The organism is Microvirga guangxiensis (genome assembly GCF_900102135.1).
Classification (GTDB): domain Bacteria; phylum Pseudomonadota; class Alphaproteobacteria; order Rhizobiales; family Beijerinckiaceae; genus Microvirga; species Microvirga guangxiensis.
Window position 1 is genome coordinate 382640 of sequence record NZ_FMVJ01000005.1, and the last position, 89790, is coordinate 472429.

The 89790-nt window shown below is 59.0% G+C and carries 74 protein-coding genes and 1 pseudogene; 32 read left to right on the top strand and 43 right to left on the bottom strand.

Annotation, left to right across the window (positions count from 1 at the left end):
- Positions 1-271 precede the first annotated feature (271 nt).
- Together BLP10_RS10620 and BLP10_RS10625 are read left to right on the top strand one after the other, a co-directional pair.
- A complete protein-coding gene (locus BLP10_RS10620) occupies positions 272-1045 on the top strand; it encodes an endonuclease/exonuclease/phosphatase family protein (RefSeq protein ID WP_091134116.1) in 774 nt (257 codons plus the stop codon).
- A 104-nt stretch (positions 1046-1149) separates the two neighbouring features.
- On the top strand, positions 1150-2094 hold the full coding sequence (locus BLP10_RS10625; protein WP_091134333.1) for a lysylphosphatidylglycerol synthase domain-containing protein: 945 nt from the start codon (positions 1150-1152) through the stop codon (positions 2092-2094).
- Here the strand turns inward: BLP10_RS10625 and BLP10_RS10630 are convergent, their stop codons facing one another.
- Positions 2095-3606 (bottom strand): phospholipase D-like domain-containing protein, encoded by a 1512-nt coding sequence (locus BLP10_RS10630; protein WP_091134118.1) that lies wholly within the window; start codon positions 3604-3606, stop codon positions 2095-2097.
- A 269-nt stretch (positions 3607-3875) separates the two neighbouring features.
- Between BLP10_RS10630 and BLP10_RS10635 the strand changes: the two genes are divergently transcribed.
- The 3 genes from BLP10_RS10635 (at position 3876) to glgA (BLP10_RS10645) (ending at position 7148) form a co-directional block, all read left to right on the top strand.
- Complete coding sequence (locus tag BLP10_RS10635; protein WP_091134121.1) at positions 3876-4262, top strand: DUF2934 domain-containing protein; 387 nt, start codon at positions 3876-3878, stop codon at positions 4260-4262.
- Positions 4263-4416: 154 nt separating this feature from the next.
- Entirely contained in the window at positions 4417-5700 is a 1284-nt protein-coding gene (glgC, locus tag BLP10_RS10640; RefSeq protein WP_091134123.1) for a glucose-1-phosphate adenylyltransferase, read from the top strand.
- Entirely contained in the window at positions 5697-7148 is a 1452-nt protein-coding gene (glgA, locus tag BLP10_RS10645; protein ID WP_091134125.1) for a glycogen synthase GlgA, read from the top strand. Before glgC ends, glgA (BLP10_RS10645) begins: the two co-directional genes overlap by 4 nt.
- 10 nt (positions 7149-7158) lie before the next feature.
- Here the strand turns inward: glgA (BLP10_RS10645) and glgX are convergent, their stop codons facing one another.
- From glgX to treZ, 4 genes are all read right to left on the bottom strand, one after another.
- Complete coding sequence (gene glgX, locus BLP10_RS10650; RefSeq protein ID WP_091134127.1) at positions 7159-9366, bottom strand: glycogen debranching protein GlgX; 2208 nt, start codon at positions 9364-9366, stop codon at positions 7159-7161.
- A gap of 95 nt (positions 9367-9461) precedes the next feature.
- Positions 9462-11690: a 1,4-alpha-glucan branching protein GlgB gene (glgB, locus tag BLP10_RS10655; RefSeq protein WP_091134129.1), complete on the bottom strand. Its 2229-nt coding sequence runs from the start codon at positions 11688-11690 to the stop codon at positions 9462-9464.
- Between the two features lie 143 nt (positions 11691-11833).
- Complete coding sequence (gene treY / locus BLP10_RS10660; protein ID WP_175493870.1) at positions 11834-16678, bottom strand: malto-oligosyltrehalose synthase; 4845 nt, start codon at positions 16676-16678, stop codon at positions 11834-11836.
- Complete coding sequence (gene treZ / locus BLP10_RS10665) at positions 16675-18495, bottom strand: malto-oligosyltrehalose trehalohydrolase (RefSeq protein WP_091134131.1); 1821 nt, start codon at positions 18493-18495, stop codon at positions 16675-16677. Before treZ ends, treY begins: the two co-directional genes overlap by 4 nt.
- Positions 18496-18766: 271 nt before the next feature.
- On the opposite strand from treZ, the gene glgA (BLP10_RS10670) reads away from it, so the two are divergent.
- The 4 genes from glgA (BLP10_RS10670) (at position 18767) to BLP10_RS10685 (ending at position 26110) form a co-directional block, all read left to right on the top strand.
- Entirely contained in the window at positions 18767-20296 is a 1530-nt protein-coding gene (gene glgA / locus BLP10_RS10670) for a glycogen synthase GlgA (RefSeq protein WP_091134134.1), read from the top strand.
- A 905-nt stretch (positions 20297-21201) separates the two neighbouring features.
- Positions 21202-21930: a LuxR C-terminal-related transcriptional regulator gene (locus BLP10_RS10675; RefSeq protein ID WP_091134135.1), complete on the top strand. Its 729-nt coding sequence runs from the start codon at positions 21202-21204 to the stop codon at positions 21928-21930.
- 43 nt (positions 21931-21973) lie between these two features.
- Positions 21974-24604 (top strand): hybrid sensor histidine kinase/response regulator, encoded by a 2631-nt coding sequence (locus tag BLP10_RS10680; protein ID WP_091134138.1) that lies wholly within the window; start codon positions 21974-21976, stop codon positions 24602-24604.
- 147 nt (positions 24605-24751) lie between these two features.
- A complete protein-coding gene (locus BLP10_RS10685) occupies positions 24752-26110 on the top strand; it encodes a pilus assembly protein TadG-related protein (protein WP_175493871.1) in 1359 nt (452 codons plus the stop codon).
- 63 nt (positions 26111-26173) lie between these two features.
- On the opposite strand, the gene BLP10_RS10690 is transcribed toward BLP10_RS10685, so the two are convergent.
- The 3 genes from BLP10_RS10690 to BLP10_RS10700 are packed head-to-tail and all read right to left on the bottom strand — an operon-like array spanning position 26174 to position 29562.
- Positions 26174-27142 (bottom strand): type II secretion system F family protein, encoded by a 969-nt coding sequence (locus tag BLP10_RS10690; protein ID WP_091134142.1) that lies wholly within the window; start codon positions 27140-27142, stop codon positions 26174-26176.
- Positions 27143-27150: 8 nt separating this feature from the next.
- Entirely contained in the window at positions 27151-28146 is a 996-nt protein-coding gene (locus BLP10_RS10695) for a type II secretion system F family protein (protein ID WP_091134144.1), read from the bottom strand.
- 24 nt (positions 28147-28170) lie between these two features.
- Positions 28171-29562: a TadA family conjugal transfer-associated ATPase gene (locus tag BLP10_RS10700; RefSeq protein ID WP_425286947.1), complete on the bottom strand. Its 1392-nt coding sequence runs from the start codon at positions 29560-29562 to the stop codon at positions 28171-28173.
- A gap of 286 nt (positions 29563-29848) precedes the next feature.
- Here BLP10_RS10700 and BLP10_RS10705 point away from each other — a divergent pair, with 286 nt between their 5' ends.
- A complete protein-coding gene (locus tag BLP10_RS10705; protein WP_091134148.1) occupies positions 29849-30334 on the top strand; it encodes a pilus assembly protein N-terminal domain-containing protein in 486 nt (161 codons plus the stop codon).
- 18 nt (positions 30335-30352) lie between these two features.
- On the opposite strand, the gene BLP10_RS10710 is transcribed toward BLP10_RS10705, so the two are convergent.
- From BLP10_RS10710 to BLP10_RS10740, 7 genes are all read right to left on the bottom strand, one after another.
- On the bottom strand, positions 30353-30712 hold the full coding sequence (locus BLP10_RS10710; RefSeq protein WP_175493872.1) for a TadE/TadG family type IV pilus assembly protein: 360 nt from the start codon (positions 30710-30712) through the stop codon (positions 30353-30355).
- Positions 30713-30768: 56 nt separating this feature from the next.
- Positions 30769-31278: a TadE/TadG family type IV pilus assembly protein gene (locus BLP10_RS10715; protein WP_175493873.1), complete on the bottom strand. Its 510-nt coding sequence runs from the start codon at positions 31276-31278 to the stop codon at positions 30769-30771.
- Between the two features lie 49 nt (positions 31279-31327).
- The gene (locus tag BLP10_RS10720) at positions 31328-32662 is read right to left on the bottom strand and encodes a CpaE/TadZ family protein (RefSeq protein WP_091134154.1); all 1335 of its coding nucleotides are present in this window, start codon (positions 32660-32662) and stop codon (positions 31328-31330) included.
- A 39-nt stretch (positions 32663-32701) separates the two neighbouring features.
- Entirely contained in the window at positions 32702-33463 is a 762-nt protein-coding gene (gene cpaB, locus BLP10_RS10725) for a Flp pilus assembly protein CpaB (protein ID WP_091134156.1), read from the bottom strand.
- A gap of 34 nt (positions 33464-33497) precedes the next feature.
- Positions 33498-34013 (bottom strand): A24 family peptidase, encoded by a 516-nt coding sequence (locus BLP10_RS10730; RefSeq protein WP_091134158.1) that lies wholly within the window; start codon positions 34011-34013, stop codon positions 33498-33500.
- A 104-nt stretch (positions 34014-34117) separates the two neighbouring features.
- A complete protein-coding gene (locus BLP10_RS10735) occupies positions 34118-34294 on the bottom strand; it encodes a Flp family type IVb pilin (protein ID WP_091134161.1) in 177 nt (58 codons plus the stop codon).
- Positions 34295-34563: 269 nt separating this feature from the next.
- Positions 34564-35079: a tetratricopeptide repeat protein gene (locus BLP10_RS10740; protein ID WP_091134163.1), complete on the bottom strand. Its 516-nt coding sequence runs from the start codon at positions 35077-35079 to the stop codon at positions 34564-34566.
- Between the two features lie 363 nt (positions 35080-35442).
- On the opposite strand from BLP10_RS10740, the gene BLP10_RS10745 reads away from it, so the two are divergent.
- Positions 35443-36870 carry a type II and III secretion system protein family protein gene (locus BLP10_RS10745; RefSeq protein ID WP_175493874.1) on the top strand — a complete coding sequence of 476 codons (1428 nt, stop codon included), beginning with the start codon at positions 35443-35445 and terminating at the stop codon, positions 36868-36870.
- 430 nt (positions 36871-37300) lie between these two features.
- On the opposite strand, the gene BLP10_RS10750 is transcribed toward BLP10_RS10745, so the two are convergent.
- Complete coding sequence (locus tag BLP10_RS10750; protein ID WP_091134167.1) at positions 37301-38719, bottom strand: protein adenylyltransferase SelO; 1419 nt, start codon at positions 38717-38719, stop codon at positions 37301-37303.
- 564 nt (positions 38720-39283) lie between these two features.
- Here BLP10_RS10750 and BLP10_RS10760 point away from each other — a divergent pair.
- The 4 genes from BLP10_RS10760 (at position 39284) to BLP10_RS10775 (ending at position 44988) form a co-directional block, all read left to right on the top strand.
- Positions 39284-39652, top strand: a complete 369-nt coding sequence (locus BLP10_RS10760) for a hypothetical protein (RefSeq protein WP_091134171.1) — start codon at positions 39284-39286, stop codon at positions 39650-39652.
- Between the two features lie 66 nt (positions 39653-39718).
- Positions 39719-43033, top strand: a complete 3315-nt coding sequence (mfd, locus tag BLP10_RS10765; protein WP_091134173.1) for a transcription-repair coupling factor — start codon at positions 39719-39721, stop codon at positions 43031-43033.
- A 92-nt stretch (positions 43034-43125) separates the two neighbouring features.
- On the top strand, positions 43126-43353 hold the full coding sequence (locus tag BLP10_RS10770) for a hypothetical protein (RefSeq protein WP_091134175.1): 228 nt from the start codon (positions 43126-43128) through the stop codon (positions 43351-43353).
- Positions 43354-43500: 147 nt separating this feature from the next.
- A complete protein-coding gene (locus tag BLP10_RS10775) occupies positions 43501-44988 on the top strand; it encodes a sensor domain-containing diguanylate cyclase (RefSeq protein ID WP_210183614.1) in 1488 nt (495 codons plus the stop codon).
- A 3-nt stretch (positions 44989-44991) separates the two neighbouring features.
- On the opposite strand, the gene greA is transcribed toward BLP10_RS10775, so the two are convergent.
- The 7 genes from greA to BLP10_RS10810 all read right to left on the bottom strand — a co-directional run bounded on the left by greA (position 44992) and on the right by BLP10_RS10810 (position 51385).
- The gene (gene greA, locus BLP10_RS10780; RefSeq protein ID WP_091134177.1) at positions 44992-45459 is read right to left on the bottom strand and encodes a transcription elongation factor GreA; all 468 of its coding nucleotides are present in this window, start codon (positions 45457-45459) and stop codon (positions 44992-44994) included.
- 62 nt (positions 45460-45521) lie between these two features.
- Entirely contained in the window at positions 45522-46640 is a 1119-nt protein-coding gene (locus BLP10_RS10785; protein ID WP_091134179.1) for a branched-chain amino acid ABC transporter permease, read from the bottom strand.
- Complete coding sequence (locus BLP10_RS10790) at positions 46637-47662, bottom strand: branched-chain amino acid ABC transporter permease (protein WP_091134181.1); 1026 nt, start codon at positions 47660-47662, stop codon at positions 46637-46639. The genes BLP10_RS10785 and BLP10_RS10790 overlap by 4 nt, the downstream gene beginning before the upstream one ends.
- The gene (locus BLP10_RS10795; protein ID WP_091134183.1) at positions 47659-48384 is read right to left on the bottom strand and encodes an ABC transporter ATP-binding protein; all 726 of its coding nucleotides are present in this window, start codon (positions 48382-48384) and stop codon (positions 47659-47661) included. Before BLP10_RS10795 ends, BLP10_RS10790 begins: the two co-directional genes overlap by 4 nt.
- Complete coding sequence (locus tag BLP10_RS10800; RefSeq protein WP_175493875.1) at positions 48377-49153, bottom strand: ABC transporter ATP-binding protein; 777 nt, start codon at positions 49151-49153, stop codon at positions 48377-48379. Before BLP10_RS10800 ends, BLP10_RS10795 begins: the two co-directional genes overlap by 8 nt.
- Before the next feature lie 5 nt (positions 49154-49158).
- The gene (locus BLP10_RS10805) at positions 49159-50349 is read right to left on the bottom strand and encodes a substrate-binding domain-containing protein (protein WP_091134185.1); all 1191 of its coding nucleotides are present in this window, start codon (positions 50347-50349) and stop codon (positions 49159-49161) included.
- Positions 50350-50449: 100 nt separating this feature from the next.
- A complete protein-coding gene (locus BLP10_RS10810) occupies positions 50450-51385 on the bottom strand; it encodes a DMT family transporter (RefSeq protein WP_342026090.1) in 936 nt (311 codons plus the stop codon).
- Positions 51386-51468: 83 nt separating this feature from the next.
- Here BLP10_RS10810 and BLP10_RS10815 point away from each other — a divergent pair, with 83 nt between their 5' ends.
- Positions 51469-51924, top strand: a complete 456-nt coding sequence (locus tag BLP10_RS10815) for a PaaI family thioesterase (RefSeq protein WP_091134188.1) — start codon at positions 51469-51471, stop codon at positions 51922-51924.
- Here the strand turns inward: BLP10_RS10815 and BLP10_RS10820 are convergent.
- From BLP10_RS10820 to BLP10_RS10830, 3 genes are all read right to left on the bottom strand, one after another.
- Positions 51921-52835, bottom strand: coding sequence for an SMP-30/gluconolactonase/LRE family protein (locus tag BLP10_RS10820; protein WP_091134190.1), 915 nt, complete (start codon positions 52833-52835; stop codon positions 51921-51923). The genes BLP10_RS10815 and BLP10_RS10820 overlap by 4 nt on opposite strands.
- A gap of 16 nt (positions 52836-52851) precedes the next feature.
- Entirely contained in the window at positions 52852-53688 is an 837-nt protein-coding gene (locus BLP10_RS10825; RefSeq protein ID WP_175493876.1) for a universal stress protein, read from the bottom strand.
- A 62-nt stretch (positions 53689-53750) separates the two neighbouring features.
- Positions 53751-54575, bottom strand: coding sequence for a polyphosphate kinase 2 family protein (locus BLP10_RS10830; RefSeq protein WP_091134194.1), 825 nt, complete (start codon positions 54573-54575; stop codon positions 53751-53753).
- Between the two features lie 117 nt (positions 54576-54692).
- Here BLP10_RS10830 and BLP10_RS10835 point away from each other — a divergent pair, with 117 nt between their 5' ends.
- The gene (locus BLP10_RS10835; RefSeq protein ID WP_244510477.1) at positions 54693-55352 is read left to right on the top strand and encodes a glutathione S-transferase family protein; all 660 of its coding nucleotides are present in this window, start codon (positions 54693-54695) and stop codon (positions 55350-55352) included.
- Between the two features lie 4 nt (positions 55353-55356).
- On the opposite strand, the gene ligD is transcribed toward BLP10_RS10835, so the two are convergent.
- The 8 genes and pseudogenes from ligD to BLP10_RS10870 form a co-directional block, all read right to left on the bottom strand.
- Positions 55357-56364, bottom strand: a complete 1008-nt coding sequence (gene ligD, locus BLP10_RS24015) for a non-homologous end-joining DNA ligase (protein WP_425286948.1) — start codon at positions 56362-56364, stop codon at positions 55357-55359.
- Positions 56365-56384: 20 nt separating this feature from the next.
- Positions 56385-56928: pseudogene (locus BLP10_RS24020) on the bottom strand (DNA polymerase ligase N-terminal domain-containing protein); the annotation flags it as partial.
- Between the two features lie 40 nt (positions 56929-56968).
- Entirely contained in the window at positions 56969-58603 is a 1635-nt protein-coding gene (locus tag BLP10_RS10845) for an ABC transporter ATP-binding protein (RefSeq protein WP_091134199.1), read from the bottom strand.
- A 1-nt stretch (position 58604) separates the two neighbouring features.
- Entirely contained in the window at positions 58605-59750 is a 1146-nt protein-coding gene (locus BLP10_RS10850) for an ABC transporter permease subunit (protein ID WP_091134201.1), read from the bottom strand.
- An 8-nt stretch (positions 59751-59758) separates the two neighbouring features.
- Positions 59759-60679, bottom strand: a complete 921-nt coding sequence (oppB, locus tag BLP10_RS10855) for an oligopeptide ABC transporter permease OppB (RefSeq protein ID WP_091134203.1) — start codon at positions 60677-60679, stop codon at positions 59759-59761.
- A gap of 85 nt (positions 60680-60764) precedes the next feature.
- Complete coding sequence (locus tag BLP10_RS10860) at positions 60765-62351, bottom strand: peptide ABC transporter substrate-binding protein (protein ID WP_091134205.1); 1587 nt, start codon at positions 62349-62351, stop codon at positions 60765-60767.
- 170 nt (positions 62352-62521) lie between these two features.
- Positions 62522-62956, bottom strand: coding sequence for a GlcG/HbpS family heme-binding protein (locus BLP10_RS10865; protein WP_091134207.1), 435 nt, complete (start codon positions 62954-62956; stop codon positions 62522-62524).
- A gap of 41 nt (positions 62957-62997) precedes the next feature.
- Positions 62998-64215, bottom strand: coding sequence for a urate hydroxylase PuuD (locus tag BLP10_RS10870; protein WP_091134208.1), 1218 nt, complete (start codon positions 64213-64215; stop codon positions 62998-63000).
- A gap of 195 nt (positions 64216-64410) precedes the next feature.
- Here BLP10_RS10870 and uraH point away from each other — a divergent pair, with 195 nt between their 5' ends.
- The 6 genes from uraH to BLP10_RS10900 all read left to right on the top strand — a co-directional run bounded on the left by uraH (position 64411) and on the right by BLP10_RS10900 (position 68698).
- Positions 64411-64764 (top strand): hydroxyisourate hydrolase, encoded by a 354-nt coding sequence (gene uraH / locus BLP10_RS10875; RefSeq protein ID WP_091134211.1) that lies wholly within the window; start codon positions 64411-64413, stop codon positions 64762-64764.
- Between the two features lie 4 nt (positions 64765-64768).
- Positions 64769-66211, top strand: a complete 1443-nt coding sequence (puuE, locus tag BLP10_RS10880) for an allantoinase PuuE (protein ID WP_091134213.1) — start codon at positions 64769-64771, stop codon at positions 66209-66211.
- A gap of 79 nt (positions 66212-66290) precedes the next feature.
- Positions 66291-66737 (top strand): peptidoglycan-binding protein LysM, encoded by a 447-nt coding sequence (lysM, locus tag BLP10_RS10885; protein WP_091134215.1) that lies wholly within the window; start codon positions 66291-66293, stop codon positions 66735-66737.
- Positions 66738-66803: 66 nt separating this feature from the next.
- The gene (locus BLP10_RS10890; RefSeq protein ID WP_091134218.1) at positions 66804-67124 is read left to right on the top strand and encodes a rhodanese-like domain-containing protein; all 321 of its coding nucleotides are present in this window, start codon (positions 66804-66806) and stop codon (positions 67122-67124) included.
- A gap of 128 nt (positions 67125-67252) precedes the next feature.
- The gene (locus tag BLP10_RS10895) at positions 67253-67687 is read left to right on the top strand and encodes a c-type cytochrome (RefSeq protein ID WP_091134220.1); all 435 of its coding nucleotides are present in this window, start codon (positions 67253-67255) and stop codon (positions 67685-67687) included.
- Positions 67688-67747: 60 nt separating this feature from the next.
- Complete coding sequence (locus BLP10_RS10900; protein WP_091134221.1) at positions 67748-68698, top strand: c-type cytochrome; 951 nt, start codon at positions 67748-67750, stop codon at positions 68696-68698.
- Positions 68699-68720: 22 nt separating this feature from the next.
- Here BLP10_RS10900 and BLP10_RS10905 read toward each other — a convergent pair whose 3' ends face one another.
- Positions 68721-69338 (bottom strand): helix-turn-helix domain-containing protein, encoded by a 618-nt coding sequence (locus BLP10_RS10905; protein WP_091134223.1) that lies wholly within the window; start codon positions 69336-69338, stop codon positions 68721-68723.
- Between the two features lie 106 nt (positions 69339-69444).
- Positions 69445-70377, bottom strand: coding sequence for a DMT family transporter (locus tag BLP10_RS10910; RefSeq protein ID WP_091134225.1), 933 nt, complete (start codon positions 70375-70377; stop codon positions 69445-69447).
- Between the two features lie 199 nt (positions 70378-70576).
- On the opposite strand from BLP10_RS10910, the gene BLP10_RS10915 reads away from it, so the two are divergent.
- The 3 genes from BLP10_RS10915 to BLP10_RS10925 all read left to right on the top strand — a co-directional run bounded on the left by BLP10_RS10915 (position 70577) and on the right by BLP10_RS10925 (position 73709).
- Positions 70577-71404, top strand: coding sequence for a UDP-2,3-diacylglucosamine diphosphatase (locus BLP10_RS10915; RefSeq protein WP_091134342.1), 828 nt, complete (start codon positions 70577-70579; stop codon positions 71402-71404).
- Positions 71404-72411, top strand: a complete 1008-nt coding sequence (locus tag BLP10_RS10920) for a glycosyltransferase family 4 protein (protein WP_091134226.1) — start codon at positions 71404-71406, stop codon at positions 72409-72411. Before BLP10_RS10915 ends, BLP10_RS10920 begins: the two co-directional genes overlap by 1 nt.
- Positions 72412-72524: 113 nt before the next feature.
- Positions 72525-73709: an MFS transporter gene (locus BLP10_RS10925; RefSeq protein ID WP_091134228.1), complete on the top strand. Its 1185-nt coding sequence runs from the start codon at positions 72525-72527 to the stop codon at positions 73707-73709.
- Here the strand turns inward: BLP10_RS10925 and dgcA are convergent.
- Positions 73679-74662, bottom strand: coding sequence for an N-acetyl-D-Glu racemase DgcA (dgcA, locus tag BLP10_RS10930; RefSeq protein ID WP_091134230.1), 984 nt, complete (start codon positions 74660-74662; stop codon positions 73679-73681). The two genes, BLP10_RS10925 and dgcA, sit on opposite strands and share 31 nt — an antisense overlap.
- Before the next feature lie 87 nt (positions 74663-74749).
- On the opposite strand from dgcA, the gene BLP10_RS10935 reads away from it, so the two are divergent.
- The 4 genes from BLP10_RS10935 to BLP10_RS10950 are packed head-to-tail and all read left to right on the top strand — an operon-like array spanning position 74750 to position 78734.
- On the top strand, positions 74750-75895 hold the full coding sequence (locus BLP10_RS10935; RefSeq protein WP_244510478.1) for an ABC transporter permease: 1146 nt from the start codon (positions 74750-74752) through the stop codon (positions 75893-75895).
- Positions 75896-75899: 4 nt separating this feature from the next.
- The gene (locus tag BLP10_RS10940; protein ID WP_175493877.1) at positions 75900-76700 is read left to right on the top strand and encodes an ABC transporter ATP-binding protein; all 801 of its coding nucleotides are present in this window, start codon (positions 75900-75902) and stop codon (positions 76698-76700) included.
- A gap of 9 nt (positions 76701-76709) precedes the next feature.
- Positions 76710-78047 carry an MlaD family protein gene (locus BLP10_RS10945; RefSeq protein ID WP_091134233.1) on the top strand — a complete coding sequence of 446 codons (1338 nt, stop codon included), beginning with the start codon at positions 76710-76712 and terminating at the stop codon, positions 78045-78047.
- A 24-nt stretch (positions 78048-78071) separates the two neighbouring features.
- Positions 78072-78734, top strand: a complete 663-nt coding sequence (locus BLP10_RS10950) for an ABC-type transport auxiliary lipoprotein family protein (protein ID WP_244510479.1) — start codon at positions 78072-78074, stop codon at positions 78732-78734.
- 151 nt (positions 78735-78885) lie between these two features.
- On the opposite strand, the gene BLP10_RS10955 is transcribed toward BLP10_RS10950, so the two are convergent.
- Positions 78886-79389 (bottom strand): MepB family protein, encoded by a 504-nt coding sequence (locus BLP10_RS10955; RefSeq protein WP_091134237.1) that lies wholly within the window; start codon positions 79387-79389, stop codon positions 78886-78888.
- Between the two features lie 116 nt (positions 79390-79505).
- The gene (locus BLP10_RS10960; protein WP_091134239.1) at positions 79506-84266 is read right to left on the bottom strand and encodes an apolipoprotein A-IV repeat region-like domain-containing protein; all 4761 of its coding nucleotides are present in this window, start codon (positions 84264-84266) and stop codon (positions 79506-79508) included.
- Between the two features lie 317 nt (positions 84267-84583).
- Between BLP10_RS10960 and BLP10_RS10965 the strand changes: the two genes are divergently transcribed.
- Both BLP10_RS10965 and BLP10_RS10970 read left to right on the top strand, forming a co-directional pair.
- Positions 84584-84904 carry a 2Fe-2S iron-sulfur cluster-binding protein gene (locus tag BLP10_RS10965; protein WP_091134242.1) on the top strand — a complete coding sequence of 107 codons (321 nt, stop codon included), beginning with the start codon at positions 84584-84586 and terminating at the stop codon, positions 84902-84904.
- A 15-nt stretch (positions 84905-84919) separates the two neighbouring features.
- Positions 84920-85345, top strand: a complete 426-nt coding sequence (locus BLP10_RS10970; protein WP_091134244.1) for a universal stress protein — start codon at positions 84920-84922, stop codon at positions 85343-85345.
- Between the two features lie 9 nt (positions 85346-85354).
- On the opposite strand, the gene BLP10_RS10975 is transcribed toward BLP10_RS10970, so the two are convergent.
- Genes BLP10_RS10975 through BLP10_RS10990 form a run of 4 tightly spaced genes read right to left on the bottom strand, consistent with a single transcriptional unit; the run spans position 85355 to position 89477 of the window.
- On the bottom strand, positions 85355-85927 hold the full coding sequence (locus tag BLP10_RS10975; protein ID WP_244510480.1) for an NUDIX domain-containing protein: 573 nt from the start codon (positions 85925-85927) through the stop codon (positions 85355-85357).
- A gap of 6 nt (positions 85928-85933) precedes the next feature.
- Positions 85934-86503 (bottom strand): hypothetical protein, encoded by a 570-nt coding sequence (locus tag BLP10_RS10980; RefSeq protein WP_091134245.1) that lies wholly within the window; start codon positions 86501-86503, stop codon positions 85934-85936.
- 4 nt (positions 86504-86507) lie between these two features.
- A complete protein-coding gene (locus BLP10_RS10985) occupies positions 86508-87683 on the bottom strand; it encodes a vWA domain-containing protein (protein WP_091134247.1) in 1176 nt (391 codons plus the stop codon).
- Between the two features lie 3 nt (positions 87684-87686).
- Positions 87687-89477 carry a cation:proton antiporter domain-containing protein gene (locus tag BLP10_RS10990; protein ID WP_091134249.1) on the bottom strand — a complete coding sequence of 597 codons (1791 nt, stop codon included), beginning with the start codon at positions 89475-89477 and terminating at the stop codon, positions 87687-87689.
- Positions 89478-89790: the final 313 nt, after the last annotated feature.

Here is an 89790-nt window from a genome sequence, read left to right on the forward strand (position 1 = left end):
CATCCATGGGTTTGGGCGTATCTTGACCCGATCCGGTTGCTCGGGTGACCGGTCGGAAAGACGGGAGCCAGTGCCGGATGTACGCACGGCTCCCGTTCTTTTGAGGCAGGTGGCTTGCTGCCCTGCCATCTCTCGGACCCTCAGCGCCTTGCCGAGTGCCAAGCTCGACCGCTCCGATGGAAATCTTGGGCTTTTCAGGTGTTAGTGCTGCTGAGGCTGCCTTTCGGGGCTTCGCCCGCCTGCCAGACGTTCCCTGCAGAAAGGAGGCCATGTGCCGCGTATACTGACCTATAACGTGCGCCGCTGTCTTGGAACGGACGGGCGGCTCTCTCCGGGGCGCATTGCCGATGTGATCGCAGCATATGAGCCCGACGTCGTGGCTCTTCAGGAACTGGATGTCAGGCGGGCACGCACCGGTGGCATCGATCAGGCGCACGCAATTGCCCAGGCTCTCGGCATGCAGATGCATTTCCATGCCAGCCTGCGCGTCATGGAGGAGGAGTACGGCAACGCTATCCTGACGCACCGCCCCTCTCATCTGCTCAAAGCAGGAGCACTGCCGGGTAGGACGGGTCGCTTGGCTCCCGAGCCGCGAGGCGCCCTCTGGGCATCGATCGATTTCGGCGGGACGGATGTGCAGGTCATCACGACGCATCTGGGTCTTCGCCGTAATGAGCGATTGGCGCAGGTGGAGCGCCTTCTCGGGCCACAATGGCTCGGTCATCCAGCTTGCCGCGAGCCGGTCATCCTGCTGGGGGATTTCAATGCATCGCCTCGCTCCAGGGCCTATCAACGATTGGCGTCTCGCCTTCGAGACGTCCAGGCAGCCATCCCCCATCACCGCGCACAGCCCACTTTTCCTTCTAGAATGCCGATGCTTCGGATCGACCACGTCTTCGTCAGCCGCTCGATCCATGTGGTGCGTGTCGAATCCGTGCGCTCGCCCATGGCCCGCGCCGCATCGGACCACCTCCCTCTCATGGTGGAGTTCCAAGTGATGCCCGTCAGGGGGCACAAAATCGGTGTAGAGCATCTCCACGAGTAAGCGGAACTGTCACGCATCGGGAGTGCTTGTCCTAAGTCAATATCGGCAAGGCAGGAAAGGCAAGCTTTGCCATAGGCTATCTAGAGTTTAGAGTAGGGATGGAAATGCGGAAAATCTGGAAGCCCTTGATCGCGGTTGTCGCCATCGGCCTCGCAGCTTTCCTGCTTTACCGCACGCTCAGCCGCTACAGCATGGATGAGCTCCTTGCAGCGGTTTTCGCCATTCCGGCAGGGCGCTTGGTTGCGGCGGGCGGCTTCGCCGCGGCAAGTTACATATGCCTGAGTGGGTTCGATTACCTTGCTCTGCGCTACGTGGGCCATCCGTTGCCCTATTACAAGGCTCTTTGGGCCTCGTTCACCAGCCTCTCGCTCGGCCATAATATCGGCCTTGCCTTTCTGAGCAGCGGTGCCGTTCGGTATAGGTTCTACACGCGCTGGGGCTTGAACGCCGAGCAGGTGGCGAAGATCATCGTCTTTTGCGGCACCACCGTAGGCCTTGGGCTCCTGGTGCTCGGGGGCGCGGCGCTGCTGCTGCGCTCAAGCCTTGCGGTCGAGATCACGGGCCTCTCGCAATCTATCGTGATCGTGCTCGGCATAGCCTGCTTGGCTTTGCCTGCGATCTACCTCGTGCTTTCCGCATTCGTGCGGAAGTCTCTGAAGATCTGGCGATGGAAACTCGACATGCCGCCTTTGCGCCTTGCCATTGGGCAAGTGATCATCGGCTCGGTCAATTTCGCCTGTGTCGCCGCCTGTCTTCACCAGGCTCTCGCCGCCGTTACGGATGTGGCTTATGTAGGCGTTGCATCGGTTTATGTCATCGCCAACACAACAGCCCTGATCAGCCATGTGCCAGGCGGTCTCGGGGTTATCGAGAGTGTGGTGATGTACCTTCTTCCAGGCCAAGACCTGATCGGCCCTCTTCTGGTTTTCCGGTTCGTCTACTTTCTGATCCCGCTGTGCATGGGAATCGTGGTCTTCCTGCTGACCGAACTCGTCTTCCGTCGCAGCCATGTCCGAGGGGCCTTGGTCGAGGCTACCGCACGAGGGTAATTATTCGCTGGAACGCTTCAGGAAGCGGAGCGGCTCGAAAGGTTCCAGGGGATCGAGAAGGCCTGTGCCTACAGCCGGTTCTGCCGGGCCCTCGTCGAACATCGCATCGAAAACATGCAGGCGCCGGTCGTTCACGTTCAGACGCTCGATAGCGGCGATCAATGAGCCGCTTTCCTTGGAGACGGCATCAGCGAAAATCTCCGGGTCCGTTCCGAGATGCTCCGCCAGGAGGCGATCCCGCAGGCGGCCGATCATTTGACGCATCTGGTCGTTCGTAGCCTCTATGGCGAGATCGCATTCCGTATCGAGGCCGATGGAGCGATTGTTGAGGTTCGATGAGCCGATCCTTAGAAATGTATCATCGACAATGATCAGCTTGGAGTGGATCAAGACCTGGCAGAAGCCATCCTTCGAGGGCACGACAGGAAAATATGCCCGGAGCCGGTTGTAGCGATCTGCTTTACGCAAGCGGCGGATCAGCCGATCCCGGTTCGTGCCCATGACTCTCTTTTCAGCCCAGCCATGCGACTCGTGGGTTTGGATCACGATGACCTCAGGCCCGTCCGGGTTGGCAAGTTGCAGCTCCAGAACATCGCCGATACTGGGCGCCGTCATGTACTGCGCTTCGATATAAATCGACTTTCTCGCCGCCGCGAGAGCGTCGAGATTGAGCACCGAAGCCTCCTGAACGGCGCATTGATCGCCCCAGGCAGGATAGGTACGGGCAATGGCAACCGGAGCATTGATGAAATCCGGCTCAAGATCTGCAGGCCACGGATCCAAAACAGGCCAAGGCGTGCAGCTGATCTCTTCGCCGGTCGCAACCTTCCAGCGGCTATAGGCCAGTTCGGTGATGGAATGAGCGGCGGCTCCTGTGACAACCATCTGAACGTCATGGACGGGGTCGTAGATCGTGCCGTCTTCCCGCAGGCGATATGGGTTATCGCAGGAATGTTCCTTTGTGTCCCACCGTCTGACGGTCAGGTCCATGCCGCCGACGAAGGCAAGGCTATCGTCAATGCAGACGATCTTTTGGTGATGCGCTGCATAGAGAGGATGATGCTTGTCCAGGCGCAGCTGAAGGCGAGGGTGGTCCTGCCACTCGGCTCCGAAAATCAGTGGGCCGGGTGCGCCTGGAGCATGGACCACGGCAATGCTCCAGACCAGGATGCGAACTTCAAGCTCCGGCTTCTCCTCCACGAGCGCGCGTAGGAGGGGGCCGAGCGGAGGAGACGCTTCAGCGCTGACATCAGGCCGCAGACGAATGCTCCCGTCGAAGTCCCACCCGATGATCATGATTGAGCGCTGCGCTTGACGCAGGGCGGCTTCGAGCTGGGTGAAGTATTCTTCACCGTCGATGAGGGCGGCCGCCTTGTCCGCAGGCGCAATGCGCCAACAATTGCTGCCGGCTTGCAGAATTGGACGAGCGCTTACAGGCTCCGATTTGAAGCCTGTGCTGGATCCGGTCAGCCCGTTGGTTTCATCAATAAAATGCACGTTGCTCATGGCCATGAGGGAACTGCATCGGCAACTCTGTAGTGAAGCCAAGGTTCCCGGTCCTGAGATATTGTACCTAGGCTGGGCCTGTTCCTTACCGTCCGCTTAAAAATTAAGCCGCGAATGAGGCCTAAAACCTCAAGCTTCCCGGTCCGAGGCGTTGTCATTCGGCGAGGCTGCCTAATAACTTATGCAGCTTGCGGGCGTTGGATTAGCGGCCCTGTAAATGGCGGCTGGTCAGCCGCTCCCAGAACAGGGCACGCTCGAGGATAAAAAGGGTCATCATGGACAAGCAGCTTGAACAAAGAATCCGGGAACGGGCATATGAACTATGGATCATGCATGGAAGCATGCCGGACCGCGCGGACGAATACTGGTATAGGGCCGAGCAGGAGCTTCTCGGGCAGGAGAGTGGCGCTTCCGGTGATACGCAGGAATCGTATCCGGTCGTCGGAGGCCACGAAGAGGCACCCGTGGAAACGAGCGCCGCGCCTCTTGGAATGACCAGTCAGACTCTGGACGAGGTGCTCACGAGCCCTTCCGCTCCCAAGACCCGTAAGCGGAAAAGCACTGCAGCGGCAGTGGTAGAAACTGCGGCTGAAGTCAGTAACCCCATCGGCGAGACAATCACTGCCCCGAAGCGGAGACGATCTACGAAGACGTCGACATGACTTGAGGGTGATCACAGCCTTCGCTCGATGCAGAGCGAAGGCTTCAGGATCAGGTATTCAATACTGAATTTCAGGACAGGCAAAGAGAACTTCCAGCCGGATTTAGAGTCTACCAAGCAGGACATATCCCTGTTTTTGATGTGAGGACCCCATCTTGCCCAGCCCGAGCGTTGCTTCCGCGCCTCTTGCCCGCCATGCCATGGCTTACGTCCTTGCAGGCGGACGTGGCTCCAGACTTATGGAACTGACCGACATTCGCGCAAAGCCCGCAGTCTATTTCGGCGGCAACACACGGATCATCGATTTCGCGCTCTCCAATGCTCTGAACTCCGGTATTCGCCGCATTGGCGTCGCAACGCAGTACAAGGCGCACAGCCTCATTCGGCATCTGCAAAGAGGCTGGAACTACTTCCGCTCCGAGCGCAATGAGAGCTTCGATATTCTTCCCGCGAGCCAGCGCGTTTCCGAAACCATGTGGTACGAGGGAACGGCGGATGCGGTGTATCAGAACATCGACATCATCGCGAGCATCGACCCGGAATACATCATCATCCTTGCGGGCGATCACATCTATAAGATGGACTACGAGATCATGCTCCGCCAGCACGTGGATTCCGGCGCGGACGTGACCGTCGGATGCCTCGAGGTTCTGCGCGCGGAGGCTACAGGTTTCGGGGTGATGGGAGTCGACGAGTCGGACCGCATTATTTCGTTCCTGGAAAAGCCCGCAGACCCCCCTGGCATTCCGGGTAATCCCAGTATGGCCCTCGCCAGCATGGGGATCTATGTCTTCAACACGCGCTTCCTGTTCGAGCAATTGAGGCGGGATGCGGCGACACCCGGTTCGAACCGCGACTTCGGTAAGGACATCATCCCCTATCTTGTCGAGCACGGGAAAGCGATTGCCCACCGCTTTTCCAATTCCTGCGTTCGCTCCGGTGCAGAGGCCGGTGGCAGCGATGCGCCGGCTTATTGGCGCGATGTCGGAACTGTCGATGCCTATTGGGAGGCCAATATCGACCTGACGGCTATCGTCCCTTCTCTCGACCTCTATGATCGTGATTGGCCGATCTCGACATTCTCCGAAACCTGGCCCCCTGCCAAATTCGTGCATGACGAGGAGGGCCGGCGAGGCCACGCCATCAACTCGCTTGTTTCCAGCGGCTGCATCGTTTCCGGGGCAGCCTTACGCCAATCGCTCGTCTTCACGGCCGTCCATCTCCATTCCCATGCCGAGGTGGAAGGTGCGGTCATTCTTCCCTACGTCGATATTGGTCGGGGAGCCCGGCTGAAGAATGTGGTGATCGACCGTGGCGTACGCATTCCGGACGGATTGGTGGTCGGCGAAGATCCGGAGGAGGATGCGCGGCGTTTCCGCCGCACCGAACGCGGGATCTGCCTCATCACGAGACCCATGATAGACAGGCTCACTGGATGAGCCGATTGAACGTTCTATCCGTCACATCGGAACTCTTTCCCATCATCAAGACAGGAGGATTGGCCGATGTGGCCGGCGCGCTGCCCGCCGCCTTGGCGCGCGAGGGAGTGAATGTCGTCTCGCTTCTGCCCGGTTATCCCGCCGTCCTGAAGACTCTGGAGCGCATCGAAACCGTTCGTGAATATCCCGATCTCTTCGGCGGAACGGTGCGCCTCGTCTCTGCGAAGGCGAACGAGCTGGATCTCTTTGTCATCGATGCCCCTCATCTTTATGATCGCCCAGGTTCGCCTTATCTGACGCCGGATGGTCGCGACTGGCCGGATAATGCATGGCGCTTTGCCGCGCTCGGGCGGATCGCTGCTGATATCGGGCAGGGGACAGTGCCAGGGTTCGTTCCCGACATCGTGCATGCTCACGATTGGCAGGCTGGTCTTGCACCGGCCTATCTGCATTACGGCGACATGCCTCGTCCTGGCACGGTCATCACGATACATAACATCGCCTTCCAGGGCATCTTTCCAGCGGATATACTCTACGAGCTGGGTCTGCCTCCTCATTCCTTCACCGTGGATGGGGTCGAGTATTACGGGCAGATCGGCTTCCTGAAGGCAGGATTGCGGCTTGCCGACCGCATCACGACCGTCTCTCCGACATATGCGAAGGAGATTCAGACCCCTGAGGGTGGAATGGGTCTCGATGGTCTCTTGCGCTCCCGTTCCAGGGATGTATCCGGCATTCTGAACGGGATCGATGAGAGCGTTTGGGATCCTGCTTCAGACCGCTCCCTGATTGCGCCGTTCGCGAGGGGTGATCTGGGCAGGCGTCAGGTCAACAAAGAAGCCCTTCAAGAGCATTTGGGCTTGGAGGTAGATCCTGACGCGATGCTTTTTGGCGTGGTGAGCCGATTGTCCGAGCAGAAGGGCTTGGACCTTGTGCTTGCAGCTTTGCCGTCCCTCCTTGCGGACAAGGCGCAACTCGCGCTGCTGGGCGCTGGAGACAAGACCCTCGAAGAGAGCTTCCGAGCGGCGTCCATCGTCTATCCTGGTCAAGTCGGATGCTTCTTCGGCTATGACGAAAGCCTTGCGCATCTCATTCAGGGGGGAAGTGACGCACTGCTCGTGCCTTCTCGCTTCGAGCCCTGCGGTCTAACGCAACTCTGCGCCATGCATTACGGCAGCCTCCCCATCGTTTCCCGCGTCGGTGGTTTGGCCGATACGGTGATCGATGCCAATGAAATGGCCATTGCGTCGGGCGTTGCAACAGGCTTCCAGTTCTCGCCTGTCAATCTGAGCGGTCTCACCGATGCGGTAATTCGAGCAAAAAGGCTTTGGTCTGAGAGTGAGACTTGGCGCCGCTTGCAGCAGAACGGCATGGCAGCGGAGGTCGGCTGGTCAAGACCCGCCAGGCAATACGCGCATCTTTACCGTTCATGTCTCGAAGAGGGATGAGAAGGGCCGGTCAGGCCCTCCGCTTGTTCTCTTGCTTGGGCTGCTCCTCCGGCTGGAGCTGAAACAGAAGCAGCGATCGGCCTGTCACCGTATATTCCTTGCCGAAGTTGAACGGCGCCGGAAATGCCAGCTCTGGCTTATTCGTATCGACAAGACATGCCCATGCGCGTCCGCCCGTCACCTCGGGCAACCTGCACTTCACAACGTCATGATGGGCGTTGAGAATGAGGAGAAGCGTAACGTCCGTACCGCGTTTGCGGATGCCCGTCGGTTGCGCGCGGCCATCGAGCAGGATGCTGAAGCATCTGGCATGCGGATCCTCCCAATGCTCAGGGGTCATCTCATCCCCATCCGGCGTAAGCCACGTCACGTCCTTGACGTCGAGCTCCTCGTTATAAACACCGGAAAGGAAACGTCCCCGGCGTAGAATAGGCAGGTTCTGACGCAGCTGGATCAGCTTGCGCGTGAACTCGAAAAGCTCCGCGCCATCCTCATCTACGCCCTCCCAGTCGATCCAGGAGATTTCGTTGTCCTGAGCATAGGCATTGTTGTTGCCCCTCTGGGTACGAGCGAATTCATCGCCGGCCAGCAGCATGGGTGTTCCTTGGGAGAACAGCAGCGTGGCGAGGATATTCCGCATCTGGCGGTAGCGCAGGGCGCGGATCTCAGGATCCTTCGTCTCGCCTTCTACGCCATGATTCCAGGACAGGTTATGATCGTGGCCGTCCCTGTTGTCCTCGCCGTTCGCCTCGTTGTGCTTGTCATTGTACGATACGAGATCATGGAGCGTGAAGCCGTCATGAGCCGTGACGAAATTCACTGACGCCCAAGGCTTGCGTCCGCGCTTGTTGAAGAGGTCGGCGGAAGCGGTGAGGCGAGAGGCAAGCTCCGGGAGCTTTCCATCCTCGCCCTTCCAGTAGGCCCGCACCGTGTCGCGGTACCGGTCATTCCACTCGGCCCAGCCGGGCGAAAAGCGGCCGACCTGATAGCCGCCCGGACCGCAATCCCATGGCTCCGCGATCAATTTCACCCGGCTGAGCACCGGATCCTGTCGGACGGCATCGAGAAAGCGTCCGTCTTCCTCGAAGCCGTGAGGTTCGCGGGCAAGAATGGTAGCGAGGTCGAAGCGGAAGCCGTCCACATGAACCTCCTGCGCCCAGTAACGCAGGGAGTCCGTCACCATCTGCAGAACGCGCGAGTGGCTCAGATTGACGGTGTTGCCGGTGCCGGTGTCGTTGATGTAGTACCGCTTGTCGGGCGCAAGGCGATAATAGGATGAGTTGTCGATGCCTTTGAAGGAAAGCGTCGGCCCGAGTTCGTTTCCTTCCGCCGTGTGGTTATAAACCACGTCCAGGATCACTTCGATGCCGGCATCGTGGAAATGGCTGACCATTTCCTTCACTTCGTTCACGAAGGGGGTCGCGAGATAGCGTGGCTGAGGTGCGAAGAATCCGATGGTGTTGTAGCCCCAGTAATTTCGGAGGCCTTTTTCGATCAGATAACTGTCGTCGACGAAGGCGTGAATGGGCAGCAGTTCTACGGCGGTGACGCCAAGGCTTTTGATGTAATTGATGGACTCATGGTGCATCAGGCCTGAGCACGTGCCTTGTATGTCCTTTGGGATCGCGGGATGCTTCATGGTGAAGCCGCGAAGATGCGCTTCGTAGATGATGGTACGTTCCCAGGGGGTCTGGGGCCTGCGTTCATTGCCCCATGTAAATGCCGATTCAATCACCCGGCATTTCGGCATGAAGGGTGCGCTGTCGCGCTCGTCGAATGACAGGTCGGCATCCGGTGAACCTACGGTGTAGCCGAAAAGCGCGGGATCCCATTTCAGGTCGCCGAGAATTTGCTTCGCATAGGGATCGAGAAGCAGCTTGTTGTGATTGAACCGATGCCCGGCGTCGGGTTCATAAGGTCCATAGACACGATAGCCGTAGGTGGTGCCAGGGCGGGCATCAGGCAGATATCCATGCCAGACCTCGTCCGTATATTCAGGCAGCTCGATCCGTTCCAGTTCGCGCTTGCCTTCCGAGTCGAACAGGCACAGCTCGACCTTGGTGGCGTTGGCTGAGAAGAGGGCAAAGTTGACGCCGAGGCCGTCCCAAGTGGCGCCCAAAGGGTAGGGAAGACCCTCGCGAAGTCGGGATGTACGCCGCACGCTCGGCGCTACAATCTCGGCTGGGGCTGGTTCATTGGCGGCGACTTTGTCGTTCATATTATGTCTCGGGAAGCGGAGCAGATCAGTTCAGGTCAACAACGCGCAAAGTGGTATGAAGTCCCGCAAAAAAGCTCGACAATATGGTGGGTGGATCAGGTTTTTTCGAGGACGAGAATGAGCGTCGCAAGGGGTGGAATGGTGAGGCAGAGAGAACAGGGGAGTCCGTGGCTTTCTCTTTTTTCAGCAAGAATGCCGCCAAGATTGCCGACATTGCCGCCGCCATAAATTGAGGCGTCCGTGTTCACCGCCTCGCGGTAGAAGCCTGAAACGGGAACGCCGATCCGGTATCCCTCCCGTGCGACGGGGGTGAAGTTCGAAACGACGATTGCGATGGAATCTTCTTTGTCGCCGCGGCGCAGCCACGCGATGACGCTGTTGTCCCGGTCGTCAGAGACGATCCATTCGAAGCCCTGCCATTCGCAATCTCTTTCGTGCAGGGCGGGAATTGTCCGATAGGCATGATTGAGGTCACGGATAAGCGTCTGAACTCCCTTATGGTAGAGATCACTCAGATGGTGCCAGTCGAGACTGTGGTCATGGTTCCACTCCTGCTCCTGAGCGAACTCGCCACCCATGAACAAGAGTTTCTTGCCAGGGTGCCCCCACATGAATCCGAAATAGGCGCGCAGATTGGCGAAACGCTGCCATTGATCGCCTGGCATCTTCCGGATGAGCGAGCCCTTGCCGTGAACGACCTCGTCATGGCTGAGAGGCAGGATGAAGTTCTCGGAGAAAGCGTAGAGAAGGCCGAAGGTCAGATCATGGTGGTGATGGCAACGGAAAACAGGATCCTTGCTGATGTACCGCAAGGTGTCGTGCATCCATCCCATGTTCCATTTGAAGCCGAAACCCAAGCCCCCTGTATAGGTCGGTTGGGACACACCGGGCCATGCCGTCGATTCTTCTGCGATGGTAACGGCGCCTGGAGCTGAAGCGTAGGCCACTTCGTTCATGCGGCGCAGAAAATCGATAGCACCGAGATTTTCGTTGCCGCCGTAGCGGTTCGGAATCCACTCTCCAGGCTTGCGTGAGTAATCCAGGTAGAGCATCGACGCGACCGCATCAACGCGGAGCCCATCGAGATGATAACGCTCTAGCCAGAAACGGGCATTCGCGACCAGGAATGTGGAAACCTCCTGCCGCTCGTAATTGTAGATGTAGGTGCCCCAATCCTGATGGAAGCCGAGGCGTGGATCGGCGTGTTCGTAAAGATGCGTGCCGTCGAAATAGCTTAGGCCATGCGGATCGTTCGGGAAATGTGCCGGTACCCAATCGAGAATAATGCCGATGCCGGCGGCATGGGCTGCCTCGACGAAGGCCGCAAAATCCTCTGGTGTTCCGAAGCGGCTCGTGGGGGCAAAAAGAGAGATCGGCTGATAGCCCCATGAGCCGTCGAAAGGATATTCAGTAATCGGCAGAAGCTCGATATGCGTGAAGCCGAGATCCTTCACATAAGGAATGAGCCTGACTGCAAGTTCGCGATAGGTGAGATAGCGGTTGCCTTCCTCGGGCACTCGAGCCCAGGAACCGAGATGGCACTCGTAGATCGACATGGGGGCCTTGCGCTGGTTCGTGGCCGCGCGAGACTTCATCCATTCATCGTCCTTCCACTTGAAGGACGGCGCTCCTTTGAGAATTGAAGCAGTGGCCGGAGGGTTCTCGGCTGTGAACGCGATGGGGTCGGCTTTCAAGGCGAGAAGGTTGCCGTGAAGACCTACGATCTCGAACTTGTAGCCCTGCCCCGAAGCAACATCGGGGATGAAAAGCTCCCAGACACCGCCTTCGTGCCGTCGCCGCATGGGATGGCGTCGCCCATCCCAGCTGTTGAACTCGCCGACCACACTCACGCGGCGCGCATTGGGAGCCCAGACAGTAAAGAGAAAACCCTGGATCCCACCGAGGTCGAGATGATGGGCACCTAGCTTCGTATAAACCGCATCGCTGCCAGGGTTGCGCAGATCTATCAGATCGTTGTGGGACAGGAATGTTCCGAAGCTGTAGGGATCGTGGCTTACCTCCGTATGTCCCTGCCTTTCGACCTGCAGGCGGTAATCCGGCCTTTGGTCGGCCTTTATCGTGCCAACGAAGAGGCCTTCCGACAGCCTTCGCTCCATAGAGCTCAGGATTGTCTCTCCATCTCGATCCAGAACCGTCACATGATCAGCGTCGGGAATAATAGCACGAACTTCCCACGTGCCGGGCGCGGTCTCATGAGGACCAAGAACGGAAAAGGGGTCCCCCGAAGCGATGATCTCGGCAATTGATTGCGGCTCGAGTGAACGTTCCGCTAAGTTTCGCGATACACCCCTGCGTTGGGCCATGCTATCCCCTTGATCGTCCTGCCGCCGCCATGGGCGGGTTCGCCAGGCGGCGTTCTTGTTCGTGAGAGAACACGATTATGGGGCGGGCGAATTTCACGACCAGATGAATGAGTGAGAGAAGGGCATCCATCCCTATCGCTTCTCTATGCCTGCTTAAGAACAGCAAAGGGGAAGGGTGACAGGATGGCACTCAGCGGGTGCCCATCGCCACCGCTTTGAATGGAAGATCCTGTTATCACATTCCGCCAGTGGCCTTCAGGTAGAGAGACACTCATGCCAAGCCAGGCTGTTTGATTAAACTGCAATTGCTCTGCTGAAGGCAGGCTGGTCCAGAGTCGAGGCACGATTACAGCGAGTTTCTCGTCCCCATGTCCTCGGAAGAAGGCGACGACCTGAGAAGCACGCTCGCCTTCGACCTGGATGACTTGATAATCCCCTTCGGCATAAAGCCCAGGAGTTTCGGCCCGGTCTCTCATCAACGCCGTAAGGATCTGTTGTTTGATGCGGCCATCATGCCAGTGCGTCAGCAACGCCTCCAGGTCAGGCTCTCCATCAAGGCTTTGAGCGCGAAGTGCATAATCGACAGGGCGCCGGTTGTCCGGGTCGACGAGAGAGAAGTCCCAGAATTCCGTACCTTGATAGATATCAGGTACGCCGGGCAGGGTCATCTTCAACACAGTGCGGGACAGCCCATTGAGCATGCCCAGCACGGCTAGACGCCGGGCAAAGGGGCGAAGCCGATCAAGAATGCTGCTCTTTGGGGAAAGCACGGCTTGCAGGAGATTTTGCGCAGCCTCCTCATAAGCTGCGTTGGGACTGATCCAGCTGGTTTGTCTTTTCGCCTCCCGCAGAGCTTTGGTGACAAAACCTTTCATGCGCTCATGAAAATTCTTCAGCTGAGCGTCATCATCGGCCTCGAGAAGCTCCAGAGGCCAGGCGCCCAAGAGGGCTTGCAGCAGGATCACCTGATCGTTGGCGTCAGGAGCGAGAGTGCCACCGACCTCCGAAAGATGAGGAGAGACGGTCTCCCGCCATAGCCTTAGGATTCCCTCCCATTCCTCCGGCATTTCCGAGAGCGCCAGAAGTCGCGCCCGGGCATCCTCGCCGCGCTTCGTGTCATGGGTGGCCGTTGCGATCATTGAATAAGGCCAATCACGGGCACGCTGAGCATTCGCCTCGTGGAAATCCTGCAACGTGAGACCGAAATGTCCAGGATCGCCACCGACTTCATTCAATGCGATCATGCGGCCATATCGGTAGAACGTCGTATCCTCCAGGCTCTTCGCCATGACTGGCCCGGTCAACTGCTGGAAACGTCGCTTGAACTGTCGGGTATTTGTAAAGTCGGCAATTGCGGATTTACCCAACAGGACGGCTTCGACGAAATCGTGTGTCTTATGATCGGGAAGGGCGCTGGTTTGCTTTGCTGTCTTGATGGTGTCTTCGATCAATTGAACGTCGGCCGGTGCGGCTTCTCTGTCGGTAATATAGCTGCGATAGACCGGGAAAGCGGCGATGATCTCTACCAACGCCTGCCGCAGGGCATAGGTCGTGTAATCGCGCGTATGTCGATTGGCGTCAGCAATTGCCTTGATATCTAAAACCAGAGCCTCTAGCTCACTGGCAAAATTGACCCGGATGATGTCGAACTTAGCCCGTTTCAGGAGCTTATCGTAATCATCGGAAATGTTTGATGCTTCTCGGTAGATGCGCTCGAACGCCTCTTCCGCTGCGTGGTTGGTTAGAACGCCGTCAATCAGGTTGAGCACATCATATCCACTTGTGCCGGCCACCGGCCAAGGGCGTAGTTGCTCTTCAGGCTCAAGTATCTTCTCGACGACGACATAAAAGCCGGGTCCGACTTGTCGTTGCAGCGCGCGAGTGTAACCTTCAGGATCCGCCAGGCCGTCAATATGGTCGATCCGCAGGCCATGGACGCGATTGTCTTTTACCAATTGGGTGATGAGCTTATGAGTGCGCGCGAACACTTCAGGAATTTCCACGCGCATGCCGGCGAGATTGTTGATGTCGAAGAAGCGGCGATAGTTTATATCGCTTGAAGCCGCCCGCCAGTAAGTCAGGCGGTAGGCTTGCGCCTCCAGAAGCCGATGCAGGGCATTGAAGCTATCAGGAACGCCTTGTGTGCCGTTGAGGCTCGCCAGCGCGGCGTCGATAGCTCTTCTGACTGCCGGATGAGCCGCAGCCATTTCCTTCAAACGGCGTTTCAGCCGATCTCCTTCTTCCGGCCAAGACAGATGAGCGTCCGAAGCTGGTTCAGCCAGCGTGCGCAGACGCTCCGTCAGCGTGAGTAGTTCAGTGGTCTTGGCTCCGCCGTTGAAGATCGCCAGAACGGAATCGAGAACCAACGGATAAGTCGAAGGGCAGATAGGGAGCCGGTGCTCCCAATGCCACACGCTGAAGCTCCCTTCATCCGCATCGAACTTCAGTTGTAGCTCGCCGTTTTCCAAGGCCTCGCCATAAGTGCTCCCTAGAACCGGCAGAATGAGCTTGCCACGTGCGCCAGGTCTCTCCCAGTCGATGTCGAAAGCATCGGCCACCGGTGACAGCTTTCCCCACTCCAGAACCGAAAGCCACCAGCCATTCGACTCCCCGCCCACGCCCATATGGTTGGGCACGATGTCGAGCAGGAGCTTCAATCCATGCTCGGCGAGTGTGTCTGATAACCGCCGGAATCCTTCCTCTCCTCCAAGTTCAGGATTGATGGCGGAGTGATCCGTGATGTCATAGCCATGTGTCGAACCTGGAGTGGCCGTGTGGATAGGCGACGAGTAGACATGGCTGATCCCGAGCTTCGCCAGATAGGGAACGATCTTGGCGGCATCGTCGAAGGTGAAGTCCTTATGGAACTGGAGCCGATATGTGGCACGAGGCGGAGCCGAAGCCAGGATGTTCGTTCGGCTGTGAGCATCTCGTCTTTCCTCTGCGAGTGCCGTGGAGAGTTTCGACAGAAGGCTGTTGGAAGACACGATAGATTCAATGGTATTCGAGAGACGTCGACGCCAATTGGGATGTCCATCATCCATCCCAGGCATGTTGGGCTGATTCAGCTCGCCTGACGCATCCTCAATCTGCAAGGCCATGAGGACGCAAGAGGTGCGAGCAAGGTAGCGCACGGTTCCCTCAAGCGGAGGCTCTATCGGAAGATCGGCGGAAGATAGCAAACCCTCTTCCGTCAGAGCTCTAGCGAAGCTCTCCTTATCAATCTGCCGCTTTTCTCGTTCGTCGGATGCTGCCTCAGGATCAAACACGCCCAGTGTCTGACGCAGATCGATGTCGAGACCTCGCCACCAGCCTTTGAAGGTTGGAAGGTCGTGGGTCGTGAGAACGGAAAGAGCTGAGCGTGGATAGTCATTGGGCTTCCTGAAGTCCGACCCTTCGCGCTCGAAAGGCAGAACTCGGTAGCTGAGCACGCCCGATGCCATGATGGCATCGGAAAAACCCTCTGGGGCAGTGCCAAGATCTTCCGCAATCACAAGGCATTGGGCGCGATGACTTTCGACACGCAGAACCGCAAGCATCGCCTCGAAAGGATAATCGACATAAGCCCCCTGTGAGGCAGCGGCACCCGAGGGGATGAGGAAGAGACGCTGAAGTTGAAAAGCATGATCTATGCGGATTGCGCCAGCGTGGCGCATGTTCGCGGCAACCAGATCACGGAAAGCTGCTAGCCCCTGCTCCTCCAAAGTGAGAGGGTTGAAAGGAGGAAGGCCCCAATTCTGCCCCTGTGGCCCGAGAGGATCGGGTGGAGCGCCAATGGCAAGGCGGGGAGCGAACCGCTCAGGTGTCGCCCAGATCTCGGAACCGCCGCCATCGGCTCCGACGGCGAGGTCACGGTAAAGCCCAATCGATAATCCTGCCGCCCTTGCGCGTTTTGCGGCCTCGGCTAATTGCCGATCAGCGAGCCATTGCAGCCAGAGATGAAATTCAATTCGCTCCGCATGCGTGGAGCGAAAACGCTCGACCTCGGAGGAGCGGATATCCTGGTATTCTTCCGGCCAGTCGCCAATCCAGTTGCACCCTTGCTCACGAAAGTGCTCGGATAGAGCTTCGAAGGTAGCATGCGCTTCAAGAGCTTGCCCTCCTGCTTTTCGGAAGGTTTCGAATTCAGGATGTTTGATGGTCTGCTGGACATGGCTCCATAGGGTATCCAGCAATAAACGCTTGATAGCCCACACCTCATGGTAGTCGATAAACTGAGCGTTCTGAAGGTGAATTAAGCGCTTTTGTACGTCAGGCTTCTCCAGAATCTGCTTAGCACCGCTCTCGATGAAGCCCTCGACTACAGTTGGATCAATGAAGGGCGCTTCCAGAAAAAGTCGGGAAGAGGGAGAGTAGGGAGAGATCTTCGTGCGATCGGCTGCGAAAAGGGCATGAACAGGGCTGAGTCCTAGGAAAGATCCGCCCCGTCCGCCGACACCTTCTGCTAGGCGTGCGACATCAGAATAATCGCCGATGCCAAGATCCTGCTCAGATCGCAGCGAGTAAACCTGAGCTACTGCACCCCAAAAACGTTTATCATCCCGAAACGCTTCAGGCTGCCAGCAGCTTTCAGGAGATGCGATCAGAGTGGCTTCCAAATCACCGACTTGGAGAAGGTGATAACCCATAGGCAGGGCAGGGAGCTGCAACGCAGTCTCTCCCTTTGTGAGCATACCTTCATGCTGAGTTCCATCTTCCTCGGTAATTCTCCATTGAGCAGGTCCAAGCTCACCCTGCAGCGGGATCGCGGATAAACTTCCAGAGAGAGCGGTGATGACACTAGGAAGCGGACTGCTCTTCAGCTTCTCCAGTCGAGCAAGGCTCTGCTGCGCTTCAGCTTCTGACCCGGTGCCGAGACCTAATGCGGCCAGAATAGCGTTTCGCGTTTCCTCGCTAGTCTCGATCCTTCTGCCGAAAGCATCTGCATAATTCGGGGAAATCCCGACAAGTCCGGCCATGCGTTCTAGGAGAGCATCCAGCTTGCTCATGCGGATGCCTCTTTCATGATGATTCCATTCCACGGTTTGAGCTGAATAGTACCATTGGCGAGTGCGTGATCCGCATTGGACCAGAGCAATCGTGCGCCGCCACTGCCAATGTCAGATGAAACAGGTTCCTCACCGAAGTTCGCAAGAATGCGAAGGCTTCCTTTCTCGAAGATCCAGACTACATCGAGAATGCTCTGAGACGTGGCATAGCGTGAGCCGCGATACTCGCTCTTGAGCAAAGGCACGATCTCGTCCTTCCTCAGCTGCAGCAAGCGTTTTGTCTCAACTAATGCTTCTCGATGAGGCTGGCGGCTGATCTCTGTCCAATCGAGTTTCGAACGTTCGAAGGTTGCTCTGTCCGTTGGATCGGGAATGTTCTTGGCGGTCTCAGGATCGGAGAAGGCTTTGAAATGCCTGAACTCGCCTCGGCGCCCTTCGCAGACGGCTTTGGCAAGGTCCGGATCCGCCTCGAAATCGACGAAGAATTGGAACGGTGACGATGCAGCCCATTCCTCGCCCATGAATATCAACGGAATATGCGGCGAAAGAAGGAAGACGGACTGCGCCAGTCCAAGACGGTCAGGAGGAATGAGGTGAGAGAGACGCTCACCGAACGCACGGTTCCCGACCTGATCATGATTCTGGAGAAATGATACAAACGCTGCCGGCGGCAGATGTGCCGATGGCTCTCCGCGGATGACGCCAGGTTTGTGAGCAGAAGGGTCGCCTTGATAGGCAAAGCCTTCCGCAAGCGCGCGACCCAGGCGCGCGAGAGGTGCATCAGCATAATCCTCGTAATAGCCTTCGTTTTCGCCGGTCAGCAGAGCGTGCCAGGAATTATGGATGTCATCGGCCCATTGGGCTGTGTGGAAGCGTGGGCGTCCACTGGAGTCCCGCTCAAGCCAGCGCGCCTGATTGGCTTCGTTCTCCAGGACAAGATGGATCCGGCGCCCGGGAAAGTTTTGACGGATGCGCGTAGAAAGCTCTTCGAGAAAATGGAGTTCACTATCGTCGACGATGGCGTGGACTGCATCGAACCGCAATCCGTCGAAGTGATACTCAGCCAGCCAATACAGCGCATTGTGAATGAAGAAGTCGCGGACTGTACTGCTTTCGTTACCATCCACGTTGATCCCCGCGCCCCATGGTGTCGGATGCCGTTCCGTGAAGAAGGATTTCGCATAGGCATGGAGATAATTCCCGGAAGGGCCGAAATGGTTATAGACCACATCGAGGAACATCATCATTCCGAGTTGATGAGCGCGGTCGATGAGACGCTTCAGATCGTCAGGCTCGCCATAGGCGGCATCGGGAGCGTAGGGCAACACCCCGTCATAGCCCCAGTTGCGACGACCGGGAAACTCTCCGATCGGCATTAGCTCGATCGCGGTGATCCCTAGATCGCGCAGTGCTTCGAGTTTAGTCATGAGACCGGCATATGTCCCTTCAGGACTTGCCGTGCCCACGTGCACTTCATAAACAATCGCCTCTTCCCAAGGGCGCCCCGACCAAGATTGATCTCCCCACTCATACGAGTGAGGATCGACTACGCGACTTTGCCCATGCACATCGTCTGGCTGGAAGCGGGAGGCTGGATCGGGCACGATCAGATTCCCGTCGATCTTATATCCGTAGAGGTTTCCGGGCTGAGCTTCTGGGGTTAAGAGGCGATACCAACCATCGCCGCCCCTATCCATAGTATGCTCAGCCCCGTTGAGAACGAGCCTGACGTCCGCTGCCGTCGGCGCCCACAGCGCAAAGCGCACACCTTCACTGGTGACTTCAGCCCCAAAAGGCATCGGGTGAATTCGCCGCATGATATCTCCAAAAGTTCGGGGCACATGCGAACGAGCTTCGCTATGCAAGGTTCCCGAGGGGCCCGAAAAATATAGTCAAGCTTGTGTGGATCTTCTGCATGGTCGAAGACTCAGATGAGTAGATAGGTGAAGCTCGGCAATAGGGCGGCAGAGGGACCGGGTAGCCAAAAATATCCGAAATTTTCTGCGGAACCTTCTCGACCTTTACGCGTTAAAAGCCCGACCTTCTGTAGGCGCGAGGGGTCACTGGGGAGCGCGCCATCGTGGTAACATGTTGGAAACACTTCACTCGGAAGCCGGTGCGGCTTTCGCGACGATTTCACATGCCGATCTGCATTCTGATCGTCGGCCTTCGATTTCAGTAGTACGCAAGCAATCCATCCTTTTCGTCACCTCTGAGATAGCCGATTACATCAAAGCCGGCGGTCTCGGTGAGGTGTCTGCGGCATTGCCCCGCGCACTGCGGCACAGCTACGATGTGCGCATCCTCATACCTGGCTATCGTCAGGTGCTCTCACAGATTGGAGCTGTTGAAGAAATTGCTCGCCTTCCGGCATCCTTCGGAATTCCGGAGTGCGGTCTGGGGCGTGGCACGACCAAGGACGGGCTGACCGTCTACGTACTCTTGTGTCCGGAATTGTATGAGCGCGACGGCTCGCCCTATGTGGATTCCTTCGGGCAGGATTGGAGCGACAATGATATCCGCTTCGCGCGCCTTGGCTTGGCCGCGGCTGACATCGCTTGTGGAAATGGCGATCCGCTGTGGCAAGCAGACCTGCTGCACCTTAATGACTGGCCATCGGGTCTGGCGGCCGCTTATCTCGCATGGCGTGGTCAGCACATCCCGACAATCCTGACCATTCACAATCTTGCTTATCAGGGACTGTTCGAACGCGATCGTCTGCCGAGCCTTGGCATCCCCGATGCTGCGTTTCATATCAACGGTGTTGAATTCTACGGCAAGCTGTCTTTCCTGAAGGCAGGAATCTTCTATGCCTCGCACATCACCACAGTGAGCTCGACATATGCCCAGGAGATCACGCGACCTGAATTCGGCTGCGGTCTCGATGGGCTTTTGCGGACCCGTGCAAGACAGGGCCGCCTGGATGGTATCATCAACGGGATCGATCCGAGCTGGGATCCGAGCAAGGATCCGTATCTGGTCAGCCGGTTTTCCGCAGAAAATTTTCGCGGGAAGCGCGCGAATGCCAACACCGTTCGCAAGAGCTTTGGGCTCGCTCTTTCCAACGGACCTTTGTTCGCTGTCGTGTCGCGCCTCGTCCATCAGAAGGGCGTCGATCTTGCTATTTCCGCAGCTGAAACAATTGTGTCGCAGGGTGGCCAAATCGCGGTTATCGGGCAGGGGGAGGCACGGTTCGAGGCTGAACTTCAAGCCTTGGCTCGGCGCCATCAGGGCTCCGTCGGCGTCAGGATCGGTTACGACGAAGGCGATGCGCGTCGCATGTATGCTGGCAGCGATTTCCTTCTCATGCCATCACGCTTTGAGCCATGCGGCCTGAGCCAAATGTATGCGCAGCGTTTCGGCTCTCTGCCGATTGCCCATAGAACCGGCGGCTTGGCGGATACCATCGAAGACGGCGTCAATGGGTTCCTCTTCGGCGAACCCTGTCTCCATCGGTTTACGGATGCCATCAAGAGAGGGCTTGATGCATTTCGCTCAAGGCCGCGCCTCTCCGCTATGCGGCGAGCAGCAATGAAGAGGCCTCATGGCTGGGATAGTTCCGCTTCCAAGTACAAGGAGGTTTACGAGCGCGCCTGCCAGACTGCAGCTTGGGCCTAACATCTAGGAACTGTAAACAGAGGGCGGGGCCAAGAGAAAGTGTCCCGCTTTAGATATCTGCTAGGCCATCAAGGTTTTGCTAGGTAGCACGAAACCAAGGATGTGCTGATGCGGGTCTTCACCTGCTTTTATGTTCGGCAGATGGTCTATTGCTCGAGTGTATTGAACACACTCATTCTGGCTAAAATTATTCCTGCCAAATTCCGCCGCAATTTGTCGACCGGAATGGACTGCCATTGCGGGCTGCTGGATTGATGCGGTCGCCGTGAATAAGTCTGGCTTTATGCTTTAGGTCGCCCGGATCTTTGGTAATCGGTGATTGATGAGGCGGAATGCTGGAAGGCGTTTGTCCAGACTCTCACGAAATCAACTTCCAATTAGTTTATCGTCCTCCAAGGCTCTAGAGAAGGAGTCTAGGGGCAGCGATACCTGCCTTTCACTGAAGTTTTATTGCATTATCGCACAGGGAGCGTCGGATTCTCCCTCTCAAATGCCTATGGACTTGTCAGTAAGAATACAACATACAGAGCATTAATTTGCATGTATGCAAGCGAAGTGTGCGCCACAGCCTGTGTAACTATGAAACATATTGTGCCAAGTTAGCTAGGTCTGAGAGCGGGTCAAAATCCGTATAAGTCCTATCTGGCGCAGTCGCTGCGTTTCATGGAGATTGAGTTGGGAGCAAGACTGAACTCTCAAGGCGAGGAGCCTAATGTTAGATTCCGAAGGGCATTCTAGAGTTCTTGCAAATATGCGCTTAATAGAAACCATCGGACAACTTGGAACAATGTATCTTATTGCTATCGATGCTTAAGGTGCGGCAAGTTGAAACAGGTAATTATAAAGAATTGATTTTTATCCTGTCCTTGTCGATCAGACAGGGTTTATAACAGGGGGGAGTATTGATGGGGGCGCCTGCGCGCATCGGCCTAGTCGCCGATGATGATGCGTATTTTAGGATGGCTGCCGGGGCTATCTTGAGCCGGCAATTCGGCTTCTCGACAATCATAGAAGCCGGTTCTTTTGATGAGGCGCTCGAGCGATTAGGGGAGAATTCCCATATCGATATCGCCTTGTTCGATCTTTCCATGCCTGGAATGAGAACGCCTACCAACTTGCGCGCAGTTCGAGAGTGCTTTCCCAGCGCCAAGGTGGGGGTGATTTCCGCATCAAGCAACCGTCGCAACATTCTTCTCGCTCTGGAAGCGGGTGTGCATGGTTACATGCTCAAGAGCCTGAGCATCACTGATCTTGCTGCGGCTCTTCAGACGATCTTCAATGGCGGGATCTATGTCCCTCCATGCTTGGCCGATATCTCCTCTGCAGTCGAAACCTCCGATGAAGAAACGAGCAGGTTCCTCGTTGAAAAGGCGGAGCCTTCTTCTGCTCATGTTACAGAACCTATGGAGGCGTCAAGCCCGTTAACCCCGCGACAACGGGATGTCCTCGATCTGCTCGTAAAAGGAAAGACGAATAAGGAAATCGCGCTGGCTCTAGGATTGGGCGAGGGGACGGTGAAAATCCATATGGCGGCAATCTTTCGGTATTTCGGCGTCAACAATCGTGCTGCAGCTGCCGTGGCTGGCGCGCGCCCTTACCCTAATCGCAGTCGTAACCTGATGAGCAGCACATAGCCCCCATCAAGGTATGTGATGACGGTGATTGGAGTAAACTGACATGATGCGTGCGGGCGCGAGGTTCCTTAAGCTGCCTCGAGATAGCCTGATCTGGCGTTTCCTTCTGATTGGCATCGCCGCTTTGGCGCCTTTGAGCGCAGCCCTCGTGCAGTTCGCGAGCGATGAGCGCAAGCTCGCTATCGAAGCCACGCGTGAGAGAGCCGATATCCTCATCACATATGCTGTCGAACGGCAAAGCCGCGCAATCGAGGAAGCCGAGGGAATCCTGCATCATCTCAGCGAGACGCCGGCTTTACGAGCTGGAGGTCCCGAATGCGTCAGCGCGGTTCAGCGGCATTTCGGCATGTATCGGTGGATGACATCGCTGCGCGTAACGGATCTCCAGGGGAATGAGATCTGTGGCGCGCATGCCCAGGATCAAGCCGCGGATGCTCTCAGGCGAGACCTCCTCGCACGTGTCCTTAAGGGTGAGGCATTTGCCTTGAGCGAGTTGAGCGCCAGTGCCGTCACAGGGGAGGTCAGGTTAACTGCTGCCATGCCGGTGCTCGATGGGGGACAGATTGCTGCGGTGGTTTCCGCAGAGATCGATCCAGGAATTTTGGATGAGCGCTCCGTTAAGGAACTGAACTCGAACCTTGACGTCAATATGCTCGTCATTGACCGCAACGGATCGCTTGTCGCGCATCACCCGCCTAGAAATGAGCTGGTTGGCCGTAATTTGCAGAGCCATGAGGTGGTCAGCAAGGCTCTAGGCGGAATTCAAGGTGGCTCTGAACTGGATGACCTCTCAGGTGTGCCGCGCCTGTTCGTATTCAGGATGCTGCCAGGAACGGACGCCATTCTAGCCGTGGGCCTGAGCAGGGCATCGGTGATCGGGCCAATCGATGAGGCGCTGCGCTACCGGCTGTTCCTGATCCTTGTCATTATAGGCGGATCCTTGCTGTTGGGCATGCTGGGCGTCGAGGGACTCATTCTACGGCCCTTGCGTGGTCTGGTGCAGACAGCGGAGGCGCTCGAACATGGGGACTTCAACGTAAGCTCGTCCTATAAGGGATCCGGCGAGGTTCGCATCCTGGAACGCGCTTTCAACCGCATGGCGAAGGCTGTCGCGGATCGAGAGAAAGAGCTGACTGCGGCCAAGGACTTGGCCGAGAGGGCTCTAGGCCAAGCCAATATCGCGAGCCAGGCAAAGACGAACTTCCTTGCCTCCATGAGCCATGAGATCCGAACTCCCTTGAATGGCATCATCGGCTACACTGAGCAGCTTCTCGATGAGAGGCTCAGCACGAAGCAGAGGCGTTATGCGGATCTGATCCAGGTTTCAGCCTCCGCGCTTCTGACAGTTGCAAACGACATCCTCGACTTCTCCAGCATCGAGGCCGACCAGATTGCATTGCAGATCGAGCCGTTCTCGCTGATTTCTCTCGTCGACAATACGGTCTCCATCGTTACGAGCGGCGCAGGCAAGAAGGGCGTTCCAATTCGGATCGCGTGGGGCCAGAACATTCCCAAGATCGTTCTGGGCGATCAAGCACGGCTGCGGCAGGTGCTTCTGAACCTTCTGAACAACGCCGTGAAATTCACGCGAGAAGGTCACATCATCACGAGGATCGATTGTAAGGGCGCAACTCCATCAGGGGAGCTAATCCGGATCTCTATCAGCGATACCGGCATCGGTATCGCGCCGGAGCAGCATAGCCGTCTGTTCAAGCGCTTTTCTCAGGGTGATCCCTCCATTCGCCGGGAGTTTGGCGGTACCGGACTAGGACTTGCCATTTCCAAGCGCCTTGTGGAGCTGATGGGAGGACAGATAGGGGTAGAGAGCGAGTTCGGGAAGGGCTCAACCTTCTGGATAGAACTGGTTCTGCCGCATGGGGAAATGCCGGTATCGCAATCGACACCGGCGGATATTCCGCTGACGACGAAGCAAGCTCGCGTTCTCATCGTGGAAGATGTGGATATCAACCGCGAGTTGGCGCAGACCTTGCTCGAAGCCGCAGGCCACACTGTGGATGTCGTCTCCAATGGCGAAGAAGCCATCGCGAGCATCAAAAGCCGATCATACGATCTCGTGCTGATGGATATTCAGATGCCGGGTATGGATGGCCTGACCGCCATACGTGCCATACGCGCGCTCGACCATCCATGCCGTAATGTCTTCGTCGCTGCGATGACCGCGAACGTTCTGCCGCAGCAGGTCCGTGACTGCCTGCAATCAGGATTCAATGATCATATCGGGAAGCCGATCCGGCGGGACGATCTGCTGCGAAAGATGAGCGAATGGCTTCCTTGCGCGGAAAACCACGTCGCTCCGGAAGCGAGCCCTTCCGACGGACATTTCTTTCAAGAGAAGCATTTCGCCGATTTTCGCGATACCATCGGCGCGGAAGGAATTTCGCATTGGCTTCGGCGGCTCGATGAGCAGCTGAGGGCAACCTTTGCTTCTCAAGATTTCATGAGTTTGGAGCGCCGGGAAATCGCGAAGACGGCTCATGCGATCACATCACAAGCCGCTCTTCTGGGTTTCTCTGAGCTTGCAGAATTGTGTACTGCTCTCGAAAGGGAATGCGAAACCGGCGGCGATATATCCATGGCATTGAAGAGGGCATGTGAAGCGGCACGTGCTGCGCGGGATGTGATAGCCAGCTTGGACGAGGCTATGCCTGCATAGCGCACGTGGCCTAGGCCATTCAGGCGAATGGAACCTTATCCTGAAATGGGCCAATCTGCCTGCTAACCTAGGCTGGCTTTAGGCGTGTAAGAGCCCCTGGAGCCGCCCAAGGAGAGCATGTGAATGATGTCGCTACTCCAATCCCGAATGAATAGATCAGATGTCGTGCTGCGGATGCGCAAGCTCTGGAAAGAGGAGGGCGGTGCGACGGCAGTTGCCATGGGGATCATGTCGCCGGTGATCATCGGAGGAATGGCTCTGGGAGGCGAGACTGGGTATTGGTACTATACGCAGCGAAAGCTGCAGCATGCAGCGGACGTGGCCGCGCATGCATCCACCGTTCGCAAGAGAGTCGGGGAAGATGGGGCCCTTCTAAAGCAGGCAGCTGTTCAGGTGGCATCGGCCTCTGGCTTTATGCCTGTCATGTCCGATGCGGATCCGGCGTCCGGGACAACCCATTTTTCGGCAGTGAACATGACTGTAAATAACCCTCCGCTTGCCGGCGGATCGGTTGGCGACAACAACGCTGTGGAGGTCATTCTTTCCGAGACAAAGCCACGGCTTCTGTCTTCGATCTTCTCCGATGCTCCTATCGAGATCAGGGCGCGTGCGGTCGCCAAGCTCATCGGAGGTTCTCCTGCCTGCGTGGTCGCTCTTTCTGTGACAAAATCGAGGGCCGTTGAAGTGTCCGGCAACACCAGCGTGACACTCAACGATTGCAGCGTTGTCTCGAACTCCATTCAGTCCGACGCCTATTACATGCCAAACTCTACAGCAGATCTCACTGCTGATTGCATCAGCACGGTAGGCGGATCTTCGGTCAAGAACCCATCCCCCAGTCTGCTGGACCTAAAAGTTTGCACCAGTGTGCAGGAGAATGCTCCCCCAGCCGCTGATCCTTATGCAGATGTCCCTGAGCCATCCGTCTCGGGTTATACATGCCAGAACAGGACCGTATCCGGGTCGATCCTCCCGAAGGAGAACCCACATCCGGTCTATGGCGCATATTCAGTCTTCTGTGATGGGATCGAGGTTGCGTCCAACGCAACTGCCACCTTCGGGCCAGGGCTCTATATCATCACCGGCGGCAATATGAAGGTGAACAACAAGGCCACACTGAAGTCGAACGGCGCAACCTTCTTCTTCGCTAATAACACGACTGCCGAAATTTCTGGTTCCGCCGATCTTGACCTGACTGCTCCAACCGCCGGACCGTATTCGGGTCTCGTGTTCTTTGGTGCGAGTTGCGAGGACTCGCCGCTTGAATGCGGCGAGGTCTTCAGGATCAACGGCAACTCAAGTACCACGAGCATCAAAGGTGCGGTCTACCTGCCGGGCTCACGGATCGAGTTTCTTGGGACAACGAGGGCTGAGTCGAGCTGCCTCCAGATCATCGCCGATGCGGTCACCTTTACGGGCAACTCAAGAATTGAGATGGGAGCCGCCTGCGCAGGGGCTGGGACAAAGACTGTTTTGACGGGCCAGATCGTGCAACTTGTCGAGTAAGAGGCCGAGTTTGCGGCCAGTCCCTAGTGGACTAGGCCTTCCTACAGACAGCCATAGGTTTCATCAGAGGTTTGCTATCCGGATAGCCGCCGGTGTGATGATGACGGCGAAGAGAACCGGCAGGAAGAATAGGATCATCGGAACCGTGAGCTTGGGCGGCAGGGCCGCGGCTTTTTTCTCCGCTTCGTTCATACGCATGTCCCGGTTCTCCTGCGCAAGCACGCGCAGAGAATGCGCCAGAGGGGTGCCGTATTTTTCCGACTGGATAAGGCTGGTCACAACTCCTTTGACCCCATCGAGGCCGGTGCGTTCCGCCAGGTTCTCGTAAGCCTTTCGACGATCCTGCAAATATGACAGCTCGGCTGTCGTCAGGCTGAGCTCCTCGGAAAGCTCGACGCATTGAGCGCCGATTTCATCTGAAACCTTGCGCAATGCGCTCTCGACACTCATGCCGCACTCGACGCAAATCAACAGAAGATCAAGCGCGTCCGGCCAAGATCTGCGGATGGCTTCCTGCCTCTTTTTGATTTTGTTCGAAATATAAAGTTGCGGCGCAAAGTAGCCAAGCCATGCCGCAGCGACGGCAATGCCCAGTTTCACGAAGAGCGGGTGCTGGAGACGAAGAACGATGAAGACATATAGGATAGCGAATAAAAACATTGCGATAGGCGCGATCGCGCGTACCGCCAGAAAGGTGACGACGGGACTCTGGCCACGATAGCCTGCCATTCGCAGTTTTTGGGCAAGATCGCCGTCCTCGACGCGCTTGGCGAGATCGAACCTTTCTACGATATCCTTGAATAGCTTCTTAGGTTCGCTGCGAAGGGAAGGCGTCTTGGCTTTGGCATTGAGACGGGCACGCTCCCGCGCTCTGATCCGTTCGCGCTCATTCGCCATCTGGACCATGCGAGCGCTCAATTGGTCTCGAGCAAAGTAAGGCCAGGAAACAACGAGGATAGCCCCGCAGACGGAGATGGCGGCAGAGAAGGCGATGATCAAGTCGGGATTCGGCAGGAGGGCAGCAGGGTTCATGGCATGCCTCAGAAATCGAAGTTGATCATCTTGCGCATGACGAGACAGCCGACCAGCATCCAGAAGCCGGAAACGGCAAGTGTGATGTTGCCAACGGTCGTGGAGAAAAGAAGGCTGATATAATCCGGCGACGTAAGATAGATCAGGGTTGCAACGACCACCGGGAGACTGCCGATGATGCCTGCGGAAGCCTTTGCCTCCGAGCTCACGGCCTTGATCTTGGCCTTCATCTTCTTGCGCTCGCGAAGCACCTTGGAAAGATTCGATAGGGCTTCCGACAGGCTGCCGCCCGTCCTGCTCTGCAGGGAAATGACAATGGCGAAGAAGTTCGCCTCCGGAAGAGGAATACGCTCGGCGAGCTTCTGAACCGATTCATCCAACGGTAGACCTAGCGTTTGATCCTCGATGATCGTGCGGAACTCGCTTCTGACAGGTTCCTGTGCTTCCAGAGAGATGATGCGCAGGCAATCCACAAGAGGGAGACCTGCCTTGACGCCGCGTACGATCACGTCGACGGCATTCGGGAACTCCATCGAGAAACTCTTGAAACGACTGCTCCTCTTTCCATTCACGTAGAGGTAGGGGATCAGCAGAGCACCAGTCAGTCCGAAGGCGGCAGAAGAGAATGGGCCAAGCCCGAAAACGATTAAGGACGCCACGAAGGATAGTGATCCTGCAATGATGCAAATTAAATAATAGGTTTTCAGAGGCCAGTTCAGGCCGGCCTGCCGAATTCGTGCGGATAGCGTGAGCTTGGAAGTCTTCTTGATCTTCTGCTTATCCTCAAGATCGCGCAGTGTCACATCGACAGCCTTACGCCGTTTGGCTTCATCATTCTCTGCCGAGCGGTTGACGGATGGGCCGGACGAAGCAATGGCTGCGAAACGCTTGTAGCTGTCCGAGCGGCGCTCGAAATAGGAATAGAAGAGAGTAATGACTACGCCACCGGCGCAGAAGGTCACGAGCAAGGCGATGTAGACGGGAATAAGTTCGGGGATGAGCATAATCGGATACTTGCCCTCTCGGTTCTAGCCAGCGGCTTTCTCTGCAGCATCAAGGGCTGCGGCTAGGCGTCTCTCTTCTCCATAATACCGGGCTCTGTCCCAGAAACGGGGGCGTCCTACGCCTGTAGAGCGATGTTGCCCGATGATATCGCCTTTTGCGTCCTCACCCAGGATTTCGTAGGTGAAAAGGTCCTGAGTGATGATGACATCGCCTTCAAGTCCGAGGACCTCGGTAATATGTGTGATGCGGCGCGATCCGTCGCGCAGGCGTGCAGCCTGAACGATCACGTCAACTGACGAGACGATCATCTCGCGTATCGTCTTGGATGGGAGACTGTACCCACCCATGGTGATCATGGACTCAATGCGGGAAACCGCCTCGCGGGGAGAATTCGCATGCAGAGTGCCCATGGATCCGTCATGGCCAGTGTTCATGGCTTGGAGCAGGTCGAACGCTTCGGGGCCGCGCACCTCGCCTACGATGATACGTTCAGGGCGCATTCTCAGACAGTTCTTGACGAGATCGCGCATGGTGACCTGGCCTTCGCCTTCGATGTTCGGCGGACGTGTCTCAAGGCGAACCACATGCGGCTGCTGCAATTGCAGCTCAGCCGCATCCTCGCAGGTCACGATGCGTTCCCCTGGCTCGATATAGCGCGTCAGACAGTTCAGCAATGTCGTCTTGCCTGAGCCGGTGCCGCCAGAAACGATCACGTTGCAACGTACGCGGCCAATGATCTCAAGGATCGTGGCGCCTTCGGGAGTAATCGACCCAAACTTCACAAGCTGGTCGAGCGTCAGCTTGTCCTTCTTGAACTTTCGGATCGTGAGGGTCGGTCCATCGATAGCCAGGGGCGGGGCAATGACGTTGACGCGCGAGCCATCTGGGAGGCGAGCGTCGCAGATGGGGCTGGATTCATCGACGCGGCGGCCGACCTGACTCACGATACGTTGGCAAATATGCAGAAGCTGAGCGTTGTCGCGAAACTGGATGTCGGTCTTCTGTACCTTGCCGGCGACTTCAATGTACACCGTACCCGCACCGTTCACCATGATGTCGGCGATGTCGTCGCGGGCCAGAAGGGGCTCGAGTGGGCCATAACCGAGAACGTCGTTGCAGATATCCTGCAGAAGTTCGTCCTGTTCGGCGATCGACATGACGAATTTCTTCGCCGTCACGATATCCTTGACGATCTCGCCGATGGCTTCCCGTGCTTCCCGAAGATCCATCTTTCCGAGTTGCGAGACATCGATGGCCTCTATCAGAGTCGCAAAGACCTGTGCTTTCAGGCTGTAGTATTCATCTGTTTTGCGACCTCCGTGCGCCCGTGCGGAAGCATCGCTCTGGCCTGGAGAACCTGAGGGCGAAGCAGAAGAGGCGTTGGGGGGCGACTTCACGGGCGGAGTTTGTCTCAGAGGGGCAGAGGCTGATGTCGAAAGATGCTGGTCCAGCTGCAAGTCCTGCGAGCGGGCAGGGGCTTTTCTAAAGCCCTCTTCTTGCAGGCTCCTCTTGCCGAACATGATGAAAGCCTCGTCTTCCCCTGGTCAAGCGGCCCGTTTCTCAGCCGCGTTGCCAACCCAAGCTCTTATTAGAGCTTAGGTGGTACGAGGGTCCATTCAGCTTCATGGTCTAGGACCGGACCGGATCGGGTTCGGCCATATGGCCTAATTGCCTGTACAGCATGAGAAATGGTTTCAAAGAATGATGCCAATCGATCGGACATTCTTCATGCGATGCTCGCTTCTCAAGATTACGGCTGCGGCGCTGGTGCTGGGAGCACTCGGTCTTCCCGGCTTGAGCAGAGCGGACGAGTCATTGCCACTGGGAGCGTTGTCATCAACGGACGCGCGCCTTCGCATCAGTTCCGAGCAATCTACCCTGTCGGTTGCGCTCGATTTCGCGAAAATCCTTACCTTCGAGCACCCAGCTCGGACGATTATCATCGGGAACCCGGGCATTGTCGATGGCACCCTGAGCGATGAGTATAATATGGTGCTCACCGGAAAGGCGGTCGGCGCGACGAACCTAATCGTCTTGGGAGAAGCCGGACGTGAGATCGCGCATGTGAAAATTAGTGTGTCTGCCAGCGCAAACCAGGTGACGACGGTCTATCACGGAGCCGCACAGCAAGTGTACTCCTGCATCGACACCTGCAGGCCTGTCGGAAAGGCCGAACCATCCAAATAAAGCGCAAGAGTTCCAAGATCAGGAGGTCGGCGGGGGAGCTTTCGGAAAGCGGCGTCTGAGCGACAGATCCAACGTGCCTGCGGTGGAAATCGGTACAACGGTTTTAAGAGACAAGCTCACCTTGACCGTTCTGAAATCCGGATCGGATGTAATTTCGACCTTCGGCCTCTCGGCCAAGGGTGTATCTGTTCCAAGCTCTGGAAATTGCCTCTCAATCTCGAGGCTGATCTGATTATCGGTCATGGGATGCAGGAGGCTATTGCGCCCAGCACGCTCTATGGCATCCGAAAGCCTATGATACATCCATAAGGCGCGTCCGCCGTCGATGACGATCAGGGACCCGCCGATCAGGAGCATCCCGACAAGAGCAAATTCCACAGCGGTCGACCCGCGATTGCATCGGCGTAAACGAAGCACCCTGTTGAGGATCAACCTCATCGGACTTGAACTTGAATTTTCGATTTCAAAGCCGTGGACGGCAGGATCATGCTGGTGGACCTACTTTCAGCTGTGATCTCGTAAAAGGCAACAGGGAGCTTTTCGCCTGTGCATACTGCCGCACAGGCGGGAAGGTGAGGGCCGCTGATATTGTCCGGGCATACGCAGTATCGCGAAGCACTCACTGTGAGAGGCGGCTTTCCCCCTACCGGTGTCGTACTGCCGACAGCAAAACCTTCGGCAGCTACGAGGTTCAGGATCTTCGTCACCTCAGGGGCTGTCGAGCTTGCCGATTTGTCCTTCATAGCCTCTTGGGCTGCGGCCCTTAAGACATGATCCATCGACATCTTCTGCTGGGCGAGAAATGCAAGGTCAGAAACCGCTACGAAGCCGAGCATCAGAATCGGGGCGAAAAGGCTGAATTCGATGGCCGAGACGCCATCACGGTTGCGTTGGAATGCAGCGGTAAGGCCCCAGAAGCGCCCGTGCTTGTAGCCTGCGATCACTCTGCAGGTCATTGTGAGCATCGCCCGAGTCATATCACTGTGGCCTACCTTATTTTCTCCCAGGGAGCGAATTTCGCTTCAACTTGCCGAAGAACGTTGCCAGATCGATCGAGCCCCTTCGTGTATTCTTCGCATCTTTCCTGCCTGTGAGCAGATCCGCGATCTCTCGGAAGGATTTATGTGCAGCCCCTTTGGATGAGATTTCCGCGACCATCTGGCCTTTATTCGCCGCTGTTCCAAACGCGTGTGCGTCAAAGGGTATGCAGGCAATCGGTTCGAGTTGCACTGCTTTGGCAAAATCCTTCGGTTTGATCTCTGGCCGCTTGGGCATCCCAACCTGGTTCAGGATCAGCCTCGGCGGAGGATCGTGCGGGCGGGCCTGTTTCAGCACGCCGATCATGTTCTTGGCATTGCGAAGGTTGGCGAGGTCGGGAACTGCCGTGATAATGATCTCATCCGCCGCTGTCAGCATGTTCCTCGACCAAGAGGTCCACATATGCGGCATATCAAGGATCGTGAAAGGGATGCTCGACTGCGCCACCTCGATCAAGGCCTCAAGCTCGCGCTGACCCAGGTCATAGGATTTTTCGAGGTCCGTAGGTGCAGACAATAGGCTCAAGTGATCGCCGCACTTCGTCAGCAAACGGTCGAGCAGTACCTCGTCGAGACGGCTCGTGTCCTGAATGGCCTCCGCAAGGCCGGGACCGGTATCGAGGTTGAAGTCCAGACTTGCGGTGCCGAAGGGGAGATCTAGATCCGCAATAACAACATCGGATTGCTGCTGCCGGGCGATCATCCATGCCATATTATGAGCAATGGTGGAGGACCCAACACCCCCTTTGGCACCTATGAAGGCATAGGTTTGGCCCAGTTTTCCCGAACTGCTTTCTCCATAGACGCCTGAAATGGAGGTAATCAGGGAAACGGGCGTGATGGGAGCAAGAAGATACTCGCTCAGTCCCCGTTTCATCAGATCGCGATAGAACCCAATGTCATTGGTGTGGCCAATGGCCATGACGCGGGTTCCCGGGTCGCAGACTTCCGCGAGCCGGTCGAGATCGGCAAGATACAGATCACCCGCAGAATGGCTCTCGATGATCACAAGGCTTGGGGTAGGGGCGTGCTGGTAATGCGCGATAGCTGCTGCAACTCCGCCCATGCGAACCGTCACTCGGGTGCGGGCCATCAGGCGGTCACGAGCCGAGCTCTCAATGGCAGCAGCAACTTCTGATGTGTCGCAGAACGCTTCGATGACAATCCGAGGAATCCGCACGGCCTCGCGGGCGTGCATAGAGAGCGTTTCAGGATAGAAAACGGTGTTCGTATCCGGTTCCGCGATCCGGCGGGAGAGATTGTCTGCCATGTCAAGGGTCAGGTCTGTCATAGGGGATCGCTCCGGCGGAGTGCCTACCGCTTCGAATGTCTAGAACTTTACGACTTCGCTTTGGCCGGCCCTGAGAATGCGGACTGATGCGTTCTCCGGCTTCAGGATAGGCTCGTCGCCGTTGTCGGCGACGGAGCGGAGTGAAAGTGAGAGAAGACCGGTTGCTTGGCCGGCCGCAATGGCTTCAGCCTGGGACGGGCTGAGTTCGAGGGTTGCCGTCTTGCCGACGGTGGCAGCCTGGCCTTTGGCCTCTTCCACCTTCTGATCCACGGCGAGGACGCGGATGTTGGTCAGGATCGTCCGGCTGAGATTTTCGGTCTGGTTAGGACCAGGCCGAGCGACGGTTTGAATGACGTCGACGCGGTCGTTGGGCAGAATAAAACCGCCGGCTGTGCTTTCGACCGATACACGAATGGCCACGGCGCGCTTTCCGGGAGCGAGCAAGGAAGCAAGAAGGTTGGAACCGCGAGACAGCTTGTCTTCACGGATCGGCTCGCCGGAAACGAACTGGCTGCGCACCATGGCGCCCGCCAGCGTTTTCAAAGCTTCGGGCTGTTCGGAGCGGGTGATGAAGCCAGGACTAACCGCCGTGGCGGGCCAGGGTTGCCACCGAAGTGCCTTGTCACTCAAGGTCAGCCCCTGACCCAGATCCGAGGAGGCTACCAGAACATCGATCATGGCAACTTGCGGCGCGGGCGCCTGCACGGTCGTGACAGCCACTCCCGGCCTCATCGATAAAGCAAGCCAGCCGGCAAGGCTGCCGGCAGCAATAGCGATCACCAGAATAATGATGCGCAGCATCGTTAAATTCCTCTCGCTTCGATGATGATCTGCTTCATGACAGCACTTTCATCCAAGGCGTGCTTGGAAAGATGAAGAGCGCTGCTGCCGCAATGGCGACGCCGTAAGGAACGCCGGTCTCTTTCGCATGGAGCTTCTCGACCCAAGGTATGCCGTTGCAGAAGGCTGGAAGCGGCATCGCGCGAAAGCGGAGGAGGATGAGCGTAAGCACGCCTCCAAAGATAGCCATGGACAGAACGTAGGGGAGGACGTGTTCGGCGCCGAGCCAGAGAATGACGACTGAGATGAGCTTGGCGTCGCCCCCGCCGATCCATCGAAGGCTGAAGAAGATGAATGTGCAGATGAGAGCAGCAAACGCTACAGCGGCGCTCAGGCCGATTTGCACTGCTCCGAACCCTGCAAGGGGTGCCAATGCCGCATAGATGGCCAGGAGAAAGAGAACGAGTTCATTGCGGATCTTCATGGTGGCGAGATCCATCAGGCCTGCCCAGATCGTCGCTGCCGCGAAGCAGAGGCTGGCGGTGAGCGCTGCAACAGCCGGGATCGTCATGCCTGCTCCTTGACAGTTGCACGGTGTAAAAAATGTCTAAAGCTAGAAAGGAACGGAGGGGAAATCCCCCTCCGCAATAATCCGGTAAACGAAAGGGCTGAAGTTTAGGGAGTGATTGTGCCAAGACGGGTCTGGATGAGGTTGAAGACTGCTTCAAGTTCGGTGCCAATCAGGCCTACTGCTGTTATGATTACAACTGCGATCAAACCGGCAATCAAGCCGTATTCAATGGCGGTTGCGCCGGACTCGTTTTTCGAAAAGCGCTTCAGGAGAGACTTCATCGTTTCATTCCTTGGTCTGTTAGACTGGTCTGTCGCACTTTCGGCGTGACCCCCCACAAGCCCCCTTGGCTGTGTTACAAACATTCAAAGAACTTTTTCGCAGGTTGGTCTATTCAGCCTGATGGCCTAGAGCTTTCGCGAGGTGTTATTCAGCCGAACAGCCTAGGGGCGCGGCACTGCTTATATATGAATGGTGAAATCGCATTCATAGGATCGGCGGATTGCAAGATCGCCGTTGTCTCATTGGATAAGAAGGCTGCTTTGCTGACCTAGATAGTTTTTCTGGGACGCGAGATGTTGTCGCGCAGAAGGTCCAGGTTGTTGTTGACCGTGACGTTCGTTGGATCGAGTTCGTGCGCCTTCAGGAAGCTGCTGCGAGCTTTGACGACATCGCCGCGCAACAGATATGAATAACCGATATTGTTGTAATACTCGGCCCGGTCTCCCACGAGCCGTCCTGCCTCGCGGTAGGCGCGATCCGCAAGGTCGAAGCGGCGCACGCGGTCATAGGATGCAGCAAGCCCCAGCCACGCCTCGCCGTTATTGGGTTCGATCTCGACGGTGCGCTCATAGTACCGCGCGGCATGGCCATAATTGCCTTCTGAGAATTGTACCTTGGCAACCTTGAAGACCTCGCTGTCGGGATAAGCCTCGACAGAGGAGGGCAGTTCGAGCTCAGTGACGCTATTCCCGAAGCTGGAGGTGCCCGTGTTGTTGCATGCCGCCAGGAGGGGGAGTGCGCAGCCAAGCAAAGCCGTTGCCAGCTTCCGTTCGAGTGCTCCCATTGCAAAACCCCCAGGCTTATTTTCCGCTGTACAATAGCGATTCGTTGCACCGATGTAGCAGTGGTTTGCCCGTGCTCGCAAGACATGCTCCGGGCAATTGCTTGCAGATACTGCAGCCTCTGACGGCAAGTAGCAGCTAGGCCAGATGGACTAGGCCGCCTTTTCTTTACGTACCTTTAACCACAGAAGCTCACAGCTTGAGGAGTCCTAAGCCCTTTGAAAGGCTAGACTTCGCGAAGCAAAATAAAATAGAATAATATAACTTTTTGGGGCGGTTTTTCAGAAATGCGTTTGAGGTTTAATCTGGCACGCTGCCGCGCATTACCGAGCAAGTTCGGGCTGGCTTTTGCGGTGTTCGCCTTCATGGTTGCATTCGTGGGGACTGCAACTGCAGTGCATGCCCAGGAAAGATTGCTGCGCTTCAACAAGGGGCGCGCTATTGGCGACATCAACGTTGCGCAGGGGCAATTCCTGACGGCTAAGACGGTGATGGATATCGGCCGTGTGGTTGTTGGAAATCCCGATATCGCGACAGCTGTGCCGCTTACCGCAAGCTCGTTCTATGTGCTCGGCAAGGCGGAAGGACGGACGAATGTTGCGGTCTATGGTGCCGATGACGCGTTGCTTGGAACAGTTAACGTCGAAGTCGGCGCCGATACGCCGGACCTTGCGGCAACCATTCAGGAAACCATCCCTCAGGCCAATATCCGCGTGGAAACGGTCAATGGACGCCTCCGTCTGAGCGGGACGGTGCCGGATGGCATCGCCCTGCGCAAGGCTCTGGAGATTGCCCAGCAATATGGATCGGACGGCGTTATCAATGCTTTGCGCGTGACAGGCGGTCAGCAGGTCATGCTGGAGGTCCGCTTTATTGAGGCCAACCGAACCGCTGGCCGCGAACTCGGCATCAGCTGGTTCGGGCGTCGTGCCGGTGATACTTCCGGTCGCGGGATATCGCTCGGAAACTTCAACCCTCCGCAAACTGGGACGTCCGGCATCACATACAATCCCCTGCTGGCAAGCGGCGGAACGCCATTCGGCACAATCGTTGCAAACTTCCTTGGTGGCGGCATCAGCGCGGATATTCTTGTCCAGGCCCTGGAAGAGAAGGGACTTGCCCGTCGCCTGGCTGAGCCCAACCTTATCGCGCTCTCAGGAGAGAAGGCGAGCTTCCTGGCCGGTGGTGAGGTTCCTATTCCTGTTTCTGCCGAAGACAATCAGATCACCGTCACTTACAAGGAATATGGCGTTCGTCTGAACTTCACCCCGACCGTGCTCGAGAACGGCATCATCAATCTCAAACTGGAGCCAGAGGTCAGCCAAGTCGACGAGTCGATCCGCGTGAGCACCGGATCGATATCCATTCCGGGATTCATCACCCGGCGCGCCAGCACCTCCCTTGAAATTCGAGACGGCCAGAGCTTCGCGATGGCGGGCCTCTTGCAAAGCGTTCACTCCAAGAACCGTGAGCAAGTGCCGTGGCTCGGATCTCTTCCCGTCATCGGCGCTCTCTTTAGCTCTTCTTCCTTCGAGGAGCAGGAGACCGATCTTGTCATCATCGTAACGCCACGGCTCGTGAAGCCCGGCAAGCCAGGTCAGCCCCTCCGCACCCCGCTCGACTCGACAAAGCCCAGCAATGATCTGGAGTTCTTCCTCGTCGGCTCCTTGGAGGTCGACAAGGATATGCAAAAGCGCTTTGCCGAAGGCGCAGGGGTGATCGGTCCTTATGGTCACATTGTCGATTTGAAGCCAGGAAAGCGCAATGCCGTCAAAAAAATCGTCAAGCGCTAAGAGTAGGTTTGCTCTATTTGCGCTTCTTTGTGCATCGGCCATGTTGCTGGGGGCGTGCGCGGATTACATGGAGCGTCGGGACACCGTCACGCTTCATGCGGGAGAAGCGCAGGCCTGGAATAAGGTCGTACATACAGCAGATCCCTGGCCTCCTTATGTCATGAACACTCATATTCCAGGTGATGGGCAGCGCACGGCTCAGGCCATTCAACGCTACAGCACCGGTAATGCACAGAGCGGATCAGCCGATGGCACTTCGACTGCGGCGGCAGGTGCAAACGTCGCTCCGAAATAATGGCCCGGGTCTTTAAAAGGGCCAAAAGTTGAGTGCTGGTGTTGCTAATGCTGTCGCTTCTCCTAACCGCAAGTCCGCCTTGAACATCAGATGTTGCGGGGCTGGGTCCGCCGACTATTTCTCTTAGATATGGATCTAAGCTGCATAGGCTTCAGACATCGTGCGGATGTCTTCCAGCTTTGAACGGAAGGCTGTCCAATCGTCTCGACTGGCAATAGGTTCCCATATTGCTTCCACATCATCGATCAGCATCGTGCAGGGCGTAAGTCTCGCGAAGTAGGGATGGTCGAGTTTCAATCGGGACACTGGCTCGAAGTCTTCAAGAGCGTCGCGGAAATCTTGAAAAGTTGGGTGGGCGTAGAACGCAGCCGAAGGGCTTTGCCCGGCGCGCCCAAGACTCTTCACGCCTCCATACCAGTCGAAGAATGTTTGCTCGAAGGGAGCTTTCGTGTTGTGCAGGAATGCCCACAAGGACCGGGCAAGCTGTGCGTCTCGCTCCGGGCTGTGAGAGCGTAGACCGAGGCGGCGGAGAATGGCTGCTGGGAATTCCTGGTGTAATGCAGGCTGAAAGGCGGAAAGCGACGCCTCCAGTTTGCTCTGCTCTGCAATGGGCAGAAAACATTCTGCAAGTCTGTACAGATTCCATAATAGAGCATCAGGCTGGCGCCCAAAGGCATAAAGGCCCGTTTCATCGAAATATGCAGCCGTGAAAGCGGGATCATAAGCGGGGAGAAAGCGCCAGGGGCCGTAGTCGAAGCTCTCTCCGGTGACGTTGATATTGTCTGTATTGAGCACGCCGTGCACGAAGCCTGCAGCCATCCATTCTGCCCCCATGCGTGCGACACGTCGGCAAACTTCTTCAAGGAAGGCTGAGGCACGTTCTGGCGCACTCTCTCGCCAGAGCTCAGGCATATAAGTCGTGATGGTGTAGTCGAGCAGCCTGCCGATATTGCCGACCTCATCCAGGTAAAGGAAGCGCTGAAAGGTGCCGATGCGAATATGAGAGTGGCTGAGCCGCACAAGAACTGATGAGCGCGTGGGCGACGGCTCATCGCCCCTCTCCAATTCTTCGCCCGTCTCGATCAGGCTGAATGATTTTGAAGTGTTGACGCCGAGGGCTTCTAGCATCTCTGTCGCAAGGACTTCCCTAACACCCCCTTTGAGCGTCAGGCGGCCATCCGCATGGCGCGACCATGGTGTTTGCCCGCTTCCTTTGGTAGCGAGATCAAGCAACCTGCCATCTTGCGTGTCGTATAGTTGAGCGAAAAGAAACCCTCGCCCGTCACCGAGATGAGGATTGTATGTTCTGAATTGGTGGCCGTGATAACGCAGAGCGAGCGGCTGCTCGAAGCTGCCGGGAAGAGGCTCGAAGAGGCCGAAATGCTTGACCCACCGGTCATCCGTCAGGTCTTCGAGACCTGTACGGGCAGCCCATCTCTGATTTCGGTATCGGAGAAGGTGAGTTGGAAACTGAGCCGGCGCGACGATGTCATAAAAATCAGCCCCGAGGGCTTGGTGGCTCTTTGAAGCGCGATAGGCAGGCGAAAAAGACATCAAATCGTTTCCGGTTGTCCTGTTCAATTCCACTCAAGGCGAATTGTTCGCGAACTAGAACTGCAACTGTGCGAAAAACTGAAACATAGTATAAGAAATCATTCTGAATTAACCATGCTGTGGAAAAGTATTTTTGTGCGGATTTTTCGGAAATCTCCATCAATTCCCACGGCTTGGGCGCGAAACTATAGAGCGTTTCCTGGCGTCATGGTTTGAAATTCTCCATATGAGCTTGGCCGAAGCAGCGGCGACTCTTATGATTCTTTTAACGAAGCAGCTTGAGGGGAGATAAATGATAGCCAGGGAATGGGCAGCTCTCTATGGGCGAGTCGCTTTGGTCGTGCTCGCATTTGCGTTCGTCGCAGCAATAGTTGCTGGACCTCTTCTGAAAGGTGAGGGCGCACAGCATTCTGTTGCGGTACTCCGGCCCCAACCCGAGCACGAATTGATCCGCACCAAAATGACTTCCACCTCGGAAAGCAAAGCCAAGCCTCCGTCAGGGTTGTGAGTGTAGAAAGCCTCATTCAAGCAGAAGGACGCGCTTGGCCATTTCGGGAGCGTGAAATGAGCGACGACAACATTTTGCGGCAGGAAGTCCGCCAATCTCTGTACAATGTTCGCAGGTTGATCCGCTCCTATTCGGGGCTTTATGCCGGTGAAGATCTTGCCCGTGATGTGCTCAAGGCCTGCGATGAGATGGCAGGGCAATCGACGCCGCGTCTAAGAGAGGCGCTACGTACCGTGCAGGAGCGTTGCACGAAGTTGGTGCGCGATGCCGACCGTTTCTCCGCGCGCGACCCGGCAACGATTGCTGCATCCCGAGCCCAGGCTTTTGCTTCCATCGATATCCTTCAGGACGCCTTGTTTGAAATGCGCAAGGCTGAGACCAGCAATCCACGGCTTGGCGCTCTGTTGAGGCGGAAAAGCCTCTAGCTGCAACTGACTCAGATACTGGGCGTTTATGCTGAGATCCGAGCATATTCAGCCCAAGAGAACCTCATGCGCGCTAAGCCCGTCGGCCCTCCGGACATGGGACCGTCTTTTCTGTCTCTGGTGTCATCTATAGGGCTTCGTGCGGTACGTCTCATCGAGATGGTCGAAGAGGCTGGGCCAAGCCGTTTGATTTACATAGCACAGGAGCAGCGCCTAGCAGAGCAGATGGCAAAAGCGGTGAAGGGGCTGGCGCCTGATTTAAAGGTTTTGCTGCTCCCGCCCTGGGACTGCCTTCCTTACGATAGCGTGTCGCCTTCTCGTGAGATGATGGGGCAGAGAATGGCGTCGCTTCGTGAGATGACGTCTGTGGAAGATCAGGCTGGCGTGCTGATCACCAGTCCTGCCGCCGTTGTTCAACGAGTGCCACCGCGAGATATCTGGGACGGTGCGACGCTGACTCTCATGATGGGAAGCGCGTATTCGTACGAAGAGCTCCAAGATTTTCTGAGCCGCGCCGGATATATCCTGGATGACCGTGTGGACGAGCCCGGAGAAGCGGCCATTCACGGGCAGGTCGTCGATTTGTTTCCAGCAGATTCCCTGCTGCCATATCGTGTGGAGCACGATGGTACGTCGATCATCGCAATTCGCCGCTATGATCCTATTACGCAGCGTACTGAAGATGAGGTCCAAAGCGTCACTCTGGGGCCTGCATCTGAAGTCGTCTCGCTTAAGGGCGAGGATGATGCTCATCTTGAGCGCTCTTCAGGGATGGAGCATCGTCTGTCAGATTACTATGACAGGCTGGAAACGGTCTTCGATTATTGGCCCCAAGCTGCACTCGTAATGGAGGAGGGAGCAGAAGAGCGACGTCAGGATGTGATGGGACAAGTTGCCGATGCTTTCGAGAGCCGCAGAAGTCTGCGCAAAGGAGCAGACAATGCAGCGAAGCCGGAAAGTCTCTTTATCCTTGATGACGAGTGGCAGGATCTTCTCAGCGAGCGGCGGGTAACGATCATTCGTCCCACACCCATGAATGAGAAGGTCGCAATACCTTTCTTTGCGGGTTCTCGTAAGCCTACGCAGACAATGCTGGAGTTCGTTCGAGAGCAAAGGGACTCGGGGCACAGGATTCTGTTGGTCGCTACAACGGATCGTGACCTCGCTCGACTTCGACGTAGGATCCAGAGTCTCCAGTCCGGTACAATTGCCATCGAGAAATGGAAGGATATCCTTTCAGGGCCGCCGCATGGCATTTTTGCGATCAAGGCTGAGATCAAAGGCGGCTTCGTTGATGAGATGTCCAATGTCGTCGTCGTCACGGCTTACGACGTGTTCGGCAGCCGGTCGATTTGCGAAGATCCATCTGGAGCATCATCTGCGGCGGCTCAGTTCACTGATATGAGTTTCCAAATAGGCGATACCATCGTTCACAGCGAGCATGGGATCGGCAGGTTGGACGGGATCGAGACGATAACGCTCAATGAGGAGCAATACGAAGATGCTATCCGACTAAGCTATGCGGATGACGCGGCATTGATGGTTCCCGTAACCGAGATGGATTCGATCTGGCGTTATGGTGGGTCATCCGAGGCGGTCAAGCCCGACAAACTCAATGGCGGTGCATGGATAAGTAGGCGGCAGAAGATCGAGGCCGAAATTCGGGAGGCGGTACAGCGGGTCAAGGCGCTCGTCTCAGAACGAAAGTCCACCGAGGTAGAGCCCATCGTGCCGCCCCCTCGGATTTACGAACGCTTCGCCGCACGTTTCGCTTTCACTGAAACCTCTGACCAATCGCGTGCCATCGAAGAAGTCCTCCAGGATCTCGTTTCAGGGTACCCCATGGATCGTTTGGTGTGCGGCGATGTTGGTTTTGGTAAGACCGAGGTTGCCTTGCGCGCAGCCGCCGCGATTGCTCTTTCTGGAAAGCAGGTGGCCATTGTTGCCCCGACGACTGTCTTGGCTCGACAACACCTGAGAACCTTCCAGAGAAGGTTTGCGGGCTTGGGTGTTGAAATTGCCCATCTCTCACGTCTCGTTGCGCCTGCAGAAGCAAGAGCCGTCAAAAAAGGGCTCGCCGACGGTACGATTAGGATCGTCGTGGGAACGCATGCGCTCGCCGGAAAAGGGATTGCATTCAAGGATCTCGGACTTGTAGTGATCGACGAAGAGCAACGATTTGGGGTCGCGCATAAAACGAGGCTGCGCGAACTATCGAAGAGCGGCCATGTCTTGGCGCTTACGGCGACACCGATACCGCGCACGTTTCAATCTTCTCTCGTCGGTTTGCAAGATATCAGCGTCATTGCCACTCCGCCTGCTCGGCGCCAACCTATTCGCACGTTCTTGACAGCATTCGATCCTGCAAGCATGCGCGAAGCGCTCATGCGTGAGAAACGACGCAATGGTCAGAGCTTCGTGGTCTGCTCGAGAATTGAAGATATTGAACCGATGCGCCAGCAATTGGAGAAACTCGTTCCTGAATTAAAACTGATGGTGGCCCATGGTCAGATGTCGCCAGTTGAGACAGACGAAGCAATGGTCGGATTCGCCGATGGCGAGGGCGACGTGTTGCTCGCAACCAATATCATTGAAAGCGGTCTCGACGTTCCTCGCGCTAATACTATGCTGGTCTGGCGAGCAGACCGCTTCGGCCTTGCTCAGCTTCACCAACTGCGTGGCCGTGTCGGGAGAGGGCGCATTCGTGGCACTGTCTATCTTCTGACGGAGCGCGATCAAGTGCTCCCGAAAGTAACAGAGAAAAGATTGCGGACCTTGGAAGCGCTGGATCGGCTCGGCGCCGGTTTCGCTATCAGCGCGCAGGACCTGGATCAGCGCGGAGCGGGCTCCCTGCTGGAGGAAGAGCAGGCAGGGCATGTCAAGCTCATCGGAACCGATCTCTATCGTTCAATGCTGCAACGCGCACTGTGCGGACAGAGTATGGAAGATCTCTGGTCGCCTGAACTTAATCTTGGACTGTCGGCACGTATTCCAGAAGATTATGTTGCTGATCCAGAGACGCGGATCAATCTATATGCCCGAATTGCAAGGCTCGATCCGTTCGAGAGTGTTGACGATCTGAGTGCTGAAATCGAAGATCGGTTTGGCGCCATGCCGCAGTCCGTGCAGAACCTGATCAGTTTGGCAGAAGTGAAGCAGCTTTGCCTTCACCTTGGTGTAGTACGGATTGATGCCGGACCACAGGCCATTGCCTTCAGTTTCAAACCTTGGGGATCCAATAGACTCCCTTTTGAGGAAGCTGCCACTGGTTTTGAAGATGAACTTCGTTGGAATGGGGAAAGGCTGATCCTTGCTCGTTCTCTTGAGCGGGCCGATGAGAGGTTGAAGCCCATCTTGCAACTTCTGAACAACTTGACCTGAAAGCCTCCGTTCCGACCACTCAATCATGAGTTGACTGCGAACATATCCAGCCGCCCAGACTTATCTTTAAAATCGATCATGACGAGGAGCCTATGACGCCTGAGGAAATTAAGGAGCTGAATTCCGCACGCGAGAGCCTTGTGAAACGCCGCCGGGAAATGGCGCGGCAGATTTCGGAGGCTCCACTCCCTTCCGTGGAAATGGCAGAGGAACTCACGAAGATCCTGACCGCTGTCGAGGCCCTCGACCGTGCCCTGAATGAGGCTGGACACCCTTACATGAGCCAATCTTTGGCCGAGCAAATGCAGACGGAGATCTAGCAAGCCCCCGCATTAGCTAAGTTTCGCCGACCTGAGGGTTTTCAGCACTGCGGATGATCGAGACATCAGAATTTTGGTGTTTTGATCTTGTATAACATAGGCCTGACAGGGTGAATTGCCGAGGGAATCAATACCTGCAGGCTCTCTATGCTCCACTCCAACGCCAATACTCTGGATGTTCACCTCGCTGATGATCCGCAGGACGACGCTCGCATGTTCGACCTGGCACCTGTATCTCTATGGCTGGAGGATTACAGTGGGCTCAAGCAGCTTTTCGAGAAGTGGCGTGCTGCCGGTGTAACTTCGCTAAAGGCATATCTGGAAGAGGACTTCGAGCGGGTTCAAGCCTGTTCCAGCCAGATCCGGGTCATCAAGGTCAATCGGAAAACTCTCAGTCTGTTTGAAGCCGACGATGTGGCGCATCTGGTTGCCAATCTCGATAAGATCTTCCAGGCCGATATGCTCAAGGCGCATATCGACGAATTGGTTCAGCTTTGGAATGGAGGGCTCGCATTCGAAAGCAATACCGTCAATTATACCCTGTCCGGAAAGCGTCTCGACATTCAGCTCAAAGGAACGGTTTTGCCGGGGCATGAAAAGGAATGGGATCGGGTTCTTGTCGCTATCGAGGATGTCACGGAAAGAGAGAATGCGCGCCGGGAGCTTGCGACAAGTGAAGCCTATGCACGCGGTCTCTTCGAGCATTCGCCGGTCTCGCTCTGGGTCGAGGATTTCAGCGCAGTCAAGCAACTGCTTGACGATGTGCGACGGCAGGGGATCAGCGACTTTCGCACTTTTACGGATGTGCATCCGGAGTTCATTGCGCGGTGCTTAAGTGAAATTCGCGTCATCGACGTTAACCGGCATACGCTCGAACTGTTCGCCGCACCTGACAAGAAGACGCTTCTGGGCAATCTCGGCGAGGTTCTCCGCGAGGAAATGCAGGAGCATTTCCGGGAACAGCTCATCGAGCTCTGGCAGGGAAAGATTTTCCAGCAGCGGGAAGTGGTGAATTACTCCCTGGCCGGGGACGAGCTTCACCTGCATCTGCAGTTCTCCGTCCTGCCCGGACATGAGCATGATTGGTCGCTCGTGCAGCTAGCGCTGACAGACATCACAGCCCGCAAACGCGCCGAGGCTTATCTAGAGTATCTCGGTAAACATGACGTTCTGACCAAACTTTACAATCGTTCCTTCTATGTCGATGAGCTCAACCGGCTGGAGCGGAAAGGCCCGTTCCCTGTAAGCATTGCAATTATCGATCTTAATGGCTTGAAAGCTGCGAACGATCAGCTCGGGCATGCAGCCGGCGACGCGCTGCTGCGACGTGCCGGCGAGGTATTGAACAACGCGATCGATAAGCCATCATATGCAGCTCGTATCGGTGGTGACGAGTTTGCCTTGTTGCTCCCTGGAATGGAAGAAAGGGAGGCAAAGCTAGTTCTGGAGAGCATCGAGAACCTGCTTGAGGTGAACAACCAGTTTTATACCGGCCTGCCGCTCAGCTTTGCCACAGGGCTTGCGACAGGCGAGCGCGGCGAGAGGCTCGAGGCTGTCGTCAAACGTGCCGATCTACGGATGTATGAGGCTAAGCGAGCCTACTACGCAGCTATGAGTGGAACCAGCGGGCTGTAAGTCTCAGATGGCGATCTCGATGATCTCCGCCGAAGTTGTGCCGACCGGGATGGAGTCTCCTACTTCCTTGCCCATCATGGCCTGGGCGAGAGGGGAGACGTAAGAGATAGTCCCTTTGGTCGGATCGGCCTCATCCTCGCCGACAATGCGATAAGTCTGCCGACGCCCATCTTCCCGCTCGAAAGTGACCCTCGCTCCAAAGCGTATATGAGCCGTATCGGTGGGGGGAGGCACAACCTCGGCCGAGACACGTCTTGCCGACCAATAGCGGAGATCTCGCGATAGGCGTGCCACTTCCGCTTTGTCATCCGTGGCCTTCGCTGCATCGAGACGCACCTGCAACGATTTTAACTCGGCATCCATCTGGGCGAGACCTGCCGGGGTCACAAGATGGTGAGGGCTCAAAGTGCGATCAGGCAGATCCTCAAAGGCTTCTCCACCCTCGGGCTCGCGAACAAAGGCACGACTCATAGACGCTTCCTCCGCGCTTCCAAGGGAAACGCAGGAAACCGGCTAAGTTTCCGTCTGCTTCTTTATTGTCGAGCTTGCCGCAGCCGCCCGACGATCCCGCCGGGGAAGGCGTAGACGCTGATGATAAACAGCGCGCCCAGCCAGAGGAGCCACCGATCCGGATGGACAAGGTTCGGAAGCAATGGCACCCCGGCAAGTGCTTTGCTTGCCGCGTCCATGAGAACCTGCAGATAGCTCTGAGCAAGAACGAAGAGGGTGGCGCCGATCACCGCTCCGTACATCGTTCCCATGCCGCCGATCACCACCATGAGCAGGATATCGATCATGATGGAGAAGGAGAGGGTTGTGTCCGGCCCATTATAGCGCAGCCACAGCGCTATAAGGGCACCTGCCACGGTCGCGATGAGGGCTGAGATGACGGATGCCATTGTGCGATAGGCCACCACCCGATAGCCCAGTGCCTCTGCCCGGAACTCATTCTCACGGATCGCCTGCAGCACACGCCCGAAAGGTGAGTTTACGATGCGAAGCAGCAGCAGGAACATGATAAGCGCGACGAAGAAGAGAAGGTAATAGGCGATAAGGCGGCCATTGACGGCCACGCCCATCACCGGTTCCGAAAAGAGCTTGAAGGCGGGGCGCAACTCAAAAGGCAGCTGGAACGACAGCCCGTCCTCGCCTCCGGTAATGCCGGAGAGCTGCGAGGCCAGAACCGCCATGGCTGAGGCAACCGCCAGTGTGATCATCGAGAAGAAGATCGCACGCACCCGCAAAGATAGGAGGCCGATAGCCACGGCGAGCAGGGCGGAAAGACACAAAGCTGCAAGGAGGCCAATCGCAACCGAGCTCCAAGTGGCGCCGAGGCGCTCCAGCGCGATGGCGATGCCGTAGCCACCTATGCCGAAAAACATGGTGTGAGCGAAGGAAACGATGCCCGTATAGCCCAGCAGCAGATCGTAGCTGGCGACCAGCACGATGAAGACGCAGATCTTTGCTGCTGTGCTCAAAGGCTGACTGCCTGAGAAGAGGAACGGCGTCGCGGCGAGCACCACGAGGATGGTGAGCAAAATGAACGTCAGTATTCTCGAGCGTGGAAAGTCCGAGGATAAGAGGCTGCTCAAAAAGCCGCCGCTCTTGCGAGCCTCATCAAATGCGAGAGGCAGGGTAGGGGATGTGCTCATCGGCGCGCTACCGGAAAGAGACCCTGCGGACGCCAGATCAGCACAAGGGCCATGACAAGGATGTTGGAGATCAAAGCGAGTTTCGGCTCGATGAAGCCGACGTAGTTGGCCACAAGCGCCACCAGGATCGAGCCGACGAAGCAGCCGCCGACGGAGCCGAGGCCGCCGATGATGATGACGATGAATACCAGCACCATCACTTCCATGCCCATGCCGGCAGTGAGTGTCTGGCGGTAGAAGGCCCACATGACGCCGCCAAGGCCGGCGAGTGCGGAGCCTGCCACGAAGACGCTGACGAACAAGCGCCGGATGCGATAGCCGAGCGCCTCGACCATCTCCGGGTTCTCGACGCCAGCGCGGATGAGCAGGCCGATACGGGTGCGGTTGAGCAGCAGCTGCATGCCGATGAAAACGATAAGGCCAATGCCGACCGCGACCACGCGGTACCGTTCCATGATGACATCGCCGATGATGAAAGCGCCCCGTAGGGTCTCAGGCAAGGGGATTGGAATGGGTGACGCGCCCCAGATGGCGTGGATGGCCTGCTCGGCAACGATCAGCCCGCCCATGGTCACGAGGATCTGCTTCAGATGGCTGCCATAAACAGGTCGGACGATGATGCGCTCGAACACGGCGCCGACGATCCCTGTGACGCCCATGGCAGCCAGGATGCACAAGGCCAGCAGACCCAGGTTCAGCCACACCGAATCCGCTTGCGCCCAGCCCGCGAGCGGGCCGAGTATGATGAGAGTCGCGTACGCTCCGAGCGAGATGAAGACGCCATGGCCGAAATTGATGATATCCATGAGGCCGAACACCAGGGTGAGACCCGATGCCATGAGAAAGATCATCATTCCCATCGCGAGGCCTGCGACCGTGAGCGTCACCCAGGTCGAACCGCTGCCCACGAAGGGTAGGGCGAGGAGTGCGAGGGCCGGCACTATCAGGAGCGGTAGCAAATCCGTCTTGGCGCGCGGTAACGGTTCGGACGATGTGGTGGTTCCGGCAGCCATTTCAGTCATTGGTGAGCATCCAGGGATAGGCCGAGCAGTCGCTGCTGCAGGGTCTTGTCTTCCACCATCTCGCGCATGGCACCGGAATGCACAATGCGTCCGTCATCCATGACGATCACGTTGTCGCCGAGTGCCGATGCCGCATAGAAATTCTGCTCCACGAGCAGGATCGTTTCTCCAGAGGCTTTCAGAGCCTTGAACGCTTCAATCATGCTGCGCACCATCACGGGCGCGAGGCCCTTGGTGGGCTCGTCGATGAGCAGAAGGCGGCGCGGTTCGGCGATGGCGCGGGCGATGGCGAGCATCTGCTTCTGCCCTCCGGAGAGATTGCCGGCAGGCAAATTCCAGAAGCGCTTCAGAGCAGGAAAGAGCCCAAGCATCCAATCCAGGCGTGCAGGCTCAACCGGGCCGCTGCGCGCGGCGAGTACGATGTTCTCGCGGACCGTAAGATCCGTGAAGATCGCCATGGATTCCGGCACGTAGCCTATGCCGGCACGCGCGATATCCGGCGTACTGGTCTTCGTGATGTCTCTACCGTCGAAACGGATCATGCCCGATGAGGCCTGCCAGAGGCCCATGATCGTGCGAAGCGTCGTCGTCTTGCCCGCGCCATTGCGGCCTAGAAGCACCGTGAGCTGGCTTGCGGGAATGGAGAAGTCCACGCCGTGGAGGATGTGATACGGTCCGATATGCGTGTGGACCCCGGAGAGCTGAAGCAGAGGCTCAGCCATGAGCCACCTCCACGCCGAGATACGCCTCTTGCACCACGGGAGAGGCGATGACCTCGGCCGGATTGCCATCGGCGACGAGAGCACCGTTATGCAGCACGACGATGCGGTCCGCGAGCGAGCGGACCACGTCCATCTTGTGCTCTACGAGGAGCACGGTGGCATCCCCGCGCTGCTTGATGTCCTGTATGAGTTCAAGCACGGTCGGCACCTCGTCGACGCTCATGCCGGCGGTTGGCTCGTCGAACATGAAGACCTTCGGCTCCATTGCAAGCAGAAGCGCAACCTCGAGCTTGCGCTGGTCGCCGTGGGAGAGTGCTTTAGGCGCGATGTGGCGCTTGTCGCTCAGGCGTACGCGCTCGAGAATGTGTTCTGCCTTCTCGATGAGATCGCGGCGGCTGTTCCAGATCTTGAGCAGCGACCAGCCGGCTTCGGCGCGGCTCTGCACGGCAAGGCGCACATTTTCGAGTGCCGTCAGATCCGGGAAAAGGTTGGTCAATTGAAAGGCGCGTCCCAAGCCGCGCTTGGCACGAGCCGACGGCGCCAAGGAGGTGATATCTTCGCCTTCGACCAGAACCTGCCCGGACGATGCGCGCAACTGGCCGGATATCAAGTTGAAATAGGTGGTCTTGCCAGCCCCGTTCGGGCCGACGATGGCCGTGAGCGTGCCCGGAGTGAACCGGCATGAGACGTCGTTGACGGCCACATGGCCGCCGAAGCGAATGGTTAGCCCGCGCGTTTCCAGCGCGGGCGTTGCTGTTGCTGCCGTCACTTCGTTCAGCGCTTGTTGCGAACCGGGATAGGCATCTTGTCGGCCGGGATTGTGTCGACAAGGTCGAGCAGGTCGTTCGCATCCTTGCCGTTGGCCTTGACCTTGAAGTGGTACATGGCCTGCAGCGCCTGGTGATCTTCCTTGCGGAAGGTCATGGTGCCCTTGGGGGTTTCGAAGCTCATGCCTTCCATGGCGGTAATCAGCTTCTCAGTATCGGTTCCACCAGCCTTCTGGATGGCTGTGACGACAGCAGAGGCTGCGGCGAAGCCGCCTGCAGTGAAGAAGTCAGGCGGAGCGTTGAAGCGCTTCTGATGCTCGGCTACGAGCCAGTCGTTCATCTCGTTTTTGGGGAAGGCATAATAGTAATACACTGCGCCTTCCATGCCGGGGTAGTTCTTGTAAAGCTGCATGGCAGGTAGGATGTTGCCGCCAGGCGCGATCTCAATCCCGAAGCGTTCTGGCTTCAGGTCTGCGATCTTCGGCAGCGGATGCTGACCGGCCCAGATGATGTGGATGATCTTTTTGCCCGGCTTGTCCTTCAGCGCGTCGAAGATGCGCTGGGCGGAAGCGGTGAAGTCCGTGGCGTTCTGCGGAGCATATTCCTCGAAAACGACTTTCGCGTTCGGGCGGATTTCCGCTAGCGCGTTCTTGAGTGCGGCGACGCCGTCTTTGCCGAAGGCATAGTCCTGGGCGAGGGTCGCGATGGAAACGTCACCGCTCGCCGGAATGGCTGCGGCTGCGCCATAGGCGTCCTGTGTGGAGTTGCGTGCGGTGCGGAAGATGAACCGGTTCCATTTATCGCCAGTGATCGCATCGGCCACGGCGGGCTCGACGATCAGCACTTTGCCATTCTCCTCGGCTACAGGAAGCATGGCGAGGGCGGCTGCGGAGGAGGTAGTGCCAACGGCGATATCGACATTGTCGTCGTTATAGGCCTGTTCCAGCAGCGTCTTGGCGAGATCCGCCTTGAGCTGGTCGTCCTTCACGATCACGGAGATCTTGCGGCCGTTCAGCGCCATGCTGCCCTTGGTGAGGTACTCAAGGCCCATCATGAAGCCGGCTTCGGTCTGCTTGGCGTATGCCTCAAGCGGACCTGTCTTGCCGGCGATCAGAGCGATCTTGATGTCCTGTGCAAAGGCAGCAGACGCAAAGAGAATTCCTGCCGTAGCGGCAGCGATTTTAAGCTTGAGGCGCATCGGACTCCCCGTATGTTTTATTGCGTCATTGACGGTCGGCTAAGCTGACCTGTCAAGCGCGTTTGCCGGGCAGTCCATGGAGAGGACATTGGCCTTTCGGTTAAGCCTCCGGCAGGATGGGCTCCTCGATATCCTTGGCCTTACGCCCGCGCCGTGCCGCTTCGTGTTCGAGCAGCAGAAGCACCAGGCCTGCGGTGCAGATCACGGCCGCTCCGACGAGAGTCCAGAATTCGACGACGTCCCCGAAAGCCAGATAGCCCAGCACAATGGCCCAGATGATGAGCGTGTACTGGTAGGGCGCCACGACGGAAGCCGGAGCGATCTTGAGCGAGCGGTTGACGCAGGCATGAGCCGCCATCGATACGATGCCCAGAAGGAATAGGCCCGCAAGATCGAGCCATCCAGGGGTGACCCAAGCGAAGGGCGCAGCAGCGATGCCGAAAATGAGGCTGCCCAAGATCTGGCCCAGAACGAGCGTGCCATCATCGGTGTCACGCAGCTTGCGGGTCGTAATCATGAGAAGCGAGTAGAACAGGCTTCCGGCAATGGCGATGATGGCAGGCAGCGAGAGCGTCGCCGAAGAGGGTCTCAGCGCTATCAGCACGCCTACGAAGCCGACTGCGATCGCGATGATGCGCGGCATGTCGATCTTTTCGCCGAGCCAGAAGGCTGCGAAGGCTGCCACATAAATGGGGGCTGCGAGGTAATAGGTCATCACGTCCGCAAGAGGCAGGTATGTGACGGCCCAGTAGAAGCAGGCAACCTCCAGCGTCGAGAACACGATGCGGACCGCATGGAGCCCCGGTTGTGGCGGAATTCTCAGTGGCATCTTCTGCTGGCGCATGAGCGGCAGGAGGATCATCAGGGCCGCAATACTGCGCAAAAGCAGGACTTGGCCGACGGAGTAGGTGGCGACAAGCCATTTTCCCATCACGTCGTTTACGGAAAACATGAAGGTGCCGAGCAGCATCAGGCCGATGCCGACGAGGGCGCCCGAGCGCACCTTATTTACGGATGGGGAAGTAGGATGACTCATGATCGGCATTCATGATGGAAGCAGGAATAATTCACAAGAGGGCCGAAAGCTGCGTTAATAGGCCTGGGCATGGAGGGGAAACCATGAGTGAACTCACACCTAAAGACCCTGATTTCGAGACGCGGGTACGGGGGAGCTTCGCGAAGCAGGGGCTTATGGAAACCCTTGGCGCATCCATCGCCCGTGTATTGCCGGGGCAGGTCGATATCGTGCTGCCTCCATCACCCGCCGTGTCGCAGCAGCATGGCTTCGTCCACGCGGGAGCGGTTGCGAGCATTGCGGACTCGGCCGCCGGCTATGCAGCGCTCACCTTGATGCCGCCCGGAGCAGGGGTGCTGACGGCCGAATTCAAGATCAACCTCCTGGCGCCGGCCGTCGGGGACAGCATCGTTGCCCGCGGAAAGGTTATCAGGGCCGGACGCACGCTCACGCTGGCGCAAACCGATGTCTTTGCCGGGCGCGAAGGACAGGAAAAGCTCATTGCCATGTTGACGGCAACCCTCATGACGATCGAGGGGCGCGCCGGCGTGGGAGACTAGAACGTTTTCGCTCCGTTCACGGGCAGCATGATGGCATAGAGCGATGTCGTCGCGCAGATATAGAGGCGATTGCGCTTGATGCCCCCAAAAACCACATTGGCGACGACCTCCGGCACCAGGATCTTTCCGATGAGCGTACCGTCGCTCTCGTAGCAATGCACGCCATCGCCCGCGCTGGCCCAGATCCGTCCCGCGTCGTCCAGGCGGAAGCCGTCGAAAAGACCGCTCGTGCAGGTCGCGAATACGTTTCCACCCGTCAGGCGGCTGTTCTCGCCAACATCGAAGGCGCGGATATGGCGTGGGCCGTCAGCGACATGCGTAGCGCCCGTATCGGCGACGTAGAGACGCTTCTCGTCCGGAGAAAAGGCAAGGCCGTTCGGGCGCACGAAGTCGTCGGCGACGACGCTGACGGATCCGCTCTGCGGATCGACGCGATAGACATGACAGGAGCCGATTTCGCTCTCCGCCTTATGGCCTTCGTAATCGGAATCGATGCCATAGGCCGGGTCGGTGAACCAGATCGACCCATCGGACTTTACCACCACATCGTTTGGGCTGTTGATACGCTTTCCCTCGTAATGGCTCGCAATCACTGTGATGGAGCCGTCGTGTTCCGTGCGCGTGACGCGCCGATTGCCGTGCTCGCAGGTGATAAGACGACCCTGTCGATCCACCGTGTTGCCGTTGGAATATCCGGATGGATTGCGAAAGATGCTGACAGCGTTCGACGTTTCGTCGAAGCGCATCATGCGATCGTTGGGAACATCGCTCCACACAAGATAGCGTCCCGCCGGAAAATAGGCGGGGCCTTCCGCCCAGCGACATCCCTCTGTGAGCTTTTCCAGGCGGGCCGTAGGGATGACCAGACGACGGAAGCGATCATCCAAAATAACGGCGACGTCCCGAAACATGCCTGGCTCCACTGCCTCAATGGGCCATCAGAACGGGGATGGTCGTGCTGTTCAGGATATGGCTCGTCGCTCCGCCGAAGAACATCTGTCTCAGGCGGCTTTGGGTATAGGCACCTTTGATCAGAAGGTCGCAACCGAGGGCGGCAGCCTCTGTCAAGATCGTCTCGCCCGGCCTGTCCGAAGGGTCCGGAGCCGTCATGGCCTCTGCCGCGATGTCGTGCATGCGTAAGGAACGGGCGAGCTCGGACCCGGACGGACCTGGAACGCCCCAATCCTCCAGTTCGAGAACCACAACGCGACGGGCCTTCTTCAGCAGTGGCATGGCTCCCAGCACTGCGCGCGCCGTCTCGGTGCTGCGGTTCCAGGCAATTACCGCAACCTCCCCGAAGGTACGGGGCACGCTCGGCGGGGAGATCAGAACCGGATGTCCTGTTTCGAAGAGCGCGGCTTCGACGGTGGATAAGCGCGTCTGGCCGTCCGATCCGTCAGGTCTTCCGACCACGATGGCGTCGAAAACCCGGCCATAGGCACCTAAAAATGCATCCTCCATCAAGCCATCCTGCCGCCAGCCGAAGCTCAAGCCCGACAGGCCGCTGGAGGAGCGTGAAATCTGCTTGGTGCCCATGAAGCCTTCGAACCGTTCACGGCAGACACGGGCCATCTCGGTTCGGTTCTCGGGGGTGAGAGGCGAAGGGACACCGATGGCGATATCCACCGGCAGAACCACGGGATAGTCGGGGGTGATTGCTAGCCCCTCGATATAGCTGTCAAAGGTTCGGCCCAAGAGGAGCGCCACTTCGAGCTGGCTCTCGATCAGGCCATGGTCTTCGATCGGGACGAGAATGCTTTTCATAAGATTATTGTCGCGCGCCAAGCCCGCCTCGGCAAGGGCTTTCGACGAAGGTTGCATTCCAATCAGGGAATTGTGAAATCGCCCGGGTTCCAGGACACGTTCGGATATTGCGGGTTCATGTCTTCCAGCGTCGCCTTGACGATGGAAGCGATGGCTGCGTTGCGCACCCATTTCCGGTCGGCCGGAATGACATGCCAGGGGGCATGAGGTGTGGAGCAGCGCTGCAGCATGATCTCATAGGCTTCCTGATACTCGTCCCAGTGCTCCCTGTCCTCCAGGTCGCTGGGATTGAACTTCCAATGCTTCGCCGGGTCGTCGAGCCGGGCCTGAAGCCGCTCCTTCTGCTCGTCCTTCGAGATGTGCAGCATGAATTTCAGGATGGTCGTGCCGTTCTCGACGAGCATCTTTTCAAAAGCATTGATCTGCTCGTAGCGCTGTTCGACAGCCTCCTTTGACGCCAGGCCACGCACCTTTGCGATCAGCACATCCTCGTAATGCGAGCGGTTGAAGATGCCGATGGTTCCACGTCGGGGACAGGCGGCATGGACCCGCCAGAGGTAGTCGTGCTCCAGCTCCAGCCTCGAGGGCGGTCCGAACGCATGCACCGAGACTCCAAGCGGGCCGGTAGAGTTGAAGACGCTGCGGATCGTGCCATCCTTGCCCGAGGTGTCGGTGCCTTGCAGGATAATCAACAGGGCGCGCGAGCCTTCCGAATAGAGACGGTCCTGCAGCGCATCGATGCTCTTGGCGAGAGTAGCGGTGGCAGCCTTTGTTTCCTTCTCGTCTCCGAAAAGACTGGAGTCGCGCGGGTCACGGTCTTTCAGGCTGAAGCGCTCACCCGGCACAACCTGCAATTTTTCGATGATGCTGCGCTCCAGATCCGACATGCCGCCACTCCTGTGTCAGGCAAGACGATAGGGCGTTCAGCCATGAAAGGAAGGTCTGGATGGCGAGGGGCAGCCTTCTTTACGGACCGCAAACAGCCTTCTAGGAATGTATCAGACATGCTCACAAAAAGGCCCTTCGCTATGTTGGCTCTCTATTACTATCCGGGCAATGCCAGCCTTCTGCCGCATATGATGCTGCGGGAGATCAGGGTCCCGTTCGACATGCGTTTGGTTGACCGCGACCAGAACGCTCAGAAGAGTGACGAGTATCTTAAGCTCAATCCGAACGGTCGTATTCCCGTGCTTGTCGATGGAGACCTCGTGCTGTTCGAGACGAGCGCCATTGCCCTGCACCTCGTGGATAGGTTCCCGGAAGCAGGACTTGCGCCTTCCTTTGGCACGAAGGAGCGCGCCGAGTTCTACAAGTGGATGGTGCACCTCACCAACACGCCTCAGGCGGAGTATCGGGCGTGGTTTTATCCGCACGAGCATGTGAGCGATGAGGCTGCTATTCCTGCAGCCCAGAAGGCCGCCGAGCAGCGCCTCTACCGGATGTTCGATGTCATTTCCGAGCAGCTCGGTGACAAGACCTGGCTTCTCGGAGATCGCTTTTCCGCAGCGGACCTCTTCCTGTTCATGCTGATCCGTTGGGGCAGAGCGATGCCGCGTCCGCCGCGTACGCTTCCCAACTTGAATGCGCTGGCCGAACGTGTGCTTGCACGCCCTGCAGTTCAAGCGGCTCTAGAGGCGGAAGGTCTGAAGGCCCCGATCTTCTAACGGTTCATGCCTTTCGAGGTGTCCGCCTCGTGCGCTTTGCCTCAGGCAAGGCCTGATCGGTCTCCGCTATTTCTGACCATGGGTCCTGTTTCATAGAGGCAAGGCGCTTTGCCAAATTCTCGACCGTGAACCCATTGGGTTTGAGGTCGGAAGTCAATTCTTCCCAGGCAACCGGCGTCGCTACAGGCGCGCCGGGGCGAGAGCGGGTGGAGTAGGGGGCAACAGCGGAAGCCTCGCGGTTGTTGCGAAGATAGTCGATGAAGATCTTGCCCACGCGTTCGTTCTTGACGGAGGTGGTGGTATAGCGATCAGGCTCGTCCTTCGCCATCGCTTCCGCTAGGCTGCGCGTGAAGGCCAGCGCTTCCTTCCAGGAGGCTTTGGGCTTCAAGGGTACGACAATGTGCAGGCCCTTCCCGCCGGTCGTCTTGACGAAGCTTTCGAGGCCCTGCGCCTTCAGGCGTTCGCGAACGGCAAGCGCTCCTTCGATCACTTGGCTCCACTCCACGCCTTCGCCTGGATCGAGATCGAAAATCAGCCTGTCGGGTTTCTCCAGATCGGCCAGCGTAGCGCCCCATACATGCAGTTCGAGGACGCCCGACTGCACGAGAGCGACGACGCCCTGAATGTCGCTGACGGTCAGGACCTCCAGCTTGCCTGAGGTGTCAGGAACCATGGTGCGATGGATCGCATCGTTCATGCCCGCCCAGGAATGCCGCTGCACGAAACACTTCTTCTGCGCGCCCGAGGGACAGCGGATCAGGGTCAGGGGGCGGTTGACGAGATGCGGCAGGAGCCAATCCGCGATGCCAGCGTAGAACTCTGCCAGTTCCTGCTTGGTGAGCCCCTGATCCTCCCACAGCACCCGTTCTGGATGGGTGAGGCGAACGCCTTCGACTTCAACAGTATGTGCCTCTGCCTCTTTGGTGGTGCTTTTGGAACGGGATGCTGGTTTCTTAGCGGATGATGTCGCGGGCTTCTTCGCCACGGATTTCTTCTTCGCCGCGGATTTCATAGGTGCGATCTCTTCGATGGAGCGGCTCGACTTCACAGAAAGCGGCGCTTCTTCAAGAATGTCGGGATCGTCTTCGGTTCGGGCGTAAGCGTCCTCTGCCTTGATCAAAAGCCAGGACTCCTGTTTCTCACGCGAACGTTTAGCCATGCGGACCAGATGCCAAGTACCGTTGAGCTTTTCGCCATCGAGACGGAAGGTGAGGCGTCCTTTTTCGTAGCCCTCGTGAGGATCCCCCTCTGGCTTCCATGTGCCTCGGTCCCAGACCAATACCGTGCCGCCACCGTATTGCCCTTCAGGGATCGTGCCCTCGAAATCTGCATAGGCGAGGGGATGGTCCTCAACGTGGACCGCAAGGCGTTTCTCGCCTTTGACAAGGCTTGGCCCCTTTGCAACGGCCCAGCTTTTGAGCACACCGTCCATTTCGAGGCGGAAGTCGTAATGCAGGTGGGAAGCGTCGTGCTTCTGAACGACGAAAGATGAGCCTTTTCGCCGAGCGGTCTTGCCTGCCGGTTCCGAGGTCCGGGTGAAGTCGCGCTTGGCGCGGTAGGGTGCGAGCTTTGCCATGGCGCGGAGTCAATTCCGCGCCATGGATGCGGGTTCCCGGTCAGGAGGCCAGGGGCTGGCTCTTGGCCTCGGTCTTTTCGCGCTCGCTCAGGAACGCAGCTGCAATCAAGTCGCGGGTATAGGCCTCGCGGGGCCGCTCGAAGATTTCCTCCGCCGTTCCGCGCTCCACCACTTTCCCGGTCTTCATGACCATGATCTCGTCTGAGAGGGCGCGCACGACGGCCAAGTCGTGGCTGATGAACACATAGGCCAAGCCATGAGCCTTCTGCAGGCTGCGCAGCAATTCCACGATCTCTTTCTGCACGGAGCGGTCGAGGGCCGAGGTCGGCTCGTCGAGCACCACCAGCTTCGGATGCAGGATCATGGCGCGAGCAATGGCGATGCGCTGGCGTTGGCCACCGGAGAATTCGTGCGGAAAGCGGTTGCGCCAGCCTGCATCGAGCTGCACTTCCTCGAAGGCCTGAGCCGCGCGGCGGTCACGCTCCTTACGGGAGATGCTCGGCTCATGGACCAGCAGACCTTCGGTCACAATCTCGCCCGCCGTCATGCGCGGGGAGAGAGAGCCGAACGGATCCTGGAACACGAGCTGCAGATGACGGCGCAACGGGCGCATGCCCGAGCGGTCGAGCGGCATGAGGTTGCGGTCCTCGAAGCGGACAGTGCCAGAGGCGGGCTGCAGCTTGAGGATAGCGCGGCCAAGAGTGGATTTGCCGGAACCGGACTCACCCACGACGCCCACCGTTTCACCCGCGCGAACCGTGAGGCTTACGTCGTCGACAGCGCGCAGGACATGCGTGCTCTTGCCGAAGAAGTTCTTCTCGAGAGAGAAGGTCACATGGATGTTCTTGGCATCCAGAATGACAGGCGAGTTCGCAGGCGCGGGCTCCTTGCGGCCGCGCGGCTCCGCGTCGATCAGCATCTGGGTATAGGGGTGCTTGGGAGCGGCGAAAAGGTCCGTCGTGGGGCCACTTTCCACCACCTCGCCCCGCTTCATCACATAGGTGTGGTCCGCGAAACGGCGCACGATGCCGAGGTCGTGGGTGATGAACACGACGGACATGCCGAGGCGCTTCTGCAGGTCGCGCAGCAATTCGAGGATCTGCGCCTGCACCGTCACATCAAGAGCGGTGGTCGGCTCGTCAGCGATCAATACGTCCGGGTTGTTGGCGAGCGCCATGGCGATCATCACGCGCTGACGCTGACCGCCGGACATCTCATGCGGGTAGGCATCGATCCGGCGGGCCGGATCGGGAATACGCACCAGCTCCAGAAGTTCGATGGCGCGCTTGCGGGCGGCGGACTTGCTCAAACCCCCATGGGTCATCAGGGGAAGCGCGAGCTGGTCTCCGATCCGATAGAGCGGATCGAGCGAGGTCATCGGCTCCTGGAAGATCATGGTGAGCTTCGAGCCGCGATACGTATTGAGCTTTTCGGGAGAGAGGCCAATCAGCTCCTGCCCACGATACTTTACAGAGCCTTCGGCCCAGCCGTTCGAAGCGAGAAGGCCCATCACCGACATCATGGTCTGGCTCTTGCCGGAGCCGGATTCTCCGACGATGGCAACGGTCTCGCCGGGCGGGATGTCGAGGTCGATCCCCTTCACCGCATGGAGAATGCCGTCGCCCGTGCGAAAGCGGACCTGAAGGTTGCGGACGGAAAGAACAGGTTCTGTCATGTCAGCGATCCTTCGGGTCGAGAGCATCGCGCAGACCGTCGCCGATGAAGTTGAGGCAGAACAGGATCGCGACAAGCGTGATGGACGGATAGATGAGCATCCAGGTCGCGCCCTGGATGTTCTTGGCGCCCTCGGAAATGAGCACGCCGAGGCTGGTATTCGGCTCCTGAACGCCGAGGCCGAGGAATGAGAGGAAGCTCTCCAGCAGGATCACCTTCGGCACGAGCAGCGTCATGTAGACCACGACGGGCCCAAGGGTGTTCGGGATCACGTGGCGGCGGATGATGCCCTTGGTCTCGACGCCGAGGGCCTCGGCCGCCTGCACGTATTCCTGGCGCTTGATGGAGAGGGTCTGGCCACGCACGATTCGGGCCATGTCGAGCCATTCGACCGCGCCGACCGCGATGAACATCAGGATGAAGTTGCGGCCGAAGAACACCACCAGCATGATCACGAAGAAGATGAATGGCAGCGAATAGAGGATATCGACGATGCGCATCATCACAAGGTCGACACGCCCACCGAGATAGCCCGAAGTCGCGCCGTAGATCACGCCGATCACGATGGCCACGAAGGTGGCAAGCAAGCCGATAGCGAGCGAGATCTGGCCCGCCTTCATGGTGCGGGTAAGAAGGTCGCGCCCGTTCGTGTCGGTGCCGAATATGAAGTATTGCTGGCGAACCGGCACATCGACGACGAGCCTGCGGCCTTCATCCTGGCGCTCGATAACCTGTGCGGGTCCAAAGAGGTTGGAACGCTCGAAATAAGCGAGCAAACGCTCATCAATGGGGCGTGTGCTCGTGCTCACGAGGGTGAGGTGCACGACGCCATTGTCGAGAGAGATATTCTCAGCCTTGGCACGAACGCGCGAGCCGATGCGCTCGATGTTGGGCTCTATCTGATCGGCCTTCGGATAGGCTTCCAGGCTCGCGGGCACCTTCACGTAGTCCGGATAGACCCGGTCGAAGGGGTGGCCTGTAAAGAACGGTCCGAAGATGCAGGCGAGCGCAATCAGGCCCAGCACAATGATGCTGGTAAGAGCGGCCCTGTTGCGGACGAGGCGTCCGCGGGCTTCGGCCCAGAGGGAACGACCGGCAACAACGGGTCCGGTCATGGTTTCGACAGGAAGAACGGCGCCTTCAGCCATGATCCACCTCAATCGTAACGGATGCGCGGATCGATAAGCGCGTAGAGGATATCGACCACGAGGTTGAAGAGCAGGACGAAGATGGCCACCACGACGACTGTGCCCATGACGAGCGTATAGTCGCGGTTGAGTGCGCCTTCCACGAAGTAGCGTCCGATGCCGGGCAGGCCGAAAATCGTCTCGACGACGACCGAGCCGGTCAGCAGGGCCGCTGCCGCCGGACCGAGATACGACACCACCGGCAGCGCTGCGCCGCGCAGGGCATGGGTCACGATGGTGCTTGTCGGCAAGCCGAGGGAGCGCAGGGTGCGAATATGGTTCGAGCGCAAATTCTCGATCATCGCGGCACGGGTCATGCGTGCGACCACAGCGATCTGCGGCAGCGCCAGCACAATGACCGGCATGATGAGATTGCGCGGATTGCCATCGGCCCATCCACCGACCGGCAAGAGGGCCAATGCGAGGCCGAAGACGAGTTGGAGGATTGGAGCGACCACGAAGTTGGGAATGGTCAGGCCCAGTGCGCCCATGCCCGTAACGAGGTAGTCGATGGTGCTGTTCTGGCGAAGCGCGGCGATGGTGCCGAGCGTGCCTCCGACGAGAATGGCGAAGGAGAGGGCCAGTGCGCCGAGCGTCATGGAGACCGGCAGGCCACGGGCGAAAAGCTCCGCCACCGTGAAGTCCCGCAGGATGAAGGAGGGGCCGAAATCGCCGCGCAGGATCGCGCCGAGATAAAGCCAATACTGCTCGATGAGAGGCTTATCGAGCTGATAGATCTTGTTGAGGTTCTCCATCACCTTCGCTTCAAGCGGGCGCTCGAGATCGAACGGGCCGCCAGGGGCGAGACGGATCAGGAAGAACGAGATCGTGACGATGATGAACAGCGTCGGGATCGCCGAGAGAAAACGCCGTAGGATAAAGGAGAGCACAGCAGGCTCCTCCTGTTGAAACGCGATAACGGATAAAAGAATAGGGCGGCCTGAAGATCAGGCCGCCCTATTTGGGTCATTTATTTTATTGCGTCTTCGAGAGGAAGCGCGACGGATAGACGCCGCGGGTGTTCTGCACGAAGCCCTGGATCTTCGGCGAGATCAGGTTGCTCTTGCCGTAGTACATGATCGGAATCCAGGGCATGTCCTTCATGAGGATGGCCTCGGCCTGCTTCATGAGATCGGCACGCTTCGTCAGATCCAGCTCCTTGGCAGCGTCGTCCAGCAGCTTGTCGAACTGCGGGTCGTTGTACTTGCCGTAGTTGAAGCCCTTGTTGTCGCTCTTTACGAGGAACAGGAAGTTATTCGGATCCGAGTAATCCGCGATCCAGCCGTAGCGGGCGATGTCGAAGTCGCCGCCGTCACGCAGGTGCGCGAAGTGCGTCTTGCCGTCCGTGTTGATGAAGGACGTCTCGATGCCTGCCTGCTTCCACTGTTCGGCGATGGCGATCACCGAGTTACGGTTGTTGTCCGTCGTGTTGTAACGGATCTCGACCTTAAGCGGCTTGCCAGGGCCGAAGCCGGCTTCCGTGAGGAGCTTCTTGGCCGCGTCCTCGCGATCGATCGGAGACTGGTCCTTGTACGACATGTAGGCAGGCTGGCCGTAATTGCCGACGCCCGGGGGCATGAACGAGTAGCCCGGCTGCATGGTCTGGCCCCAGATCTGCTCGGCGATGAACTCGCGGTCGATCAGCATGGAAAGAGCCTGACGCACCTTCACATCGTTGAAGGGTGCCTTGGAGGAGTTCACGACAAGGTACCAGGTGCCAAGATACGGACCGAGCTTGACCTGATCCTTGAAGCGCTCCTTGAGCGACTTCATCTGGTCGGCCGGAAGCTCGTCCATGCTGTCGAGTTCGCCGGCCTCATAGCGGCGCACGGCGGCAGCAAGGTCGGGGTGGGGAATGAAGTTGACGGTGTCGATCTTGACGTTCTTGGCGTCCCAGTAATTCTCGTTCTTCACGAGCTTGATGTGCGAGTTCGGAGCGAACTCGGCGAGCTTGTAGGCGCCGTTCGACACCATGTTGCCCGGCTTCACGAAGTCCTTGCCGAACTTCTCGACAGAGCCCTTATGCACCGGCAGGCTGGTCTGGTGGGTGAGCAGCTCGATGAAGTAAGGGGTCGCAGCCTCGAGGCTGATTTCGACCGTCTTGGCATCGACCGCCTTCACGCCGAGCTCTTCAGGCTTGCCTTGGCCCTTGTTGATCTTCTCGGCATTCTTGATCGGGTACAGGATGTTCGCGTATTTCGCGCCCGTGGCCGGATCCATGATGCGGCGATAGGAATACACGAAATCCTCAGCCGTGATCGGATCGCCGTTCGACCACTTCAGGCCTTCGCGGAGCGTGAACCGGTAGGTTTTGCCGTCATCGGCGACTTCCCACTTCTCGGCTTGGCCAGGAATGGCTTCACCCTTAGCGCTGTAGGCGACGAGGCCCTCGAGAAGATCGCGCAGGATATGAGCTTCCTGCACGGTCGATGTCTTGTGGGTATCGAGGGTCTCAGGCTCGCCTGTGTTGCCGCGATTGTAGGTGACCTGCGCGGAGGCGGCACCCATGAGGGCTGCCGTAGCGACGGCGGCCAGCGCCGTGCGTTTGATCCATGATGACATCGGACGCGTTCCCTTTCTGATTTTATTAGGGTCTTTGAATGTCTCGGTCAGAGCCGATACGGCAGTAACCTTGTCCTATTTGTTGATCAATCAACTGTTCATGTCCAGTACCATCCGCTGGTTATTCTATAACGCATGGCTGGTAAGGCACTGGGGTGTGGAGAAAATCCTCAGGCGCCTGCGTCGAAAACAAGCCCGACCGCTTCGATTCCGCCTGCCGCGGCAATCTCGTCGTTATCGGACGTATCTCCCGACACGCCAACTGAACCCATGACATGCCCATGGGCATCCTTGATCAGCACGCCCCCCGGCACGGGGACCAACTGGCCGCCTACCGCATGGGTTGCCGCGGCGATGAAATAGGGACGGTCGGTCGCCATCTTATGCAGGGCCCGGGACCCGACGCCGAGGGCTAGCGCTCCATAGGCTTTGCCCATGGCGATCTCGGCACGCTTAAGGCTCGTGCCATCCTCGGAGAGGAGGGCTTTGAGAGCGCCACGAGCGTCATAGACGACGACCGCAAGAGGCTTGAACGACTTTTCCCGAGCCGTCTTCAGGGTTGCCTCTGCGATAGTCTGGGCAAGCGTCAGTGTGAGTTCGGACATAGGCTTCCTCCATAGAGTGATCGACGCAAGAAGGCGCGTTTTTAACGGGTGGTCGTTCCCCGGCTCGCCAACCAGGCTGCAACAGCCTTGCGCTCGTCCAAGGTCATCTCAGTGATGTTGTTCGGCGGCATAGCATGGGTCAGCACCGACTGAACCCGGATCAGCTCGGCATGGCGGGCGATCTCCTCCGGGGTATCGAGGCGTACGCCTTTAGGCGCGACCGGGATGCCCTCCCAGACAGGCTCTGCTGCATGGCACATGGAGCAGCGGGACTGAATGGTAAGGGTGGCTTCTTCGAAGGCCGCCGCAGGTTCCGGCGCTGCCGAGGCGTCCGCCAGATTGGCGGTTCCCGGTTTGCCGATGATCGAAAGCCAGATCGCAAGTGCGATGGCGAGGGCGGCCAACCCCCAGGTCCACCAGGGCGAGCCTTTGCCCGCATGCTGGGAGTTGAAGAAGTGCCGGATGACGGCGCCGGCGATGAGAATGCAGGCGATAATGCCCACGGCATAATGCGAGGACCACGCCAGCGGATAATGATTCGAGAGCATCAGGAAGATGACGGGTAGCGTCAGGTAGTTGTTGTGCGTCGAGCGCAGCTTCGCCTCTTTCCCGAGCTTCGGATCCGGCGAGCCGCCCGCGAGCAGGGTGGCCACTACCTTCTTCTGGTTCGGGATGATGATGAAAAAGACGCTCGCCGACATCCAGGTGGCGACCATCGCACCCGTATGCAGGAAGGCTGCTCGTCCATTGAACACCTGCGTGAACGCGAAGGCGGCCAGCAGGATATAGGCGAACAGCACGAGGCCAAGCACGAGCCCGTTCTTGCCAAGGGGTGAGCGGCAGAGACCCTCATAGACGAACCAGCTCACCACGATGCCACCGATGCCGATGAGTGCGGCCTGCCAGGGTGCGAGCGCCCGCACAGCGGGGTCGATAGTGTAGAGATCGGCTTGGAGATAATAGACCCAGACGATGAGGAAGAACCCGCTGATCCAGGTGGAATAGCTCTCCCATTTGAACCAGGTGAGCTCCTTTGGCATCTCAGGGGGCGCAACGAAGTATTTGCGCATGTTGTAGAACCCGCCGCCATGCACCTGCCAGGCCTCGCCGCCGACACCCTCGGGCAGGCCCTCCCGCTTCTTCAGGCTCAAATCCAGATGGATGAAATAGAAGGAGGAGCCGATCCAGGCGATTGCCGTGATCACATGGGTCCAGCGCAGGATCTGACTGATCCATTCGGAAATTTGCGGGTCGATCATGCAGTCCCTTGAACTATGAAGGAAGTCTAAGCCTAGGGCGGTGCCTTCGATTGCGGAAGGCCTCCTGAAGTCCTTTTTCAACAGGAACAGGGGGCTGCGAATCCTAGACTTTAAGATGACTTAAGCGTCGAATGCTTGACGCCGGGGCATTGGGCCCGAAAGATTCCCGTCTTCGTTTCAAGCGCGCGAGGTTCCATGGGCCGCCTGTCCACCCACGTTCTGGATAACGTCAACGGCAAGCCCGCCAAGGGCGTCGCCATCGAGCTTTTCGCCGTCGAAGGCGAGAACCGTCGTTCTGTTCTCCGCACCGTCACGAATGCGGATGGGCGCACCGACGCCCCTCTGATGATCGGCGATGCATTCCGCCCCGGAACTTACGAACTCGTGTTCGAGGCTGGCGCCTATTTCAGATCGCTCGGTACGCCGACGGCCGATCCGCCTTTTTTGGATAGCGTTCCGATCCGCTTCACCATCGCTGAGCCCGATGGTCATTACCACGTGCCGCTCCTCGTGACGCCCTGGAGCTATTCCACCTACCGAGGAAGCTGACCCCATGCCCGAGACTTCCTATCCCCGCGACCTTATCGGTTACGGACGCAATCCGCCGCATCCGCGCTGGCCGGACGATGCGCGAATCTGCGTGCAGTTCGTGATCAATTACGAGGAGGGCGGCGAGAACAACATTCTCCACGGGGACCGCGCGTCGGAGGCGTTCCTGTCCGAGATCGTAGGGGCCCAGGCGTGGCCCGGCCAGCGTCATATGAGCATGGAATCGATCTACGAATATGGCTCCCGCGCCGGCTTCTGGCGTCTGTGGCGCATGTTCACCGAGCGCAAGATGCCGGTCACCGTCTACGGTGTCGCGACGGCTCTCATGCGCAATCCGGAAGCGGTGGCGGCCATGAAGGAGGCCGATTGGGAAATCGCAAGCCATGGCCTGAAATGGATCGACTATCGCGACTTCTCCGCCGAGGAGGAGAGAGCGCATATGCGGGAGGCGATCCGCATCCATACCGAAGCAACGGGGGAGCGACCGCTAGGCTGGTACACGGGGCGCACCTCCGAGCACACCAACCGTCTCGTGGCGGAGGAGGGCGGCTTCCTCTACAGCGCGGATTCCTATGCCGACGAACTGCCTTACTGGGAGTCGCACGGTGACCACATGCAGCTCATCGTGCCGTACACGCTTGATGCCAACGACATGCGCTTTGCCACGCCGCAGGGCTTCAACTCCGGCGATCAGTTCTTCGCATATTTGAAGGACTCGTTCGATATGCTCTACGCGGAAGGCGAGACCGCGCCGAAAATGCTCTCGATCGGACTGCACTGCCGCCTCGTGGGCCGTCCCGGACGCGCGGCTGCGCTCGCACGCTTTCTCGATTATGTGGCCTCGTACGACGATGTTTGGATTGCGAAACGCATCGACATCGCGCGCCTCTGGATTCGCTATCATCGCCCGGCAGGCCTCAAGCCCAGCACGATGAGCAAGGCCGTCTTCGTCGAGCTCTTCGGCGATATCTTCGAGCATTCTCCGTGGATCGCGGAGCGCGCCTACGATGCTGGTTTCACGACGGCACAGGATACGGCGGAAGGTCTTCACGCCGCCATGGTGCACGTATTGTCCGAGGCGAAACGGGAGCAGAAGCTCGCACTCATCCGCGCGCATCCCGACCTCGCAGGACGCTTAAAGCTCGCCGATCTCACGTCCGACTCCCGCAACGAGCAATCCTCTGCCGGTCTCGACAGCCTCACGGAATCGGAGCGTGATCGTTTCATCGAGCTCAACGACGCCTACAAGCAGAAATTCGGTTTTCCTTTCATCCTGGCGGTCAAGGGCCGCAGCAAGGATGAGATCATGGCCTCCTTCGAGCAACGATTGGAGCATGATGCCGCTACAGAGTTCGATGCGGCGGTCGTTCAGATCGAACTGATCGCACTCCTGCGTCTCAAGGATCGTCTGCCATCGCTGGCGGATGTGTTTTCGAGCCTGGCCTAGAGAGGGGAACTCTTCGCCCCAATCGCGCGTCTTCGTCTCAGCTTGGCTGAAACACCAGCCATTCTGAGAGGAGGAAGGCATGGGTCTGTTCAAATTCATCAAAGAGGCTGGCGCCAAGATCTTTGGGGGCAGCGCCAATGCCGCGACGCCCGAGAAGTTGCAGCAGGAGGTTCAGGGTCACGGCTTCGACGCCAACAAGCTCGGAATCCAGGTCGAAGGGGACAAGGTAAAGCTCTCGGGTCAGGCGATGAGCCAGGAAGAGGCGGAGAAGATCATTCTCTCGCTCGGCAATACCTATGGCGTTGCCGAAGTGGATACGAGCGATCTTCAAATCCAGCAGCCCTCCGCCCCTGCAACCATGTATACGGTTCAAAAGGGCGATACGCTCTGGGAGATCGCCGAGAAGCATTACGGCAAGGGGAAGGGGGCCAAGTATACCGAGATCGTCAAGGCCAACTCTCCACCGGTCAAGGACCCCGACATGATCCAGCCCGGCTGGGTGCTGCGTATTCCGCCGCTCGCATAGATCGCGTCGTTGTCATGCTCCCTGCAAATTCGATATGAGTAGGGCTTTGCAGGGAGGATTGTTTTCATGAACGCATCTACGTCGACCGTCGTCGATCTCGACCGCGAGGACATCAAGCAGGGACTCCAGAACGGGACGATCCTTCTGGTCGACGTGCGCGAACCCCATGAGTTTGCGGCAGGCCACATACCGGGCGCGGTCCCCCACCCGCTCTCGACCTTCGATCCTTCGGTGCTGCCGGAAGGCAAGCGTATCGTGTTTTCTTGCCAGGCCGGTGTTCGCTCCGTCCGCGCTATCGAATTCGCTCAGGCCGCAGGCCTCAACATCAACGAGCATTACAAAGGCGGGTTCAAGGATTGGGCTCTGGCGGGCGAGGCAGTCGAGTAGAGGCCGCCCTCACGTAAATTTGTTCTAAAGTACAGTGCGCATTGTTCGGAGGATATGCCCTAATGCCAGCTTGGCGGGGACGGCGAGGGGATGAGTCGTTTGCCGCTGGATAAAACAGGGAAACCTCTATGAAGCGTACGATTGTCATCGCCAGCCTTCTGGCGCTGGGTGTTACTGCGGCCATCGCGCAGAGCGACGTGGTCGAGCAGCGTCAGGACCTCATGAAGCAGATGGGGGCCCAGACCCGGCCCATCGGCGGCATGCTCCGTGGACAGGAGCCATTCGACCTCGCCAAGGTGCAGGCTGGCCTCAAGGTCTTTGCCGATAATTCGGCGAAAGCAGCAGGGCTCTTCCCTGAGAGCTCCAAGGGCGTCGGCGACACGGAAGCGCTGCCGTCCATCTGGGAGAACAAGGCTAAGTTCGAAGGAATCATGACCAAGTTCAACCAGGACGCGAAGACTGCCATGGCGTCCATCAAGGACGAGGCAACTTTTAAGGCCGAGATGCCCAAGGTCATGCAGAATTGCGGCGCCTGCCACAATGACTTCCGTAAGAAGAGCTAAACGTTTTTGAGTCACCGAGCGGGCGGCTTCAAGGCCGCCTGACTCAGTTTGGAAAGATCGATGCGTAAAGCGGTTGTGAGCTTAGGTTTTCTGGTCGTGGTAGCCTTGGTGGGCTTCCTGGCGCTCACATCGCCTTCAGCCTATCGACTGCTCCGAAGCGATTCATCGATTGGCCTCTCGACACCTGCGGAGCCCAATCTCCCTCCCAACCCGGAAAACGGACGCGTGATGTTTTTCGCGGGAGGTTGCACCTCCTGCCACGCGACACCCAATCAGGACGACAAGCTGCGCCTTGGTGGAGGCTATGCCCTCAAGTCGCCCTTTGGCACATTTCATGTTCCCAATATCTCACCGCATCAGAGGGATGGCATCGGATCCTGGAGCACCAGCGATTTCATCCGCGCCATGCGGGAGGGCGTCTCACCGGACGGGCGGCATTATTATCCTTCATTCCCCTATGCCTCCTATCAGCGCATGAGCCGCGAGGATCTGGCCGATCTTTTCGCGTTCATGAAGACGCTACCAGCCGTCGAGGGGAAAGCGCCCGATCACGAACTGCCGTTCCCCTTCAACATCCGTCGCGGCGTGGGCTTGTGGAAGCTCGCTTTCCTTGACGGCCACAGCTTCACGCCCGATTCCTCGAAATCCGCAAGTTGGAACAGGGGAGCCTATCTCGTGAATGGGCCCGGCCATTGTGCCGAATGCCACAGCGAGCGCAATTTCGCGGGAGCCATCATCGAGGACCGCCGCTTCGCAGGCGGGCCCGACCCTGAAGGTCGGGGTGCGGTGCCGAACATTACGCCTCATCGCACCGGCATCGGCGGCTGGACTGAAGCCGATCTCGTAACTTTGCTTACGACAGGCGAAACGCCGAACTTCGACACGGTCGGCGGACCGATGGGCTCGGTCGTGCGCAACACGGCGCAATTGCCGGAGGCTGACCGGCAGGCGATGGCGGAATACCTGCTGTCCCTGCCGCAAAAGCAGGGCTACGTCGCGCCGAAACCTTGAAGGGGGATCGAGGCTGGAGGCCTCAATCCATCACGGCGGCCTTGAGGATGCAGACCATGGTAGCCCGGCCCGGGGTATTGCCGATGCAGCGCACGGAATGGGGGCGGTCGCACCGGTAGCGCAAGGACTCACCGGCCTTGGCCTGTTGGGTCACGCCGCCGACTTCCACCTCGAATTCGCCTTCGAGCACGGACAGGCACTCCACCGAGCCGCGCTGGTGGCTGTCGGAATCCAGCACACCACCGGGTTCCGACTGCACATCGTACCATTGCAGCCATTCGACGGTCTTGATCCAGCCGATGATGGCGAGGCGCATCTTGCCGTCGTCGGAGACGAGGATCGGCGTGTCCGCCTTGGACGATTTCTCGATGAACGGCTCCTCATCCGCCGAGGCCAATACCCCTTCGATGGAGACATCCAAGGCTTGGCTCAGGCGCCAGATGGTGGCCAGGGTCGGGTTGGTCTCGTTCCGCTCGATCTGGCTGATGATGGACTTGGCCACGCCCGATTGCTCGGCGAGTTCCGATAGAGACAGGTTATAGGCCTTGCGCAGACGCTGGATCGTCTTGCCCATGTTCCCGGACAAAACCTGCGCGCCTGATTCCAGGTCTCGCTGCCGCTCTTTGCCTTCGACGCCCATAAACATGCCTCTGTTCTGAAAAACCGAACATCCGTTCCTTTAAACGGTTGTGAGATAAGAGGCGAGGCGGGTCAAGGCCACAGACGCCGCATAGGAGATTTTCCCCTCAGGCGCCGGGCTTCTGAGGCGCGACCTTGAGCTCCTTGGCCCGCTCGATGCCTAATTGCCGCTCACGCCAGACGATGAAAAGGCCAGTCGCTGCTACGATGGTAGCCCCGGTCAGGATGGTCGGGGTTGGAAGATCGCCGAACATGAACCACCCGAGCAGAAGGGCCCAGATCATGGTCGTGTACTCAAATGGCGCGATCACAGAGGCGTCTGCGTAGCGGTAGCATTCAGTCATGAGGATTTGGCCGACCCCGCCCAGGATGCCGCCGAGAACGAAGAGGGCAAGATCCGTGGCATCGGGCATCTTCCATCCGAAGACTATGGTGCAGAATGAGAGCGCCGAGGCCAGAATAAAGAAATAGAAGACGATCGCCCCGGTCTTCTCGGTGCCGGTGAGACGCCGTACCTGGACCATGGCACCCGCGGAGCAGATTGCGCCCAGGAGGGCACAGGCCGCTCCAAGCGCCGGGCCCGCCATCATGCCGCCGGCAAAGGTCTTAGGGGAGAGATAGGGCGAGAGCATGATCAATACGCCGACGAAGCCCACGGCGACCGCAGTCCAGCGATAGGCGCGCACCGTTTCCTTCAGCAGAATAGCTGCCAGAACCACGAGGATCAGAGGCGAGGCGTAACCGATGGCGATCGCGTCGTGGAGCGGCAGGTAGGACAGGGCAGTAAATCCGAGGGCCATGCCGCCGGTGCCGAGAAACCCTCGCTTGAAGTGGCCGATTACATTCTTCGTCCTCAGGCCGTTGATCAGTTCCCCATTCCATCCGAGCCAAAGGCACAGAGGCAGAATGGCGAAGAACGACCGGAAGAACACCACCTCGCCAACTGGGTAGCGATCCATCAGTGTCTTGAGAACGGCCGACATCATCGTGAAGACGATGGCCGACAGGACTTTGAGGGAGATCCCCAGAACAGGATTCACGACAGCGAGTCACTCGAAACAAAGGATCTGCAGAAAAACACGGCAAGTCCCTCACGTGAAGCCTTTATCGGCTCGTTGCCCCTGCGTTCAGCGCATGGAGAACGTGTCAGGTGTCACAAATTCGCAAAGGACATGTCATGGGGACGAGATGCGAATCCTGTTTGGCTTGGTCTGGGGGCATTTCAAAAAGGAGGCGCGCATGTCGAGGGACCCGGAGACAATCCGTGTGCGCACGTTGTTCCTGTCGGACCTCCACCTGGGAACAAAAGGGTGTCAGGCGGAAGCGCTTCTTGAATTCCTCCGGTGCTACGACGCCGAGACGATCTATCTCGTCGGCGACATCGTCGATGGATGGCGCTTGAAGTCCGGCTGGTATTGGCCACAGAGCCATAACGATGTGGTGCAAAAGCTACTGCGGAAGGTCCGCAAGGGCACGTCGCTCATCTACGTGCCGGGCAATCATGACGAATTCCTGCGCGATTACATCGGCGTCAACTTAGGTGGCATCGAACTGGCCGAGCACGCGCTCCACGAGACGGCGGATGGAAAGCGCTATCTTGTCATTCATGGGGACCAGTTCGATCTGGTCGTTCGCCATGCCCGCTGGCTCGCGCTTCTCGGCGACGGAGCCTATACGGCAGCATTGTTCGTCAACACCTATCTCAACATCGTTCGTCGCAAGCTCGGTCTTACCTACTGGTCGCTCTCGGCCTGGGCAAAGCTGAGGGTGAAGAACGCGGTGAATTTCATCAGCAAGTTCGAGGAGCTCCTGGCAGCCGAGGCCCGGCGTCAGGAGGTAGACGGCGTGATTTGCGGTCATATCCATCACGCCGTCATGCATGAGCATTACGGCGTCTCGTATGTGAATACAGGCGATTGGGTGGAATCCTGTACAGTGGTTGTAGAGCACTGGGACGGCAAGCTCGAACTCCTTCGCTGGAATGAGGCGCTCAAACGGAGCCTGTCCAAACCCGAGACCACGGTGTCGCTCGAAAAGTCGGCTGCCTTTGATGGAAGGGCTGCCTGATGCGGGTCCTCGTCGTCACGGACGCCTGGCGGCCGCAGATCAATGGCGTCGTGCGCTCCCTTGAGCACATGGCTGATCAGGCGCCATCCTTCGGCGTGGAGATGACGTTCTTGACGCCGGAACGCTTTCGCTCCTTTCCGATGCCGACCTATCCGGAGATTCGGCTTTCACTGACGCGTCCTGACACCGTCGAGCGAATGATCGCGGAGGCGACCCCCGATCATGTCCACATTGCTACGGAAGGCCCTCTCGGCCTGACGGCCCGCTTGGCCTGCCGGCGGCAGGGGCGTGTTTTCACGACGAGCTACCACACGCGATTTCCGGAATATCTGTCTGCGCGCCTGCCTGTTCCGGAGGAGTGGTCCTACAGAGCTCTGCGTTGGTTCCATCGCGAGGCGAGGGTGATGATGGTCTCGACACCCTCGCTCGAACGAGAGTTGAGCGCGCGTGGATTTCGGAACATCGTGCGCTGGACACGTGGCGTCGACACCACACTGTTTCGTCCTCGGCATGAACGCGTTGTGGACTTTCCTGGGCCGATTTTTCTCTATGTAGGCCGGATCGCGGTAGAGAAGAACTTGGAGGCTTTCCTTTCCTTGGATCTTCCAGGCACCAAGGTGGTCGTCGGCGACGGGCCCGCGCGTCAGGAGCTCGAGCGACAACATGTTGGGGTCCGCTTCCTGGGATCTCTCGCAGGGGAGGATCTGGCGCGGGTCTATTCATCAGCGGATGTCTTCGTTTTCCCGAGCCTCACCGATACCTTCGGCATAGTTCTCCTCGAAGCGCTCGCTTCAGGGCTGCCCATCGCAGGATTCCCCGTTACGGGTCCGGTCGATGTAATCAACTCGTCGGGTTGCGGTGTCGTGGACGAAGATTTGCGAAAGGCGGCCTTGGCGGCCCTGGATGTACCGCGAGACCTCTGCAGAGCCTATGGCGAGACCTTTACCTGGCGCGAGAGCGCCCGGCAGTTCTTCTCGAACATCCAGGCTGCCCATACGGGCGCTTGAGGCGCATTCTCCCCACCGTGAACAAATCGGTGCAGGTGAGGCCTTGGCTCACAGGGCGTCATGTCTTTAATGGATGCCTTTGTCGCTCACGCTGATTCCCGAAAGCGCCATCCTTGATCTCTTCGACCAGAGCCCTCGAAATCCGGCTGGGCGCCCTGCAGGCGGCGAGTTTCGTGAGCCACGGCGTGTACCTGCCGTTCTTTCCGCTTTGGCTGCAAAGCAAAGCCCTTTCGCCCACCATCATCGGGTTTGTAGTTGCGATTCCCATTATCGTGCGCATCGTGGCTACGGCTCCGCTGCTCAGCCTCGCCGACCGCTCTTTCGGGGCGCGGCGGCTCCTGCTGGCGAGCCATGTCGGCCAGATGCTGGGCTTTCCCCTGCTTCTTTTGACCGACAGCAGCGCCGTCATCATTGCTCTTGTGGCCCTCGTCGCCTTCGCTCAAGCGGCCGTCATTCCGGGAAACGATCTCGTCTCCACGAATGCGGTGCAGCGCCATCCGGGGCTCAACTACGGACGCATCCGGGGCAGCGGCTCGGTGGCGTTCTTCATCACCAATATCCTCGCCGGGTATCTTGTCGGGGCGTTCGGGCCGACTGTCGTGATCCTGGCGCTCACGCTCATTCCCGTTTTCGGAATCACGGCAACGCTTACCGTCGTTCCGAACGAGGTCCCAGATCATTCGCCCAAGCCGGAGGACAAGGAGCAGAAGGCTTCTCCTGCCTTGCCGAAGGTGCTGTGGCTGCTGCTGATCGCAGGGGCCATTACCCAAGGAACGCACGGTGCACTCAATGCCTTCGGCAGCATCCATTGGCGCTCCCTCGGCTTCTCGGATTCGGCGATTGGTTATTTCTGGGCGGCAGGCGTGATCGCCGAGATCATTGTGTTCATCTTTCTCGGACGCGCCGTCGGGCGAGGTTCCGGCGTCGGGCTGATCCTCCTCGGATCGGCGGCTGCCGTCATTCGCTTCACGGTCATGTCGCTCCAGCCCGGGCTTGGCGTGACCCTCGTCCTGCAGACCATGCACAGCCTGTCGTTCGCCGCCACCCATATCGGAACCATGGCCGCACTTACCGCGCTGGCGCCGATGCAGGCACGGGGACGGGCTCAGGGCATCTATGGCTCCCTCGCCGCCCTCACGACAGCGGTCTCCACCATTGGCAGCGGGATGATCTATGAAAAGGCTGGGCCGCTGGTCTTTGCCGCGATGGCTCCCTTGGGAGCCATCGGTTTCGTGCTCATGCTGATTGTGATCGGAAAGCTGAAGTCTCAGCCCCAGAGCGCAGGTTCTGGCGGGTAGACGAGGCTTCCCTCATATCTCAGGCCGGGCTCCCGGTCTTTCGCCAGCAGCAGCGGGCCGTCGAGGTCGACGAAGCGGCAGCGGGGCGCGATCACCATGGCAGGCGCCATGGCCAGGGATGTGCCGACCATGCAGCCGATCATGAGGGAGAATCCGAGAGCCTCGGCAGCTTCGGCAAGCTCCAGCGCTTCCGTCAGGCCCCCCGTTTTGTCGAGCTTGATGTTCACTACGTCGTAGAGGCCCACCAACCGTTGCAGGCTCGGACGATCATGGACGCTTTCATCCGCCATGATGGGAACGAGCCGCGCGATTTTGGACAGATACCCATCGGCTTTGGCGGGGAGGGGCTGCTCCACCAGGGCATAACCCTCCTCGGCGCAAGCTGCGAGATGAGCCTCCAAGTTCTCCTCGGTCCAGCCTTCATTGGCATCTGCGATGAGCGTGGCGTCCGGAGCAGCCCGGCGCACGGCTCGGATGCGCTTGATATCGCCTCCTGGTCCGCCGAACTTGACCTTCAGGATCGGACGCCCAGCAGCCTTCGCTGCGGCCTCGGCCATCGCCGCGGGTGTATCGAGGCTGATCGTGTAGGCGGTCGTCACCGGTTGCCAGCGGGTCAGCCCCGCCGTGACATGAGCGCGGATGCCGGAACGCTTCGCATCCAGGTCCCAGAGTGCGCAATCTACTGCGTTGCGGGCTGCACCCGCCGGCATAAAGGATTGAAGCGCCTCCCGGGTCAGCCCGGCCTCGATCTGCGGTCGCATGGCCTCGATGGCTGCCGCCACACCCTCGACGGTCTCGCCGTAACGCGGGTAGGGCACGCACTCCCCATGGCCTATGGCGCCATTCTCGGTAATCGTGGCCGTTACCACCACGGCCTCTGTGCGGGAGCCGCGGGAGATGGTGAACTTGCCCGCGATGGGGAAGCGGTCGATGGAAACGGTGAGCTGACGCATTCTCTTGGCTTCTAGTTAGAACTTCATCTCGACTTGTGACGCAGCTACACGCTATCACCACAAGGAATCAATGCCGGAAGGATCGTCGTGGCCCAGAGCATCCTGGCTCAAGAGCCGGAAGTGAGAATCGAGCGTGCCGGAAACAAGGTCACGGCGGCGCTGGTCGGCGCATGGACTGCCGAGCATGCGCGGAGGGTCGAAACTCTTGTCGGCGAGATTTCGGCCGAGGCCGACCGGCACCACCTCATCCTCGATCTCAAGGGTGTTCACCGGCTCGATACTTTGGGCGCTTGGGTCCTTGATCGCACGCGCCACGAATTAGGCGAAAAGGGCCTGGCTTCGGACTTCGTCAATGCCAGCCCGGAACAACACATCCTCCTAAACGAGGTTGCCTATCGTGGTTTTCAGGAAGGACTGAAGCCGAAGCGCTCCCGGTTCGTCGATTTCCTGGTCGACGTGGGGCAGACCGTTGCCGGGGCTGGCAACGATCTCGTGCGCGGCGTCGCGTTCCTGGGGGAGCTGGTATCGGCCTTCATTCGCGTGATTGTCCATCCCCGGCGCTTCCGCGGCACGGCGGTGATCAACCAGCTTGAGCAGATCGCTTATCGCGGCGTGCCGATCATCGTCCTCATCTCGTTCCTCGTGGGCGCAATCGTAGCCCAGCAGGGCATCTTCCAGCTGGTCCGGTTCGGCGCGACACCCTTCGTCGTGGACCTCATCGGCATCCTGGTCATGCGCGAGCTGGGCGTGCTCCTGACATCGATCATGGTGGCGGGCCGCTCCGGCTCGGCCTTCACCGCCGAGATCGGCTCCATGAAGATGCGCGAGGAGATCGATGCCCTGCGGGTGATGGGGCTCGACCCCATCGAGGTGCTGATCCTGCCCCGCATCCTCGCCCTGATCATCGGCCTTCCGCTCCTGACCTTCATTGCGAGCATCGCGGCCCTGCTCGGCGGTGGCGTCACAGCCTGGGTGTATGGCGACATCAGCCCCGACGTGTTCCTTACGCGTCTGAAGGCGTCGATCGCCTTCAACACCTTCATGGTCGGCATCATCAAGGCCCCGTTCATGGCCATGGTCATCGGCATCATCGCCACCCTGGAAGGTCTGGCGGTGCAGGGCTCGGCCGAATCCCTTGGCCGTCACGTGACCTCATCGGTGGTGAAGGCCATCTTCATGGTGATCGTCCTCGACGGCCTCTTCGCCATGTTCTTTGCGGCCATCAGGTACTGAACCGATGCTCGAAAGACTCCATCCAGCTCCTGCCCAGAACCGCGAAGTGATCATCAGCGTGCGCGGCGTCGAGGTCGGCTTCGGCGAGAAGACCATCCTGAAAGGCCTCGATCTCGACGTCTATCGCGGGGAGATCCTCGGTTTCGTGGGCGCCTCCGGCCAGGGCAAGTCAGTGCTTACCCGCGCGATCCTCGGGCTCGTGCCCAAGCGGGCGGGCACCATCGAGGTGTTGGGAGAGAACCTCGACAACCTGTCCCCCTCCGAGCGCCGCCTCATGGAGCGCCATTGGGGCGTGCTGTTCCAGCAGGGTGCCTTGTTCTCGGCGCTGACCGTGAAGCAGAACGTTCAAGTGCCGATGCGCGAGCACCTGAATCTCTCGGATCGGCTCCTCGACGAGCTTGCCATGCTCAAGATCGAAATGGTGGGGCTGAAGCCCGACGCGGCAGACAAGCTGCCCTCGGAACTGTCTGGCGGCATGATCAAGCGTGCGGCGCTCGCCCGGGCTCTCGCCCTGGATCCGGATATCGTTTTCCTGGACGAGCCGACCTCCGGTCTGGATCCCATCGGCGCAGGCGAGTTCGACGAGCTGATTGCGACTTTACAGCGTACTTTGGGGCTCACCGTATTCATGGTAACCCATGATTTGGACAGCCTTTATACGGTGTGCGACAGGATCGCGGCGCTGGGTGACGGCAAAATCCTGGCGGAAGGCCCGATCGAGGCGATGCTGGCTTCAGATCACCCTTGGCTCCGCTCTTATTTTCATGGAAAACGGGCACGCTCGGTCATGACCGGCGGCGTCTAAGAGGAAGCGATGGAAACGCGTGCGAATTACGCCCTGATCGGCATCTTCACCCTGGCGGTGATCGCGGCGGCGTTCGGCTTCGTCTACTGGTTCTCCGGCGGAAGCAGGGGGCAGGACCGCCAGAACATCCGCATCGTCTTTTCCGGTTCCGTCTCCGGCATGTCCCAGGGCTCCAGCGTGTCCTTCAACGGCCTCCGCGTCGGCGAGGTGACCCAGATCAGCCTTCTCCCCGAGGATCCGCGCCGGGTCGTGGCCATCGTGCAGGTGGACAACAGCACTCCTATCCGGGCCGACACCCGCGCCCGCCTGGAATACCAGGGCCTCACCGGCGTGGCGAATATCGGCCTGTCCGGAGGCGAGCCCGGCGCTCCCCCGCTGGTGGCTGGCCCTGGGCAGCCCATGCCGACCATCTTCGCAGACCGCTCCGACTTCCAGGACCTGATCGAGACCGCCCGGAATATCGCGCGCAGGGCCGATGACGTGCTCGAGCGCGTGGGCCGCGTGATTGCGGATAACGAGGGCTCCATCAACCGGACGGTTCAGAATGTGGAGCGCTTCTCGCAGGCGCTCGGTGAGAACGCGGAGGGCATCGACCGCTTCCTGGCGCAGATCGGGCAGGCGGCCGAGAAGGTCGGACCGCTGGCCGAGAAGCTCGAGACGCTGGCGACCAATGTCGACCAGGTGGTGCGCGCGGTCGAGCCGCAGCGCGTGTCACGGATTGTCGAGAACGTGGACAATTTCGCTCAGGCCCTCGGTGAGAACCGCCAAGTGGTGAGCGACGCCCTCAAGGATGCGGCAAGCCTCGTGGACCGTCTCAACGAGACGGCGCCCAAGCTCGATACCGCCGTGGCCGAGATCGGCGAGCTCGCCAAAGCCGTCGATCCGAGCAAAGTGAGCCGTACGGTCGACAATGTTCAGAACTTCACCGATACCCTGAACCGCCGTAGCCCCGACATCGACAAGGCAATCCAGGAAGCCCGCTCGATCACCGAGAAACTCAACAGGTCCGCTGACAAGATCGACGGTGTTCTGGCGGGAGCCGAGAAGTTCCTGGGTTCCGCCTCCGGCGAGTCGGGCAAGGGCGCCTTTGACGAGATCAGGGCCGCCGCCGTCTCGGTCCGGGAGCTGGCTGACGATCTGAACCGGCGCACAAGTGGCATCGAAGGCGTTCTCTCCGGCGTCGGCCGCTTCACGGATTCAGGGCTGAGGGAATACGAGGCTCTGGCTGTCGAAGGCCGAAAGACCCTGGGGGATATCAGCCGCGCGGTGCGCAGCATCGAGCGTAATCCACAGCAGTTTCTTTTCGGTGGCCAACCGAATCTCCCTCAATACAATGGACGCCGTTAAGTAACCTGTATGCGTGGATCATCCGTGTCTCCTTCCCCGACCGATTTCCGGCCGCTCCGGCGCCTGATGCCTGTGGTGCTTCTGGCGGCGCTCGCTGGCGCCTGCTCGTCGGGACCGGCACCGACGACGTATGACCTCTCCGCCCCCTCATCGCGGATCAGGGGGGCTGCCGGCGTTCAGGTGCTGGTGAACGAGCCTGCCGCCATCCAGACCCTCGCCACACAGCAGATCCTGGTGAAGGATGTCAGCGGTTCGGTCTCCTTCATCGGGGGAGGGCAATGGGCCGATAATCTGCCGCGCCTGATCCAGACGCGTCTGATCAATACCTTCGAGAACGCCTCTCAGCTGCGCGGGGTCTCTCGCCCCAGCAGCGGTGCGGTGGCTGACGTCCAGCTGGTCTCGGAGCTGCGCCGGTTTGAGATCGAGACGCCCTCCAACGAGGCGGTGGTCGAGATTTCCGTGAAGATCGTGAGCGACCAGACCGGTCGCATCGCGAATGGCCGCATTTTCCGTGCTCGTACCCCTGTGGCGTCCGTGGATGCGGCAAACGCCGCCCGCGCCCTCGATGAGGCGCTCTCGGTTGCCATGCTCGATATCGTTCGCTGGGTCAGCGGCAGCTCGCTACCCAGACGCGAGGAGCCGGGTGATGTCAGGAGCGAGGCACCTGCGGACAGAGAGCCGGCCTAATTTAGCGCGGGACAATGTTGTGAACGTTCTGTGGGCCCGTGGGGGAGGTTCTTCAACACCGCGCTACACGCAGAACTAGCGCTTCAAGTATCAATCCAAACGTTAGACTTGGCCAAAAAACAGAGCAGAGCCTGAGCGCCGCGCTTCATGCCTATTCTGCGCAATAAAGCTCTCGCGCCCTGATCTCATCCAAAGCTGCATTCTCGATCCTCAGAAAATAGGCGCTCTGCCATTGCTGTGTCCGCTCCGCCTGACGGCTCGTCGGCTCATCCCAGGGCGGGTAGACGCGGATGCCTCGTTTTCCGCCTTTGCCCTTTTCCGAGACGATCCCGCTCTCACGCAGCGCTGACTTTGGAAAAACGAACTGTCCAAAATGCAGCGCGCTGCGGCAACTGACGACGAGGAGATCGAAGGGGTCGGATGTATCCAACGGCAGGATCGGACCATTGCCGACCCTCTTCCAGCACGTGACGAATTGCCCGATCTTCGTGGGCGTGATCTTCGAGGCACGGAATACGAGAGAGCGTTCACCGAGATTGAAGCGGCAGGCACCATATTCGGCGCTTTCAGGTTCCGTTTGCAGCGCGGAGCATTCGAGTCCTAGCGGCGCATAGACTCGATCTGCGGCAACCGTAAAATCCGGATGAATATTCATGCAGGTTTGATCCAAGACGCTTTCTTTCGGCGCTTGCAGAGAGCCGGCATCGACCCACTCAACAAAAAACGCGGCTTGGAAGCCGCGTTTTCATATTCGTTTGAGGGAAAGTTCGCTTACTCGAAGCGACCGCTCGCATGGGCCAGCATGGTGTAGACCTTGCCGGTTTCCGAGGTGAGGTAGGTCTTCGTCAGCGTGGAGTCGCGGTCGTCGCGCGAGACTTCGGCGAGCAGGCGCTCGAACTCGTCCACGTAACGATCAACCGTCTGACGGAACTCGTCGTCACGGCGGTACTTGCGGCGGATCTCCTCGAAGGTCTGCTGACCCTGTGCCGTGTAGAGGCGGTTGCTGAACACATTGGTCTCGCCACGGCGGTAGCGATCCCAAAGCTCTACGGCCGCATTGTGATCGATCATTCGAGCGATATCCACCGAGATCGAGTCGAGCGAGTCGAGGCTGTTGGTGCGTCCGGTACGAGCTGGAGCACGGACGGGTTCTTCATCGTCGCGTGAGGCGCGGTTCAGGAGGTCCGAAAGCCAGCCGCCACGGGCCGCGCCAGCATCACGGGCGGGGCCAGCTTCCTCGCGAGGCGCAGCGGGACGCTGCGCCGGAGCAGGAGCCTGACGGACAGGAGCGGGAGCCGGTGCAGGCACAGGACGCGGCTCGGCCTGACGGGCGACCGTTGGAGCCGGAGCAGGGGAGGCGATGCGCTGCTCGACGGCGGCGGCAACGGCGGCCATGGTCGCAGCAACCGGGGCTTCGTTCACCGCAGCACGGCGGGGCTGAGCGGCAGGAGCTGCATCGACCACGCGGTTGGAGCGCGAGACCAGAGCGGAAAGCTCGTTGAGAGCCTTGATCTGGTCGGCGACCACGCGGCGCATGTTGGCCGTGGTTTCCTGGGTTTCCTGCGGCAGCTCGACGACACCGCGGCGGAGTTCGGCGCGGGTGGCCTCCAGCTCGCGCTGGATCTGGCCGGTCATGCCGCGAAGCTCGCCCATGGTATCACGGAACTTCGCAGTGGCGCCGCTGAGGGCTTCCGCCATCTCGGCAGCGGCCTGCTCGTAGGTCGAGCGCAAGGTTGCAGCGGTGCGCTCGCTCTCCACGCTGGTGGTGGAGCGGATGCGTTCGAACTGCTCGCCGATGGCAGTGGTGGTCGTCTCTGCGGCGCCAGCCAGGACGGAGCCGATCTGGCGCGCCTTGCTCTCGGCGTTCTGGAGCGAGCCTTCCACAAGGGTGGTGAAGGCGCGGGTGACGGATTCGAGATCCTGCGAGCGCTCTTCGATGCGGCCGAGGAGTTCGTCCAGAGCGCTCTGGCGGCTGGACAGGGCCTCGGTCATGCGACCTTCCACACGCTCCAGGGCAGAGGCTGCCTGGGTAAGTGTGTTGATCTGCTCATAGGTGGTCTCGGTCAGGCCGCGAGCGCGGTCCTCAAGGGCATGGGCAAGATCCATGGCCTGCTGGATCGCGCCGGAGGAGACACCACGCAGGGCGTCGACCTGATCGGCCACCTGATCCGATGCACGGCTCGCCTGGGAGGCGATTTCCGACAAGAGCGTTTCGATCTGCTGCACGCGTCCGCCCAGACCATCCTCGACAGCGCCGAGGTTGTTGCTGGCGGAGGCCGCAACCTGCTGAAGGGTACGGCTGGCATCCTGCAGACGGCCAAGCACGTCGGAGAGTTCGCCGCGAAGGCGCTCATTGGTGCCGAGCAGGGTCTCGACCGTACGCTCCGTGCCGGAGTCGATGGCAACGCGCATGGCTTCCGTCGACTGCATGTAGGAGGAGGTGAGCTCCATCGTGCGCTCCTGGAGCGACGACAGCATGGTCTGGCTGCGATCCTCAAGGGCGCGCAGGGTGCTCTCGGTGATGGATGCAACTTCCTGGCCGATCACATCGCCGCGGCTACCGAGCGACTCGATGAGCGAGTTGCCCTGAGTGTCGAAGATCGAGCGGATCTCGCCAATGCGGCTGTTGAGAGAGGAGACGACTGCAGTGCCGCGCTCATCGATGGCTTCCACCACGCCGCCGAGGCGATTGACGACGCGATCCTCGAACTGGCTGACGCGCTGGTCGAGGGTTGCTGCCAGCTCCTCGGTGCGGTTGCCAAGGGTGGATGCGATCTCCTCCACGCGGCCGCCGAGAGTTTCGTTGATCTCGTTCGCACGTGCGCTGAGGGTCTGATTGATCTCATCAGCACGTCCGCCGAGGGTCTGGTTGATCTCGAAGGCGCGGGTGCCGAGGGTCTCGGCGATCTCGTCCACACGGTCGCCGAGGATCTGGTTGATCGTGGCGATGCGGTTTTCCAGCGTCTCGGTGATCTCGCCGGCGCGTGTGCCAAGGATCTCGTTGATGCTGCTGGCACGGGCGTCGAGCGCCTCGCTGATCTGCTCTGCCTTGCTGGAGAGCGTGTCGGCGATCGTGCCGGTCTTGGCGGTGATCGCCTGGCTGATCTCGTCCACGCGGGTCTGGAGAGCATTGGCCACGTCGCGGCCGCCTTCAGCCATCACGCGAGCCATCTCACCGGTGCGCACGACGAGCGCTTCGTTGAGAGCCGTGGAGCGGGCGCCGAGAACGGTATCCACGCGCTCGACGATGGTGTCGAAGTTGGCGGTGATCTCGGTGGTGCGGCGGGTGGCGTGCTCCTCGAGAGCTGTGAGCTGGGTCTCGATGGCGGAGGTCGCCTCGCGAGCGCGCTCGGCAAAGGACTCGGACATCGTGCGGCCCTGCACGGTGATGAGGCGGTCCATCTCTTCGAAGCGGCCGCTGATCGTTTCCGTCAAGCTGCCCACTTCGCGGGAGATGCGGTCGGCGAGTTCGCCGCCACGGCCCATGACGCCCTCGAAGGCTTCGAGGCGTGAGCCGAGCGTTTCTTCCACTTCGCGGGTACGCGTGTCGACAGTGGTCGTGACGCTTTCGGCTGTCCGGTTGAGAACCTCGTTGACGCGCGCGCCCTGCGTGGCGATGGCGAGCACGATGTCCTTGCCGGTGCCGGCGAGGCGGGTCTGCACCTCGTCCGCATGCCGCGTAAGGGTCTCCGAGAATTCCTGTCCGCGGGTTTCGAATACCGACTGGAACTCCTCGACCTTGGAACCCATGAGGTAGGAGAGGCGCTCGCCGACCTGTGCAAGGTTGCTCTCGAGAGCCTGACCCTGGACAGTAACGGATTCGCTGACGCGCTGGCTGGCGGTTTCGAGGCGAACGGCGAGATCCTCGACACGGCTGCCGATGGACTCGTCTGCCATCCGCACGGCACCTTCGAGATGCTCGCGCACTTCGTTGCCGCGCAGCGTGATCTGGCTGCTGACCTCGGAGGCCGTCGTTGCAAGATGCTCGCGGAATTCATTGCCGCGGGTGATGATGTCGTTGACCACATCCGAGCCGGTCGTGGCCAGCTGCTCGCGCAGGGCCGTGCCGCGCTGCATGAGCTCTTCGCTGACAGAAAGGCCGGCTGCCGCGATCTGGTCGCGCATGTCGGTGGTGCGTGCGGAGATGTCGTCGGCAATCACGCCGCCGGTGGCTGCGAGCTTCTCGGTGATCTCGCTGCCGCGCTGCGCGAAGCTCTCTTCAAGGCTGCGGGCGGTCTGCTCGAATGCCTCACGCACATCGTTGCCCTGCTGAGCGAGGGCATCGATGACGCCGCGGCCGGTCTCGGCCAGCGTACGGGTGACCTGGGTCGCGCCTTCCTGAAGGTGGCGGGTGAGAACGTCGCCGGTGCGCTCGAAAGCGCCGGTGATGTCCTGCGCCTTGCTTTCAAGCGCGCCGGTGATCGTGGTGCCGACATCTGCAATGCCGGCCTTGATTTCTTCGCTCGCGCCGGAGAGACGCTCCACGAGTTCGACGCCGCGGCTCGCCATTTCCTCAACGACGCGCTCGCCGGCGCGGCCGAGTGCCTGGGTGATTTGATCGCCCTGATGTTCGAGCGAGGTGGTCACCTTGTCGCCTGCGCCGCCGACGGCGGTGACGACGCGCTCGCTGGCAACATCGAGATCCTGAATCAGGTTCTGGTGAGCGCCGGTAATAGCACCACGCACCCGCTCCGAGTTGGAGACGATGGCTTCACGCTGAGCGACAAGCTCGTCGATGAGCGAACGGATTCGGATCTCGTTATCGGAATAGGCACGCTCAAGCGTGGAGATCTCGCTACGCACGAGGGTCTCAAGTTCGCCGGCGCGGGCGAGGGCACGCTCCACGCCATCGCCCACGGCAGCCACTTCGCGGCGCACGGCTTGGGAAACGGAGAGAACGGCGTCGGTGGAGAAGTTCTCAGGCTGCGCCAGGCGCACAGCGACCTCGCCCACGGCGCGGGCCACCATCTTCATTTCCTGCGAGCGGACGGTCAGCATCGCGGCAATGAAGAACAGGAAGACCGGAGCGATAAGCGCAACCGCGCCCAAAGCCAGCTGCGAGGTGGAGAAGGTGGCAAGGAGCTGTTCGGGCGTCACGATGCCTTGGGAATAGAGGAAATAGCCAATGCCGCCGAGCCACAGAAGAGAGGCCAGCGTTGCGAACACATAAGCGCGGCGGGAGGGGCGAACCTGAAGAGCCTGCAGCATCACACCGACGTTCTGGCGATCGTCGTTGGCGACGGCGGTGCGATCAGGGGCGACGAAGCCGGAGCGGGACGCTTCGTCTACCTTGATGCCACGTTCGTCCAGCCGATCGTCGCGGCGATCCGAAAACTCGGAGTTCAGGGCAAAGGGGCCCTTCGTGAAGTCATGCGCATCGATGTCCGGGAGCCTGGGCTCCTCGGAAGAGGATTTGCTCTCCGATTGGCCTGGAGTTGGAATCTCGAAGGTTTCGTCAAGATTGAGCGCCTGCTCGACAGCCGATAGGGCCGCCTCTGCAGGGTCTTTCATCTTCTTATTTTCGGTCGCCATGATCCGCCCTCGTGACGCAACTGATGGTGGATGAAACCGGCATTCCTTTGATCATCAAGAGGCTATGCGTGGTTTCAGCCAGTGCGGAAAAACTGGTGACAGTCCTTCCGTACGGTAATCTGCTATTTACCAAGCGAGTTTAGCGGCCGGTCATGTTCAAGGAAACCCGATGTCCCCTGCCACTTGCGAACGTCGTTAACGGCTCAGTAACCTGCACTACCGGGGAAAATGCGGCGAAAAGACGGCAAGCCTCATGCTCATCTCTCGTCATCCGGCGTGCCGTATCTTAAATATGCGCCGTCAACGAAAGGTCCGCAATGATCAAGATTACTTTCATCGATGCCGAAGGGACTGCCCGAACCGTGGATGCGGAGGAGGGCGCAACCGTCATGGAAACCGCCATCCGCAACGGCGTGCCGGGCATTGAGGCCGAATGCGGTGGGGCCTGCTCCTGCGCGACCTGTCATGTCTATGTGGACGAGGAGTGGGAGGCTGCGACAGGTCAGCCGCAGCCCATGGAAGAAGATATGCTGGACTTCGCCTTCGATGTCCGCCCCAACTCGCGCCTGTCCTGCCAGATCCGGGTCCGCCCCGAGCTGGACGGACTTGTCGTTCGCACCCCCATTCGTCAGGGCTGATCCGGAGATATCGCCATGTTCAAGACAATCCTCGTTCCCGTCGACCTCGGTGAAATCGGAGCGGCGCAGCCCGCGCTCGACAAGGCAGTGGAGCTTGCCAAGGTTTCCGATGGCAATGTCCGCCTCATCTATGTTCGCGCCATCGTGCCCGTGACCTACATGGAATTCATGCCTCCGGCGTTCGACCAGGAGCAGCAGGACGAGGCGGAGAAGAAGCTGGCCCAGCTCGCCGCCAGCGTGAAGCTCCCGGCCGAGCGTGTCTCCGCTGTCGTGCGCTTGGGCTCCGTCTACGGCGAGGTGCTGGACGAGGCCGAGAAGACCGGCGCGGACCTCGTCGTCATCGGCTCGCACCGTCCGAGCATGGCGACCTATCTTCTGGGCTCCAACGCCTCCACCATCGTGCGCCACGCTCGGTGCTCGGTGCTGGTGGTGCGGACGTAACGCGCCTTATCAGATCAGGCCCTTCAGCCTGAGCATCCCGAAGGAGGCGACGGTTCCGGCGTCTTGAATGGTGCCGTTCAGGATCATCGCCTCCACCTCGGCCAGCGGAAAAGCCCTGGTCACGAGGTCCTGCTCTTCCTGCTCCAATTGTTTGCGGCCTGGCTTGAGGTCTGTCGCCAGAAAGATGCGATAGCTCTGCGTGACTGTTCCATAGAGAGGGTAGAGCTGTCCCGCTTCCTGCATGTTGCCTGCAAGCAGCCCTGTCTCTTCTTCCAGTTCGCCTCTTGCGAGATCGCGCGGGTCGGCTCCGGGTTCGTCTTCCCATGAGCCCTGCGGAAACTCCCATTGGCGACGTCCTATGGGATAACGGTATTGCTGGACCAGATGGACGATACCGTCCTGGACCGGCACAATGATGACGAAATCGGATTTCTCGACGAAGCCGTAGATGCCGTGCGAGCCATCCCGGCGGCGGATCTGGTCCTCGCGGACCTTCATCCACTTGTTCTCGTAGACGATCCTGCTGCCGACCGTCTCGATGTCAGGCCGTTCTTCGTCCGCGTCTTCAAGACTGCTCGTCATGGGTGGTCAGCCTGCCTTCGGCATCAATTCCTCCGGCAGCGCGCCGGATGAGAAGAGCCGCGGCTTGTTGAGGCGCACCATGGGCTCGATCTGCCAGACGCCGACTACCGCGAGCAGCGCGCCGATCAGGGCGACGCCCGTCGAACCCATCCTGAGGGCCTGCCAGATCAGGTATGCCATCATGAAAAGGGACAGCACGGCGACCACTGTCGTCGAGGCCCAGAGCCACCAGGGCTTGCCGGCGATGAAGCGCGCCTGCGGGTTGGCCTTCACGATCGCCTCGCACAGGTTGCGGGCGAAAGCCCGGTATTCCGCCGTCAATTCCTGCGCCTCGACGAGGCTCTTCCAGCTGAGCGAGCTGAAGGTGAAATTCTTGCCGTCGCTCATCGTCACCTTCGTCCGGAAGGATTTCTGGCCGATGCGCCCGGGCTCGTAGGTCATGCGCACGGTGTGGACCGCGCCGAGGCGCACCTCATGCACTTTGCGGCCGGAATCGACGATCAGCGTGTCGCCCTTGATGGCAAAGCTGATCGGCCCGCCCACCGGACGGGGGCTGTAGGTGTAAGTCTGTGTCATGGCGTCAACGTACCAGCTCGCGCATGGCGTGGTCTATGCCCTCGAGCGTCAGCGGATGCATGCGCTCGGAAAAGAGCTGACGCATGAGAGTGATGGACTGGGTGTATTTCCAGTGGCCTTCGGGCACCGGGTTCAGCCAGACCGCTTTGTGGAAGTGATCGAGAATGCGCCGCATCCAGACGCTGCCCGGCTCCTCGTTCCAATGCTCCACCGAGCCGCCGGGATGGGTGATTTCGTACGGGCTCATGGAGGCATCGCCTACGAACACCACGCGGTAATCGGACGGGTAGGTGCGGATCACGTCGAGGGTCGGGATCTTCTCGTCGAAGCGGCGGCGGTTTTCCTTCCATAAATGCTCGTAGACGCAGTTATGGAAGTAGAAATGCTCAAAGTGCTTGAACTCGAGACGCGCCGCCGAGAACAGCTCCTCCGCCGCCTGGATGTGCCAATCCATCGAGCCGCCTACATCGAGGAAGAGCAGCACCTTCACTGCGTTGCGGCGCTCGGGCCGCAGGCGCACGTCGAGATAGCCCTTATGCGCGGTCTCATGAATCGTCTCGTCGAGATCGAGCTCCTCGGCTGAGCCGGTGCGCGCGAAGCGGCGCAGCCTGCGGAGCGCGATGCGCATGTTGCGCACGCCGAGTTCGACATTGTCGTCGAAATCCTTGAACTCGCGCTTGTCCCATACCTTTACAGCGCGGAAGTTGCGGTTCTTGTCCTGGCCGATGCGGATGCCTTCCGGATTGTAGCCGTAAGCGCCGTAAGGCGAAGTGCCCGCAGTGCCGATCCATTTGTTGCCGCCCTGGTGGCGGCCTTTCTGCTCTTCGAGACGCTTCTTCAGGTTTTCCCAGAGCTTGTCCCAGCCCATGGCTTCGAGCTGCTTCTTCTCTTCGTCGGAGAGGTAGCGCTCCGCGAGCTTGCGCAGCCATTCCTCGGGAAGCTGCTCCTTTCCGAAGGCCTGGCCGATGCTCTCAAGGCCCTTGAACACATGCGCGAAGACCTGATCGAACTTGTCGAAATGGCGCTCGTCCTTCACCAGGCAGGTGCGGGAAAGATAGTAGAATTCCTCCACGCTCTTGTCGGCGAGATCCTGATCGAGCGCCTCGAGCAGGGAAAGATATTCCCGCAAGGACACGGGCACCTTCGCCGCGCGCAGTTCCGTGAAGAAGGTGAGGAACATCGCTTATTTGCCCACCGTGCGTCTTGCCCGAAACTCGATGCGATCCGGCTTCTTGTTGTTCTTCTTCAGGATCGCGCGGAACTCGTCGCGCCGCTCATGGATCGAGGCGATCACGAGGCCCATGGGAACGCCGATATCGGCCAGCACGGCCTCGCTCAGTTGCAGCGATGCTTCGATGGTTTCCGGCACCGCATCGTCGACGCCGAGTTCATAGAGTTGGGCCGCATGTTTCGCGTCGCGGGCGCGGGAGACGATGGTGATGTCCGGGCGCTCCTGACGGGCCGCCGAGACAACCGCCTCGATGGCGCTTGGCGTGTCGAGAGTGATGACGAGGGCGCGGGCCTGCTCGACGCCGCAGGAGCGCAGAAAGCTGGGGTAGGAACCGTCGCCGAAATAGACCGGCTTGCCAGCCTTGCGCTCCTCGGCCACACGCACCGGGTCCATGTCGACGGCGATATAGGGCACCTTGTGGCGCTGAAGCATGTCGCCCACGAGCTGACCGACGCGGCCGTAGCCGGCGATGATGACGCGTCCGGCTTCTTCCGGTGGCGGCGGAACGGAAAGCTCCGGGCTCAAGGGGATCTGCTTTTCGAGGCTGCGGCTCAGGCGTCGGCCAAGGCGGGCGAGGAAGGGGATCGCCACCATGGTCAGCGTGGTCACCAGCAGCAGGTTCTTGCCGATCTCATAGGGGACGAGCCCGGCGGTCATGGCCGCGCCGATGATGACGAGGGCGAACTCGCCGCCTGGACCCAGGAGCAGGCTCGTCTCGGCAGCCTCCGGCGCATTCAGGCCGAAGGGCCGGCCCAGCCAGAAGATGATCACGCTCTTGATGGCGATGAGGAAAGTCGCAACCGCCAGGATCGTCACCGGCGCTTCAAGGAAGCGCACGACATCGAGGCTCATGCCCACCGACACGAAGAACACTCCGAGCAATAGGCCCTTGAACGGTTGGATCGTGGTGTCGACGGCGCGGCGGTATTCCGTCTCGGAGAGGAGAATGCCCGCGATGAAGGCGCCCAGCGCCATGGAGAGGCCGCTCACGGCGGCGATCAGGCTCGTGACCATCACCACGAGCAGGCACGCGGCCATGAACATCTCGGGGCTCTTGGTGGCCGAGACCATCTGGAAGAAAGGTCTCAGCACCAGACGGCCCAGCCCAACGATGATCGCGAGCGCGAGGCCTGCCTGGAAGAGCGCCGTGGCGAAGGACACCATGCTCACTTCCGGCTGGCGCGTGTCGAGGGCGGCAATCGTGAACAGGATCGGCGCGACTGCGAGGTCCTGGAAGAGGAGGGCTGAGAAGCTCGCGCGCCCCGCCGCCGAATTCAGGCGCTTCTGCTCGGCCAGAACCGGCAGGACGATAGCCGTGGAGGAAAGCGCCAGCGCGATGCCGATCAGCGCCGCCGCGGCATAGGAATCCACGGCCTTGAGGGCGAAGACGCCCAGGGCGAGGGCGCAAAGCACGACTTGGAGCGTGCCGAACCCGAAGACCTGGCGGCGCAGGATGCGCAAGCGCTGCCACGACAGCTCGATCCCGATGGTGAAGAGCAGGAAGACCACGCCGAATTCAGCGAACCGCGATGTGCCTTCGGGATTCGTGAAGGTCAGCCAGTCGATCCAAGGATAATCGGGGATCAGCCGTCCGAGGCCATAGGGTCCCAGAAGCGCGCCGGCGGCCAGGAAGCCCAGGACCGGACTGATCTTCAGCTTGTGAAAGAGCGGGACGACGACACCTGCCGTTGCCAGAAAGAGGATCGGCTCCTGATAAGCGTGCAGGTCAATCGGGGCTGACATAAGGTCCTTCCGTTCAGCGCATTGTGTTTCTATGAGGAACGGAAGCGCAAGGGGCAAGGCCAATCGGCAGGCAGGATACCGCAGGCTCTGGCGTGCCTGGAATTTCAAAGAGCAAGCGGGAACGTCCTCGCGGCGAGTTTCGCCCGAGGTGTGGATCGAGGGAGGGCGCGAGGAGGCGTCCGGCTCGTGTGTCTAGTGTGTGAAGAACCCGACGGCTCCTCGCGCACGGTTTGTTTAGGCGGACACCGCATCTTGCAGCGATGGGCCTCCCGTCACAGGCTTGCGAGGCCTGCACAGGACCGTTCCGGCTCCC

Excerpts from the sequence above, each read along its gene's own strand:
- BLP10_RS10625 (WP_091134333.1), top strand. The coding sequence starts at position 1,150 with ATGCGGAAAATCTGGAAGCCCTTGATCGCGGTTGTCGCCATCGGCCTC.
- BLP10_RS10630 (WP_091134118.1), bottom strand. The coding sequence starts at position 3,606 with ATGGCCATGAGCAACGTGCATTTTATTGATGAAACCAACGGGCTGACC.
- BLP10_RS10635 (WP_091134121.1), top strand. The coding sequence starts at position 3,876 with ATGGACAAGCAGCTTGAACAAAGAATCCGGGAACGGGCATATGAACTA.
- glgA (WP_091134125.1), top strand. The coding sequence starts at position 5,697 with ATGAGCCGATTGAACGTTCTATCCGTCACATCGGAACTCTTTCCCATC.
- glgX (WP_091134127.1), bottom strand. The coding sequence starts at position 9,366 with ATGAACGACAAAGTCGCCGCCAATGAACCAGCCCCAGCCGAGATTGTA.
- glgB (WP_091134129.1), bottom strand. The coding sequence starts at position 11,690 with ATGGCCCAACGCAGGGGTGTATCGCGAAACTTAGCGGAACGTTCACTC.
- treY (WP_175493870.1), bottom strand. The coding sequence starts at position 16,678 with ATGAGCAAGCTGGATGCTCTCCTAGAACGCATGGCCGGACTTGTCGGG.
- treZ (WP_091134131.1), bottom strand. The coding sequence starts at position 18,495 with ATGCGGCGAATTCACCCGATGCCTTTTGGGGCTGAAGTCACCAGTGAA.
- glgA (WP_091134134.1), top strand. The coding sequence starts at position 18,767 with ATGTTGGAAACACTTCACTCGGAAGCCGGTGCGGCTTTCGCGACGATT.
- BLP10_RS10675 (WP_091134135.1), top strand. The coding sequence starts at position 21,202 with ATGGGGGCGCCTGCGCGCATCGGCCTAGTCGCCGATGATGATGCGTAT.
- BLP10_RS10680 (WP_091134138.1), top strand. The coding sequence starts at position 21,974 with ATGATGCGTGCGGGCGCGAGGTTCCTTAAGCTGCCTCGAGATAGCCTG.
- BLP10_RS10685 (WP_175493871.1), top strand. The coding sequence starts at position 24,752 with ATGAATAGATCAGATGTCGTGCTGCGGATGCGCAAGCTCTGGAAAGAG.
- BLP10_RS10690 (WP_091134142.1), bottom strand. The coding sequence starts at position 27,142 with ATGAACCCTGCTGCCCTCCTGCCGAATCCCGACTTGATCATCGCCTTC.
- BLP10_RS10695 (WP_091134144.1), bottom strand. The coding sequence starts at position 28,146 with ATGCTCATCCCCGAACTTATTCCCGTCTACATCGCCTTGCTCGTGACC.
- BLP10_RS10705 (WP_091134148.1), top strand. The coding sequence starts at position 29,849 with ATGATGCCAATCGATCGGACATTCTTCATGCGATGCTCGCTTCTCAAG.
- BLP10_RS10720 (WP_091134154.1), bottom strand. The coding sequence starts at position 32,662 with ATGACAGACCTGACCCTTGACATGGCAGACAATCTCTCCCGCCGGATC.
- cpaB (WP_091134156.1), bottom strand. The coding sequence starts at position 33,463 with ATGCTGCGCATCATTATTCTGGTGATCGCTATTGCTGCCGGCAGCCTT.
- BLP10_RS10730 (WP_091134158.1), bottom strand. The coding sequence starts at position 34,013 with ATGACGATCCCGGCTGTTGCAGCGCTCACCGCCAGCCTCTGCTTCGCG.
- BLP10_RS10735 (WP_091134161.1), bottom strand. The coding sequence starts at position 34,294 with ATGAAGTCTCTCCTGAAGCGCTTTTCGAAAAACGAGTCCGGCGCAACC.
- BLP10_RS10740 (WP_091134163.1), bottom strand. The coding sequence starts at position 35,079 with ATGGGAGCACTCGAACGGAAGCTGGCAACGGCTTTGCTTGGCTGCGCA.
- BLP10_RS10745 (WP_175493874.1), top strand. The coding sequence starts at position 35,443 with ATGGTTGCATTCGTGGGGACTGCAACTGCAGTGCATGCCCAGGAAAGA.
- BLP10_RS10750 (WP_091134167.1), bottom strand. The coding sequence starts at position 38,719 with ATGTCTTTTTCGCCTGCCTATCGCGCTTCAAAGAGCCACCAAGCCCTC.
- BLP10_RS10760 (WP_091134171.1), top strand. The coding sequence starts at position 39,284 with ATGAGCGACGACAACATTTTGCGGCAGGAAGTCCGCCAATCTCTGTAC.
- mfd (WP_091134173.1), top strand. The coding sequence starts at position 39,719 with ATGCGCGCTAAGCCCGTCGGCCCTCCGGACATGGGACCGTCTTTTCTG.
- BLP10_RS10770 (WP_091134175.1), top strand. The coding sequence starts at position 43,126 with ATGACGCCTGAGGAAATTAAGGAGCTGAATTCCGCACGCGAGAGCCTT.
- BLP10_RS10775 (WP_210183614.1), top strand. The coding sequence starts at position 43,501 with ATGCTCCACTCCAACGCCAATACTCTGGATGTTCACCTCGCTGATGAT.
- greA (WP_091134177.1), bottom strand. The coding sequence starts at position 45,459 with ATGAGTCGTGCCTTTGTTCGCGAGCCCGAGGGTGGAGAAGCCTTTGAG.
- BLP10_RS10785 (WP_091134179.1), bottom strand. The coding sequence starts at position 46,640 with ATGAGCACATCCCCTACCCTGCCTCTCGCATTTGATGAGGCTCGCAAG.
- BLP10_RS10790 (WP_091134181.1), bottom strand. The coding sequence starts at position 47,662 with ATGACTGAAATGGCTGCCGGAACCACCACATCGTCCGAACCGTTACCG.
- BLP10_RS10795 (WP_091134183.1), bottom strand. The coding sequence starts at position 48,384 with ATGGCTGAGCCTCTGCTTCAGCTCTCCGGGGTCCACACGCATATCGGA.
- BLP10_RS10805 (WP_091134185.1), bottom strand. The coding sequence starts at position 50,349 with ATGCGCCTCAAGCTTAAAATCGCTGCCGCTACGGCAGGAATTCTCTTT.
- BLP10_RS10810 (WP_342026090.1), bottom strand. The coding sequence starts at position 51,385 with ATGAGTCATCCTACTTCCCCATCCGTAAATAAGGTGCGCTCGGGCGCC.
- BLP10_RS10815 (WP_091134188.1), top strand. The coding sequence starts at position 51,469 with ATGAGTGAACTCACACCTAAAGACCCTGATTTCGAGACGCGGGTACGG.
- BLP10_RS10820 (WP_091134190.1), bottom strand. The coding sequence starts at position 52,835 with ATGTTTCGGGACGTCGCCGTTATTTTGGATGATCGCTTCCGTCGTCTG.
- BLP10_RS10825 (WP_175493876.1), bottom strand. The coding sequence starts at position 53,688 with ATGAAAAGCATTCTCGTCCCGATCGAAGACCATGGCCTGATCGAGAGC.
- BLP10_RS10830 (WP_091134194.1), bottom strand. The coding sequence starts at position 54,575 with ATGTCGGATCTGGAGCGCAGCATCATCGAAAAATTGCAGGTTGTGCCG.
- BLP10_RS10835 (WP_244510477.1), top strand. The coding sequence starts at position 54,693 with ATGCTCACAAAAAGGCCCTTCGCTATGTTGGCTCTCTATTACTATCCG.
- ligD (WP_425286948.1), bottom strand. The coding sequence starts at position 56,364 with ATGAAATCCGCGGCGAAGAAGAAATCCGTGGCGAAGAAGCCCGCGACA.
- BLP10_RS10845 (WP_091134199.1), bottom strand. The coding sequence starts at position 58,603 with ATGACAGAACCTGTTCTTTCCGTCCGCAACCTTCAGGTCCGCTTTCGC.
- BLP10_RS10850 (WP_091134201.1), bottom strand. The coding sequence starts at position 59,750 with ATGGCTGAAGGCGCCGTTCTTCCTGTCGAAACCATGACCGGACCCGTT.
- BLP10_RS10860 (WP_091134205.1), bottom strand. The coding sequence starts at position 62,351 with ATGTCATCATGGATCAAACGCACGGCGCTGGCCGCCGTCGCTACGGCA.
- BLP10_RS10865 (WP_091134207.1), bottom strand. The coding sequence starts at position 62,956 with ATGTCCGAACTCACACTGACGCTTGCCCAGACTATCGCAGAGGCAACC.
- BLP10_RS10870 (WP_091134208.1), bottom strand. The coding sequence starts at position 64,215 with ATGATCGACCCGCAAATTTCCGAATGGATCAGTCAGATCCTGCGCTGG.
- uraH (WP_091134211.1), top strand. The coding sequence starts at position 64,411 with ATGGGCCGCCTGTCCACCCACGTTCTGGATAACGTCAACGGCAAGCCC.
- puuE (WP_091134213.1), top strand. The coding sequence starts at position 64,769 with ATGCCCGAGACTTCCTATCCCCGCGACCTTATCGGTTACGGACGCAAT.
- lysM (WP_091134215.1), top strand. The coding sequence starts at position 66,291 with ATGGGTCTGTTCAAATTCATCAAAGAGGCTGGCGCCAAGATCTTTGGG.
- BLP10_RS10890 (WP_091134218.1), top strand. The coding sequence starts at position 66,804 with ATGAACGCATCTACGTCGACCGTCGTCGATCTCGACCGCGAGGACATC.
- BLP10_RS10895 (WP_091134220.1), top strand. The coding sequence starts at position 67,253 with ATGAAGCGTACGATTGTCATCGCCAGCCTTCTGGCGCTGGGTGTTACT.
- BLP10_RS10900 (WP_091134221.1), top strand. The coding sequence starts at position 67,748 with ATGCGTAAAGCGGTTGTGAGCTTAGGTTTTCTGGTCGTGGTAGCCTTG.
- BLP10_RS10905 (WP_091134223.1), bottom strand. The coding sequence starts at position 69,338 with ATGGGCGTCGAAGGCAAAGAGCGGCAGCGAGACCTGGAATCAGGCGCG.
- BLP10_RS10915 (WP_091134342.1), top strand. The coding sequence starts at position 70,577 with ATGTCGAGGGACCCGGAGACAATCCGTGTGCGCACGTTGTTCCTGTCG.
- BLP10_RS10920 (WP_091134226.1), top strand. The coding sequence starts at position 71,404 with ATGCGGGTCCTCGTCGTCACGGACGCCTGGCGGCCGCAGATCAATGGC.
- dgcA (WP_091134230.1), bottom strand. The coding sequence starts at position 74,662 with ATGCGTCAGCTCACCGTTTCCATCGACCGCTTCCCCATCGCGGGCAAG.
- BLP10_RS10940 (WP_175493877.1), top strand. The coding sequence starts at position 75,900 with ATGCTCGAAAGACTCCATCCAGCTCCTGCCCAGAACCGCGAAGTGATC.
- BLP10_RS10945 (WP_091134233.1), top strand. The coding sequence starts at position 76,710 with ATGGAAACGCGTGCGAATTACGCCCTGATCGGCATCTTCACCCTGGCG.
- BLP10_RS10955 (WP_091134237.1), bottom strand. The coding sequence starts at position 79,389 with ATGAATATTCATCCGGATTTTACGGTTGCCGCAGATCGAGTCTATGCG.
- BLP10_RS10960 (WP_091134239.1), bottom strand. The coding sequence starts at position 84,266 with ATGGCGACCGAAAATAAGAAGATGAAAGACCCTGCAGAGGCGGCCCTA.
- BLP10_RS10965 (WP_091134242.1), top strand. The coding sequence starts at position 84,584 with ATGATCAAGATTACTTTCATCGATGCCGAAGGGACTGCCCGAACCGTG.
- BLP10_RS10970 (WP_091134244.1), top strand. The coding sequence starts at position 84,920 with ATGTTCAAGACAATCCTCGTTCCCGTCGACCTCGGTGAAATCGGAGCG.
- BLP10_RS10975 (WP_244510480.1), bottom strand. The coding sequence starts at position 85,927 with ATGACGAGCAGTCTTGAAGACGCGGACGAAGAACGGCCTGACATCGAG.
- BLP10_RS10980 (WP_091134245.1), bottom strand. The coding sequence starts at position 86,503 with ATGACACAGACTTACACCTACAGCCCCCGTCCGGTGGGCGGGCCGATC.
- BLP10_RS10985 (WP_091134247.1), bottom strand. The coding sequence starts at position 87,683 with ATGTTCCTCACCTTCTTCACGGAACTGCGCGCGGCGAAGGTGCCCGTG.
- BLP10_RS10990 (WP_091134249.1), bottom strand. The coding sequence starts at position 89,477 with ATGTCAGCCCCGATTGACCTGCACGCTTATCAGGAGCCGATCCTCTTT.